Origin of the sequence: Kitasatospora sp. NPDC059795 (assembly GCF_042732175.1) — a bacterium.
Lineage (GTDB): Bacteria > Actinomycetota > Actinomycetes > Streptomycetales > Streptomycetaceae > Kitasatospora.
In genome coordinates, this window is the sequence record NZ_JBHWID010000008.1 from 231,992 (window position 1) to 342,891 (window position 110,900).

The 110,900-nt window shown below is 73.2% G+C and carries 113 protein-coding genes and 1 tRNA gene (2 of these 114 running past the window's edge); 69 read left to right on the forward strand and 45 right to left on the reverse strand.

Translation table 11 applies throughout. The annotated features are described in order from the left end of the window. Positions 1 to 671, forward strand: the 3' portion of a protein-coding gene (locus ACFV4P_RS18690; protein WP_380472390.1) for an SDR family oxidoreductase. Its footprint begins 58 nt before the window's first position; only the last 671 of its 729 coding nucleotides appear in the window; its start codon lies beyond the left edge, outside the window; it ends in the stop codon at positions 669 to 671. A 13-nt stretch (positions 672 to 684) separates the two neighbouring features. Here the strand turns inward: ACFV4P_RS18690 and ACFV4P_RS18695 are convergent, their stop codons facing one another. Continuing rightward, complete coding sequence (locus tag ACFV4P_RS18695) at positions 685 to 2,286, reverse strand: multicopper oxidase family protein (RefSeq protein ID WP_380472392.1); 1,602 nt, start codon at positions 2,284 to 2,286, stop codon at positions 685 to 687. 276 nt (positions 2,287 to 2,562) lie between these two features. Here ACFV4P_RS18695 and ACFV4P_RS18700 point away from each other — a divergent pair, with 276 nt between their 5' ends. After that, positions 2,563 to 3,201 carry an alpha-ketoglutarate-dependent dioxygenase AlkB gene (locus tag ACFV4P_RS18700; RefSeq protein WP_380472394.1) on the forward strand — a complete coding sequence of 213 codons (639 nt, stop codon included), beginning with the start codon at positions 2,563 to 2,565 and terminating at the stop codon, positions 3,199 to 3,201. Positions 3,202 to 3,279: 78 nt separating this feature from the next. Next, positions 3,280 to 4,335: a DUF2599 domain-containing protein gene (locus ACFV4P_RS18705; protein WP_380472395.1), complete on the forward strand. Its 1,056-nt coding sequence runs from the start codon at positions 3,280 to 3,282 to the stop codon at positions 4,333 to 4,335. 61 nt (positions 4,336 to 4,396) lie between these two features. Here ACFV4P_RS18705 and ACFV4P_RS18710 read toward each other — a convergent pair whose 3' ends face one another. Both ACFV4P_RS18710 and ACFV4P_RS18715 read right to left on the reverse strand, forming a co-directional pair. Beyond that, positions 4,397 to 5,605: a hypothetical protein gene (locus ACFV4P_RS18710; protein WP_380472397.1), complete on the reverse strand. Its 1,209-nt coding sequence runs from the start codon at positions 5,603 to 5,605 to the stop codon at positions 4,397 to 4,399. A gap of 124 nt (positions 5,606 to 5,729) precedes the next feature. After that, positions 5,730 to 6,716 (reverse strand): hypothetical protein, encoded by a 987-nt coding sequence (locus ACFV4P_RS18715; protein ID WP_380472399.1) that lies wholly within the window; start codon positions 6,714 to 6,716, stop codon positions 5,730 to 5,732. 254 nt (positions 6,717 to 6,970) lie between these two features. Between ACFV4P_RS18715 and ACFV4P_RS18720 the strand changes: the two genes are divergently transcribed. From ACFV4P_RS18720 to ACFV4P_RS18740, 5 genes are all read left to right on the forward strand, one after another. Next, on the forward strand, positions 6,971 to 7,645 hold the full coding sequence (locus ACFV4P_RS18720; RefSeq protein ID WP_380472401.1) for a hypothetical protein: 675 nt from the start codon (positions 6,971 to 6,973) through the stop codon (positions 7,643 to 7,645). A gap of 1,055 nt (positions 7,646 to 8,700) precedes the next feature. Then, positions 8,701 to 10,701, forward strand: a complete 2,001-nt coding sequence (locus ACFV4P_RS18725) for a hypothetical protein (RefSeq protein ID WP_380472402.1) — start codon at positions 8,701 to 8,703, stop codon at positions 10,699 to 10,701. Between the two features lie 79 nt (positions 10,702 to 10,780). Continuing rightward, positions 10,781 to 13,984: an error-prone DNA polymerase gene (locus ACFV4P_RS18730; protein WP_380472404.1), complete on the forward strand. Its 3,204-nt coding sequence runs from the start codon at positions 10,781 to 10,783 to the stop codon at positions 13,982 to 13,984. 59 nt (positions 13,985 to 14,043) lie between these two features. Further along, complete coding sequence (locus ACFV4P_RS18735) at positions 14,044 to 14,526, forward strand: hypothetical protein (protein ID WP_380472406.1); 483 nt, start codon at positions 14,044 to 14,046, stop codon at positions 14,524 to 14,526. Between the two features lie 20 nt (positions 14,527 to 14,546). Continuing rightward, complete coding sequence (locus ACFV4P_RS18740; protein ID WP_380472408.1) at positions 14,547 to 14,996, forward strand: hypothetical protein; 450 nt, start codon at positions 14,547 to 14,549, stop codon at positions 14,994 to 14,996. Positions 14,997 to 15,003: 7 nt separating this feature from the next. Here ACFV4P_RS18740 and ACFV4P_RS18745 read toward each other — a convergent pair whose 3' ends face one another. Further along, entirely contained in the window at positions 15,004 to 15,780 is a 777-nt protein-coding gene (locus ACFV4P_RS18745) for a TIGR03084 family metal-binding protein (protein WP_380472410.1), read from the reverse strand. Positions 15,781 to 15,966: 186 nt separating this feature from the next. Between ACFV4P_RS18745 and ACFV4P_RS18750 the strand changes: the two genes are divergently transcribed. Next, complete coding sequence (locus ACFV4P_RS18750) at positions 15,967 to 16,608, forward strand: NAD(P)-dependent oxidoreductase (RefSeq protein WP_380472604.1); 642 nt, start codon at positions 15,967 to 15,969, stop codon at positions 16,606 to 16,608. Between the two features lie 35 nt (positions 16,609 to 16,643). Here the strand turns inward: ACFV4P_RS18750 and ACFV4P_RS18755 are convergent, their stop codons facing one another. Continuing rightward, a complete protein-coding gene (locus tag ACFV4P_RS18755) occupies positions 16,644 to 17,426 on the reverse strand; it encodes a dioxygenase (RefSeq protein WP_380472412.1) in 783 nt (260 codons plus the stop codon). Positions 17,427 to 17,529: 103 nt separating this feature from the next. On the opposite strand from ACFV4P_RS18755, the gene ACFV4P_RS18760 reads away from it, so the two are divergent. Then, positions 17,530 to 17,994 carry a MarR family winged helix-turn-helix transcriptional regulator gene (locus ACFV4P_RS18760; protein WP_380472414.1) on the forward strand — a complete coding sequence of 155 codons (465 nt, stop codon included), beginning with the start codon at positions 17,530 to 17,532 and terminating at the stop codon, positions 17,992 to 17,994. Between the two features lie 6 nt (positions 17,995 to 18,000). Here the strand turns inward: ACFV4P_RS18760 and ACFV4P_RS18765 are convergent, their stop codons facing one another. Further along, complete coding sequence (locus tag ACFV4P_RS18765) at positions 18,001 to 19,095, reverse strand: WD40/YVTN/BNR-like repeat-containing protein (protein ID WP_380472416.1); 1,095 nt, start codon at positions 19,093 to 19,095, stop codon at positions 18,001 to 18,003. A gap of 162 nt (positions 19,096 to 19,257) precedes the next feature. Between ACFV4P_RS18765 and ACFV4P_RS18770 the strand changes: the two genes are divergently transcribed. Next, positions 19,258 to 20,013, forward strand: coding sequence for a pirin family protein (locus tag ACFV4P_RS18770; RefSeq protein ID WP_380472418.1), 756 nt, complete (start codon positions 19,258 to 19,260; stop codon positions 20,011 to 20,013). 182 nt (positions 20,014 to 20,195) lie between these two features. Here ACFV4P_RS18770 and trxA read toward each other — a convergent pair whose 3' ends face one another. Beyond that, complete coding sequence (gene trxA / locus ACFV4P_RS18775; protein ID WP_073813265.1) at positions 20,196 to 20,576, reverse strand: thioredoxin; 381 nt, start codon at positions 20,574 to 20,576, stop codon at positions 20,196 to 20,198. A gap of 219 nt (positions 20,577 to 20,795) precedes the next feature. On the opposite strand from trxA, the gene ACFV4P_RS18780 reads away from it, so the two are divergent. The 5 genes from ACFV4P_RS18780 (at position 20,796) to ACFV4P_RS18800 (ending at position 23,467) form a co-directional block, all read left to right on the forward strand. Beyond that, entirely contained in the window at positions 20,796 to 21,338 is a 543-nt protein-coding gene (locus ACFV4P_RS18780; RefSeq protein WP_380472420.1) for a hypothetical protein, read from the forward strand. 287 nt (positions 21,339 to 21,625) lie between these two features. Next, positions 21,626 to 22,189 (forward strand): sigma-70 family RNA polymerase sigma factor, encoded by a 564-nt coding sequence (locus ACFV4P_RS18785; protein WP_380472606.1) that lies wholly within the window; start codon positions 21,626 to 21,628, stop codon positions 22,187 to 22,189. Continuing rightward, positions 22,186 to 22,926 (forward strand): anti-sigma factor family protein, encoded by a 741-nt coding sequence (locus tag ACFV4P_RS18790; RefSeq protein WP_380472422.1) that lies wholly within the window; start codon positions 22,186 to 22,188, stop codon positions 22,924 to 22,926. Before ACFV4P_RS18785 ends, ACFV4P_RS18790 begins: the two co-directional genes overlap by 4 nt. A gap of 81 nt (positions 22,927 to 23,007) precedes the next feature. Continuing rightward, positions 23,008 to 23,190, forward strand: coding sequence for a hypothetical protein (locus ACFV4P_RS18795; protein WP_380472424.1), 183 nt, complete (start codon positions 23,008 to 23,010; stop codon positions 23,188 to 23,190). Between the two features lie 31 nt (positions 23,191 to 23,221). Further along, positions 23,222 to 23,467 carry a DUF1876 domain-containing protein gene (locus tag ACFV4P_RS18800; RefSeq protein ID WP_073813257.1) on the forward strand — a complete coding sequence of 82 codons (246 nt, stop codon included), beginning with the start codon at positions 23,222 to 23,224 and terminating at the stop codon, positions 23,465 to 23,467. Positions 23,468 to 23,480: 13 nt separating this feature from the next. On the opposite strand, the gene ACFV4P_RS18805 is transcribed toward ACFV4P_RS18800, so the two are convergent. Beyond that, the gene (locus ACFV4P_RS18805; protein ID WP_380472425.1) at positions 23,481 to 24,686 is read right to left on the reverse strand and encodes an NAD(P)/FAD-dependent oxidoreductase; all 1,206 of its coding nucleotides are present in this window, start codon (positions 24,684 to 24,686) and stop codon (positions 23,481 to 23,483) included. Between the two features lie 214 nt (positions 24,687 to 24,900). On the opposite strand from ACFV4P_RS18805, the gene ACFV4P_RS18810 reads away from it, so the two are divergent. Beyond that, positions 24,901 to 25,674 (forward strand): VOC family protein, encoded by a 774-nt coding sequence (locus ACFV4P_RS18810; RefSeq protein ID WP_380472427.1) that lies wholly within the window; start codon positions 24,901 to 24,903, stop codon positions 25,672 to 25,674. 34 nt (positions 25,675 to 25,708) lie between these two features. On the opposite strand, the gene ACFV4P_RS18815 is transcribed toward ACFV4P_RS18810, so the two are convergent. Then, positions 25,709 to 26,335 carry a TetR/AcrR family transcriptional regulator gene (locus ACFV4P_RS18815; protein ID WP_380472429.1) on the reverse strand — a complete coding sequence of 209 codons (627 nt, stop codon included), beginning with the start codon at positions 26,333 to 26,335 and terminating at the stop codon, positions 25,709 to 25,711. 180 nt (positions 26,336 to 26,515) lie between these two features. Here ACFV4P_RS18815 and ACFV4P_RS18820 point away from each other — a divergent pair, with 180 nt between their 5' ends. The 3 genes from ACFV4P_RS18820 to ACFV4P_RS18830 are packed head-to-tail and all read left to right on the forward strand — an operon-like array spanning position 26,516 to position 29,042. Next, positions 26,516 to 27,271 (forward strand): SDR family oxidoreductase, encoded by a 756-nt coding sequence (locus tag ACFV4P_RS18820; protein WP_380472431.1) that lies wholly within the window; start codon positions 26,516 to 26,518, stop codon positions 27,269 to 27,271. Beyond that, the gene (locus ACFV4P_RS18825) at positions 27,268 to 28,077 is read left to right on the forward strand and encodes an SDR family NAD(P)-dependent oxidoreductase (RefSeq protein WP_380472433.1); all 810 of its coding nucleotides are present in this window, start codon (positions 27,268 to 27,270) and stop codon (positions 28,075 to 28,077) included. The genes ACFV4P_RS18820 and ACFV4P_RS18825 overlap by 4 nt, the downstream gene beginning before the upstream one ends. After that, positions 28,074 to 29,042 carry an NADPH:quinone oxidoreductase family protein gene (locus ACFV4P_RS18830; protein ID WP_380472435.1) on the forward strand — a complete coding sequence of 323 codons (969 nt, stop codon included), beginning with the start codon at positions 28,074 to 28,076 and terminating at the stop codon, positions 29,040 to 29,042. Before ACFV4P_RS18825 ends, ACFV4P_RS18830 begins: the two co-directional genes overlap by 4 nt. A gap of 51 nt (positions 29,043 to 29,093) precedes the next feature. Here ACFV4P_RS18830 and ACFV4P_RS18835 read toward each other — a convergent pair whose 3' ends face one another. From ACFV4P_RS18835 to ACFV4P_RS18855, 5 genes are all read right to left on the reverse strand, one after another. After that, positions 29,094 to 30,323, reverse strand: a complete 1,230-nt coding sequence (locus ACFV4P_RS18835; protein ID WP_380472436.1) for an acyl-CoA dehydrogenase family protein — start codon at positions 30,321 to 30,323, stop codon at positions 29,094 to 29,096. Between the two features lie 3 nt (positions 30,324 to 30,326). Further along, the gene (locus tag ACFV4P_RS18840; RefSeq protein ID WP_380472438.1) at positions 30,327 to 31,346 is read right to left on the reverse strand and encodes a phosphotransferase family protein; all 1,020 of its coding nucleotides are present in this window, start codon (positions 31,344 to 31,346) and stop codon (positions 30,327 to 30,329) included. Between the two features lie 190 nt (positions 31,347 to 31,536). After that, positions 31,537 to 32,988: a catalase gene (locus tag ACFV4P_RS18845; RefSeq protein WP_380472440.1), complete on the reverse strand. Its 1,452-nt coding sequence runs from the start codon at positions 32,986 to 32,988 to the stop codon at positions 31,537 to 31,539. 119 nt (positions 32,989 to 33,107) lie between these two features. Then, positions 33,108 to 33,632, reverse strand: coding sequence for a DUF6529 family protein (locus ACFV4P_RS18850; RefSeq protein WP_241844485.1), 525 nt, complete (start codon positions 33,630 to 33,632; stop codon positions 33,108 to 33,110). A 16-nt stretch (positions 33,633 to 33,648) separates the two neighbouring features. Next, positions 33,649 to 34,581: a hypothetical protein gene (locus tag ACFV4P_RS18855; RefSeq protein ID WP_380472442.1), complete on the reverse strand. Its 933-nt coding sequence runs from the start codon at positions 34,579 to 34,581 to the stop codon at positions 33,649 to 33,651. A gap of 246 nt (positions 34,582 to 34,827) precedes the next feature. On the opposite strand from ACFV4P_RS18855, the gene ACFV4P_RS18860 reads away from it, so the two are divergent. Both ACFV4P_RS18860 and ACFV4P_RS18865 read left to right on the forward strand, forming a co-directional pair. After that, a complete protein-coding gene (locus ACFV4P_RS18860; protein ID WP_073813241.1) occupies positions 34,828 to 35,796 on the forward strand; it encodes an ATP-binding cassette domain-containing protein in 969 nt (322 codons plus the stop codon). After that, positions 35,793 to 36,611, forward strand: a complete 819-nt coding sequence (locus ACFV4P_RS18865) for an ABC transporter permease (RefSeq protein WP_073813239.1) — start codon at positions 35,793 to 35,795, stop codon at positions 36,609 to 36,611. Before ACFV4P_RS18860 ends, ACFV4P_RS18865 begins: the two co-directional genes overlap by 4 nt. Positions 36,612 to 36,618: 7 nt before the next feature. On the opposite strand, the gene ACFV4P_RS18870 is transcribed toward ACFV4P_RS18865, so the two are convergent. Next, positions 36,619 to 36,942, reverse strand: coding sequence for a hypothetical protein (locus ACFV4P_RS18870; RefSeq protein ID WP_380472444.1), 324 nt, complete (start codon positions 36,940 to 36,942; stop codon positions 36,619 to 36,621). A gap of 171 nt (positions 36,943 to 37,113) precedes the next feature. Then, on the reverse strand, positions 37,114 to 37,485 hold the full coding sequence (locus ACFV4P_RS18875; RefSeq protein WP_380472446.1) for a hypothetical protein: 372 nt from the start codon (positions 37,483 to 37,485) through the stop codon (positions 37,114 to 37,116). Positions 37,486 to 37,665: 180 nt separating this feature from the next. Between ACFV4P_RS18875 and ACFV4P_RS18880 the strand changes: the two genes are divergently transcribed. Beyond that, positions 37,666 to 38,979, forward strand: coding sequence for a cytochrome P450 (locus tag ACFV4P_RS18880; RefSeq protein WP_380472448.1), 1,314 nt, complete (start codon positions 37,666 to 37,668; stop codon positions 38,977 to 38,979). Here ACFV4P_RS18880 and ACFV4P_RS18885 read toward each other — a convergent pair. The 4 genes from ACFV4P_RS18885 to ACFV4P_RS18900 form a co-directional block, all read right to left on the reverse strand. Continuing rightward, the gene (locus ACFV4P_RS18885; RefSeq protein ID WP_380472450.1) at positions 38,960 to 39,988 is read right to left on the reverse strand and encodes an NAD(P)/FAD-dependent oxidoreductase; all 1,029 of its coding nucleotides are present in this window, start codon (positions 39,986 to 39,988) and stop codon (positions 38,960 to 38,962) included. The genes ACFV4P_RS18880 and ACFV4P_RS18885 overlap by 20 nt on opposite strands. Continuing rightward, positions 39,985 to 40,503: an isoprenylcysteine carboxyl methyltransferase family protein gene (locus tag ACFV4P_RS18890; RefSeq protein ID WP_380472452.1), complete on the reverse strand. Its 519-nt coding sequence runs from the start codon at positions 40,501 to 40,503 to the stop codon at positions 39,985 to 39,987. Before ACFV4P_RS18890 ends, ACFV4P_RS18885 begins: the two co-directional genes overlap by 4 nt. Before the next feature lie 6 nt (positions 40,504 to 40,509). Then, complete coding sequence (locus tag ACFV4P_RS18895; protein WP_380472454.1) at positions 40,510 to 41,571, reverse strand: type III polyketide synthase; 1,062 nt, start codon at positions 41,569 to 41,571, stop codon at positions 40,510 to 40,512. Between the two features lie 65 nt (positions 41,572 to 41,636). After that, positions 41,637 to 41,804: a hypothetical protein gene (locus tag ACFV4P_RS18900; protein ID WP_380472455.1), complete on the reverse strand. Its 168-nt coding sequence runs from the start codon at positions 41,802 to 41,804 to the stop codon at positions 41,637 to 41,639. A 161-nt stretch (positions 41,805 to 41,965) separates the two neighbouring features. On the opposite strand from ACFV4P_RS18900, the gene ACFV4P_RS18905 reads away from it, so the two are divergent. After that, a complete protein-coding gene (locus tag ACFV4P_RS18905) occupies positions 41,966 to 42,784 on the forward strand; it encodes a UbiA family prenyltransferase (protein WP_380472457.1) in 819 nt (272 codons plus the stop codon). Between the two features lie 224 nt (positions 42,785 to 43,008). Here the strand turns inward: ACFV4P_RS18905 and ACFV4P_RS18910 are convergent, their stop codons facing one another. The 5 genes from ACFV4P_RS18910 to ACFV4P_RS18930 form a co-directional block, all read right to left on the reverse strand. Beyond that, on the reverse strand, positions 43,009 to 44,325 hold the full coding sequence (locus ACFV4P_RS18910; protein WP_380472608.1) for a methyltransferase domain-containing protein: 1,317 nt from the start codon (positions 44,323 to 44,325) through the stop codon (positions 43,009 to 43,011). 32 nt (positions 44,326 to 44,357) lie between these two features. Next, complete coding sequence (locus ACFV4P_RS18915; RefSeq protein ID WP_380472459.1) at positions 44,358 to 44,480, reverse strand: hypothetical protein; 123 nt, start codon at positions 44,478 to 44,480, stop codon at positions 44,358 to 44,360. A gap of 148 nt (positions 44,481 to 44,628) precedes the next feature. Continuing rightward, on the reverse strand, positions 44,629 to 45,477 hold the full coding sequence (locus ACFV4P_RS18920; RefSeq protein WP_380472461.1) for a helix-turn-helix domain-containing protein: 849 nt from the start codon (positions 45,475 to 45,477) through the stop codon (positions 44,629 to 44,631). 38 nt (positions 45,478 to 45,515) lie between these two features. Beyond that, positions 45,516 to 46,043, reverse strand: coding sequence for a DUF6879 family protein (locus ACFV4P_RS18925; protein WP_380472463.1), 528 nt, complete (start codon positions 46,041 to 46,043; stop codon positions 45,516 to 45,518). Continuing rightward, a complete protein-coding gene (locus ACFV4P_RS18930; protein ID WP_380472465.1) occupies positions 45,997 to 46,278 on the reverse strand; it encodes a hypothetical protein in 282 nt (93 codons plus the stop codon). Before ACFV4P_RS18930 ends, ACFV4P_RS18925 begins: the two co-directional genes overlap by 47 nt. Positions 46,279 to 46,340: 62 nt before the next feature. On the opposite strand from ACFV4P_RS18930, the gene ACFV4P_RS18935 reads away from it, so the two are divergent. Beyond that, positions 46,341 to 47,273 (forward strand): aminoglycoside phosphotransferase family protein, encoded by a 933-nt coding sequence (locus tag ACFV4P_RS18935; RefSeq protein ID WP_380472467.1) that lies wholly within the window; start codon positions 46,341 to 46,343, stop codon positions 47,271 to 47,273. Between the two features lie 137 nt (positions 47,274 to 47,410). Here ACFV4P_RS18935 and ACFV4P_RS18940 read toward each other — a convergent pair whose 3' ends face one another. From ACFV4P_RS18940 to ACFV4P_RS18950, 3 genes are all read right to left on the reverse strand, one after another. Then, positions 47,411 to 48,151, reverse strand: coding sequence for an SDR family NAD(P)-dependent oxidoreductase (locus ACFV4P_RS18940; protein ID WP_380472468.1), 741 nt, complete (start codon positions 48,149 to 48,151; stop codon positions 47,411 to 47,413). Positions 48,152 to 48,259: 108 nt separating this feature from the next. Beyond that, a complete protein-coding gene (gene hemC, locus ACFV4P_RS18945) occupies positions 48,260 to 49,186 on the reverse strand; it encodes a hydroxymethylbilane synthase (RefSeq protein ID WP_380472610.1) in 927 nt (308 codons plus the stop codon). A gap of 187 nt (positions 49,187 to 49,373) precedes the next feature. After that, entirely contained in the window at positions 49,374 to 49,715 is a 342-nt protein-coding gene (locus ACFV4P_RS18950) for a hypothetical protein (RefSeq protein ID WP_380472470.1), read from the reverse strand. 160 nt (positions 49,716 to 49,875) lie between these two features. Between ACFV4P_RS18950 and ACFV4P_RS18955 the strand changes: the two genes are divergently transcribed. After that, positions 49,876 to 50,085: a winged helix-turn-helix domain-containing protein gene (locus tag ACFV4P_RS18955; protein WP_380472612.1), complete on the forward strand. Its 210-nt coding sequence runs from the start codon at positions 49,876 to 49,878 to the stop codon at positions 50,083 to 50,085. On the opposite strand, the gene ACFV4P_RS18960 is transcribed toward ACFV4P_RS18955, so the two are convergent. After that, positions 50,073 to 51,638: an alpha-amylase family glycosyl hydrolase gene (locus ACFV4P_RS18960; protein WP_380472472.1), complete on the reverse strand. Its 1,566-nt coding sequence runs from the start codon at positions 51,636 to 51,638 to the stop codon at positions 50,073 to 50,075. The genes ACFV4P_RS18955 and ACFV4P_RS18960 overlap by 13 nt on opposite strands. 324 nt (positions 51,639 to 51,962) lie before the next feature. On the opposite strand from ACFV4P_RS18960, the gene ACFV4P_RS18965 reads away from it, so the two are divergent. The 14 genes from ACFV4P_RS18965 (at position 51,963) to ddaH (ending at position 68,516) form a co-directional block, all read left to right on the forward strand. Continuing rightward, a complete protein-coding gene (locus ACFV4P_RS18965; protein ID WP_380472474.1) occupies positions 51,963 to 53,243 on the forward strand; it encodes a SidA/IucD/PvdA family monooxygenase in 1,281 nt (426 codons plus the stop codon). Then, on the forward strand, positions 53,243 to 54,790 hold the full coding sequence (locus ACFV4P_RS18970; RefSeq protein ID WP_380472476.1) for a class I tRNA ligase family protein: 1,548 nt from the start codon (positions 53,243 to 53,245) through the stop codon (positions 54,788 to 54,790). The genes ACFV4P_RS18965 and ACFV4P_RS18970 overlap by 1 nt, the downstream gene beginning before the upstream one ends. Beyond that, on the forward strand, positions 54,787 to 55,836 hold the full coding sequence (locus tag ACFV4P_RS18975; protein ID WP_380472478.1) for an NAD(P)/FAD-dependent oxidoreductase: 1,050 nt from the start codon (positions 54,787 to 54,789) through the stop codon (positions 55,834 to 55,836). Before ACFV4P_RS18970 ends, ACFV4P_RS18975 begins: the two co-directional genes overlap by 4 nt. Before the next feature lie 28 nt (positions 55,837 to 55,864). Then, entirely contained in the window at positions 55,865 to 57,121 is a 1,257-nt protein-coding gene (locus ACFV4P_RS18980; protein WP_380472479.1) for an MFS transporter, read from the forward strand. Then, positions 57,118 to 58,401: an ATP-grasp domain-containing protein gene (locus ACFV4P_RS18985; protein WP_380472481.1), complete on the forward strand. Its 1,284-nt coding sequence runs from the start codon at positions 57,118 to 57,120 to the stop codon at positions 58,399 to 58,401. The genes ACFV4P_RS18980 and ACFV4P_RS18985 overlap by 4 nt, the downstream gene beginning before the upstream one ends. Next, complete coding sequence (locus ACFV4P_RS18990; protein WP_380472483.1) at positions 58,398 to 59,720, forward strand: acetyl-CoA carboxylase biotin carboxylase subunit family protein; 1,323 nt, start codon at positions 58,398 to 58,400, stop codon at positions 59,718 to 59,720. The genes ACFV4P_RS18985 and ACFV4P_RS18990 overlap by 4 nt, the downstream gene beginning before the upstream one ends. Next, on the forward strand, positions 59,717 to 60,922 hold the full coding sequence (locus tag ACFV4P_RS18995) for an acyl-CoA dehydrogenase family protein (RefSeq protein WP_380472485.1): 1,206 nt from the start codon (positions 59,717 to 59,719) through the stop codon (positions 60,920 to 60,922). The genes ACFV4P_RS18990 and ACFV4P_RS18995 overlap by 4 nt, the downstream gene beginning before the upstream one ends. Before the next feature lie 27 nt (positions 60,923 to 60,949). Continuing rightward, the gene (locus ACFV4P_RS19000; RefSeq protein ID WP_380472487.1) at positions 60,950 to 62,119 is read left to right on the forward strand and encodes an acyl-CoA dehydrogenase family protein; all 1,170 of its coding nucleotides are present in this window, start codon (positions 60,950 to 60,952) and stop codon (positions 62,117 to 62,119) included. Between the two features lie 29 nt (positions 62,120 to 62,148). Beyond that, the gene (tsrT, locus tag ACFV4P_RS19005) at positions 62,149 to 63,876 is read left to right on the forward strand and encodes a tryptophan 2-C-methyltransferase (protein ID WP_380472489.1); all 1,728 of its coding nucleotides are present in this window, start codon (positions 62,149 to 62,151) and stop codon (positions 63,874 to 63,876) included. Positions 63,877 to 63,996: 120 nt separating this feature from the next. After that, positions 63,997 to 64,674, forward strand: coding sequence for a response regulator (locus ACFV4P_RS19010; RefSeq protein WP_380472491.1), 678 nt, complete (start codon positions 63,997 to 63,999; stop codon positions 64,672 to 64,674). A gap of 42 nt (positions 64,675 to 64,716) precedes the next feature. Beyond that, entirely contained in the window at positions 64,717 to 65,070 is a 354-nt protein-coding gene (locus ACFV4P_RS19015; RefSeq protein ID WP_083647049.1) for a cupin domain-containing protein, read from the forward strand. Then, positions 65,067 to 65,405, forward strand: a complete 339-nt coding sequence (locus tag ACFV4P_RS19020; RefSeq protein ID WP_380472493.1) for a hypothetical protein — start codon at positions 65,067 to 65,069, stop codon at positions 65,403 to 65,405. Before ACFV4P_RS19015 ends, ACFV4P_RS19020 begins: the two co-directional genes overlap by 4 nt. 868 nt (positions 65,406 to 66,273) lie before the next feature. Beyond that, positions 66,274 to 67,626, forward strand: coding sequence for an FAD-binding oxidoreductase (locus ACFV4P_RS19025; protein ID WP_380472494.1), 1,353 nt, complete (start codon positions 66,274 to 66,276; stop codon positions 67,624 to 67,626). An 80-nt stretch (positions 67,627 to 67,706) separates the two neighbouring features. Further along, positions 67,707 to 68,516, forward strand: coding sequence for a dimethylargininase (gene ddaH, locus ACFV4P_RS19030; protein ID WP_380472495.1), 810 nt, complete (start codon positions 67,707 to 67,709; stop codon positions 68,514 to 68,516). A gap of 108 nt (positions 68,517 to 68,624) precedes the next feature. Here ddaH and katG read toward each other — a convergent pair whose 3' ends face one another. Further along, a complete protein-coding gene (gene katG / locus ACFV4P_RS19035; RefSeq protein WP_380472497.1) occupies positions 68,625 to 70,847 on the reverse strand; it encodes a catalase/peroxidase HPI in 2,223 nt (740 codons plus the stop codon). Between the two features lie 207 nt (positions 70,848 to 71,054). Here katG and ACFV4P_RS19040 point away from each other — a divergent pair, with 207 nt between their 5' ends. Beyond that, the gene (locus ACFV4P_RS19040) at positions 71,055 to 71,477 is read left to right on the forward strand and encodes a Fur family transcriptional regulator (RefSeq protein WP_380472499.1); all 423 of its coding nucleotides are present in this window, start codon (positions 71,055 to 71,057) and stop codon (positions 71,475 to 71,477) included. A gap of 55 nt (positions 71,478 to 71,532) precedes the next feature. Here the strand turns inward: ACFV4P_RS19040 and ACFV4P_RS19045 are convergent, their stop codons facing one another. Beyond that, positions 71,533 to 71,868 (reverse strand): hypothetical protein, encoded by a 336-nt coding sequence (locus ACFV4P_RS19045; RefSeq protein ID WP_380472501.1) that lies wholly within the window; start codon positions 71,866 to 71,868, stop codon positions 71,533 to 71,535. A 95-nt stretch (positions 71,869 to 71,963) separates the two neighbouring features. Between ACFV4P_RS19045 and ACFV4P_RS19050 the strand changes: the two genes are divergently transcribed. Continuing rightward, a complete protein-coding gene (locus ACFV4P_RS19050; protein WP_380472503.1) occupies positions 71,964 to 72,146 on the forward strand; it encodes a MerR family DNA-binding transcriptional regulator in 183 nt (60 codons plus the stop codon). Between the two features lie 8 nt (positions 72,147 to 72,154). Further along, entirely contained in the window at positions 72,155 to 72,688 is a 534-nt protein-coding gene (locus tag ACFV4P_RS19055) for a hypothetical protein (RefSeq protein ID WP_380472505.1), read from the forward strand. 166 nt (positions 72,689 to 72,854) lie between these two features. Here the strand turns inward: ACFV4P_RS19055 and ACFV4P_RS19060 are convergent. Then, positions 72,855 to 72,942, reverse strand: a tRNA-Leu gene (locus tag ACFV4P_RS19060). Positions 72,943 to 73,308: 366 nt separating this feature from the next. On the opposite strand from ACFV4P_RS19060, the gene ACFV4P_RS19065 reads away from it, so the two are divergent. Then, positions 73,309 to 73,854 (forward strand): ATP-binding protein, encoded by a 546-nt coding sequence (locus ACFV4P_RS19065; protein ID WP_380472507.1) that lies wholly within the window; start codon positions 73,309 to 73,311, stop codon positions 73,852 to 73,854. Between the two features lie 5 nt (positions 73,855 to 73,859). On the opposite strand, the gene idi is transcribed toward ACFV4P_RS19065, so the two are convergent. Then, positions 73,860 to 74,465, reverse strand: a complete 606-nt coding sequence (gene idi, locus ACFV4P_RS19070; RefSeq protein WP_073813195.1) for an isopentenyl-diphosphate Delta-isomerase — start codon at positions 74,463 to 74,465, stop codon at positions 73,860 to 73,862. A gap of 506 nt (positions 74,466 to 74,971) precedes the next feature. On the opposite strand from idi, the gene ACFV4P_RS19075 reads away from it, so the two are divergent. From ACFV4P_RS19075 to ACFV4P_RS19145, 15 genes are all read left to right on the forward strand, one after another. Next, the gene (locus ACFV4P_RS19075; RefSeq protein ID WP_380472509.1) at positions 74,972 to 75,727 is read left to right on the forward strand and encodes a sugar phosphate nucleotidyltransferase; all 756 of its coding nucleotides are present in this window, start codon (positions 74,972 to 74,974) and stop codon (positions 75,725 to 75,727) included. Next, positions 75,715 to 76,776, forward strand: a complete 1,062-nt coding sequence (locus ACFV4P_RS19080; RefSeq protein WP_073813190.1) for an iron-containing alcohol dehydrogenase family protein — start codon at positions 75,715 to 75,717, stop codon at positions 76,774 to 76,776. Before ACFV4P_RS19075 ends, ACFV4P_RS19080 begins: the two co-directional genes overlap by 13 nt. A 70-nt stretch (positions 76,777 to 76,846) precedes the next feature. Continuing rightward, the gene (locus ACFV4P_RS19085) at positions 76,847 to 77,584 is read left to right on the forward strand and encodes a CDP-alcohol phosphatidyltransferase family protein (RefSeq protein WP_198953369.1); all 738 of its coding nucleotides are present in this window, start codon (positions 76,847 to 76,849) and stop codon (positions 77,582 to 77,584) included. Beyond that, positions 77,581 to 78,465, forward strand: a complete 885-nt coding sequence (locus ACFV4P_RS19090) for a glycosyltransferase family 2 protein (protein WP_380472512.1) — start codon at positions 77,581 to 77,583, stop codon at positions 78,463 to 78,465. The genes ACFV4P_RS19085 and ACFV4P_RS19090 overlap by 4 nt, the downstream gene beginning before the upstream one ends. Before the next feature lie 119 nt (positions 78,466 to 78,584). Beyond that, on the forward strand, positions 78,585 to 79,556 hold the full coding sequence (locus ACFV4P_RS19095) for an ABC transporter permease (RefSeq protein WP_380472514.1): 972 nt from the start codon (positions 78,585 to 78,587) through the stop codon (positions 79,554 to 79,556). Further along, a complete protein-coding gene (locus ACFV4P_RS19100) occupies positions 79,549 to 80,361 on the forward strand; it encodes an ABC transporter ATP-binding protein (RefSeq protein ID WP_083462434.1) in 813 nt (270 codons plus the stop codon). Before ACFV4P_RS19095 ends, ACFV4P_RS19100 begins: the two co-directional genes overlap by 8 nt. Positions 80,362 to 80,512: 151 nt before the next feature. Further along, positions 80,513 to 81,472: a squalene synthase HpnC gene (gene hpnC, locus ACFV4P_RS19105; protein ID WP_380472516.1), complete on the forward strand. Its 960-nt coding sequence runs from the start codon at positions 80,513 to 80,515 to the stop codon at positions 81,470 to 81,472. Between the two features lie 41 nt (positions 81,473 to 81,513). After that, entirely contained in the window at positions 81,514 to 82,371 is an 858-nt protein-coding gene (gene hpnD, locus ACFV4P_RS19110) for a presqualene diphosphate synthase HpnD (protein ID WP_073813179.1), read from the forward strand. A 94-nt stretch (positions 82,372 to 82,465) separates the two neighbouring features. Beyond that, positions 82,466 to 83,863: a hydroxysqualene dehydroxylase HpnE gene (hpnE, locus tag ACFV4P_RS19115; protein ID WP_380472518.1), complete on the forward strand. Its 1,398-nt coding sequence runs from the start codon at positions 82,466 to 82,468 to the stop codon at positions 83,861 to 83,863. Then, positions 83,860 to 85,023 carry a polyprenyl synthetase family protein gene (locus tag ACFV4P_RS19120; RefSeq protein ID WP_380472520.1) on the forward strand — a complete coding sequence of 388 codons (1,164 nt, stop codon included), beginning with the start codon at positions 83,860 to 83,862 and terminating at the stop codon, positions 85,021 to 85,023. Before hpnE ends, ACFV4P_RS19120 begins: the two co-directional genes overlap by 4 nt. Before the next feature lie 7 nt (positions 85,024 to 85,030). After that, positions 85,031 to 86,989: a squalene--hopene cyclase gene (gene shc / locus ACFV4P_RS19125; RefSeq protein ID WP_073813173.1), complete on the forward strand. Its 1,959-nt coding sequence runs from the start codon at positions 85,031 to 85,033 to the stop codon at positions 86,987 to 86,989. After that, positions 86,986 to 87,666, forward strand: a complete 681-nt coding sequence (locus ACFV4P_RS19130; RefSeq protein WP_380472522.1) for a 1-hydroxy-2-methyl-2-butenyl 4-diphosphate reductase — start codon at positions 86,986 to 86,988, stop codon at positions 87,664 to 87,666. The genes shc and ACFV4P_RS19130 overlap by 4 nt, the downstream gene beginning before the upstream one ends. A 3-nt stretch (positions 87,667 to 87,669) precedes the next feature. Continuing rightward, the gene (gene hpnH / locus ACFV4P_RS19135; RefSeq protein ID WP_380472524.1) at positions 87,670 to 88,695 is read left to right on the forward strand and encodes an adenosyl-hopene transferase HpnH; all 1,026 of its coding nucleotides are present in this window, start codon (positions 87,670 to 87,672) and stop codon (positions 88,693 to 88,695) included. A 126-nt stretch (positions 88,696 to 88,821) separates the two neighbouring features. Beyond that, entirely contained in the window at positions 88,822 to 90,771 is a 1,950-nt protein-coding gene (gene dxs / locus ACFV4P_RS19140) for a 1-deoxy-D-xylulose-5-phosphate synthase (RefSeq protein ID WP_380472526.1), read from the forward strand. After that, complete coding sequence (locus ACFV4P_RS19145; protein ID WP_380472528.1) at positions 90,768 to 92,159, forward strand: aspartate aminotransferase family protein; 1,392 nt, start codon at positions 90,768 to 90,770, stop codon at positions 92,157 to 92,159. Before dxs ends, ACFV4P_RS19145 begins: the two co-directional genes overlap by 4 nt. On the opposite strand, the gene ACFV4P_RS19150 is transcribed toward ACFV4P_RS19145, so the two are convergent. The 4 genes from ACFV4P_RS19150 to fabG all read right to left on the reverse strand — a co-directional run bounded on the left by ACFV4P_RS19150 (position 92,156) and on the right by fabG (position 94,902). Further along, positions 92,156 to 92,431 carry a DUF6343 family protein gene (locus tag ACFV4P_RS19150; protein WP_073813162.1) on the reverse strand — a complete coding sequence of 92 codons (276 nt, stop codon included), beginning with the start codon at positions 92,429 to 92,431 and terminating at the stop codon, positions 92,156 to 92,158. The genes ACFV4P_RS19145 and ACFV4P_RS19150 overlap by 4 nt on opposite strands. An 80-nt stretch (positions 92,432 to 92,511) precedes the next feature. Continuing rightward, positions 92,512 to 93,522, reverse strand: coding sequence for a phosphatase PAP2 family protein (locus ACFV4P_RS19155; RefSeq protein WP_380472530.1), 1,011 nt, complete (start codon positions 93,520 to 93,522; stop codon positions 92,512 to 92,514). A 292-nt stretch (positions 93,523 to 93,814) separates the two neighbouring features. Next, entirely contained in the window at positions 93,815 to 94,006 is a 192-nt protein-coding gene (locus ACFV4P_RS19160) for a hypothetical protein (RefSeq protein WP_073813159.1), read from the reverse strand. Between the two features lie 110 nt (positions 94,007 to 94,116). Beyond that, positions 94,117 to 94,902, reverse strand: a complete 786-nt coding sequence (gene fabG / locus ACFV4P_RS19165; protein WP_380472532.1) for a 3-oxoacyl-ACP reductase FabG — start codon at positions 94,900 to 94,902, stop codon at positions 94,117 to 94,119. Between the two features lie 483 nt (positions 94,903 to 95,385). Here fabG and ACFV4P_RS19170 point away from each other — a divergent pair, with 483 nt between their 5' ends. After that, positions 95,386 to 96,210 carry a MarR family winged helix-turn-helix transcriptional regulator gene (locus ACFV4P_RS19170; protein WP_380472534.1) on the forward strand — a complete coding sequence of 275 codons (825 nt, stop codon included), beginning with the start codon at positions 95,386 to 95,388 and terminating at the stop codon, positions 96,208 to 96,210. 202 nt (positions 96,211 to 96,412) lie between these two features. On the opposite strand, the gene ACFV4P_RS19175 is transcribed toward ACFV4P_RS19170, so the two are convergent. After that, positions 96,413 to 97,288: an aldo/keto reductase gene (locus ACFV4P_RS19175; RefSeq protein ID WP_380472536.1), complete on the reverse strand. Its 876-nt coding sequence runs from the start codon at positions 97,286 to 97,288 to the stop codon at positions 96,413 to 96,415. A gap of 257 nt (positions 97,289 to 97,545) precedes the next feature. Between ACFV4P_RS19175 and ACFV4P_RS19180 the strand changes: the two genes are divergently transcribed. The 7 genes from ACFV4P_RS19180 (at position 97,546) to ACFV4P_RS19210 (ending at position 102,287) form a co-directional block, all read left to right on the forward strand. Further along, positions 97,546 to 97,794: a LapA family protein gene (locus ACFV4P_RS19180; RefSeq protein WP_083647045.1), complete on the forward strand. Its 249-nt coding sequence runs from the start codon at positions 97,546 to 97,548 to the stop codon at positions 97,792 to 97,794. 41 nt (positions 97,795 to 97,835) lie between these two features. Beyond that, complete coding sequence (locus ACFV4P_RS19185) at positions 97,836 to 98,564, forward strand: amino acid ABC transporter ATP-binding protein (RefSeq protein ID WP_380472614.1); 729 nt, start codon at positions 97,836 to 97,838, stop codon at positions 98,562 to 98,564. A gap of 81 nt (positions 98,565 to 98,645) precedes the next feature. Continuing rightward, positions 98,646 to 99,545, forward strand: a complete 900-nt coding sequence (locus ACFV4P_RS19190; protein ID WP_380472616.1) for a glutamate ABC transporter substrate-binding protein — start codon at positions 98,646 to 98,648, stop codon at positions 99,543 to 99,545. A gap of 12 nt (positions 99,546 to 99,557) precedes the next feature. Beyond that, complete coding sequence (locus tag ACFV4P_RS19195; protein WP_380472538.1) at positions 99,558 to 100,202, forward strand: amino acid ABC transporter permease; 645 nt, start codon at positions 99,558 to 99,560, stop codon at positions 100,200 to 100,202. After that, on the forward strand, positions 100,199 to 101,053 hold the full coding sequence (locus ACFV4P_RS19200) for an amino acid ABC transporter permease (RefSeq protein WP_380472540.1): 855 nt from the start codon (positions 100,199 to 100,201) through the stop codon (positions 101,051 to 101,053). The genes ACFV4P_RS19195 and ACFV4P_RS19200 overlap by 4 nt, the downstream gene beginning before the upstream one ends. A gap of 110 nt (positions 101,054 to 101,163) precedes the next feature. Then, positions 101,164 to 101,877, forward strand: a complete 714-nt coding sequence (locus ACFV4P_RS19205) for a spermidine synthase (protein ID WP_380472542.1) — start codon at positions 101,164 to 101,166, stop codon at positions 101,875 to 101,877. An 86-nt stretch (positions 101,878 to 101,963) separates the two neighbouring features. Further along, a complete protein-coding gene (locus tag ACFV4P_RS19210) occupies positions 101,964 to 102,287 on the forward strand; it encodes a hypothetical protein (protein ID WP_380472544.1) in 324 nt (107 codons plus the stop codon). Positions 102,288 to 102,330: 43 nt separating this feature from the next. On the opposite strand, the gene ACFV4P_RS19215 is transcribed toward ACFV4P_RS19210, so the two are convergent. From ACFV4P_RS19215 to ACFV4P_RS19235, 5 genes are all read right to left on the reverse strand, one after another. Continuing rightward, on the reverse strand, positions 102,331 to 102,741 hold the full coding sequence (locus ACFV4P_RS19215) for a DUF4259 domain-containing protein (protein ID WP_380472546.1): 411 nt from the start codon (positions 102,739 to 102,741) through the stop codon (positions 102,331 to 102,333). A 123-nt stretch (positions 102,742 to 102,864) separates the two neighbouring features. Beyond that, on the reverse strand, positions 102,865 to 103,635 hold the full coding sequence (locus tag ACFV4P_RS19220) for a dienelactone hydrolase family protein (protein ID WP_380472548.1): 771 nt from the start codon (positions 103,633 to 103,635) through the stop codon (positions 102,865 to 102,867). 503 nt (positions 103,636 to 104,138) lie between these two features. Continuing rightward, on the reverse strand, positions 104,139 to 106,652 hold the full coding sequence (locus tag ACFV4P_RS19225; protein WP_380472549.1) for a hypothetical protein: 2,514 nt from the start codon (positions 106,650 to 106,652) through the stop codon (positions 104,139 to 104,141). Positions 106,653 to 107,028: 376 nt separating this feature from the next. After that, positions 107,029 to 107,811: a TetR/AcrR family transcriptional regulator gene (locus ACFV4P_RS19230; RefSeq protein ID WP_380472551.1), complete on the reverse strand. Its 783-nt coding sequence runs from the start codon at positions 107,809 to 107,811 to the stop codon at positions 107,029 to 107,031. A 51-nt stretch (positions 107,812 to 107,862) separates the two neighbouring features. Continuing rightward, positions 107,863 to 108,393 (reverse strand): NUDIX hydrolase, encoded by a 531-nt coding sequence (locus ACFV4P_RS19235; RefSeq protein WP_380472553.1) that lies wholly within the window; start codon positions 108,391 to 108,393, stop codon positions 107,863 to 107,865. A 112-nt stretch (positions 108,394 to 108,505) separates the two neighbouring features. On the opposite strand from ACFV4P_RS19235, the gene ACFV4P_RS19240 reads away from it, so the two are divergent. Then, positions 108,506 to 108,838, forward strand: a complete 333-nt coding sequence (locus ACFV4P_RS19240; RefSeq protein WP_380472555.1) for a hypothetical protein — start codon at positions 108,506 to 108,508, stop codon at positions 108,836 to 108,838. Positions 108,839 to 108,909: 71 nt separating this feature from the next. Next, positions 108,910 to 110,178 (forward strand): serine hydrolase domain-containing protein, encoded by a 1,269-nt coding sequence (locus ACFV4P_RS19245; protein ID WP_380472557.1) that lies wholly within the window; start codon positions 108,910 to 108,912, stop codon positions 110,176 to 110,178. A gap of 1 nt (position 110,179) precedes the next feature. On the opposite strand, the gene ACFV4P_RS19250 is transcribed toward ACFV4P_RS19245, so the two are convergent. Together ACFV4P_RS19250 and ACFV4P_RS19255 are read right to left on the reverse strand one after the other, a co-directional pair. After that, complete coding sequence (locus ACFV4P_RS19250) at positions 110,180 to 110,506, reverse strand: hypothetical protein (protein WP_073813138.1); 327 nt, start codon at positions 110,504 to 110,506, stop codon at positions 110,180 to 110,182. A gap of 271 nt (positions 110,507 to 110,777) precedes the next feature. Beyond that, positions 110,778 to 110,900, reverse strand: the final stretch of a protein-coding gene (locus ACFV4P_RS19255; RefSeq protein ID WP_380472559.1) for a hypothetical protein. 921 nt of this gene lie beyond the right edge of the window; the window shows 123 of its 1,044 coding nt (coding positions 922–1,044); its start codon lies off the right edge, out of view; it ends in the stop codon at positions 110,778 to 110,780.

The window sequence follows — 110,900 nt, forward strand, 5'->3', positions numbered from 1 at the left end:
CGCTCGCGATCCGGGCCGGGCGACTGGGGGCGCGGGTACTGGTGTCGGCGCGCGGGCTGGACGCGGCCCGGCGGACGGCCGAGGAGATCACCGCCGACAGCGGGGCCGCGGCGGAGGGCCTGGCCTGCAACATCTCCGACCCCGCGGCCGTCCGGGCGTTCGCCGCCGAGGTCGCCGCCCGCACCGACCGGGTCGACGTGCTCGTCAACAACGGCGCCCGCTACCTGCACGGCGCCGACCTGCTGGACGCCGACGACGAGGCGATCGCCGACACCATCGCCTCCGGCGGCACCGGCACCGTCCTGGTCACCCGTCACCTGCTGCCGCTGCTGCGCGCCTCGGCCACCGCCGACGTGGTCAACCTGGTCTCCTCGGTCGGCGAACTGCGCAACCACCGTTCCGCCTCGCACCCCGCCTACTACGCGGCGAAGGCCGCCCAGTCCGGCTTCTCCGACGTGCTCTCCGCCCGCCTGCGCCCCGAGGGCATCCGGGTGATCGCGCTCTACCCGCCGGACTTCGACGACGCCGACCCGCTCGCCCCCGAGTGGGACGCCGCCTCCCGCACCGCCGCCGACGCGCTCACCGCCCAGTCCGTCACCGACTGCGTGCTGTTCGCGATCGGTCAGCCCCGGGACTGCTTCATCCGCAGCTTCTCCTTCGAACAGCGGTAGCGCACAAGGGAGTTCAATCCTCGACGAACTCGACGAGCTGCATCATGCCGAGCTCCTCGTGGTGCAGCTGGTGGCAGTGCGCGAGGGCGCGGCCGGTGAAGTCCTGGTACTTGACCAGGAAGGTGACGGACCCGCCGGGCGTGCCGCCGGCCAGGCCGACGGTGTCGTGCCAGACCGGAGGGTCCAGCCGTTGGCCGTTGCGGTGGGTGACGAGGAACTGGTTGGTGTGCAGGTGGAAGGGGTGGCCGTGCGAGGGCACGGTCTCGTCCGTGCGCACCGTCCACCGCTCGACCGTGCCCAGGCGCAGCCGGTGGTTGACGTACTCGGGGTCGAAGCGGCCGTAGGCGGGGTCGTGGACGAGGTCGCCGCCGGGGTCGGCCGCGGGCGTGGTGTGGCTGCCCAGCATCCGGAAGGCGCTGGGGAACGCCCCCTCGAAGGCCTGCGGGTCGACGTGGAGGACCACCTCGCGGTCCGCGTCGGGGTTGGCGATGTCCCGCTCGTCGAGGAGCGGCCGGCCCGGCGGCAGCGCGGACGGCAGCCGCATCGGCGGGTCGACGGACTCCTCCGCGACCTCCACCGTCATCAGCGGACCGCTCACCCCCTCCGCCCGCAGCTCGTACCGGCCCGGCGTCTCGCCCCGCACCAGCAGGTCGGCGCGGTTGCCCATGGCCAGCTGCACCGTCGTCACGGCGACCGGCGCGGCGAAACCGATGCCGTCCTGGGCGATCTGATGCATCGTCAATTCGGATTCTTCGGACACCACTTGCAGGCGCAGTGCGGTGAAGGCGGTCGCGGCGACCAGCCGCCAGCGCTGGACCTCGCCCCGGCGCAGTCCGATCGTGGGGTTGACGGCGCCGTTGACGGTGAAGACGGACGGGACGTCGGTCACCCAGCCGCCCGAGGTGAAGGCGGGGATCCTGCCGTCCTCGATCTTCAACTCGTTGATGCAGACCACGACATCGGCGGCGGCCTTGATCTCCGGCACCTCGTCGACGTCGCCCTCGACGATGATCACCCCGGCCATTCCGCCGACGATCTGCTCGGCGGTGGACCCGTGCAGGTGCGGGTGGTACCAGTACGTCCCCGCCGGGTGGTCGGCCGGGATCGGGATGGCCGTCCGGTACTGCGGCTCCGCGACGCCGGCGGCCACGTCCTCCGCGCTGCGCGGCGCGAACTCGCGCTGGACGTTGTCGGCGTACCCGGACGGCGGGACGTGCATCCCGTGGGTGTGCACGTTGAAGCTGTTGGCGTGGTGCGGCGTGTTGTGGTCGCCGTGGAAGGGCTCGTTCGGCGGCAGCCCGTTGACGTGCGTCAGGTGCAGGGTGTCTCCGGCGCGCACCCGGAGCGTCGGCCCCGGGATCGCCCCGTTGTAGGCGCGCGTGGTGACCTGCCCGTATCCCGGCACGTCGACGTCCGCGAACCGTACGTCCAGGGTCTGTTCGACGCACGGCCCCGTCTCGGCGGCGGCCGTCCGCACCCCCGAGACCGCCGGCTGCGGAAACCGTACGGTCGCTGCCGCTGCGCGCCGCCCGGCCAGGATCCCGTCGGAGGCCACCGCGAGACCGGCAATGCCTTTGAGGACCAGGCGGCGACTGATCCGACCACTCTCTCCCATGACCGGGCAATCTAGACCAAACGGACAAAACCGCCTCGGCGGCGCACCGTTCGCCCGGGCGCTCTTTCCGCCGGGGGTCAGGCCCGCCGGCGGTGGATCAGCTGTCGGTGCGACTCATGGATGCGCCCCTCTTCTCGCCGGCCGGCCGCCCGCCGCCGCACGCGGTTCGTGCGGTCGGCCCACCCTCCTGCACCGCGGTCCCGCGGCGCCGGTTCCGGTGGCCGAGGCCCTGCCGGTAATCGTACGAGTGTTCGAACGGGGCGTACGCTGGGCGGCATGACGTACCAGCTGCAGGGATCGCTGTTCGACGCCGACGGCCCGGAGGCGGAACCCGCACTCGGGCCGCTGGACGGGATCGAACGCACAGTGCTCGGCGGCGGGGCGTGGATCGACGTACTGCCCGGGTGGCTGAGCGGGGCGGACGCGCTGTTCGAACGGCTGGCGGGCGGGGTGCCGTGGCAGGCCGAGCGGCGGGAGATGTACGAGCGGGTGGTGGCCGTGCCGCGGCTGCTGGCGTACTACCGCGAGGACGCCGAGCTGCCCGACCCCGTGCTGGCCGAGGCCCGGGACGCGCTCGGCGCCCACTACCGGGCGGAGCTGGGGGAGCCGTTCGCCACCGCCGGGCTCTGCCTGTACCGCGACGGCCGGGACAGCGTCGCCTGGCACGGCGACCGGATCGGGCGCGGCGACCGGGAGGACACCATGGTCGCGATCCTCTCGGTCGGCCAGGCCCGGCCGCTGCTGCTGCGCCCCCGGGGCGGCGGCGGGCCGACGGTGCGGCGCTCGCTCGGGCACGGCGACCTGCTGGTGATGGGGGGCTCGTGCCAGCGCACGTGGGAGCACGCGATTCCGAAGAGCGCCGGCGCGGTCGGCCCGCGGATCAGCGTCCAGTTCCGGCCGCGCGGCGTCCGCTGAGCCGTCGGCCGATCGGGTCCGAACTTTGGCTCTTTATCGTGCAGCCCGCGGCAGTTGCCGTCGTGGATACTGCCGGTCATGAACGGACGACCGGCAGTTACCAGGCTCCTCGCCACGCTCGCCGCCTGCACGGCCGGCGCCTCCCTGATGGTGGGCGTCCAGGCCGCCCCCGCGTCCGCGGAGGTCTTCTGCGGCACCCACTCCGTCGACGGCGCGATCTGGACCGAGTACACCCAGGCCCCCGGCGTGCGGGACGCCCTCGGCTGCCCCACCAGCGACGAACTCGGCCTCCCCGACGGGGTCGGCCGCCGGCAGGTCTTCGACCACGGATCGATCTACTGGAGCCCGAACACCGGGGCGCACGCCGTGTGGGGCCTCATCGGCCAGGAGTGGGCCCAACACGGCTGGGAGGGCGGCTACATGGGGTACCCGCTCAGCGACGAACTGAAGAACCCCGACGGGATCGGCGTCCGCCAGCAGTTCCAGAACGCCACGGTCTACTGGTCGCCCGGCACCGGGGCGCACGCCGTGCACGGCAACATCGGCTGGTGGTGGGGCCAGTACGGCTACGAGAGGGGAACGTACGGCTACCCCACGAGCGACGAGTACGACGCCGGACACGTCGGCGGGAACGTCGACGACAACAACGGCGTGCGACAGGACTTCCAGAACGGCAAGTACCTGCTGTGGAGCGGTGGGCAGCAGGACGCCTTCGAGTCCTGCCAGAGCGCGTGCATCGGCTACGGCGGCATCACCAACAGCAAGTGGGTGGTCAAGACCGAGGTCTACATCAACTGGAACGACAGCCACTTCACGTCCGTCCACGTCACCCCCACGGACGCCGCGTTCAAGTCCCCGCTGGGAGGCGACGACGCCGCCGGCAACGTGGACGAGGACTGGCGGCAGGTGTGGTCCAACACCCGGATGTTCCCCGGCGCCACCCCGACCGAGCAGAACTCCACCTACCAACAGCTGCTCTGCCACGCGGACTTCTCCTACCCCAACCCCAAGGGCGGCCACCTCGGCGGCCCGACCTGGGACCTGGAGACCTGGCGTCCCCAACTCACCGGCAGCAACGAGGCGATCCTCAAGAAGATGATCGCCTCCGGGTGCAACTGGGACACCGACTCGTAGCCGCGCGCGGGCCCCGGACCGGGCCGTGGAGGCGGGTTCCGGGGCCCCGGCGGCGGGCCTGCTACGGGAGGCGGTCCAGGAGCCAGGTGGCGAGTTCCTCGGTGATCTCGGCGTGGCCGGTGTTCTGCGAGGAGTACGCGAAGTCGTCCACCGCCACGGCGTCGGGGGCGAGCCGGTCGACGGCGGCGTAGAGGTCCCGGTCCGTGCCGAGGTCCAGGCCGGTCGCCGCCACCGCGCTGATCGTGGGCACGAAGCAGACGGACGCGGCGGCGGGCTCGATCCCGACGGCGCCGGTGGCCCGGAGGCTGTCGCCCGCGACGCCGAAGGTGCCGAGCGTGCCGCCGGGCGCGCCGTCCAACTCGGGGAAGCCGCAGGTGCGGACGGTGTGCCCGGACGGCAGGCCCTTGAGCCGGGCGACGACCTGCTCGTCGCCCTTGGCCTGGGTGCGCAGCGTGGTGCCGTCGAACCGGCCGCCGGTCGCCCTGACGGCGTCGATGCCGGGCCTGACGCCGTTCCCGCCGCCGTCGCCGGCCCCGTTGGCGACCGCCAGCAGACGGGGGAGCCGCGGCCAGTCGCCGACCCGCCGGAGCGCCTCCAGGAACTCGGTGCGCAGCGGGTCCTGGCGGGGCGTGCCGTCGACCGTCTCCAGGTGGCGCCAGAGGAGTTGACGGACGGCCGGGCTGTTGACCTGCCGGGACAGGGCCGGGGTGGCCCTGAGGGCGTGCGCGAGGGCCTGGAGGCCGATCGGGATCCAGGCGCCGTTGTGCGGACTGTCGTACGAGAAGTACGTGGCGGTCCGGTGGTCGACCCCGTCCGCCTCCAACCTGGCGAGCGCGTACCGGGTGACCAGCCCGCCCGCGCCGAAGCCGCCGACCGTCAGCGGGTGGCGGGCCGGCCGCTCGACGAGGGCGCGCTGGATGCACTCGATGGCGGTGGTGGCGTTGTTCAGGACGGACGCGCTGCGCTCGCGGTAGCCGAGCAGGACGACGTCGTGGCCGCGCCGGCGCAGCGCGGTGAGGAGGGCGAACTTCCCGCGCTCCAGGGCGTGGTGGAGGACGTCGAGATCGCTGGGGCCGTTGCCGAACCCGTCCGACATGATGACCGGACGCGTCAGGCCGGGCCCCTCGGGGTCGGCGAGGTAGACCCAGGCGGTGCCGCCTATCAGCCGCCACGTCCGGTCCGGCGCGGGCGCCTCGGGGAGGTCGGGCGCGGAGGGCGGGGCGAGGAGGCCGAAGGGCATGACGGCGGGCTCGTGCTGAGTGGCGGTCATGCCGGGCGCTCTACCCGGGGGTGGTGAACCGCCATGCCGACGTTCGCTCGAAGGAGTGAACTCTGTCGTTCATGTGTTCGCATGCCCGGGTGTGGGCGGCCGCGTTCCGACACCTGCCTTCCGCCTACTGCATGTTCTCCAGGTGCGGGTGGTCGAAGGACGCGGGGCAGTAGTAGAGCTGCATGTGGTAGCTCCGTCCGATCAGGATGCCGATGTCCTCGGCGAGGCCCCGGTCCTGGACGGGGTCCCAGCCGCTGCCGTCCAGGGCGCCGGAGCCGATCGTCAGCAGCGGACTCATGACGCACTCGCAGGTCGCGCACCGCATGACCGACGGATCGGAGAAGCTCCACGGCCCCCAGCCGCCGACCTTCCAGCCCGGGGCGACCGACAGCTCGTACTGGTAGTAGGCCCGGAACTCCTCGGGGTGGAGGTGGCGGGGATCGACGCCGGCGAACTCCCGCTCGGTCCAGTCGGCGATCCGCTCCGCCAGGTCCCGCTCCAGTTCGAGCGGCGCCGGGTACTCGTCCACGACCTCGGGATGCAGCACGCACGGCTCGGGCAGGTACTCGCCGTACTGCGTCACGTCCGCGGGCAGCGGCGGCTCGACCAGCAGCTCGCCCACCTCGGCGGAGGAACGCCACACCACCTCGGCGGCGGGCATCCACTGCGGGTCGTGGTTCAGCGGGCACCACAGCACCTGCAACAGGTCCGTGCCCTCGGGGCGCGGAAGCCCGGGGATGTCGCGCGCGTAGAGCTGGGCCACCGGCAGCAGGGCGTTCGGCCCCGGGCTCCACGGATGCCCCGTGTGCGTCGCTTCGAGCGCCGCCCGCTCCGGTGCGGTGAGGCCCCCGGCCGACCGGGCGGCCTCCTGGAGGTTGCGGCGCAGCCTGACATCGGCCGGCGACACCGGCAGGTCGTCCTCCGGGTGCGGGCCCTCGCAGACCGGCCACGGCTCGCCGGCGGGCCACAGCAGCGGGCCGCCGACCGAGCTGTCCCGAACGGTCGGCGCGCCGAGGCGCGGGTGCAGGCGGACCGCCTGCCGGCCGAGCGGCGCGAGTTCCGGGAAGACCGCGGCGATGTCCGCGCGGCGCGGCGGGGTGGTGCGGGCCATGGAGACCGTCCTTCGACAGAGCGGGAGACGAACAGATCCTGACCGCACCCACTGACAGGTACGACGCGGGGCGTTTCTGCAGCTCAGTCAGATTCTCGGACTTGAATATTTACGAACGAGTGTTCGATGCTGGAGTCGTGCACATGTTCGAACAAGACTCGATCGACCCGTCCGAGGTGGGCGTTTCCGCCCGATTTGCCGCCGCTCGGACGGGCGGCGACGTTCGAACGCTCGGATCCGATCGAACGGTCGTCGTGCCGCTGCGGCCCGGCACCGCCCCACAGGGCACGCCGCCGATCATCGCCGAACCCGAGCTGCTGCCCGTCCTGCCCGCACTCGCCCCGCTGCTCCCCGGCGGCGGACTGCGACCCGGCACCGCCGTCTCCGTCACCGGCGACACCGGGCTGCTGCTCGCCCTCGGCGCCGGAACCTTCACCGAACAGACCGGGGACACCGCCTGGGCCGCCGCCGTCGGACTCCCCGAAATCGGACTGGCCGCCGCCGCCGGCTACGGCTACGACCTGCGACGCCTACTGCTCGCCGACCATCCCGGACCGCACTGGCCCGACGTGGTCGCCGCCCTCGCCGGCGCCGTCGGCCTGATCCTGCTCCGCCCCACCGGCCCGGTCGCACCCGCGCTCGCCGCCCGCCTCACCGCCGTCCTGCGCCGCAGCCGCTGCGCCCTGCTGGTCGCCGGCCCCTGGCCCGGGGCCGTCCAGCGCCTCAGCATCCGCACCGGCCGCTGGTTCGGCCTCGGCGACGGCCACGGCCAGCTCACCGGCCGCCAGGTCGAGGCCGTCGCCGAAGGCCGCGGCACCGCGACCCGCCCCCGCACCGCCCACCTCTGGCTCCCCGACGCCAAGGGCACCGCCCGCCCCCTCACCCCCACCGAGACCCCGCTCACGCGGCCGGCCCTGGAGGCGGTCTGAGATGCGACGTCCTCCCTCGGCGACGGCGGGCTTCCGCCTGCGGTGTTGTCCGGCCGGGTCGGCGGAGGCGTTCGTGGATTCGGGTTGCTGTTGCTTGTGTGCTCTCGGTTTCGTTCGGGGTCCGTCGACGGGGTTCGGGCCTGCTGGTGTCGAGGGGGCCTGCGGTGCGGTGGCTGTTCGGGTTCGGCGGCCTGGGCCTGTCGGTGCCGGGGGCGGGCGGGCCGGGTGCCTGCGGCGCTGTTCGAGCGGGTCGGCGGGGACGGTCGCCGTTTCAGCCGCGCGTTTTGGCTCCGCCCGGCTTCTTGGTGGCGGAGTTCCTTCGCCTGCGGCGCGGCGGCGGTTCGGGTTCGGCGGCCCGGGCTTGCCGGTGTCGAGGAGGTCTGCGGCGTGGTGGCTGTGGTGTTGTTCGAGCGGGTCGGCGACGGCGGTCGCCGTTTCAGCCGCGCGTTTTGGCTCCGCCGGGCTTCTTGGCGGCGGAGGTCCTTCGCCTGCGGAGCGGTGGCTGCTTGGCTTCGGCGGTTCGGGCCTGCTGGTGTCGGGGGCGGGCGGGCCGGGTGCCTGCGATGCTGCCCGGGCGGTTCGGCGGCGGTGTGTGCCGCTCTGCTCTGCGGTCGTGCGTGCTTTCGGTGCCGCCCCGGGCGGCGGGGCAGGGTTTCGCCTGTGGCCGTGCGGTTGTTCGGTTTCGGCGGGGCGCTGTGTCTGCGGTGCCGCTCGGTCGGGTCGGCGGCGGTCGCCGCTTTGGGCTGCCGTTGCTCGTGCGATTCGGCTCCGCCCGGCTTCTCGGCGGTGGCGGCCCTGTGTCTGCGGCGTTGCGGGGGCTGTCCGGGTCCGGCAGCGTGCGTCGTTTCAGCCTCCTTCGTCGTCGCGGCCGGTGGTGGGGGTGTGCCCGAGCGTCTGTTGACCCCGTTCTTCCCGTTCCGTCGAGTTCTCCCGAGTGACCAGGCATGAAGCATCCCAATCCCGTCCGTAAGCAGTCCGTGAGCCGTGCCGGTGGCGGGCCGTTGTGGGGTACCTCGAAGGCGGGGGAGGCGGGGTGGGGGCCGACGGGGCAGCGGGTGCTGGTGGTGTGGTGTCCGGACTGGCCGCTGGTGGCGACCGCGCCGGTGGGCGGGGACGCGGTGGCGGTGGCGGTGGTGGAGGGCGGCCGGGTGCTGGCGTCCTCGGAGGCGGCGCGGGCGGCCGGGGTCCGTCGCGGGCAGCCGTTGCGGTTGGCGCAGCGGTTCTGCCCGGAATTGCGGCTGCGCGACCGCGACGAGGAGGCGGAGGCGCGCCGGTTCGAGCCGGTGGTGGCCGCGGTGGAGGCGTTCACCCCGCGGGTGGAGGTGCTCCGGCCGGGGCTGTGCGCGATTCCGGTGAAGGGCCCGGCCCGGTACTTCGGCGGCGAGGAGGCGCTCACGGCCGGCATCCGGGACGCGGTCGCCACCGCCCTCGTGCTGACCCGCCCGGTCGCCCCGCCCGCCGCGCCGGAGCAGGAGCCCGCCGACGAGTCCGAACCGGCCGCCTGGGTGGACGAGATGTTCACCCAGGCGGACACCGCCCCCCGCCCCCCGCTCGCCGTCATCGACGGCGGCTCCACCGAGCCCGCCCCGCCACACGTCCCCACCCCGCACGCTCCCGCTTCGCTCACCTCCACCTCGCTCGCTCCCGCTTCGCCTGCCTCCACCTCGCCTGCTTCCACCTCGCCTGCCTCCGCTTCGCTCGCCTCCGCTTCGCTCGCCTCCGCTTCGCCTGTCTCCGCTTCGCCTGCCTCCACCTCGCCTGCCTCCACCTCGCCTGCCTCCGCTTCGCCTGCCTCCGCTTCGCTCGCCTCCGCTTCGCCTGCCCCCGTCCCGCGCGCCCCCGCCCCGCTCGCCCCCACCCCGCACGCCGTGGCCGTTCCCGAAGGGCCGGAGCCGACGTCGGAACCCCTTGCGTTGCCCCCGCGCGGCCTTCTCGGGGTCGCCGACGGCCTGTTCGCCGCCGTGCTCGCGGCCCGCGCCGAGCTGCTGGTGCCGTCGGGGCGGACGCCGGAGTTCCTCGCGCCGTACCCGGTGTCGACGCTGGGGGAGCCGGAGTTGGCGGAGCTGCTGCACCGGCTGGGCGTGGAGACGGTGGGGGCGTTCGCGGAGCTCGCGGCGGACGTGGTGGCGAACCGCTTCGGTCCGACCGGGAGCGCCGCGCACCGGCAGGCCCGCGGCCTGGACCCGCGTCCGCTGGCCCCGAAGGACCAGGGGCTGGACCTCTCCGTCGAGCAACTCTTCGACCCGCCAGAGGAGTTGGCGGAGCCACTGGTGTTCGTCGGCCGCACCCTCGCGGAGCGCCTGCACGCCCGGCTCGCCGAGGTCGGACTCGCCTGCCAGCGGGTCGCGGTGGAGGTGTCCTGCGAGGGCGGCCGCACCGTCGCCCGGTTGTGGCAGCACGAGGGGCGGCTGTCGTCGGCCGCGCTCGCCGAGCGGATTCGCTGGCAGTTGAACGCCTGGCAGTCCACCGGCACGTTCACCGACGCGGACGGCGCGTTCATCGCGCTGCGTCTCGTCCCGGACGGCCTGTTCCCGGACCGGGGACGGCAGTTGGCGCTGTGGGGCGAGGCCGTCGCGGAGGACCGGGTGGAGCGGGCGGTGGCCCGGGTGCAGTCGCTGCTCGGCTATGCGGGGCTGCGGCGCGGCGCACCCGAGGGCGGCCGGGCCCCCGGCGAGCAGCAGGCGCGGCTGCCGTGGGACGAGGCCACGCTCCGGGACGGCCGGGAGGCGGACGGCCCCTGGCCGGGCCGGCTCGCCGACCCGTCGCCGTCCGTGGTGCCGCCGGACCCGGTGCCGGTGCTGGTGCTCGACCGCGAGGGGCAGCCCGTCGCGGTGGACGGCCGGGCCGAGGTGTCCGCCCCGCCGGACCGGGTCGAACTGCACGGCCGCACCCTCGACGTGCTCGGCTGGACCGGCCCGTGGCCGGCCGTCGAACGCTGGTGGGACCCGCGCACCGCCCGCCGCCGGGCCAGGTTCCAGGTCGCGGTGGAGGGCGGACGCGCCCTGCTGCTCACCGTGGAGGGCGGCCGCTGGTACGTCGAAGGGGCCTACGACTGAACAGAGTTGACGAACCGTCAGATCAGCGCTCGGGGGGAGCGCCCGCACCGACCACCCCGAGACCGGAGCATCACCCGCGATGGGATTCACCAGCCACCCCTCGCTCCCCTGGACGGAGTTGCAGCGCCGGATGTCCGGCGCCCGCCCGGCGGTTCCCCCCGCCCCCGAGGAGCCCGAACGTCCCCGGCCCGCGCCGCCGAAGGACGCTCTCCCGTGGGCCGAACTGCACGTCCACTCGGCGTTCAGCTTCCTCGACGGCGCCAGCGACCCCGAGCAACTCCTCGACGAGGCGGCCGCGTTGGGCATCGAGACGGTGGCGATCACCGACCACGACGGGTTCTACGGCGCGGTCCGGCTGGCCGAGGCAGCCAAGGGCACCGGCATCCGCACCGTGTTCGGCGCCGAACTCACCGTCGGCCCGGACGACCACCTGCTGGTGCTGGCCCGCGACCCGGAGGGCTACCGGCGGCTGTCCGCCGCGATCAGCGCCGCCCAGCTGCGCGGCGGCGCCAAGAACAACCCGCGCTACGCCTTCGAGGAACTCGCCGACGCCCACCACGGCCACTGGGCGGTGCTCTCCGGCTGCCGCCGCGGCCGGGTCCGGCACGCCCTGGAGACCGCCGGAGAGGGCGAAGCCGAACGCCAACTCCGTTCCCTGACCGAGGCGTTCGGGGCGGATAACGTGTACGTCGAACTCACCGACCACCGGCTGCCCGGCGACGACCTGCGCAACGACCGGCTCGCCGCGCTCGCCGCCCGCGCCGCGCTGCCGCTGGTCGCCACCAACAACGTCCACCACGCCGCGCCCGCGCAGGGCCGGCTCGCCCAGACCCTGGCCGCCCTGCACGACCGCCGCACCCTGGCACAGGCCGCGCCCCACACCATGGCCGCCGGCACCGCCCACCTGCGCTCCGGCCGCGAGATGGCGAGGCGGCTGCGCAGGTTCCCCGGCGTCCAGCAGGCCACCGTCGACCTCGCCCGGGCCTGCGCCTTCGACTTCGCCACCCTCGACCCGCGACTGCCCGGCTACCCCGTCCCCGACGGCCACACCGAGAGCAGCCACCTGCGCGCCCTGGTCGCCGAGGCCGGCCCGGCGCGCTTCGGTCCCGACAACGACCGGGCCCGCCGCCAACTCGCCCGGGAGCTCGACGTGATCGAGACCCGCGACCTCGCCGGGTACTTCCTGATCGTGCACGACATCGTCGACTTCTGCCGCCGCGAGAACATCTGGTGCCAGGGCCGCGGCTCCGCCGCCAACTCCGCCGTCTGCTACGCCCTCGGCATCACCGCCGTCGACCCCGTCGCCTACGGCCTGCTGTTCGAACGCTTCCTCAGCGTGGCCCGCGACGGGCCGCCCGACATCGACCTCGACATCGAGAACCGCCGCCGCGAGGAGGTCATCCAGTACGTGTACGGGCGCTACGGCCGCGCCCACGCCGCCCAGGTCGCCAACGTCATCACCTACCGGCCCCGGCTCGCCCTGCGCGACGCCGCCCGGGCGCTCGGCTACCCGTCCGAACAGGTGGACGCCTTCACCCGGCAGGTCGAGTTCCACGGCACCGTCCAGAACGACGCCGTCATCCCCGCCGACGTCCTCGAACTCGGCGGCCAACTCCACGGCCTGCCACGCCACTTGGGCATCCACTCGGGCGGCATGGTGCTCACCCGGGAACCCGTCGGCGAGATCTGCCCCACCGAATGGGCCCGGATGCCCGGCCGCTCCGTCCTGCAGTGGGACAAGGACTCCACCGCCGGCGCCGGACTCGTCAAGATCGACCTGCTCGGCCTCGGCATGCTCGCCGCCCTGCACGACGCCTGCGACCTGATCGAACAGCACTACGGCGAACGGCTCGACCTCGCCACCATCCCCCCACACGACCCCAAGGTCTACGAGATGCTCTGCCGCGCCGACACCGTCGGCGTCTTCCAGGTCGAATCGCGCGCCCAGATGGCCACCCTGCCCCGGCTCAAGCCCAAGCACTTCTACGACCTGGTGGTCGAGGTCGCACTGATCCGCCCCGGCCCGATCCAGGGCGGCTCCGTCCACCCCTACCTGCGCCGCCGCGACGGCGTCGAACCCGCCGACATCCCGCACCCCAGCATGGAACGCGCCCTCGCCAAGACCCTCGGCGTCCCGCTGTTCCAGGAACAGATGATGCAACTCGCCATCGACTGCGCCGGATTCAGCCCCGACGAGGCCGACCGGCTGCGCCAGGCGATGGGCGCCAAACGCTCCCTGGAACGCGTCGCCGTGCTGCGCACCCGCCTGTTGGAAGGCATGGCCGAACGCGGCATCCCGCCGGAGACCGCCGAGGACGTCTACACCAAGATCGAAGCCTTCTCCAGCTACGGCTTCCCCGAGTCGCACGCCATCAGCTTCGCCTACCTGGTGTGGGCCAGCGCCTGGCTCAAGTACCACCACCCGGCGGCGTTCACCTGCGCGCTGCTCGCCAACCAGCCGATGGGCTTCTACTCCCCGCTCAGCCTGATCACCGACGTCCGCCGGCACGGCGTGCGGGTCCGCGGCGTGGACGTCGCGGTCAGCGCCCCCGGCCCCACCCTGGAACCCGGGCGACACCCGTCCTACCCGCACCCCCTCACCGCCGGAACCCCGCAGGCCGCGATCCGGCTCGGACTCACCTCGGTCCGCGGCCTCGGCCGGGCCCAGGCCGAGACCGTCGCCGCCGGGCGCCCCTACACCGACCTGGAGGACTTCGCCCGCCGCACCGCACTGCCCCGGCCGATCATGGAGGCCCTCGCCACCGCCGGCGCGTTCTCCTGCTTCGGACTGAGCCGCCGCCAGGCCCTCTGGACGGCCGGCCTGTACGCCGCCACCGACCCCGACTCGCTGCCCGGCACCCTCCCCGGCGCGGACGCCCCGCCGCTGCCCGCGATGACGCCGATCGAGGAGACCATCGCCGACCTGTGGGCCACCGGCAGCTCCGCCACCAGCCACCCGGTCCAACACCTGCGCGAGGCCCTGCACCGCTCCGGCGCCGTCACCGCCGCCGCACTCCAGCACGTCCCGCCCGGCACCCCCGTCGTCGTCGGCGCCCTGGTCACCCACCGCCAACGCCCGCCCACCGCCGGCGGCGTCCTCTTCCTCAGCCTGGAGGACGAGACCGGCCTGATCAACGTCATCTGCAACCGCCCCGTCTGGGAGGCCCACCGCCGCACCGTCCTGGAACGCGCCGGCCTGCTCGTCCACGGCACCGTCGAACGCACCCACGGCGCGACCAACCTGATCGCCACCCGCATCACGCCGCTGCGACTGGGGATCTGACGCCCCGAATTATTCACTTGCGAGGGCCGATACGGTGTGGCTTCGATCAAGGGGGACGATTGTCCAGACGCTTCGCCACGGCCCTCGCCGTGACCGCCCTCGCCGCCGCCACCGGCTGCGCGAGCACCACCGCCGCCACCGTCGGTTCGAAGCCCACCGGCCCCGCCGCCGTCACCGGCGCTCCCGGGCCCGCGTGCAGCGTCGCGCCGAGCCCCACCGAGACCTACGAGGGCAACTGGAAGGGGCCGCTCCCTGACGAGATCCGCTGCCTGCCGCACATCGCCGACGGCTCCCTCTCCTACCTGGCGAGCGGCCCGACCCCCGGCGGCTGGAAGGCCCTGGAGGTCCACGTCACCCCCGACACCGACCCGGAACAGACCCGGGCCCTGTGCCACCGCATCACCGAACTCGGCTGGGGCTACGGCGGCTCGCACGACATCACCCTGCTCCTGGTCAGCGGTGCCGGCCACTACCAGTCGGAGCCCGGCTTGCCCGTCTGCTTCGACGGGGACCACTCGACCGTCCCGCCGACCTGGCAGTAACGGCCGACCAGGAGATGATCATGTCCGGACGCCCCGCCGTCCTCCTTGCCCTTGCCGCAGCCGCCTTCGCCGTCACGGGCTGCACCGCCGCCGAGTCGCCGGCCGCCCCGGCCGCCGACGCCACCGCCGGGCCCGGGCCCGCCTGCAGTGCGGAGCCCAGGCCCACCGCGAGCTGGATGGGCGGCTGGGCCACCTCGCTCCCGGACGAGATCCGCTGCCTGCCCTACGTGGATCACGGCGACTACTCCCACAACCCGCCCGGGGCGGCCGTCGCGAGCGACGCGAACGCCGTCACGGTGGTCGTCGTGCCCGGGACCACCCGCCAGCAGACCCTGGCCCTGTGCCACCGGATCACCGACCTCGGCTACGGCCTCGACGGTCCGCACCAGGTCGCCCTGCTCTCGGTCGGCGGCGGCACCGGCCACTACATGTCGATGCCCGGACAGGCCCCCTGCTTCGAAGTCCGCTGACCAGGGCTCAGCGCAGTGGCTTCCGACCCTCGCCGGGCGGGCCCGCGAACGCCTGGGCGCGGGGGAGCCAGGCGTTCGCCGTGTCGCCCACGGCGGTCAGGGCGAGGTCGTCGGGGTGACGGCGCTGGGTGACCAGCAGACAGAAGTCCAGCGCCGGGCCGGACACCCGGTCGGCGGCTTCCTCCTCACCCCACGTCCACAACTCGCCTGCCGGAGAGCGGAGTTCGAAACGGATCGGGGCGGTGGGCGCGGGCAGGCCGTGCGCGGCGAAGGCGAAGCCGACCGTGCGGACGCCCAGGTGGGCGATGTGGCGCAGGCGGTTGGTGGGGGTGCGGTCCGCGCCGAGGGCGTCCGCGACGTCCTGGCCGTGCGCCCAGGTCTCCATCAGGCGGGCCGTCAGCATCGAACGGGCCTTCATCGGCGGCCCGAACCACGGCAGCCGCACGTCCGCCGGCACCGCCGCCAACACCTGCGCCACCTCTGCCCGGCCCGCCCGCCAGCGCGTCAGCAGCGCGGCCGGGTCCTCGCCGACGCCCTCCGCCGCACCCCGGGCCACGGCCGCGAGCCCGTCCGTGAACTCCCGCCCCAGCGCGCCGACGAAGCCCTCCGGGTCGCGCGCCGCGAGCAGCGTCCACCGGTCCGTCCACGCCAGGTGCGAGATCTGATGCGCCACCGTCCACCCGGCCGCCGGCGTCCCCACCGCGTACCCTTCCGCGCCCAACTCGGCCACCAGAGAGTCCAGTTCCTCACCCTCGGCCACCAGATCCGCCACCAGACCGTCCACCCGTCACCCCTCTCGCGCTCACGTCCGACCACCCACTCCTACCCCCGCCCGCCCCGGCCCGCACCGGCCCGCACCGCGGTCCTCGCCGTGGGCTGCCCCGTGCAGCGGGTTTCGTTGCGGGGCGGGTGGCAGGCGGCGTGGTCTGATGAAACGTCAGGCGGGTGGAGCGGGAGGACGGTGGCGGGTATGCGGGTGGTGGTGGTCGGGGCCAACGGGGAGATCGGTCGGTGCGTGGTGACCGAGGCGCTGGCGCGGGGGCACCGGGTGACGGCGGTGGTACGGCGGCCGGAGGAGTACCAGGGGCTGGCGATCAGCGTGGAGCGCGGGGACGTGCTGGATCCGGCGGACATGGCGCGGGTCGGAGCGGGGGCAGCGGCGCTGGTGAGCGCGGTCGGCGGCGGGGACGGCCCGGGCCGGGGCCGGCTGATCGAGCCGGCCGCGCACGCGCTGGTCGCGGGGATGCGTCAACTCGCCGACCAGGCACCGAGGTTGCTGGTGGTCGGCAGCGCGGGCAGCCTCACCACCCCGGCGGGCTCGCGGCTGTGGGACGAGCCGTCGGTGACCGCGCGCCAGCTGGAGGTGATGCGGGCGCACGGCCGCGCGCTGGAGTACCTGCGCACCGTCAGCGACCTGGACTGGACGGTGCTCAGCCCGCCGCAGAGCCTGCTGCCGGGCGAGCGCACCGGCGACTACCGCACCGCCGCCGACGAGCTGGTCGCGACCCCGGACGGCCTGTCCACCATCTCACTGCCGGACTTCGCCACCGCCCTGGTCGACGAACTGGAGACGCCCCGCCACCACGGCGAGCGCTTCACCTGCGGCTACTGAGGAAGCACCGGGGCGGAGGGGGAGGCGGGCGGTGGTCAGCCGAGTTGGATCGAGCGCTTGGCCAGGCCCATCCAGAAGCCGTCGATGACGCTGCGCTGGTCGCCGAGGTCGGACTCGCCCGCGCCGAGGGTGACGAAGAGCGGGGCGAAGTGTTCGGTGCGGGGGTGGGCGAGGCGGCCGGCGGGGGCCTTGTGCTCGAAGTCGAGGAGGGCGTCGAGGTCGCGGGCTTCGAGGGCGCGGCGGCCCCAGTCGTCGAACTCGGCCATCACGGAGGTGATCCGGCCGTCGGGGGAGAGGGCGCGCAGGTTGTGGGTGAAGAAGCCGGAGCCGACGATCAGCACGCCCTCGTCGCGCAGCGGGGCGAGCTTGCGGCCGATGACGAGCAGCTCCTGCGGGTCGAGGGTGGGCAGCGAGATCTGCAGGACGGGGATGTCCGCGTCCGGGTACATCTCGACCAGCGGGACGTACGCGCCGTGGTCCAGCCCGCGGTCCGGCACGTCCTGCACGGGGGTGCCGGCGGTGCGCAGCAACTTGCGCACGGAGTCGGCGAGTTCGGGTGCACCCGGGGCGGCGTACCGCACCTGGTAGTAGTGCTCGGGGAAGCCCCAGAAGTCGTACACCAGGGGAATGGTCCGCACCGCGCCGATCGCCAGCGGGGCCTCCTCCCAGTGCGCGGAGACCATCAGGATCGCCTTGGGCCGGGGCAGGTCGGCGGACCAGGCGGCGAGCTGGCCGGGCCAGATCGGGTCGTCGGCGAGCGGGGGCGCGCCGTGCGAGAGGTAGAGAGCGGGCATGCGCTCGGTGGTGGCGTTGCTCATGGGTCCGTCCTCCTGGCCCGACGAATCTGGTTCAAATTTGAACCGAATGCTGTCGACGGTACACCTGAGTTCAAATTTGAACAACCGGAGTAGGATGCGGGACATGGACGAACCCCGCTGGCTCGACGAGACCGAGATGGCCGCCTGGCGCGGATTCGTCGAGGCCACCAACCTGGTCGCCCGCCGACTCGAACGCCAGCTCAAGGACGACGCGGGGCTGTCGCACACCCAGTACGAGATCCTGGTGCAGCTCTCCGCCGCCCCCGAGGGCTCGCTGCGGATGACCGACCTGGCCGACCGGCTGGTCACCTCCAAGAGCGGCCTGACCTACCAGGTCACCCAGCTGGAGAAAGCCGGCCTGGTCGGCCGCCGCTCCTGCCCCGGCGACGTGCGCGGCGTCATCGCCGAACTCACCGAGCAGGGCTGGCACACCCTGCGAGCCGCCGCCCCGGGCCACGTCGCCGCCGTCCGCGACACACTGATCGACGTCCTCACCCCCCGGCAACTGGCTGCCCTCGCCGACAGCCTCAACACCGTCGCCGACCGCCTCCGCGCCACCGACGCCTGAAGCAGGTCAGAGGGGCGAGGCGCGGACGCAGAGTACGTCCGGGAGGTGGGAGGTGAGCAGTGACCAGTGCTCGCCGCCGTCGGGGGAGCCGTAGACCTCGCCGTTGCGGTTGCCGAAGTAGACGCCTGCCGGGTCGGCGTCGTCGGTGCACAGGGCGTCGCGCAGGACGACGCCGTAGTGGTTCTCGTGCGGCAGGCCGGTCTCCAGGGGCTGCCAGGTCTCGCCCGCGTCGGTGGTGCGGAAGATCCGGCAGCGGCGGTTCACCGGCAGGCGGGCGTAGTCGGCGTCCAGCGGGAACAGGTACGCGGTGCCCGAGGTGTGCGGGTGGGCGGCCACGCCGAAGCCGAAGTCGGCGGGCAGGTTGCCGGAGATCGACGTCCAGTTCCGGCCGGCGTCGTCGCTGCGGTAGACGCCGCCGTGGTTCTGCAGGTACAGCCGGTCGGGGTCGGTCGCGTCCCGGGCCATCTTGTGCACGCACTGCCCGTACTCGGGGAACCGGTCCGGCAGGAAGTCCGCCTTGAGGCCGGTGTTGGACGGCTCCCAGGCGTGTCCGCCGTCGGTGGTGCGGTAGACGCCGCCGGAGGAGACCGCGACCGCCAGCACGTCCGGGTCGCGCGGGTCGGTGACGACGGTGTGCATGCCCTGGCCGCCGAAGCCCGCGCCCCAGTGCTCGCGCTGCGGGTGGTCCCACAGCGCGTCGACCAGGGTGAAGGACTCGCCGCCGTCGGTGGAGCGGAACAGCGCGGCCGGTTCGGTGCCCGCGTAGACCACGCCCGGGGCCTCCGCGCCGGCCGGTTGGAGCTGCCACACCCGTTCCAGCGAGGCGCCCGTCCGCTCGGGGAAACGCACCGCGGGCTTCGACGGCTCCTGCCAGCTCGCGCCCAGGTCGTCGGACCACCACACCGACGGGCCCCAGTGGCTGCTGTCCGCCCCGACCAGCAGCCGGGTGCGGCCGCCGCGCCGGTCGATGCCCACCGAGTAGATCGCGTTCATCTGGAAGTGCGGGCCGCTGAACTCCCACGTCCGCCGGTCCGGACTGCGGCCCAGGAACAGGCCCTTCTGCGTGCCGACGGCCAGCAGGACATCCCGTACGTCACTCATCGTGAACCACCCGGAATCGGTTGTGCGCGGTCCCGCAGCAGTCTCCTCCGGGGCTCCGGCGGTCGCACGGCAGCGCGCCGCGACGGCCGGTGCGGCACGGTGGAATGCCGGACGACCCGAGATGGTTTATGATTCAACAAGACCCCGATGGAGGAGGACCCGATGGCATCCACGATCGACCTGCGCCGCGCCGACGAGCGCTTCCACACCCGCGCCGGCTGGCTGGACTCCAAGCACTCCTTCTCGTTCTCGCGCCACTGGGACCCCGCCAACATCCACTTCGGCCTGCTGCTGGTCTCCAACGACGACATCGTCGCCCCCGGCACCGGCTTCGACACCCACCCGCACCGGGACATGGAGATCATCACCTGGGTGCTCGACGGCGGCCTGGTCCACCAGGACTCCGAGGGCCACAACGGCGTCATCTACCCGGGCCTCGCCCAGCGGATGAGCGCCGGCACCGGCATCCTGCACAGCGAGAAGAACGACTCCTGGACGCTCACCGGCGAGCCGGAGCACCAGGACCCGGTCCGCTTCATCCAGATGTGGACCATCCCCGACACCGCCGGCATCGTCCCCGGGTACGAGCAGCTCGACATCAACGACCAGCTCTCCCAGGGCGGTTGGACCACCCTCGCGTCCGGCATGAGCAAGCACTCCAACCAGCGGGCGATCGGCATCCGGCAGAAGCACGCCGCGCTGCACGTCGCCCGGATCCGCCCGAACGAGACCCTGGAACTCGCCACCGCGCCGTTCGTCCACCTCTTCGTGGCACGCGGCGAGGCCGCCGTCGAAGGCGCCGGCCTGCTGCACGAGGGCGACGCGCTGCGCATCACCGGTGCCGAGGGCCAGCGGGTCACCGCCGGACCCGAGGGAGCCGAACTGCTCCAGTGGGAGATGAACGCCACCCTCAACTGACCCGGGGGCAACCGACCCGAGGCGCACGTCAAGGCCCGCCGAGCGGCTACCGAGCCGTCCGGCGGGCCTTGACGCATGCGCGGAACGACGCATGTGCGGGGGAGTGGGGAGAGGGCATGACGAAGGGGTGCCGGGAGACTCCCGGCACCCCTTTCGAGCTGTCAACCAGCCTGCGGTGTACGTCAGTTCTGCGAGGGCTTCTGCGCCGCCACGCCCTTGTGCACCTCGGCCATGTCGAGCTTGCGGGCCTGGCCGATCAGGTCTTCCAGGGCCGCCTCGGGGAGCGCGCCCGGCTGGGCGAAGACCAGGACGCCCTCGCGGATGATCGCCAGCGTCGGGATCGACCGGATCTCGAACGCCGCCGCGAGCTCCTGCTGCGCCTCGGTGTCGACCTTCGCGAAGGTGATGTCCGAGTGCTTCTCGGCGGCCCGCTCGAAGACCGGCGCGAACTGGCGGCAGGGACCGCACCAGGCCGCCCAGAAATCGATCAGGACGAACCCCTTGCCGTCCTCACCCTGGACCACCTCGTCGAAGTTGTCCTTGGTCAGTTCCACCGTGCTCATCGCCGCCACCTGCCTTCCACAGCCGGGTCTCTTCGAAGCGGGCCCGGCGTCGGACCCACGGCCGTCACAACCCCGCCACCTGCGGAAGTATTCCGGCCGCCCGGCGTTCGCTGAACGTTCCGGACCCGCCCTACGTACCCCCGGACGAAGCGGTCGAACCCCGGGCCCGGCAGCCCGGCGGCCCGGCCGGACGCACCCTCCCGGACGGGAGCAACCCTCATGACCACCACCGGCCGAACCCGCCCCGCCGGACGCCGCATCACCCTGCTCGCCGCCGGCGCGCTGGCCTCCGCCGCACTGATCGCCGGCTGCGGAAGCAGCGGCGGCTCCTCCTCCTCGACGATGCACACCGGCAGCCAGACCCAGGCCACCCTGATGACCACGCAGAACGGCACCCTCGGCACCCTGGTCACCGACGGGCAGGGATTCACCCTGTACCGCTTCGACATGGACACCAACAACCCGTCGACCACGCACTGCACCGGCTCCTGCGCCACCCTCTGGCCGCCCGAACTCACCACCGGCAGCGGCGCACCCGCCCTCAAGGGCATCGACAGCAAGCTGGTCTCCACCGTCACCCGACCCGACGGCACCCATCAAGTCACCCTGAACGGCTGGCCGCTGTACCGCTACGCCCCCGACACCAAGCCCGGCCAGACCAACGGCCAGGGCATCGACGGCACCTGGTTCGCGTCCACCCCGACCGGCGACAAGGCGATGGCCGGCGCCGCGCCCAGCATGCCGTCCGGCGGCGGGTACTGAGGCGGGCGGCCGAGCGGGTGCGGAGCGGCGCCATGACGGCCGAGGGAGTGCGGCGCGGGCGCCCGCGCCGCACCCCTGGCACGGTTATCGACACCGGCCGGGCCGGACTTGAGAACCCCGCCCCGCCGCGCGCCCCGCACCGGCAGCCGCGCGCCCCGCACGCGTCGCCCGCGACCACCCCGACGTCCGCGACCGCGCTGCCGTCCCCGATCGACCCGCACCCGCCCTCCGCGACCGACCCGTCGTCCCCGATCGACCCGCGTCGGCGCCCGCGCGAGGATGGCGCCGTGACCGAGCACCCGCGCTCCACCGGTCACGGCGGTGTCGGACGCCCCGGCGGTCCCGCCGCCGAGGACCGGCTGATGCGCGCCCTGTACCGCGAACACGCCCGCCCGCTGTACGGCATGGTGCTGCACCTGGTCGGCGGCGACCGGCAGAGCGCCGAGGACGTCGTCCAGGAGACCCTGGTCCGCGCCTGGCGGCACCTCGACCGACTCGACACCGACCACCGCAGCCTGCGGCCCTGGCTGGCCACCGTCGCCCGGCGGATCGTCATCGACGAGCGGCGCGGCCGGCGGGCCCGGCCCCGCGAAGTCCCCGACGGCGAACTGGAACGGCTCCCCGCCGAGGACGAACTCGACCGCGTGCTGCGGCTGATGACCCTCACCGACGCGCTCGACTCGCTGTCCGAGGCGCACCGCGGCGCGATCACCGAGACCTACCTGCGCGGACGCACCGCCACCGAGGCCGCCGCCGTGCTCGGCGTCCCGCCCGGCACCGTCCGCTCCCGGCTCTACTACGCCCTGCGAGCCCTGCGGCTCGCCCTTGAGGAACGGGGAGTGACACCATGACCACCGCCCCCCGCGACCCCGGCCCGCACGCCGACCTCGCCGCCCACCTGCTCGGCGTGCTCGAACCCGAGCAGGAGGCCCGGTTCGCCGCCCACCTCGCGCACTGCCCGCGCTGCACCGCCGAGGCCGCCGAGCTCGCCCCCGTCACCGACCTGCTGGCCGAACTCGCGCCCGCCGCAAGCCCGGAGCCCGCGCCGGTACCTCCCGCAACCCCGGAGCCCGCACCGGCACCCGCCGAGCCGCCCGAGCCACCCGAGCCGCCCGAGCTGCTGGACCGGCTGGCCGGGCAGGTGGTCGCCGACCGGCGGCGCGCCCGGGTGCGGCGGCTGGTGCTGGCCGCCGTCGCGGCGATCCTCGCGCTGGGCGGCCCGGCGGTCACCTGGGCGATCACCGAGAGCACCCAAGTGACCGCCGCGGCACAGCAGTTCAGCGCCACCGACCCGACCACCGGGGTGTCCGCCACAGTCGGCGTCGACCCCGCCGCCTGGGGCAGCCGGATCACCCTCGACCTCGGCCACCTGTCCGGGCCGCAGAGCTGCACCCTGGTCGCCGTCGGCACCGACGGCACGCAGCAGACCGTCACCAGCTGGACCGTCCCCGCCACCGGCTACGGCGGGCACACCGCACTGCGCACCGGCGGCGGCACCGGACTGGCCCCGTCCGCGATCGCCCGCTTCGAGGTGCACTCCGGCTCGTCCGTGCTGGTCACGGTGCCCGCCCAGCCCGCCCGGCGGTGAACACCCGGGCGCGGCACACTGGGGATGAGGAGGCCACGCGGGCCCGGGAGCTGTCCGCCGCGGGGCGCGTGGACGGCCGAGATGCACCCGATACCCCTGCTCTGCCCGCGCTGCGGCGAGCCGCAGCAGGTCGTCCACATCGACGACCCGCACAACCCGATCCGGGTGGTGCACACGGAGACCGGCCGCGAGAGCTGCGAACCGGCCCCCGGCGACCAGTCCGCCGGCGACCAGTCCTCCACGACGGGCCGGCAGGACAGCTGAACACCCAGTACCCACCCGGGAGGTGGTGGCCATGAAGACGCTGGTCGGATGGCACATCGAGATGGAGTTCGAAGAGGACGGCAACCGCACCAGAGCTGCGGCCATGGTCCGTCTCGGCGACGGAACGGAGTTGCGCGCGCACGGCTACTCCACCCGCCACCACTCCGACAGCCCGCAGCTGCGCGTCGGCGAGGAGGTCGCCGGGGCCCGCGCCCTGAACGACCTCGCCATGCAGCTGCTCACCAAGGCCCACGAGGAGGTCAAGCGTCCCAACTGACCCCGGCGGGCCGTCAGACCTCGGTCAACGGCACGGCAGGGTCGGCCAACCGCTCCGGGTCCACCGCGCGCCCGGAGCGGACCAGTGCGCGGATCGGGTCGGTCACGTCCCAGATGTTGACGTTCATCCCGGCCAGCACCTTGCCGCCGGACAGCCAGAACGCGATGAACTCCCGCTTGGCGACGTCGCCGCGGAACACCACCCGGTCGTAGCCGCCGGGCTCCGCGTAGCCGGTGTACTCCATGCCCAGGTCGTACTGGTCCGTGAAGAAGTACGGCACCCGGTCGTAGGCGGCGTCCTTGCCGAGCATCGAGGCCGCGGCGACGGTCGGCTGGTTGAGCGCGTTCGCCCAGTGCTCGACCCGGATCGGCTTCCCGAACAGCGGGTGGAAAGCGTTTGCCACGTCGCCCGCCGCGAAGATGTCCGGGTGCGAGGTCGCCAGGTGCTGGTCGGTGCGGACGCCGTTGTCGACGGTCAGCCCGGCCTGCTCGGCGAGCGCCGTGTTGGGGCTGACGCCGACCCCCACCAGCAGGACGTCGGCGGGCACCGTGCTGCCGTCGGCGAGGCGGACGCCGTCCGCGCGCAGCTCCTCCACCTTGGCGTTGAAGCGCAGGTCGACGCCGTGGGAACGGTGCAGGTCGGCGAAGACCTGGGCGACCTCACGGCCGAGGACGCGCAGCAGCGGCAGTTCGGCCGCCTCCAGCACGGTGACCTCCGCCCCGGCGGTGCGGGCCGCGGCCGCCGCCTCCAGGCCGATCCAGCCCGCACCGACGATCACCACCCGGGCGCCCGGCCGGAACGCCGCCTTCAGCCGCTCGCTGTCGCCGATCCGGCGCAGGGTCTGCACGAAGTCCCCGTCGCCGCCCGGCACGGGCAGGCTGCGCGGCGAGGCACCGGTGGCCAGCAGCAGCTTGGAGTACGGCAGCCGGCCGCCGTCCGCGAGGGTCACGGTGTGCGCGGCCGGGTCGATCGCGGTGGCGGCGACGCCCAGGCGGAGGGTGACGTCGTGCTTCTCGTACCAGTCGGCGGGGTGGACGTAGATCTTCTCCCGCTCCTCGTCGCCGAGCAGGTACCCCTTGGAGAGCGGCGGCCGTTCGTACGGCCGCTCGTTCTCGTCGCCGACCAGGGTGATCGGCCCCGGGTAGCCCTCCGCGCGCAACGCCTCGGCGGCCTTCGCCCCGGCCAGGCTCGCCCCGATGATCACGATTCCGGTGTCCATGCCCCATCTCCTTACGGTCTTCCGGCTCCTTCGACCATGGCACTGCCGCGCTGCCGTTCGGGGGATCCGCACCGTTCGAGGGCGTGGTCCGGCGGGTGGGTGACGGGACGGCCGTCCGCCCGCGAGGCGGAGCCGGATCCTGCGAGGGCGTCGGCCTAGGCTGGGGCGGGCCCGGCCGGAGGCGGTCCGGGCAGCGGCGAAGGGAGCCCGAGGGATGGTGGCGGAGCGAACGGCCACGGTGCGCTGTGTGCCCGCGGTGCCGTGCTGGGCGGGCCTCACGGTCCGCGACATGGACGCCGCGCAGCGGTTCTACGGGCCGTTGCTGGGTTGGGAGTTCGTCCCCGGCCCGGACCGCTGGGGCCCGTACGTGCGCGCCACCGTCGACGGCGTGGAGGTCGCCGGGCTGAGCCGGTTGGACAGCTCCTGGGAACGCCCGGTCGCCTGGACCACCTACTTCGGCATCGAGAGCGCCGACCGGGCCGCCGACGGCGTCCGCGAGCGCGGCGGCACGCTGGCGGTCGGCCCGCTGGCGTTCGACGCGGGCCGGGTGGCGCTGGCCGCCGACCCGTTCGGGGCGACGTTCGGCATCTGGGAGGGCGAACCCGGCGAGGACACCTGGATGACCGCCCCCGGCGCGCCCGCCTGGATCGAGCTGCGCACCGCCGACCCGTTCGCCGCCGCGCTGTTCTACGGCGAGGTGTTCCGCTGGGACGGGCGCGACCCGGCCGAGTTCGAGGTCCGCTACGAGCACGAGCGGGTGGTGCTGCGCTCCGAGGGCCGCAGCGTGGCCGCGCTGCGGATGGCGCACGACCTCGCCCCGCACTGGGAGGTGTTCTTCTCGGCCGCCGACACCGACGCGATCGCCCGCCGCGCCACCGTCCTCGGCGGACGCGTCCTCGACGGGCCCGCCGACTCCCCGTACGGGCGGGTCGCGCGCCTCGCCGACCCGGAGGGCGGCCGGTTCTCGATCCTCACGGCCCCTCGCTGAGGCCGGTTCTGCGCAAGCGGGCCGGCGCCCCCGGTCAGTCCTCGGTCGCGGCGGCCGGTGCGCCCAGCATGCGCAGCACCAACTGGCCGTAGCGGCGGCCCAGTTCCTCCGGCGACTCGCTGCTGCGCTCGGTGTACCAGCGGGAGACGTCGATGCCGAGCGAGGTGACGGCGCGGGCCGCGGTGCGCTGGTCGGGTACCTGGAAAGCGTTTTCCGACACCCCGCGCGCGATGATCCGCAGCACCGTCTCCTCGATCCGGACGCGCAGTTCGGCGACGGCCGCGAAGTCCTCCTCGGGCAGCGCGTGCAGCTCGTGGTTGACGATCCGCCCGACCGTGTGGCCGCGGGCGTGCCAGGTGGTGAACGCCTCGGCCAGGGCCCGCATCTGGGCGACCGGGTCGGTGGCGGAGGCCTCGGCCCGCTCCACCAGGTCCAGCGTCGCCCGGTGGCCGGTGCGGGAGATCTCGGCGAGCAGCGCGGCCTTCGACGGGTAGTGGATGTACAGCGCGGCGGGGCTCATGCCGGCGGCGGTGGCGATGTCCCGGGTGGTGGTGGCGTGGTAGCCGCGGCGGGCGAAGGAGTCCACGGCGGCCAGCAGCAGTCGCCGGGCTGCCTCGGTGCGCTCCCCGGGCCACAGTGCGGCGGTCGCTGGGTCGTTCATGGGGGCAATCCTCGCAGATGGTTCGGGCCGGTCGGGGGCGGTGCCGGGCGGGCGGACTGTTGACAGTGTCGCCCGTCGCCAAGATGCTAAGCAAGCGCTTAGTCAAGGCGTCGCGCGGCAACCGGCGACGGCGCGGGGCGAGCGGAACCATCCCTGGCAGCAGATCCGAGAGGTACGGCGATGACAGTGTCGTTCAAGGGCAAGGTGGCGGTGGTCACCGGAGCGAGCCGCGGCATCGGCCTCGGCATCGCACGCGAACTGGTGCAGCGCGGCGCGAAGGTCTGCCTCACCGCCCGCACCCGGCAGACCCTCGACGAGGCCGTAGGCGAACTCGGCGGCCCCGACCACGCGATGGCCGTGGCCGGCAAGGCCGACGACGCCGCGCACCAGGAGGAGACCGTCACTCGCGTGATGGAGACCTTCGGCCGTCTCGACCTGCTGGTCAACAACACCGGCATCAACCCGATCTACGGCCCGATCCTGGACACCGACCCGGTCGCCGCCGCGAAGATCCTCGCCGTCAACGTGCTCGCCCCGCTGGCCTGGACCCGCCGCGCGCACGCCGCCTGGATGGCCGAGCACGGCGGCGCGGTGGTCAACGTCGCCTCCATCGCCGGCATCCGCGCCTCCAACGGCATCGGCATGTACGGCGTCTCCAAGGCCGCGCTGATGCGGCTCACCATGGAACTCGCCTCCGAACTCGGCCCCGACATCCGGGTCAACGCGGTCGCCCCCGGCGTGGTCAAGACCCGCTTCGCCGAAGCCCTGTTCGAGGGCCGCGAGGAGAAGGTCGCCCGCGCCTACCCGCTCGGCCGCCTCGGCCTGCCCGAGGACGTGGCCGGCGCGGTCGCCTTCCTGCTCTCCGAGGACGCCTGCTGGATCACCGGCCAGACCCTGGTGGTGGACGGCGGCGTCACCCTCGGCGGCGGGCTGTGAGCAGCCGACCGGCCACAGCCGCAGGCGAGTTCGCGGGCATCGGCGCCGTCGTCACCGGCGCCGGCCGCGGCATCGGCGCCGCCCTCGCCCGGGCGCTGACCGCCGCCGGCGCCCGCGTCGTGGTCAACGACCTCGACCCGGACGCCGCCCACGCCGTCGCCGCCGAACTCGGCGCCCACGCCGTCCCCGGCGACGCCGCGAGCGACGAGGGCGTCGCCGCGTTGATCGACGCCGCCCGCGCGCACCTCGGCGCCGTCGACCTGTACTGCGCCAACGCGGGCGTCGCCACCACCGGCGGCCCCGACGCCCCGCCCGACGCCTGGGAACAGTCCTGGCAGGTCAATGTGCTCGCGCACGTCCGGGCGAGCCGGCTGCTGCTGCCCGACTGGCTGGAGCGCGGCCGCGGCCGCTTCCTCGCCACCGTCTCCGCCGCCGGGCTGCTCACCATGCTCGGCTCCGCGCCGTACGCCGCCACCAAGCACGCCGCGCTGGCCTACGCCGAGTGGCTGTCCGCGAGCTACCGGCACCGCGGCGTCCAGGTGCACGCGCTGTGCCCGCAGGGCGTGCGGACCAGGATGCTGGACGACACCGGCGAGCACGGGCAGGTGCTGCTCGCGCCCACCGCCATCGAGCCCGCCGAGGTCGCCGAGGCTGCCCTGCGGGGAATGGCGGCGGGCGAGTTCCTGATCCTGCCGCACCCCGAGGTCGCCGACTACTACGCGGCCCGCGCCACCACCCCCGACCGCTGGCTGCACGGCATGAACCGGCTCCAGCAGCACATCGAGGCCCGGGAGGAGACCCGATGAGAGCCTGGCAGATCGCCGAACTCGGCGCCCCACTGGACGTGATGAAGCAGGTGGAGGACGCCGACCGGCCCGCCCCCGGCGACGGGCAGCTGCTCGTCCGGGTCCGGGCCGCCGCCGTGAACTTCCCGGACGCGCTGATGGCCGCCGGGCTCTACCAGGTGCGCCCGCCGCTGCCGTACACCCCCGGCGTGGAACTCTGCGGCGAGGTCGCCGAGGGTCCGCGCGCCGGTGAACGCCTGGTCGGCACGGCCGCGTTGCCGTCCGGCGCGTTCGCCGAGTACGCGCTGATGGACGCCGCCACCGCGCTGCCCGCCCCCGAGAGCCTGGACGACGCCGAGGCGTCCGCGCTGCTCATCGCCTACCAGACCGCCTGGTTCGCGCTGCACCGCCGGGCCCGCCTGGCGGCCGGCGAGACGCTGCTGGTGCATGCCGCGGCCGGCGGCGTCGGCAGCGCCGCCGTGCAACTCGGCAAGGCCGCCGGGGCGTTCGTCGTCGCTGTAGTCGGCGGCCCGGAAAAGGCCGCTGTGGCACGGGAGTTGGGCGCCGACCTGGTGGTCGACCGGAAGACCGAGGACTTCGTCGCCGCCGTGAAGGCCGCCACCGGGGGCCGCGGCGCCGACGTGGTCTTCGACCCGGTCGGCGGCAGCGCCTTCACCGGCTCCACCAAGTGCATCGCCTTCGAGGGCCGCATCGTGGTGGTCGGCTTCGCCTCCGGCGACATCCCCGCGCCGGCGCTCGGCCACGCCCTGGTGAAGAACTACTCGGTGCTGGGCCTGCATTGGGGCCTGTACGTGGCCAAGGACCCGCAGGCGGTACGGGACTGCCACGACGCGCTGACCGCCCTCGCCGCCACCGGCGTGGTCCGCCCGCTGATCTCCGACCGCGTCCCGCTCGCCGCCGCAGCCGAGGCCGTCCACCGGGTCGCCACCGGCAGCAGCACCGGCCGGATCGCCGTTCTTCCCTAGGCCGAGCACGAGGAAGGGGCGGCCCGTTCGGGCCGCCCCTTCCCCGTCCGGTCAGCGGTACTTCTTCAGCTCCCGCCGCGCCAGCGAGCGCTTGTGGACCTCGTCCGGGCCGTCGGCCAGCCGCAAGGTGCGGTTGCCGGACCAGAGTTGGGCGAGGACGGTGTCCTGGCTGACGCCGGCCGCGCCGTGCGCCTGGACGGCCTTGTCGAGGATCCACTCGACGGTGGACGGGACGACGATCTTGATGGCCTGGATCTCGGTGTGCGCGCCCCGGTTGCCGACGGTGTCCATCAGCCACGCGGTCTTCAGCACCAGCAGCCGGGCCTGCTCGATCCGGACCCGGGCTTCGGCGACCCAGTCCTGCACCACGCCCTGGTCCGCGAGCGGACGGCCGAACACGACACGGGAGTTGACCCGGCGGCAGGTCAGTTCGAGGGCCCGTTCGGCGATGCCGATGGCCCGCATGCAGTGGTGGATCCGGCCCGGCCCCAACCGGGCCTGGGCGATCGCGAAACCGGAGCCCTCCTCGCCGAGCAGGTTCGCGACCGGCACCCGGACGTCCTCGAACAGGATCTCGGCGTGCCCGCCGTGGTCGGCGTCCTCGTAGCCGAACACCCGCATGCCGCGCAGCACTTGGACGCCCGGGGTGTCGCGCGGCACCAGGATCATCGACTGCTGCCGGTGCACCTCGGCGTCCGGGTCGGTCTTGCCCATCACGATCAGCAGCCGGCAGTCCGGGTTCATCGCCCCGGTGATGTACCACTTGCGGCCGTTGACCACGTACTCGTCGCCGTCCCGCTCGATCCGGGTGGTGATGTTGGTGGCGTCCGAGGAGGCCACGTCCGGCTCGGTCATCGCGAACGCCGAGCGGACGGTGCCGTCCAGCAGCGGACGCAGCCACTGCTCGCGCTGCTCGGGGGAGCCGAACTGGGCGAGCAGTTCCATGTTGCCGGTGTCGGGGGCCGCGCAGTTGACCGCCGCCGGGGCCAACAGGACGGAGCGGCCGGTGAGTTCGGCGAGCGGAGCGTACTGGAGGTTGGTCAGTCCGGCGCCGTGCTTGCCCGGCAGGCCGTCTCTGTCCACAAAGAAGAGGTTCCACAGGCCGCGCGTCTTCGCCGCCGCCCGCAACTCGCCGATCACCGGTGGGATGTGCCACGGCTCGCGCTTCGGGTCGGCCAGCTGCTCGGCCAGCACCGCCTCCGCCGGGTACACGAACTCGTCCATGAACGCGCCGAGTTCACCCAGCAGATGGGTCGTCCTGGCGTCGTACGCGAAATCCATTGCTCAGCCCTCCATCGACGTGCGTCCGAACTCCACGAACAGCGGCACCAGTTCGCCGACCCGGTCGAAGCCGGCGCCGACCGTGCCGCCCTGCGTCCAGCGGAAGTGGATGCCCTCCAGCACCACCGCCAGCTTGAACGAGGCGAAACCCACGTACCAGCCCAGGCCCGAGACGTCCCGGCCGGACAACTCGGCGTAGCGGCGCACCAGTTCGTCGGTGTCGGGGAAGCCGGGGGCGAGTGCCGCGCCGGGCAGCACGCCGTCGAAGCGGCGGGCCAGTTCGGTGTACATCACCAGCAGGCCGAGGTCGGTGAGCGGGTCGCCGATCGTGGACATCTCCCAGTCCAGCACCGCGGTGATCCGGTCGTCCGGGCCGACCAGCACGTTGTCCAGGCGGTAGTCGCCGTGCACCAGCGCGGGCGCGGGGGAGTCGGGCAGGGTGTCCGCGAGCCGTGCGTGCAGCTCGTCGACGCCCGGCAGCTCGCGGCTCCGAGAGGCGTCCAACTGCTTTCCCCAGCGGCGCAGTTGGCGCTCCAGGAAGCCTTCGGGGCGACCGAAGCCGGACAGGCCGACGGCGGCGGGGTCCAGGGCGTGCAGGGCGGCCAGGGTGTCCACCAGACGCACGCCGAGGCCGTGCACGCGCTGCTCGCCGAGCGCGGCCAGCGTCTTGGCGTCGCGGTGCGCGGTGCCCTCGACGTACTCCATCAGGTAGAACGGCGCGCCGATCACCGCGTCGTCCTCGACCAGCAGCAGCGGCTGCGGGACCGGCACCGCGGTCGGGGCGAGCGCGCCCAGCACCCGGTACTCGCGGGACATGTCGTGCGCGGTGGCCAGCACGTGCCCGAGCGGCGGTCGGCGCAGCACCCAGCGGGAGGCGCCGTCCTCGACCAGGTAGGTCAGGTTCGACCGGCCGCCCTCGAACCGGCGGGCCGCCAGCGGTCCGGCGGTGGGTGCGGGCAGGGCGGCGTCCAGGTGGGCGCGCAGCCTCTCCAGGTCGAGTCCGGGCGGAGCGGCGGTGGTCATCGGGGGGCACCTCGCAGAGGAACGTGGGCTGACTAAGCGCTTGCTTAGGATTGCCCCGGGGGCCCGAGTTGTCAACGAGCACCGCCCGCCCGGGAAGCCGGCCCGGGCGGGCGACGGGAGGAGCGGGTCGGCGGGCGGAGCGGTCGGCGGGGCGGGGCGGTCGGCGGGGCGGGTCGGCGGGAGGGGCGGGTCAGCGGGCGACGGCGGCGGCGACCCGGTTGCCCAGCGTCGTGTCCACGTTGCGCCAGTACGCGAAGGCGCGCTCCAGCACCGGCGCGGAGACGCCGTCCTGCAGGTGCCCGGCGATGTTGGCGACCAGCCGGTCCCGGGCCGCGTCGTCCAGCACCCTGCGCACCAGCGTCCCGGCCTGCCCCCAGTCGTCGTCCTCGCGGTGCAGCGGGTACGCCTCGCGGACCATCTTCCCGGCCACGTCCCAGCCCAGCGGCGCGCCCCACAGCTGCGGGTCGGCGGCCGGCCCGCCGTACGAGTTCGGCGCGTACGGGCGGGCGGTGCGCGCCGCGTCGAAGCGCATCGGGCCGTCCTTGGCGTACGAGTGCACCGGCACGTGCGAGCGGTTCGGCGGCAGCTGCGCGTAGTTCGGACCGATCCGGTACCGGTGGGTGTCCGGGTAGGAGAAGATCCGGCCGAGCAGCATCTTGTCCGGCGACACGCCGATGCCCGGCACCAGGTTGGACGGCTCGAACGCGGCCTGCTCGATGTGGACGAAGTGGTCCTCCGGGTTGCGGTTCAGGGTGAACCGGCCGACCTCGATCAGCGGGTGGTCGCCGTGCGGCCACACCTTGGTCAGGTCGAACGGGTTGAACCGGTAGTCCCACGCCTCGTCGAACGGCATCACCTGCACGTGCAGCGTCCACGACGGGAACGCGCCGCCGTCGATCGCCTCGAACAGGTCGCGCCGGTGCACGTCGCCGTCCGTGCCGGCCAGCCGGTCCGCCTCCGCCTGGGTCAGGAAGTCGATGCCCTGGTCGGTCTTGAAGTGGTACTTCACCCAGAACCGGTCGCCGGCCGCGTTCACCCAGCTGTAGGTGTGCGAGGAGAAGCCGTCCATGTGCCGCCAGCTCTTCGGGATGCCCCGGTCGCCCATCAGCCAGGTCACCTGGTGCGCCGACTCCGGGGAGAGCGTCCAGAAGTCCCACTGCATGTCGTGGTCGCGCAGGCCGTTGTCGGGGCGGCGCTTCTGCGAGCGGATGAAGTCCTGGAACTTCATCGGGTCGCGGACGAAGAAGACCGGCGTGTTGTTCCCGACCAGGTCGTAATTGCCGTGCTCCGTATAGAACTTGAGCGCGAAGCCGCGCGGGTCGCGCCAGGTGTCCGGCGAGCCCAGCTCGCCCGCCACGGTGGAGAACCGGGCCAGCATGTCGCACTGCTTGCCCGGCTGGAAGAGGTCCGCCCGGGTGAACCGGCTGACGTCCGCGGTCACCTCGAAGGTGCCGTACGCGCCGCTGCCCTTCGCGTGCACCACCCGTTCCGGCACCCGCTCGCGGTTGAACTGGGCCATCTTCTCGACCAGGTAGTGATCGTGCAGCAGGACCGGGCCGACCGGGCCCGCCGTCAGCGAGTGCTCGTCGCTCTCGACCGGGACACCCGCGTTGTTCGTGGTGAACGGGACGTGCTGGGACATCGGGGAACTCCTCCTCGGACGCTGTGCCGCGCGGGGGCGAGGGGCGTCCGCCGCGACTGCCTCCCACTCGAACACCGGCCCGGGACGGCCACAACCGCAGGCCGCCGACCGTCGCACCGTCAGAACCCGGGAGTGGAGTAGTCGTTCAGGAACCACAGCGCCGCCGTCCACCACAGCAGCCCGATCGCGCAGAACAGCGCGCCGCCCGCCACCGGCAGCGCCCAGCCCGGCAGCCGGCCGTGCCGCACCAGCAGCACCTTCGCCGCGAACGCCCCGTACAGGAAACACCCCGCCACCGCGTGCACCGCGACCCGCGCGTCGGTGAACCGCACCCCGTACGCCAGCAGGCAGTGCTGGGCGACCGGCAGCGACAGCACGAACGCCGCCGCCCCGCCCAGCCGGTGCGACAGCCGCACCCGGCGCACCAGGTGGCCCGCCCGGTACATCCACAGCGCCAGCAGCACCTGCACCAGCGCCAGACCGAACAGCGCCGACCCGAGCTGCGACTTCAACCGCAGCGCATCCACCCCGGACGCCCCGAACAGGCTGCGGCCCGGGTCGGGCGTGTGCACCCGGCCGAACCACAGCAGCCCCGCCACGACCGCGAACGGCGCCAGCACCGCCAGCACCGTCGGCGCCGACACGCCCGGACGCCGCACCTCAGCCGTCCTGCGTGCCGTCGTCGACGCCGCCCTGGTCGGCGGTGTCCGCCCCCGAGGTGTCGGGCGGCTGCACCACGGCGGGCGCGGACGGCGCCGGCGGGACGTACGGGACCAGCGGTGTCGAGGGCACCCGCGGCGTGTCGGGCGCCACGGGGGTGTCGGGCGCTGCCGGATCGGCGGGCGATGCCGGGTTGGAGTCGGCCGGTGGGTTGGAGTCGGCGGGTGGGTTGGAGTCGGCCGGCGGGGCGGAGGCGGCCGGCGGGGCGGACGGGAGCGCGGTCGTCGGCGCGGCGGACGAGGTGGGCGCGGCGGTCGCGGTCGCCCCCTCGCCCGCCGCTGCCCCCGAGGGCGCGCTCCCGGCGCCGTGCAGCGTCGAGATGTCCACGCCCACCGGGTCGCCCAGCGAGGTCACCGCGTAGAACGTGCCGTGCTGCGCGTCCACCACCGTGTGCCCGGCGGCCTCGCCCGGCCCGCGGTCGCCGGTGTACCGGTACAGCGGGTGGCCCTTGTAGAGCACCTGCGCCGTCCCGTCCGGGAGCGCCGCCGCGCCCAGCAGGCCGTCGTCCACACCCGGCCCGGCCAGCGGGAAGCCCGGCGTGGTCACCGGCGGCCACGACTTCGCGCACTGGTCCAGGCACGTGCCGTGCACCGAGGTGTCCGCGCGGTCCAGGTACAGCGTCCGGCCCTGCGCGTCCACCAGGATCGGGCCGAGACTGCCCACGCTCGCCAGCGCCACCAGGGTGCCCGCCGAGGTCGCGAACGCCGACCCGCCCGACGGACTCGCCTCCGCGGCCGGCGCCGACGCCGGCGCGGACCCGGCGGCCGGCGGGGCGCTCGGGGCGGAACCCGCGCCGCAACCGGCGGCCGCGAGCGCGGACAGGGACAGCACGGCGAGGGCGGCGAGGGCGGCGACACGGCGGGTACGGGGCATCACGACTCCTGGGCGACGGAGCGGCGGGGGCGCGGGACGGGGACCCGGCCCCACCATCCACCCCCGCCGCCCGCCGCCCGGCCACTCCAGAACGGGCCCGGTCCGCACCAGGGGGTACCCCGTTGCCCTGGACGGCCCACCGGCCGCGGCTGGCGGCCCGTCACGCCGACCGCCCGGCGGCCGTCCTGCGCGCCCCACCCGGACGGGCGGACACTGGAGAGGTACGACTCGCCCGAGGGGGCGCCCATGACCACCCAGCACAGCACCGCACCCGCGATCCGGGTCCACGGGCTCGGCAAGCGCTTCAAGGACCTCGTCGCCCTCGACGACGTCGACTTCGAGGTCCCGCCCGGCACAGTGTTCGGACTGCTCGGGCCCAACGGGGCGGGCAAGACCACCGCCATCCGGATCCTCACCACCATCATCCCGCCCACCAGCGGCCGGGCCGAAGTGCTCGGCACCGACGTGGTCGCCCACCCGGGCGCGGTACGTCGGATGATCGGACTGGCCGGGCAGTACGCCGCCGTCGACCCGAACCTGACGGCCCGTGAGAACCTCCGCCTGATCGGCCGCCTCACCCAGGTCCCGCGCAGCCGAAGATCCCCGCGCGCCGCCGAACTGCTCGACCGGTTCGACCTCACCAACGCCGCCGACCGGCCCGTACGCACCTTCTCCGGCGGCATGCGCCGCCGACTCGACGTGGCCGCCGCGCTCGTCCCCGAACCGCCCGTGCTGTTCCTCGACGAACCCACCACCGGACTCGACCCGCAGAGCCGCACGGCCCTCTGGGAACTGATCCGCGAACTCGTCGCCGACGGCACCACCGTCCTGCTCACCACCCAGTACCTGGAGGAGGCCGACCGGCTCGCCCAGCGCGTCGCCGTCCTCGCCGAGGGCCGGGTGGTCGCCGACGACAGCCCGCACGCCCTCAAGGCCCGCCTCGGCACCACCGTGCTGGAACTCGGCATGGGCGAGGACCCGCGCGCCGTCCGCGCCGCCACCCTGCTCGCCGAACGCCTCGACCGCGCTCCGGAGCGTGAGGGCGCGCTGCTCCGGCTGCCCAGCCCGGACGGGTCGCTGCTGCTGATGGACGTCCTGCACGCGCTGGAGGCCGAACAGCTCACCCCGCGCACCATCGCCGTCCGGGAATCCAGCCTGGACGACGTCTACCTCGCCCTCACCGGCCGCCGCACCTCCTCCGGAGGCCCGAAATGACCGCCGTCACCGTCACCGACCTCGCCCCCGCGCCCGGTCTGTCCGACCGCCTGCTCGCCCCCGTCCGGGACGGCCTGGCCGTCTGCGGGCGCAACCTGATCGCGCTGCGCCGGGTGCCGAGGCTGCTGATCTTCTCCACCGTGCAGCCGATCGTGTTCGTGCTGCTGTTCCGCTACGTGTTCGGCGGGGTCGTCGGCGCCGTCCTGCACGGCACCAGCTACATCGACTACCTGATGCCCGGCGTGTTCGTGCAGGTGGTCACGTTCGGCGCGGTCAACACCGCGATCGGCCTGGCCACGGACCTGCAGACCGGCCTGATGGAACGGTTCCGCTCACTGCCGATGGCCCGCTCCGCGGTGCTCTCCGGGCGGACCATCGCCGACCTCGCCCGGAACGTGTTCGTGGTGGCGCTGATCAGCGGCGTCGGCTTCATGGTCGGCTTCCGGGTGCACAGCGACGTCTGGGGGTTCCTGGCCGGGGCGCTGCTGGTGCTCGCGTTCGGGTTCGCGATGTCCTGGGTGTTCGCCGTGGTCGGCCTCGCCGTCGGCGACCCGGAGACCGCGACCGCCGCGGCCTTCCCGGTGCTCGCACCGCTGGTGTTCGCGTCCTCCGCGTTCGTCCCGACCTCGACCATGCCCGGCTGGCTCCAGGTGTTCGCCAACCACCAGCCCGTGACCATCACGGCCGGCGCGGTCCGCGCGCTGATGCTCGGCACACCCGTCGGCTCGCAGGTCTGGCAGGCCCTCGCCTGGGACGTCGGCATCGTCGCCGCGTTCGCGCCGCTCGGGGTCTGGCTCTACCGCAAGGCGGTGTGAGCGGGGCTCACGGCGTCTCTTCGGGGGGTTCCGGCGCGGCCGGCTCCTGCTCGGGTGGTTCCTGTGCGGCCGGCTCCTGCTCGGCCGGCTCCTGCTCGGGTGGCGGCTGGGACCAGACGGTGCGGTCGCCGCCGCGCCAGGCGACCAGTTCCGGGTCGTCCAGGTCAGGCTCGTCCACGCCCGCGCGGCGGACGAACTCCGCGACGTCGGCCTCCGAGGTGGCCCGCCCCACCGTCCGCCCGTAGATCTCCACCCGCCGGTACGGCCGGGCCCCGCGGGTCGGGGGGCGGACCACGACCGGCGGATGGAATATGTCTCCGGACTCGCTCATACCCCCAGTGTCGCGCGCCCCGGACGGAGCGGCATCGGTGCAGGTCGGGGCGGGTCGGCGGAGCGTGTCCGGGCGGTCGCGGCGGGTGCTTCCCCGGCCCTTCGTGCGGCCCTTCGTGCGGCGCTTCGAGGGCGCTTCGTGGGGCGCTTCGAGGGTGCTTCGTGCGGCGCGTCACGCCAGGTCGGCGAGCAGCCGGCGCAGGATGCCCGTCCGGCCCGGGACCAGCGGCAGGCAGCGGCCGGCCAGCAGCTCGGCGGGCGGGACGAAGCCGTACCAGTCGGCCTCGCGCGGGCCGGGCGTCGGCGGGCGGGACGTCAACACGCGGCGCACCACCAGGAGGCCGCCGGACGCCGCCAACTGCCCCTCCGGCGGGGTCCGTTGTGTCAGCAGGTCGTAGTGGCCCGGGTGGCGGGAGGCCTCGGCGGCGCGCCGGTACAGCAGCACCCGGCCCGCCGGGTCGACGTGCACCGTGACGGTGAGGCGGCGCCGGACGGCGGCGATGGGGCCGAGTTGGGCATCCTTCGGTGCGGGAGTGGAGGGCACAGGCATCCCGTCTGTCGCAGGGCCGGAGCCCGAGCGGCTCCGGGCCGGAGGCGAGAGCCGCGCCTGACGCATCACCACCACCCGGATGCAACACGATTGTTGCACACCGTGGTCGACAAGTGACGTATCGTGTGCGCCAGCTGTCGCGCCATCCGTGTTCCGCCACCGAATCGAGGGCCTGTGCCTCTCGCCACCGCCCCGGGCGGCCTCCCGCTGCTGGGCCACCTGCCGGCCATGATCGCCCGCCCGCTCGCCTTCCTCGACACCCTCCCCGGGCACGGCGACCCGGTCCGCGTCCGGATCGGCCCGCGCGAGCTGTACATGGTCTCCGCACCGGAGTCGGTCCGGCGGGTGCTCACCGACCGGGCCGACTTCGACCGCACCGGACCGCTCTACGCGAAGATCCGCACCTTCCTCGGCAACGGCCTCGCCACCTGCCCGCACGCCGACCACCAGCGGCTCCGTCGGATCGTCCAACCCGCCTTCCAGCGCGCCCTGTTGCCGCGCTACGCCGAGGCGATGACCGCCGAGGCGGCCGCGCTCACCGCGCGCTGGCGGCCCGGGCAGACCGTCGACGTCACCCGCGAGGCCTTCACCCTCACCACCGCCGTCGCCGTCCGTACCCTCTTCTCGGCCGGCCTGGGCGCCGAGGTCGCCGAACGCCTGCGCCGCACCCTGGACATCCTGCTGCGCGGCCTCTACCTGCGCGTCGTGCTGCCCGCCGCCGACCTGCTGCCCACCCCCGCCCGCCGCGAGTACCGCCGGGCGCTGCGCGGTTGGCACGCCCAGGTGGCCGCCATCATCGCCGACTACCGGGCGCACGGCGTCGACCACGGCGACGTGCTGTCGCTGCTGCTCGCCGCCCGCGACGAGCACGGCCGGCCGCTGAGCGAACGCGAACTCGCCGACCAGGTCGCCACCTTGGTGCTGGCCGGCGCCGAGACCACCTCCTCCGCGCTGGCCTGGTCGCTCCGGCTGGTCGCCGAACACCCGTCGGTCGAACGGAAGTTGCACGCCGAGGTCGACGCGGGCCCGGCCGGAGCCCCCGCCCGATTCGACGATCTCGGCCAACTCCCGTACGCCGCGAGGGTGGTGAACGAGGCTCTGCGGCTCTACCCGCCCGCCTGGGCGATCAGCCGCACCACCACCCGCCCCCTCGAACTCGGCGGCGCCCGGCTACCCGCCGGCGCGCAGGTGGTCTGCTGCCTCTACCTCCTCCAGCGCCGCCCCGACCTCTTCCCCGACCCCACCCGCTTCGACCCCGACCGCGCCCTTCCGCATGACGCCTACCTCCCCTTCGGGCTCGGCGCGACCCGCTGCCCCGGAGACCGCTTCGGCACCGTCGAGGCCACCTTGGCGCTCGCCACGGTGGCCGGCCGCTGGCGGCTGCGCCCGGCGGTGGCGGGGGCGGTGCGGCCGGTGCCCCGGCTGGTGCTGTCGCCGGGGCCGCAGCCGATGCGGCTGGCGGAACGGGTCAGCGGGCGAGCAGGTTGACGCCGGCGCGGAACAGGGCCGGGGCGGCAGCGGCCAGCGGGACGATCCGGGGGCCGAGCGCGGGGTGGTGGCGGGCGGCCAGGAGTGCGGCGGTGAGCAGGCGGTAGGGGCGGGTGGCGCGGCGCCAGGTGCGTTCGTAGGCGGCGGGGCGGTCGTCGGTCAGGCAGCGGACGGCGGCCTCGGCGGAGGCCAGGGCGATCGCGACCCCCTCGCCGGTGAGGGCGTCCAGGTAGCCCGCGGCGTCCCCGACCAGCAGCACCCGCCCGCGCACCCGCGCCGCCGCGTCCTGCCGCAGCGGCCCGGCTCCCCGCACCGGGCCGGCTTCGGCGCCCGCGATGCGTTCCAACAGGGCCGGGAATGCCGCGAGTTGACGGTCGAACGGCAGTCGCTGCGAACCGAGGACCGCCACCCCGACCGTCCCGTCCGACACCGGCGTGACGTACGCCTCCGCGTGCCGCGACCAGTACACCTCCACCAGGTCGCTCCACGGCCGCACCGCGAAGTGCCGCCGCTGCCCGTACCGCACCGGGCGGCGGGTGTCGGGCGGCCGGTGCAGCCCGAGTGCGCGGCGGGCGGGGGAGTGCAGGCCGTCGGCGGCGATCACGTGCCGTGCGGTCAAGTCGCCTACGACTACGGCTCGTTCGGTGACGGCGAGGCCGGTCGCGCGGCCGGTCGTGCGGCGGACGCCCAGCTGTTCGGCGCGGTCCGCGAGCGCAGCGTGCAGGACGGTGCGGCGCACGCCCAGGCCGTGGCCGGAGCGGAACCGGGCCTCGGCGGTGCGCGGACCGTCCGCCTCCAGGTACCGGATGCCGTGGAACGGACGACCGTCGACGGTCACCCCGAGGCGCGCCAACTCCCGTACCGCGCCCGGCATCAGGCCCTCGCCGCAGGCCTTGTCCACCGGCGTCGGACGCGGCTCCAGCACAGTGGTGGACAGGCCCGCGCGGGCGGCGTGGATCGCGGCGGCCAGCCCCGCCGGGCCGCCGCCGATCACCAGCAGGTCGATCACGCGGCGGCCCGGCAGAGCGTCAGTGCGGCGTCCTCGCAGCGCAGACGCGTCGCCAGCAGAAGGGAGTTGAGAAGAGTGAACCCGAGCGCCGTCACCCAGGCCGTGTGCACCAGCGGCAGCGCGAAGCCCTCAACCGCCACCGCCAGGTAGTTGGGGTGCCGCAGCCACCGGTACGGCCCGCCCGCGACCAGCGGCAGGCCCGGCACCACGATCACCCGGGTGTTCCAGCGCGGCCCGAGCGTCCCGATGCACCACCAGCGCAAGCCCTGCGCGGCCAGCGCCAGGACCAGCATCGGCCATCCCACCAGCGGAACGAACGGCCGTCCCGCCCACCAGACTTCGAGCAGACAGCCCGCCAAAAGCCCGGTGTGCAGGGCCACCATCGGCGGATAGTGCCGCCGCCCGTACTCCACCCCGCCCCGGGCCAGGCTCCAGGCGGCGTTCCGGCGGGCGACCAACAGCTCCGCCAGCCGCTCCACGGCGACCAGTGCGACCAGCACAGTGAAGGCGATCATCCCCGACTACCAGCGGAGCAGGACGAGTTCGGAGGCGAAGCCGGGCCCGAGCGCGATCATCAGCCCGAACGAGCCCGGCGGGGGCGGGCCCTGGTCGATCACATCGCGCAGGATGTGCAGCACGGACGCCGAGGACAGGTTGCCGCACCGCGCCAACGACTCCCGGCTCGGCGCCAACGCCTCGTCCGACAGGCCGAGTTCCTCACCCAGCACCTCCAACACCCGGGGCCCGCCCGGATGACACACCCAGCTGCCCACGTCCGCCGGCTTCAGATCGTGCGCGGCGAGGAACGACGCGACCTCCTCGCCGACGTGCAGCCGTACCAGCTCCGGCAGTTCGGGCCCCAGCAGGATGCCGAACCCGGTGTCGCCGACCTGCCAGCCGAGCAGCCGTTCCGTCCCCGGGTACAGCCGGCTCCGGGTCGCCACCACGACCGGCCCGCCGCCGTCACCAGTGGGTGGACCGCCGTCGCCGACTGCGAGCAGCGCGCCCGCGCCGTCCCCGAACAGCGCGGTCGCCAGCAGGTTCGCCGGTGAGGTGTCCGCGCACTGGAGGGTCAGCGAGCACAGTTCGGTGGCCAGCAGCAGGGCCACGCCCCGGCGACCGTCCAGCAGGTCGTGCACCACCGCCAGACCGCCCGCCCCGCCCGCGCACCCGAGGCCGAACAGCGGTACCCGGCGCACGTCCTCGCGCAGACCGAGCCGGGACGCGATTCGCGCCTCCAGCGAGGGCACGGCGATTCCGGTGACGGTGGTGGAGACCACCACGTCGACCTCCTCGGCGGCCATCCCCGCCGTGCGGAGCACCGACTCGGCCGCCCGGTGGGCGAGTTCGGCCGCGGCCTCCAGCCAGGCGTCGTTCGCCTGCCCGAACCCGCCGAGCTCGCCGTACCGTTCCCACGGGAGCGCCAGACAGCGGGAGTCCACCCCCGCCCCCGCGAAGAACCGCTCCGCCAGGGCCTGCTCACCACCCGCCCCGCCACGCAACGCCGCCAGCCCGGCGGCGAGTTCGCCCTGCCGGTACCGATGGGGTGGAAGGACTCCGCACACTGCCGCGATCCGCGTCACCGACCCAGGATAGGGACCGAACCCACCCGAACCGGGCAATCCACCCGCCCCGGCGCGTCCGGCGTTCAGAGGCGGAGGGTGCTCCAGCCGCGGGTGATCTCCTCGCGGACGTCGTGCTCCGGGTGGCGCGGCGTCAGCAGGCCAGGCAGTGCGGTGCCGTCGGCCGGGCGGGCGTCCGGCTCCGAGCGCGTGCGAGCGAGCGACAGGTCAATGACGAGATTGATGTTCAACACCGCTGGACTCCCCCTTGTCGGCCTGCGAACGGGCACTGGGGAGTACAGGTGCGGATTGTCGACGTGCGTACCGACAACTCCATTACCTGCCCGAAGTCCTGACGTGCATTCAGGTGTGGTGATCCCGCGTCGTCGCCGCGCGGACGGCTAGCGTGACCGGCGTGAGCGATGCGGCGGCGGTGTCCCGGGGGCTGATCGGGGGCCTGGCGCGGGCCTGCCATCCGGTGCCCGCCGCGGCGGTGACCGCACTGGCCGGGGCGATGGCCGTCGGCGCCGGGCGCGGGACGGTCGGGACGCTGCTCACCGGCGGCGCGGTCGCAGCCGGGCAGTTGTCGATCGGCTGGAGCAACGACCTGATCGACCGGCAGCGGGACGCGGCCGCCCGCCGCGCCGACAAGCCGCTCGCGCGGGCCGAAGTGACGGAACGGCAGGTCGCGTCGGCCATCGGCTGGGCGGTCGCGTGCTGCGTGCTGCTGTCGGCGGCGTGCGGGGTCGCGGCGGCGACCGTGCACCTGCTGGCGGTGGCCGCCGGCTGGGCCTACAACCTCCGTCTGAAGGCGACCCGGTGGTCCTGGCTGCCGTACGCGCTCGCCTTCGCCCTCCTCCCCGCCTTCGTCACCCTCGCGCTGCCCGGCCGGCCGTGGCCCGCCCCCGCCGTCCTCGCCGCAGGCGCACTGCTCGGCGTCGCCGCCCACTTCGCCAACGTCCTGCCGGACTTGGCCGCCGACCGCGCCGCCGGCATCCGCGGCCTGCCTCAGCGCGCGGGTGCCCGCGCCTCCACCCTGACGGCCGTCCTCGCCGCGACCGCCGCCGCACTCGTCCTCGCCCCCGGCTGGCCCGTCCTCGCCGTCACCGCCCCACCCACCCTCGCCGCTCTCGCCGCCCCCCGCAGCCGCCTCCCGTTCCTCGCGGTCATCGCCGCCTCGGCGGTCGCGGTGGCCTTGCTGCTGGCCAACGGGCAGTTGACCGGAACCTCCTGACGGCAGCTCCGGCGACAGTAGGTGGAGCCTGGTGGCCAAGGCCCCCGTGACGCCCATCACGTGCGCCCTTGGCATCGCCAAGTCGGTGGTCGGGTGGGAGCCTGCCCGGTCCCCCGCGACGAGTAGGTTGCGTGAGTGATCGGAACGCGCCACCTGCTCACCCACCGCGATAGCACCTTTCTCAACTTCAGGGACTTCGACTTCCCGGCCGACCAGGGCCACGGCTACCGGTGGGTGCACACCAAGCGCTTTCGACGCGGCGCTGCACGAGAAGGTCCGCACCCCGATCCGTCGAGCGACGAGCCGCTACCGACTCGGCCCCCTCCCCGAGGACACGCGCCACGACTACGTCCCCGTCCACACCGAGTTCCACGAACTCGTCCTGATCGACCGCCGCGCAGGCACCCTCGCCCTCCTGGTTGCTGCGGACGACTGAAGCAGCGCCTCGACCGGCCGGCCGGGATGGTCGAGCCAGGCGTGGCAGGCGCTCGGGGTGACGGTGAGGCCGAGTCGTTCGATGCCGGGCTCGCCGGCCTGCCGCCACCAGGTGAGGGCCTGTTCGAAGTCGTCCCAGAGTCGGCGGGCGCCGTACTGGCGGACGTGATGGACGTCCTCTCCGCCGCGGAAGGTGGCGGCGGCCCAGGCCGGGGCGGTGAGTGAGTACAGCCACAGGGTGCGAGTGCCGTCGTCGTGGGGCTGGACGGCGTGGGTGACGTCGCGCAGGCACAGGCCGGCGACGAACGGGAACGGGTCGAACTTGCAAGTGAGGGCGGGAGTTGTTCGGTCGTGGTCTCGGTGATGGTCCCGCCGGTGGGTGGGGGAGCGGGCCAGGTGAGGCGCTGGGAGCGCATCTTCATGAACTCGACGGGCTGGAGGAACGGGCCACTGGCCGTGCCGTCGGCGTGGACGGTGAGGCGGACGAGGGCGTCGGCGTTGGAGTAGCGGCCGCCGAACGGGACGAGAAGCATGCCACCCGGACGGGTCTGCTCGATCCAGGGAAGCGGGATGTCGCGCACCCCGAACGTGGCGATCACCCGGTCGTACGGCGCACCGTCCGGGTGGCCGTACGCGCCGTCCGAACAGACGGTGCGCGGACGGTACCCGGCGGCGTGCAGACGGGTGCGAGCGTGCGCTGCGACCTGCGGGTCGATTTCGACGGTGGTGACGTTGGCGTCGCCGAGCCGGTGTGCGAGCAGTGCGGCGTTCCAGCCAGTGCCGGTGCCCTGCTCGACCACCCGCATGCCCGGTTCGACGCGAAGCAGGTCGAGCATCGCGGCGACCACGGACGGCTGGGACGCGGAACTGGTGGGCACCGTACCGGGTTCGGCACCGTGGTGCGCGCCGTCGTCCCACTGGGTGACGATCGGAACGTCTTCGGCTGTCGCGTCAAGCCAGCCGGTCTCGTCGGCACACCGATCGACGGACCGGCTGGTGCCGGTGGTCATGTCGTGGGCCCAGACGAGGTCGGGCAGGAACAGCGAGCGCGGGACGGCGTCGAACGTCGCCGCCCAGTCGTCGGGAACGGGGAATGACCGCCCCATGCCGGGGCGGCTCTCCCGCTCAGGCAGGAGCGTCACTTGCGCCGGCCCCCGTTCCCGGGCGGCGGGCTGCCGTCGGGCGACGGAGGGGTGTGCGGCGGTGTCCACGGCGTGCCGGGGTGGCGGTCGCCGCCGGGGTCGGTGGCTTCGATGTCCATGTCGGGCTCCCTGCGATCTCGTTGGCAGCAGCTTCCACGGCACACGCGGTAGTCCGTGCTGCCGAGGTGCCCACGGCAGCGGGCAACGGTTCGACGGTAGGGATCCTCGGACCGGACGTTCAACGGGGTTGCGCCATCTTGCACGCCGTCACTCGAGCGTGGCGATGGCGGCAGCGATCAGTTGACGGGCTGCCGCTCCGTGGACGGCCATGGATGCCAGATCGGTGAAGGTGCGCACGTACTCGGTGATCTCGGGCGGTCGGGTGATCCGCAGGTAGCCGGACGTCAATTCAACGGCTACTTCGGCCTCGTCGAACAGGTAGAAGTCCTCGACCGGCAGGTGCGTTCGGCCTGTTCCGGCGGGGATGACACCGACACTGACGAATGGGCTGGAAGAGACCGCGAGCAGCTGGCCGAGTTGGGCGGCCATGGTCTCGGGGTCGCACACTCCGGTGCGGAGTACCCACTCCTCGATGAGCAGCCCGAAACGGTGGCGGCCGGAGAACAGCATCCGCCGGCGCTCCAGACGGGCCTCGACGGCGTCGTCCACGTCGTCGACCTCCACCCGAGCACGCTGGATCGAGCGCAGAACGGCGGTGGTGTACTCGGGGGTCTGCACCATGCCCGGCAGGACCCGGCTCGCATAGACGCGAAACAGGCCGGTGCGCCGGTAGAGGCCGGCGACGGACTCCTGGGCGGCGCGCAGCCCGGTGCGCTCCATGCGACGCCACTCGGTGTACATCGAGTCGACGGTGCGGGCGACGGCGATGAGGTCGGCGGTCTGGTCGTCGGCACCGCAGGCGGTGCACCAGGCGCGCAGGTCGTCCTCGGACGGGGCGGACTTGCCGCTCTGGATCCGGGAGGTCTTCGCCGGGTGCCATCCACAGCGGGCGGACAGTTCGTCACCGGTCAGACCGGCGTCCTTGCGCAGGTCGATCAGGCGGGCGGCGAGTGCCTTTCGCGCCTCGATGACGCTGGACGATGGGGATGACGACATGGTGCTCGCTGCCTGGCAGGTGGTCGGACCGGTTCGGGTCAGAAGGTGAACTGCGCGTGGGGGACAGCCCGTTCCCACACCGTCTCGAAAGCGGTGGTCACCGTCTTCACGAGAGCTGCGTCCTCGGTGATTTCGTGGCCGGCCCACTCGCCGTCGCCGGTGAACCAGTGGAACAGGACCAGGCGGTCGTCGATCAGCCACAGGTCGTTGCCCGGCAGTGCAAGGTCGGACGCCTTCGACCGGGGCAGCCAGCGGACCTGCTCGCCCAGCGCGATGTTGTGCCGATCGGTGATCGTGTGCTCCCAGCGGATGTAGGCGCTGGCCGGAACCGAGACGATCCGCGCCCGGCGCAGGGCCACCCCACGACCTGTGGTCTCCCGTACCAGCGCGGCCCAGGCGGCGTACTCCTCGGGCAGGTCGTACGCATCGGGTTTCTCGACCGGCAGGCCGGCGAGCCAGTCGGCGAACACCGGGTCGGCCATGTAGGAGTCACGCATCTCCAGGTGGCACGCGGAGCGCTCAGCGCTCCTCAGCAGGGCGCCAAAGTCCGGCACGCTCGGCTTCATCGCACACCTTCCTCACGAACGGAATCATTCGGACCGGGATCCTGACGACGCCCTCGTGGTCCGGTACACCGACATCATGGCCCGGTGCCCACTCGGTCTCGCTGATCACGCGGTACATCTCCGTGTCGGGCAGCCAGCCCTGGATGACGATCTCCGCTTTCTCGTCCTCCAACCACACAGTCGGAGAACCGCCGTTGGGCGAGTCCGGGTCGACGCCCCTGAACCGTAGTGCCATGACCGCTCCTCGTGCCAAACCGGTTGCGAGTCCTTGCACCTCCACGATCAAGGGAAGCCGACATGGCGTCAAGGGTGCGTGGTCGGGCGGGAATCCGGTCGACAGGGGTGGGGGCGAGGGGCTCGGATGGGGGTGTGGTGGTTGATGGTGGGTTGGTCAGGCGGTTGGTGGATGCGCAGTTTCCGGAGTGGGCGGGGTTGCCGTTGCGGGGGGTGGCGGAGGCTGGGTCGGATCATGTGATCTTCAGGCTGGGCGGGGAGTTGAGTGTCCGGTTGCCCCGGCATGTGGATGCGGTGGGGCAGGTGGCGAAGGAGCGGGAGTGGTTGCCGCGGCTCGCGCCGGAGTTGCCGTTGGCGGTGCCGGTACCGGTGGCTGTGGGGGAGCCGGGGTTCGGGTATCCGTGGGAGTGGGGGGTGAGCCGGTGGTTGGACGGGGAGGTGGCGACCGTCGAGGGGGTGGGGGCGTCGACCGGGGAGGCGGTGCGGCTGGCGGAGTTCCTCGGGGCGCTCCAGGGGTGCTCGTACGCGGGGTACGAGGGTGCTGCGGGCACCGGGGGCGAGACGCTGGCGGGGCGGGACGCGGAGACGCGCAGCGGCATCTCGGCGCTGGACGAGGTGTTCGACGGCGTCGCCATGACGGAGTTGTGGGACGCGGCGCTGGGCGCGCCGGGGTGGGGGCGGCCGCCGGTGTGGTTCCACGGGGACTTCCACACCGGGAACCTGCTGACGCTCGGCGGCCGGATCGGCGCCGTCATCGACTTCGGCGGGCTCGGCGTCGGCGACCCGGCCTGTGACCTGACCATCGCCTTCACGCTGATGTCGGCCGGGAGTCGGGCCGCGTTCCGGGCCACGCTCGGGGTGGACGACGCCACCTGGACGCGCGGTCGCGGCTGGGCCCTGACCACCGGCCTGAACGCGTACACCCACTACGCGGCCGTCAACCCGCGGGTCGCCGCCCAGACCACCCGGCAGATCACCGAGGCGCTCATCGGGTGACACGGGTGACACGGGTGACACGGGTGACGCGCGGGGCGCGGTCGACGAGGTCGACGAGGTCTTCGGGTCGTCGCGGGACCGCACGGGCCCGGCGGGGTGCGCCGCCCCCGATGGCCGGTCGGGGGCGGCGCACGCCGTCAGGCGGAGAAGCCGCCGTCGACGGAGATCACCGCGCCGGTCACGTACCGGGCGTCGGGGCTCGCCAAGTGGGCGACGGTGGCGGCGATTTCGGCCGGTTCGGCGTACCGGCCGAGCGCAGTCAGTCCGGCGATGGCGGCGGCGTTCGGGCCGTCGGCGGGGTTGGCGTCGGTGTCGGTGGGGCCGGGGTGGACGAGGTTGACGGTGATGTCGCGCGGACCGAGTTCGCGGGCCAGGCCCTTGGTGAGGCCGACCAGCGCGGTCTTGCTCATCGAGTACAAGGCGAGGCCCGGGAACGGCGCCCGCTCGGCGATGTTGCTGCCGATGCTGATGATCCGCCCGCCGCCGGTCATGTGCCGGGCCGAGGCCTGCGCGAGCTCGTACGGGGCACGGATGTTGACGGCCAGCGTGGTGTCGATCTCGGTGCGGCCGATCTGCTCCAGCGGGCCGACCAGGAACACGCCGGCGTTGTTCACCAGGACGTCGAGTCGGCCGAACGTCTCGACGGTCCGTTCCACGGCGGCGTTCAGCGCGGCGGAGTCCGCGCTGTCGGCCCGAACGGCGAGGGCCCGGCGGCCCATGCCCTCGATCTGCTCGACGATCTTCTGTGCGGGCGCCTCGCCCTCGCGGTAGGTCAGGGCGACGTCCGCGCCCTCCTCGGCCAGGCGGAGCGCGACGGCCGCACCGATACCGCGGCTGCCGCCGGTCACCAGGGCGACGTTTCCTTCAAGTCGGTTCATGCGATGGATACTTGTCGACGCGGAGGGGCGCCGCTGGCGGGATTCCGACCCGGCGTTTCGACCGTCCGACGTGGGTCGGAGGGTCGTCGAGCGCGGGTCGGACGGCCGTCAGGCGTGGGCGTAGCCGCGGGCCTCCGCCAGGAGGGATTCGGCGTCCCGGTCGAGGAGCAGGCCGGCCACGGCGACGCCGAGCTTCTCGGGTTCGGCGGGGGTGCCGGACAGCCGGGCCTCGATCTGGCGGGTGCCGTCGGTGGAGGTGACCTGGGCGTGGAGGGTGAGGACGCCGCCGGCGGTGGTGGCGTGCGCGCCGACGGGGACGGAGCAGCCGCCGTGGAGTTCGGCGAGCATGGCGCGTTCCGCGCGCACCTCGGCGTCTGTGGTCAAGTCTCCTGTCCCGTAGAGGAGTTCACGGGCCAGGGTGTTGTCCTCGCGGATCTGGATGCCGAGCGCGCCCTGGCCGGGGCTGGGCGGGAACAGGGCGACGGGGAGGAGTTCGGCGATCTCCTCGGTGCGGCCGAGGCGGCGCAGTCCGGCGGCGGCCACCACGACCGCGTCCAGGGCCTTCAGGCGGGCGAGCCTGGTGGGGACGTTGCCGCGGATGCGTTCGGGGCGCAGGTCGGGGCGGACGTGCAGCAGTTGGGCGATCCGGCGGGCGGCGGAGGTGCCGATCCGGGCGCCGGTCGGCAGTGCGGCCAGGGTCGAGCCGCAGAGGGCGTCGCGGACGTCCTCGCGGGGCGGCGGCGGGAGCAGGACCAGGCCGTCGGGGTTCTCGGTGGGCAGGTCCTTGAGCGAGTGCACGACGACGTCCACCTCGCGGCCCAGCAGCGCCGCGACCTGGTTGGTGGAGAACGCCGAGCCGCCGCCGCGTTCGGAGACCTCGCGCAGGGCGGTCTTCCGGTCGAGGTCGCCGTCCTCCAGGATCGCCCGGTGGCGGATCACCAGGTCGGGGAAACGCTCCCGGACCGGCGCGAGGAACTCCCGGACCTGGGCCCGCGCCAGCTGGCTCGCCCGCGACCCCACCACCAGTTCGACCATCGTCAACTCCCGCTGTCGTACGTCACCCTGACGGCATGCTAGCCCCTGGAGAGCGTCCCGTTTTCCGATGGAATGTCGGAAGACCGGCCGGCGGGGCGCTCCAGCCGGAGCAGCGCGGGGACGGCGGCGAGCGAGACGGCGAGCAGGAACAGCCAGGGCCAGGCCGGGCCGTGGTCGAACGGCGCGGTCAGCAGGCCGGGGCGAGGGCCTGGCCGATGCTCCGGGAGAGTTGATCGACGGCCAGGTACCGTCCACGGCGCGCCGGGTGGGCGAGGATGACGCTCAACTCCTCGCGGCCGGGCGCGGCGACGGTCTCGGCGAGCTTGTACACCGGCATGGCGGCGCCCAGCCCGATGCCGACCGCCCGGCTGGGCGCGCCGGGCAACAGCGCGAACCCGGCGAAGGCGAGCGCGTTCGGGGCGGATCCCGCGGCCACCGCACGGGACGGCCGGACGTTCTCCAGCAGGCGCGAGACCGGGCTCTGCACCCGCAGGTGAGTGGGGAGCGCGACCTGCTGCGGATCGGCCACCGCCACGTCGAGGCGTGCCGGCGGTTGGACGGCGAGCGCGGACTCGTTCTGGTGCCCACCGTGTTCGCCCGGCCCGGCGTGTTCTCCTGTCTACCCGCCGCGCGGCGTCGCCCCCCTGTGGGAGGGTTCCGCCGCCGCCACCCCCGACGGGTTGGCGCGGGTGCTCGGCCGGGCCCGCGCCCGGCTGCTCGCCGAACTCGCCGCCCTCACCGGCCTGTCCGCGCCCACCGTCTCGCACCACCTGCACGCCCTGCACGACGCCGGCCTCGCCGCCCGCCACCGCACCGGCCGCACCGTGCTCCACCTGCGCGCGGCGGTGGCCGAACTGCCGTGCGACACACGAGACATGACGGTGGATCAGTTTCCGTAGACCGCGTACGAGAAGCCGTCCGCGTGCAGCGCCGAATGGGTCAGCGACACGCCCCGCCCGAACAGTGGCCGCCCCGGCAGCTCGCGTTCCACCGGCAGGTGGGCGGGCGTGCGACGCGGGTTGACCACCACCAGGTAGCGGCCGTCGCGCAGGTACGCCAACGGGTAGCCGGTGTGCAGGAGTTCGACCGAGGAGTCGGGCCCGAGCGCCGGGTGGGCGCGGCGCAGCGCGATCAACTGCCGTACCTGGTGCAGCAGGGAGGCCCGGTCGGCGCGCTGGGAGGCGACGTCCGGACGGTCGGGCGCGGGGTCGAGCGGCAGGTAGAAGCGTTCGGCGGGCGCGGAGGAGAACCCGGCGTCCGGGGTCGCGTCCCACTGCATCGGGGTGCGGCAGCCGGCCCGGTTGTAGTGCGGGCCCAGCACGCTGCCCTCGGTGTCCGGCAGGCCCGGGACGAAGCGCATCCCGATCTCGTCGCCGTAGTAGATCGCCGGGACGGTCGGCCAGGTCAGCTGGAAGGTGAACGCCGCCGCCAGCTGCTCGCGGGTGCGCGGGCCGGTCGCCAGCCGGGAGTAGTCGTGGTTGGCGGTCGGCAGCGAGGCGACGCCCCGGCCGTCCATGGCCTGCGCGGCGCGCTGCCACTCGGCGACGAACGGGTCCATCGAGCCGAGGCCGTCCGCGTCGAAGTAGCAGGGCTGCCGCGGCCAGTGCTCGTGCACCGTGCCCGCGCCGTTGTCCCACAGCGAGCGCAGCGGGGCGCCGTCGTCGGGGCCGCCGAACTGGAGGAAGAAGTCGCCGTGGAAGCCCATCGGCACCGAGCGCGCCGGGTCGCCCCACTCGGCGAGGACGACGTTGTCGGGGTGGTGGGCGTCCATCCAGGCGCGGGTCTCCCGCCACAGCCGGCCGGTCTCGACGAAGCCCGGGTCGTCCTTGACCAGCGAGGACGCCATGTCGACCCGGAAGCCGGCGACGCCCAGGCCGAACCAGTGCGCCATGATCTCCCGCAGCGCCGCGCGGTTGGCCCGCGGGCCCTCGGCGTCCACCGGCTGTCGCCACGGCTCGTCCGAACTCTGCTGCGCGTAGCCGAAGTTGAGGGCGGGCTGGAAGTCGAAGAAGTTCGGTCTGTACCAGCCCGGCCGACTGCCCGGCGAGGCCACGAACCCGGGCGCGGGGCGGTCCGCCCACACGTACCGGTGGTCGCCCGGGTCGGACGCCGAGCGGACGAACCACGGATGCCGGTCGGAGGTGTGGCCGGCCACCAGGTCGAGCAGCACCCGGATGCCGGCGCGGCGGGCCGCGTCCGTGAACTTCGCCAGGTCCTCCGGCGCGCCGTAGCGGGGCGCGACGGCCAGGTAGTCCGCCACGTCGTAGCCCGCGTCCCCGAACGGCGAGACGAAGCACGGGTTCAGCCACACCGCGTCCACCCCCAGCCACTGCAGGTACTCCAGTCGCTCCGTCAGCCCCGCGAAGTCCCCGATCCCGTCCCCGTTCCCGTCCGCGAAGCTCTGCGGGTAGATCTGGTACAGCACCGCACCCCGCACCCAGTCGGTCCCCACACCTGTCCCCTCTCGTCCCGAACACCACACCGGCGTCGCCCTCAGCCATGCCCGCCCCGACCCCGAACGGAACCGGCAGACCCGCGCGTGAGTGACGGGGACGCGGCCGGGCCGACGGGCCGTTGGTTTCGCAGGAACGGGCAGCAGCCGGGGGAGGACGTGGTGTCGGTGCGGGTGCCGGCCGGAACGCCCGGCCTGCCGGAGCACTCCGTGTCCGGAAATTCCCCCGCCGCCGGGAACTCGTCCCTACCTGGCGGGAACGCGGACTCCCTAGGTTTCTCGGCGCGACAACAGGCCCCGGAGAGACCCTAGTTGGGGGAGAGCATGGCTGACCTTGAAGTGGGCGTACTGGCGATCGGCGCCGGCCCGGCGAACCTGGCCCTCGCGGCCGCGATCGAGGAGAGCGGATCGGCCGAACTGGCCGAAGGAACGCTGCTGTTGGAGCAGGCCCCGGACATCAAGTGGCAGCGCGACCTGCTGATGCCGTGGGCCCGCAGCCAGGTGTCCTTCCTGAAGGACCTGGTGACGCTGCGCGACCCGCGCAGCCGGTTCTCGTTCCTCAACTTCCTGCACCAGCACGACCGTTTGGACCAGTTCATCAACCTCGGGACCTTCCACCCGCACCGCTGGGAGTTCTCCGACTACCTGCAGTGGGTGGCCGCCTCGCTGGAGAAGGTGCGGATCCGCTACGACGCGAAGGCCACCGCCACCGAACCGCGCTACGACGCCGACGGCCGCCTGATCGGCTGGCAGGTCACCCTCGCCGACGGCGACACCATCCGCTGCCGCGACCTGGTGGTCGGCGCCGGCCGCGACATGCACATCCCGGAGGTCTTCGCCGACCTGCCCGCCGAGCGGGTCATCCACAGCGCCCGGTTCCGCAGCCGGATCAACGCCGTCGACAAGGACGCGCCGCTGCGCACCGTGGTGATCGGCGGGGCGCAGAGCGCCGCCGAGATGTTCATGGCGCTGTACGAGAACCTGCCGAACTCCACCGTCACCATGCTGGTCCGCTCCATCGGCCTGCAGAACTACCAGACCAGCAAGTTCGTCAACGAGCTGTTCTACCCGTCCTTCGTCGACGAGTTCTACGACGCCCCGGCCGAGATGCGCGCCCAGGTGCTCGACGAGATGCGGCTCACCAACTACGCGGGCCTCGCCCCGCCGTTCCTCGACGAGCTGTACATGGTGCTGTACCGGGAGAAGATGATCGGCACCGGCCGCGCCGAGGTCCGGCCGATGACCGAGGTCGTCGCCGCCCGCGAGGAGGACGGCGAGGTGGTCCTCGACCTGTGCGACCGGCGCACCGGCAAGACCGTCGAGCACCGCTGCGACCTGGTGCTGCTCGGCACCGGCTACGACGGCCGGATGCCCACCCTGGTACGGGAGTTGACCGAGAAGACCGGACTGTCCGAGGTCGCCGTCAGCCGCGACTACCGGGTCGACCTGGGCGCCGGCGCCGAAGCCGCGCTGTACCTCCAGGGCGTCAACGAGGCCACCCACGGCATCGCCGACTCGCTGATCAGCGTGCTCGCCCACCGCGCCCGCGACATCACCGGCGACCTGCTGACCCGCCACGGCCTCGCCCCGGCCGGAGCCCGCTGATGGCCGCCCTGCTGGTGATCGCCCCCGGCCCCACCGCCAACGGCGACCTGCACCTGGGCCACCTCGCCGGACCGTTCCTCTCCGCCGACGTGTGCGCCCGCTACGCCCGCGCCACCGCCCGCGACACCCTGTTCGGCACCGGCGTGCACTTCACCCAGAACTACATCGTCACCACCGCCCGCCGCCTCGGCGAACAGCCCGAGGAACTCCGACTGCGCGCCGCCGAACAGGTCGAGGCCACCCTCGCCGCCGCCGGCATCGTCCCCGACGGCTTCGTCCGCTTCGACGAGCGGTACCTGAAGACCGTCCGCACCTTCTTCGAACGACTGCACGGCGAAGGCCACTTGAGGCTCCGCAAGGTGAAGTTCCCGTACCTGCCGGACACCGGCGAGTACCTCACCGACGCCTACGTGCGCGGCGGCTGCCCGGTCTGCCTGGCCGAGGGCTGCGCCGGGCTCTGCGAGAACTGCGGCCACTGGATCGCCTCCGGCGACCTGCTCGACCCGCGCTCCACCCGGCACCCCGAACTCGCCGTCGAACTGCGGGAGAAGGACGTCCTGGTGCTGCCCCTGGAGGAGCACCGGGCCGCCCTGGCCTCCTACTTCGCCCGGCTCGCCCCCACCATGCGACCCCGACTCGCCCAGCTCGTCGAGGAGTTGATGGCCCGCAGGCTCCCCGACTACCCGATCACCCTGCCCATCGACTGGGGCATCCCCGCGCCCTTCCCGGAGACGCCCGGGCAGGTGCTGTACTCCGACACCGAGACCGTCGCGTGGAGCCTGCACGCCATCGCGCTGGCCGCCGAGGCCAGAGGAGAAGTCCCCGGCGACGAGGAACGGCACTGGGCCGTCGAGGCCGGACCGGAGATCGTGTACTTCTTCGGCTCCGACGCCAGCTTCGCGTTCGCCCTGGCCGGCACCGCCATGCTGCTCGCCCTCGGCGGACTCGCGCTGCCCGCGCACTTCGTCACCAACGAGTTCTACGAACTCGACAGCGACAAGTTCTCCACCAGCCGCGGCCACGTCGTCACCGGCCGCCAGCTCACCGCCGAAGTCCCCCGCGACCTGGTCCGCTACTACCTGGCCGCCACCGGACCCGACTTCCAGCGCACCAACTTCACCCGCGCCGCCATGGACCGGGTCTGCGGACAGCGCCTCGTCGAACCGTGGAACCGCGTCGCCGCCAAGGCCGAGGCCCACCTCGACCGCGGCCCGCTGCCCGTCAGCGCCCGCTCCCGGCACGCCGCCGCGCTGATCGCCGAACGCTTCGCCGCCGCCCTGCGCCCGCGCCGCTTCAGCCTCAGCGGCGCCGCCTTCACCCTCACCGAACAGCTCGGCCGACTCGACCGCTGGGAGGTCACCGACGCCGACGCCGGCGACTTCTGGCACGAACTCGACCTGTTCCTGCGCTGCGCCGCCCCGCTCCTCGTCGACCTCGCCGCCGAGGCCCTGCCCGACACCGCCATCCCCGCCGAACCGGCCGCCACCACCGTCCTGCCCCGCCCGCTGCCCCGGCTCGGCGCCCACCTGCGCGGCGGCGGACGGTGAGCTCCGCCGCCCACGTGGTGGTGGTCGGCGCAGGCGTCACCGGGCTGCTCACCGCCGTCGCCTGCGCCCGCGCCGGGCACCGGGTCACCGTCCTGGAACGCGGCCCACTGCCCAACCCCGACGCCACCTCGCACGACCAGCACCGCGCCATCCGCACCCTGCTGCCCGGCGACCCCGACGGCACCGCCCGCCGACTCGCCGCGCACCGCCACTGGGAGGACCTGGAGGCCCTGCTCGGCACCCCGCTCTACCGCCGGGTCGGCGTCCTCACCGCACACCCCGCCGACCGCCTCGACGAGCTGCTCGCCGAGGCCGACAAGGCCGGCGTCCCCGTCGACCTGCCGGACTGCCCCGAACTCCCGCCGCTGGGCCTGCCGCCCGGCACCGTCGGGGTCCGCGAACGCACCGGCGGCGTCCTGCTCGCCGACCGGGTGCTGCACGCCGCCGCCCGCTGGCTCGCCGCCCGGCCCGGCGTGGCGCTGCGCCCGCACAGCACCGTCCGCTCGGTGTTCACCGGCTCCGGCCGGATCGTGCTGGACACCGGCGAGGTGCTCCGCGGCGACCTCGCCCTGCTGGCCGGCGGCCCCTGGACGCGCCGGCTCGCCGACAGCCCCGTCACCCTGTACCGGCAGACCATGCTCTACCTGCGCCGCCCCGCCGGGGACGACCGCTGGGACGACGCGCCCGCCGCCGGCGGCCTCGGCCGCGAAGGCCGCGGCTGGGTGCTGCCGCCCGGCGCCGGAACCCTGCTCAAACTCAGCTCCGACACGGTGTGCCGCCCCGTCGCGGACACCGACAGCAGCGGCGAGGACCAGCGGCCCCACCTGGACCGGCTGGCCGCCGAAGGCATCCTGCCCGACCTGGAACGCCACGCCGTGGCCGGAGTCCGGGTCTGCCACTACACCGCGGACACCGCCACCGGCGGCCCGCTGCTCACCCGGGTCTCCCCGGGCCTGTGGACCCGCGCCGCCTGCGGCGGCAGCGGGTTCTCCACCGCACCGCTGGTCGCCGAACGCATCGCCACCGCTGTCCGGGAGGCGGCATGACCATCGCCACGGAAGTGAAGGAGGCGACATGACCGACGAACAACCACCGATCGGCGTCCTCGACACGCTCAGAGCCACCCCGACCACCGTCCGCTACCTGCTCGGCGGCGTGCTGGTCAACCAGCTCGGCGCGTTCGTCCAGACCTTTCTGGTGCTGTACCTGACGCACCGCGGAATGTCCGACGGCACCGCCGGTTTCGCCCTCGGCGCGTACAGCCTGGGCACCGTGTTCGGCACCGTGCTCGGCGGGGAGATCACCCACCGGCTCGGGCCGCGCACCGCGATCCTCGTCGCGATGGTCGGCTCCGCGCCGCTGGTCGCCGTGCTGCCGCTGCTGGCCCGGCCCGGGCTGCTGGCGCCGCTGCTGGTCGCCGTCGCCCTGGCCGGCCTGTTCGCCCAGGCGTACCGGCCCGCCGCCTCGGTGCTGCTCAGCGACCTGATGCCGGAGCGCCACCAGGTGATGGCGTTCTCCATGATGCGGATCGCGCTGAACACCGGGGCGGCGCTCGCCCCGCTGATCGCGGCCGCCGTGATCCTGCTCGACTGGGACCTGCTGTTCTGGCTGGACGGCGCGACCACCCTGGTCTACGCGCTGCTCGCCTACTGGCTGCTGCCCCGGCACGCCGTCCCGGAGTCCGCCCCGCAGGAGCCCGCCGAGCGGCGCGCCACCGGCCGGGCGGCGTACGCGGCGATGCTGCGGGACCGGGCCTACCTGGCGTACCTGGCCGCGGTGATGCTCGGGACGGTCGCCTACGTGCAGTCCTCGATCTCGCTGCCGCTGGAGATCGTCCACGACCACTACCCGACCTGGCTGTACAGCGCGGTGCTCACCGCCTCCTCGCTGGTGCTGATCACCTGCGAGCTGAAGATCACCGCGTACATCACCCGGATCCCCACCTACCTGGCGGTCGGCGTCGGCCACCTGGTCAACTCGATCGGGCTCGCCGCGTACGGGCTGGCCGTGCACTCCGGGGCGTTCGTGCTGTTCGGCGCGGTGCTCGCGGTCAGCGGCCTGATGATCGCCGGGCCCAGCATGTTCGCCCACCCGGCCACCTTCCCGGGCGAGTCGAAGGCCCGCTACCTGGCCACCATGCAGGCCGCCGCCGGTCTGGCCTCGGCCGTCGGCCCGCTGTTCGGCGTCTGGGCCTGGACCCATCTGCACGCCGGGTTCTGGGTGCTGATGGCCGTGGTCAACGGCCTGGCCGGCGTCCTCGCGGTGCTCGGCATCCGGCACCGCGCCCAGCGGACCGCCGCCTCGCAGGAGCCCGTGGAGGAGACGGCATGAGCAGCCAACCCGCCGTCGAGCGGCCGGTGTTGATCGTCGGCTACGTGGCGTTCGCGGTGCCCGGCATCGCGGCCTTCCAGGGCGTCGACTCGGTGATCTACGTCGAGGAACCGGACGTCGCCCGCAAGCGGCACCTCGCCGAGGCGCTGCAACAGGTGCCGTTCGCCCGCGAGTTGATCGAGTGGGAGTACCACCTGCCGGGCCGGGCGGACGCCTTCTTCGCCGCCCGTCCGGGGCTCGACCCGGTCGCGGTGATCCCCGCCGTCGAGTACGCGGTGCCGTTCGCGGCCCGGCTCGCGGAACGCTACGGACTGCCCGGCGCCGGCCTGGGGGCGGCCCAACTGCTGCGGGACAAGCACCAGTTGCGCACGGTCGCGGCCGCTGCCGGGATCGCCAACCCGCCCAGTGAGCCGGTCGGCAGCGCAGCCGAGCTGGCCGACTTCCTGGCCCGGCACCTCGGCCCGGCGGTGCTCAAGCCCGCCAACCGGCAGGCCTCGGTCGGCACCCGGGTGATCCACCGCCCCGAGGAGGTCGAGCAGGCCTGGGCGCAGTGCCTGGTGCAGGACGAGGGCCCGTTCGTCCCGGACCGGCCGATCGTGCCGTCCATGCTGGCCGAACGCTTCGTCGCCGGGCCGGAGTTCAGCGTGGAGATGCTGGTCTCCGGCGGCCGGCCGGTGTTCGCCAACACCACCGGCAAGGTGCTCTACCCCGGCCCGCACCCGATCGAGTCCGGTCACACCGTCCCGGCCGAACTCGCGCCGGAAACGTGCGAGTTGATGGCCTCAGAGACCGAACGACTGGCCGCCGCCGTCGGCTTCGGCACCGGCGTGCTGCACTGCGAGTGGATCCTCGCCGACGGCGTCCCGGTGCTGGTCGAGTGCGCCGGACGGCTGCCCGGCGACTCGATCACCGACCTGATCGAGGCCGCCTACCCCGTCGACCTCACCCGCGCCTACTTCGCGCTGATGCGCGGCGAGGACCCCGGCCCGCTGCCCGCGAAGGCCGAACGGGCCACCGCCGCCCGCTTCCTGGCCCCCGACCGACCCGGCACCGTCACCGCCGTGCACGGCCTGGACGAGGCCGCCGCCGCCGAGGGCGTGCAACTCGCCGTGGTCGGCATCGCTCCCGGCCACCGCACCGCCGGACTGCGCAGCTCCTGGGACCGGGTCGGCATCGTCACCACCCTCGCCGACACCCCCGCCGAGGCCCGCCGGCTCGCCGACGAGGCGGCCGCGCTGGTCCGGTTCGACATCGACTCCCATGCAGAGGAGGACTCATGACGGAACATCAGGAAAAGTCGGCCGAACCCGGCACGCTGCTGGTGATCGGCAGCGGACTGAAGGAGTACCGCGAGTACCTGGTCGGCCCGATGAGCCGCCGTGCCCGCGCCGCCGGACTGGAACTGCTGCTGGTCAACAACCTGCGGCCGACCTGGCAGCGTGAGTACTTCGACGAGATCGTGGTCGCCGACGTCTTCGACACCGCCACCATGAACGCCACCGTGCGGGGGATCGCCGCCCGCAAGCACATCGTCGGCCTGCTCTGCTGGGACGAGCCGCTGGTGCTGGACGCCGGGCTGCTGGCCGCCGAACTCGGCGTCCCCGGCCTGTCCGAGCGCGGCGTGCGCGGCGTCCGCGACAAGGAGCGCACCCGCAGCGTGCTCACCGCCGCCGGCCAGCGCCAGCCCGGCTTCGCGCTCACCGCGGACCTGGCGGAGGCCCGGGCCGCCGCCGAGCGGATCGGCTACCCCGTGGTGCTCAAGCCGCGTGCGATGGGCGCCAGCATCGGCGTGGTGTTCGCCGGGGACGCCGCCGAACTCGACGCGGCCTTCACCACCGCGCTCGCCGCCAGCCAGGTCGACCCCGGGCCGTACCGGGCCAGCGTGATCGTCGAGGAGTACGCGGGCGGCCCGGAGATCAGCGTCGACGGCGCCGTCCACAAGGGCGAGTACCTGCCGCTGTTCCTGGCCCGCAAGTACAGCAGTGACGAGCCGTACTTCGAGGAGGTCGGCCACGTCGTCGACGCCGCCGACCCGCTGCTCTCCGACCCGCGGCTGCTGGCCGTGCTCGCCGACGCGCACCGGGCGCTCGGCGTGGAGGACGGCATCACCCACACCGAGCTGCGGCTCACCGACCGCGGCCCGCTGATCATCGAGGTCAACGGTCGGCTCGGCGGCGACCTGATCCCGCTGCTCGGCCGGATCGCCACCGGCGTCGAACCCGGCGAGGTGCTGTTCGACGTCGCCGTCGGCCGTCGCCCCGACATCGCCCCGACCCGCTCCGCGGTCGCCGGCATCCGCTTCGGCTACCCCGAACAGGACTGCCGCCTGGAGGAGTTGACGCTCCCGAAGCCCGCCGACAGCCCCGGCCTGGTGCACGCCGCCCCGATGGCCCCGCCCGGCACCGTGCTGAGGCTGCCGCCCGGCGGCTACCTGGCCCGGCACTCCTTCGTGATCTGCGAGGCCGACACCGTCGCAGCCTGCGAGCAGCGCCTGACCGCCGCCGCCGCCCTGGTCGACCTGGCCGTCTCCGCGGTCGAACCGGCCGACCCCGACGCCCCGTTCGCGATGCCCGCGGGCCTGCTGGACGTGGACCGGTGAGCGCCGTGGAGTGGGCGGGCCCGCCCCAGGACGCGGCCGAGATCCTGCGGCGCGCCCGGCAGATCGCCCCCGTGCTGCGCGCGAAGGCCCCGGAGATCGAGGCCAACCGCACGCTGCCCGCCGACGTGGTCGAACTGCTGCGCGGCACCGGCGTGTTCCGGATGTGCTTCGCCCGCGAGTGGGGCGGCCCCGAACTGACCTCGCCCGAACAGCTGGCCGTCGTCGAGGCGTTGGCGTACGGCGACGCCTCCGCCGCCTGGTGCGGCGTCATCGGCGCCAACAGCGGGCTGCTCGGCAACTTCCTGCACCGGTCCGTGGTGAAGGACGTCTACCCGAGCCTGGACCTGGTCACCGCGGGGGTGCTCGCCCCTGCCGGCCGGGCCGAGCGCGTCCCCGGCGGCTTCCGGCTCAGCGGCCGCTGGTCGTTCGGCTCCGGCATCAAGCACAGCGACTGGGTGACCTCCGGGGCGTTCCTGTTCGAGAACGGCGAGCCCTGGGCCGAGCCGGGCAGCCCGCACGCGCACGACTCCCGGCAGTTCCTGGTGCCCCGCTCCGCCGTCGAGGTGGTCGAGAACTGGGACACCACCGGCCTGTGCGGGACGGGCAGTTGCGACTACACGATGACCGACGTGTTCGTCCCCGAGGAGCACACCTTCACATTCTGGGAGGTCCGCGGCACCCCGAGCCCGCTCGCCCAGCCGGACTCGTTCATGCGCGCCCTGTGCGGGGTCCCGCTCGGGGTGGCCCGGGCCGCGCTCGACCACGCCCGGGAGATCGCCGCCACCCGGTACGACCGGATGGCGGGCCGCAGTTGGGCCGAGAGCTGGCGGGTGCAGACCGAACTCGCCCGGCTGGAAGCCGAGTTCAACGCCGCCCGGGAGGGCGTGTACGGCGCGATGCGGCGCCAGTGGGAGGTGCTGGCGGCCGGCGGCACGCTCGACGACCTGACGCCCACCGAGCGCGCCGCGTCCCCGCTGTCCTGGCTGCACGCCTTCCGCGCCTCGCGGGCCGTCGTCAACCGGCTCTACGACCTGCTGCAGACCTGGTCGATCAACCGCTCCTCGCCGATGGACCGCTGGCTGCGCGACACCGCCGTGATGTGCCAGAACCTCACCGCGCAGGACGCCGTGCTGGAGTCCGTCGGCGCCTACCTGCTCGGCCGGCCGCCGATGTTCCGCATCAGCCTCGGCCTGGACCGCTGACCACCCCCGGTAAGGAGAAGTGACCCGATGACATCGGAAATCCTGCACCGCGCCCGCGAGTTGGCACCGGTGCTGCGGGAGCGCGCCCCGGAGATCGAGGCCCACCGCACACTGCCCGCCGAGGTGGTCGAACTGCTGCGCGGCACCGGCGTGTTCGGCATGTGCTTCGGCCCCGAGTGGGGCGGCCCCGGCCTCACCTCGATGGAACAGACCGAGGTGGTCGAGGCCCTCGCCCACGGTGACGCCTCCGCCGCCTGGTGCGCCGTGATCGGCGCCAACACCGGCATCTACGCCAACTTCCTCGACCAGCAGGTCGCCAAGGAGGTCTTCCCGCGCCTCGACCTGGTGGTGGCCGGCCTGCTCCAGCCCTCCGGCCGCGCCGAGCGCGTCCCCGGCGGCTTCCGGCTCAGCGGCCGCTGGTCGTTCGGCTCCGGCATCAAGCACGCCGACTGGGTGACCTCCGGCGCGTTCCTCTACGAAGGCGGCGAGCCCTGGGCCGCGCCCGGCAGCAAGCACGCCCACGACTCCCGGCAGTTCCTGGTGCCCCGCGACCAGGTCGAGGTGATCGACAACTGGGACACCACCGGCCTGTGCGGCAGCGGCAGTTGCGACTACACGATGGACGGGGTGTTCGTCCCCGAGGAGCACACCTACACCTTCGCCACCCCGCAGGGCCGCCCCGGCCCGCTCGCCCAGCCGGACTCCTTCACCCGCGCCATGTGCGGCGTCCCGCTCGGCGTGGCCCGCGCCGCACTCGACCACGCCCGGGAGATCGCCGCCACCCGGTACGACCGGATGGCGGGCCGCAGTTGGGCCGACAGCTGGCGGGTGCAGACCGAACTCGCCCGGCTGGAAGCCGAGTTCAACGCCACCCGGCAAGGCGTGTACGGCGCGATGCGGCGCCAGTGGGAGGTACTGGCGGCCGGCGGCACGCTCGACGACCTGACGCCCACCGAGCGCGCCGCGTCCCCGCTGTCCTGGCTGCACGCCTTCCGCAACTCCCGGACCATCGTCGCCCGCACCTACGACCTGCTGCAGACCTGGTCGATCAACCGCAGCTCGCCGATGGACCGCTGGCTGCGCGACACCACCGTGATGGCCCAGCACCTGGTCGCCCAGGACCGCATCCTGCAGTCCGCCGGCGCGTACCTGCTGGGCGGCACCCCCGAGTTCGGCATCAGCCTCGGCCTGGTCTGACCGGCCCCAACCACGCAGCGGAGAAACCGATGAGCAGACCCGTCCTCCTGGTCAACCCGAACAAAGTGCACCCACCGATCGCCCCGTACGCCCTCGACGTGCTCACCACCGCACTGGAGGACGCCGGCTTCGAGGTCGAGGTAATCGACCTGACCTTCCGCCGCGACGACTGGAAGACCTGCCTGCACGAGTACTTCGCGCAGCACACCCCGCTGCTGGTCGGCGTCACCGTCCGCAACACCGACACCGTCTACGCCTTCGAGCAGCGCCCGTTCGTCGGCGAACACCGGGAGATCATCACCGAGATCCGCCGACTCACCGACGCACCCGTCGTCGGCGGCGGCATCGGCTTCTCCACCATGCCGTTCGCCCTGGTCGAGTACTTCGGCATCGACTACGGCGTGAAGGGCCCCGGCGAGAAGATCCTCTGCGAACTCGCCGCCGCCATCGCCGAGGGACGCGACACCTCCGCCATCCCCGGCCTGATCCGCAACACCGAGCACGGCGCCGTCCGAACCCCGCCCGCATTCCTGACGGTCCGCCACGGCGAGACCCAACAGGCCGACCCCACCGGCCAGTTCGAACCCCGGGTGTGGCAGGTCGACCAGCTCTCCGTGTACCGGCGACGCTCCGGCGTCCCGCACCGGGTCGACAACCTCGAGTACTACCGGCGCGGCGGCCTCGGCTCCATCCTCACCAAGAACGGCTGCGCCTACCGCTGCGCGCACTGCGTCGAACCCGACGCCAAGGGCACCCGCTACGGGCAGCGCGAACTCGCCTCCGTGGTCGACGAGATGGAGTCGCTCGCCGCGCAGGGCATCCTCGACCAGCACACCACCGACAGCGAGTTCAACCTGTCGATCGCGCACGCCAAGAACCTGCTGCGGGAGATCGTCCGCCGCCGGCACGCCGACCCCGACAACCCGCTGAACCTGCTGCGCCTGTGGGTCTACTGCCAACCCAGCCCGTTCGACGAGGAGTTCGCCGACCTGCTGGCCGCCGCCGGCTGCCGCGGTGTCAACGTCGGCAGCGACCACATCCGGCCCGAGGTGCTCAGCGGCTGGAAGGTCACCGAGAAGGGCGGCACCTACTACACCTTCGCCGACACCGAACGGCTGGTGCGGCTCTGCCACGAACGCGGCATCCTCACCATGGTCGAAGCCCTGTTCGGCATGCCGGGGGAGACCCCCGAGACCGTACGCGCCTGCGTGGACGCCTTCATGGCCCTCGACGCCACCGTCACCGGCTTCTCGCTCGGCCTTCGCCTGTTCCCCTACACCCCGATGGGCATCGACCTGGCCGAACAGTGCGCCGGCGTGCGCACCGCCCCCGGCCTCCAGTCCAACACCGCCGACGGCCCGATCGTCCTCAAACCGCTGCGGATGTGCGCCTCCCCGGCCGAGTACGAACGGCAGTTCATGTTCGACGAGAACGGCAACTTCCGCCTCGTCTGCTACTTCTCGCCCGACCTGCTGCCCGACCCCGCCCGCGCCGCCGACCCCGCCGAACGCTGGCACGGCGCCGTCCACGACCTGTGGGCGCTGATCGACCCGGCCGACCACCACCGGGTGATGCTGCCCACCGTCGAGGGCATGAGCGAGCACGACAACAACTACGCCGACAACCCGTTCCTCACCAGCCTCGGCGGCCTCGGCTACACCGGCGCGTTCTGGTCGCACTGGCGCGGCCGCGAGGAGATCATGCGGGCCGCGCGGGAAACCGCCGGGGAATCCTCACATCTGCCAACTCCTGTATGACATATCGCACTTGAGCTGGCGAAATGATCAGACCATGCTGAAGCGGCGAAATCATCACTGCCGGTGATCATCGACGGCAGCGCCGCACCACCGCCGCACCCCACACGCCGCGAGGGAACGATGAACCAGCACGGGAACACCGCCTTACCGACCGTGCTGCTCGCCGACGTGCAGCCCGCCCTCCGGCAGGGCGTCCGCTCGATGGTCGAGGCCTCCGGCGGAGCGGCGGTGGTCGGCGAGGCCGGCACCATCGGCGAAGTCCTCGCCGCCACCTCCCGGCACCGGCCCGATGTCCTCGTCCTCGACCCGCAGATGGACGACACCGCCGGCATGCGAATGATCAGCCAGATCGTGCGCCTCACCCCCGACACCGGCGTCCTGGTGTTCAGCACCCTCGACGACGACAAGGCCGTCACCGCCGCCTTCCACGCCGGCGCCCGCGGCTACCTCGTCAAACGCGCCACCGCCGAACAGATCGTCCGCGGCATCCTCGCCGTCGGCGCCGGCGAAGCGATCGTCGACCGCAGCATCGCCGCCCGCCTCGGCACCCTCATCGGCGCCGGCCAGCGCACCCGCAGCTACCCGTTCCCCCAACTCAGCGACCGCGAACGGGAAGTGCTCGAACACCTCGCCGCCGGCCGCTCCAACACCGCCATCGCCCGCGAACTCGCCCTCGCCTCCAAAACCGTCAGCAACCGCATCTCCGGCATCCTCGGCAAACTCGGCGTCGCCGACCGCGCACAGGCCCTGGTCCTCGCCCGCGACTCCGGCCTCGGCCAGACCGCCGCCGCCCGCTGACCCCTTCCTCTCCCGCATCCTCTCCCGCATCGGAGCCCCCGCATGCCCGAAACCGCCCCGCCGCCCGGCCTGGTCGTCCGCCGCCAGGAACCCGCCCACCTCGAACGCGCCCACGGCCTCGACCTCAAACTCCTCCACCCCTGGAACGACCTCACCACCCCCTTCCACGGCGCCTGGTGCGTGCTGCGCCCCGGCGACCTCACCGACACCCACCAGCACACCGAACGCGAACTCTTCATCTGCATCAGCGGCCGCGGCGAGATCCACACCCCCGACGGCGGCCGCCACCCCGTCGCCGCCGGCGACCTCGTCCTCCTCCCCGCCGACACCGACCACGCCGTCGCCAACCCGCACTCCACCGACTTCGCCTACTACGCCATCTGGTGGCAGGCATGAACCCCCGCCACCTCGACTACGACGGCCGCCGCTTCCACGCCCCCGACGGCGACCGCCGCACCGTCGCCGTCTACCACCAGCAGGACGACCTCGTCTGGGGCGAGATCACCGGCGGCGCCATCCGCCGCGGCTGGACCGCCGGCACCCGCCAGCCCGACGGCACCCTCGCCATGGGCTACACCTTCGTCCTCACCACCGGCGAAGTCGTCTGCGGCCACACCCGCAACACCCCCTCCCTCACCCCCGACGGCCGCATCCGCCTCCAGGAGACCTGGCACCGCTACGGCCCCCACCCCACCACCGGCACCTCCACCATCGAAGAGATCACCCGATGACCCCCCAACACCCCCTCCGGACGGGCTGGCCCGGCGGTCGGCAGGTGTCGGTGACCCGGCGCGGCCCCGGCTGCGTCGGGCACGTGCAGGTTCGCGGGGTCGGCCTCCGGCTGCGTGTCGCTGCGCGCAGGGGTGGCGTTGCTCTCGGGGCGGGATCGTTCGGCGGTCGGCAGGTGTCGGTGACCCGGCGCGGCCCCGGCTGTGTCGGGCTGGCGCGGGTTCGCGGGGTCGGGCTCCGGCCGCTCGTCGCTCCGCGCAGGGGTGGCGTTGCCCTCCGGGCGGGATCGTTCGGCGGTCGGCACGCGTCCGTCACTCGGCGTGACACCGGTTGCGTCGGGCTGGCGCGGGTTCGCGGGGTCGGCCTCCGGCCGCTCGTCGCTCCGCGCAGCGGTGGCGTTGCCCTCCGGGCGGGATCCTTCGGCGGTCGGCACGCGTCCGTGACCCGGCGCGGCCCCGGTTGCGTCGGGCTGGCGCGGGTTCGCGGGGTCGGCCTCCGGCCGCTCGTCGCTCCGCGCAGCGGTGGCGTTGCCCTCCGGGCGGGAGCTCGGCGTCTCGTCGCCCCGCGCGGCGGTGACTCCGTCCGCCGGGCGGGAGGGGACGGCGTGGCTCGGCGGGCCGTCGATTCCTGCCCGTCCGTCGCCCCACGCAGCGCCGTTCCCGTTCTTCGTCTGCCCGTTGCCGCGCGCAGCGCTGTCCGTGTTCTGCGCCCGTCAGCCGCCCCACGCAGCGCCGTTCCTGTTCTTCGTCTGCCCGTTGCCGCGCGCAGCGCTGTCGGTGTTCTGCGCCCGCCGGCCGCCCCGCGCAGCGCCGTTCGTGCTCTCTGTCCGTTCGTTGCCGCGCGCAGCGCGCTTGTTGAGGAGGCCTCCCGATGAGCCCCGACTGGGCGTTGCTCGACAAGCACACCGTCGGCCCGCTGCTGCGGCCCGGTGACGGCGGGTTCCGGGAGTCGTCGGCCGCGTTCAACGAGCGGTGGGCGGGGCGGGCGCCCGCCGGCGTGCTGCGGGCGGCGGGCGCGGAGGACGTGCTGCGGGCGATCGAGTGGGCGGGGGAGCGCGGGGTGCCGATCGTGCCGCGTGGAGGCGGGCACTCGTACGCCGGGCACTCCGTCAACTCCGGGCTGGTGGTGGACCTGCGGGCGTTGGACGCGATCCAGGTCGATCCCGTGAGCGGGCTGGTCACGGTCGGCGGCGGCGTCCTGACGGGCGCGCTGTACGCGGCCTTGCGGCCGCACGGCCTCGCGCTGCCGCTCGGCAACGGCGCGGGCGTCGGCATCGCGGGCCTCGCTCTCGGCGGCGGCTCGGCCGCCACCTCCCGGCGGCTCGGCCTGACGGCCGACACCCTCCGCGCCACCACCCTGGCCACCGCCGGCGGCACCGCGCTGACCTGCGACGCCACCCAGAACGAGGACCTGTACTGGGCCTGCCGCGGCGGAGGCGGCGGCAACTTCGGCATCAACCTCGACCTGACCTTCCAGGCGGTCGCGGCCCCGCCGTCGTCCACCTGCCTCCTGCTCTGGGACGTCGCGCACGCGCCCGCCGTCTTCGAGACCGTGCAGCACCTGATGCGCACCGCCCCGGAGGAGACCTCGCTGCGCCTGGGCGTCGCCACCTCCGGCGGCCGCACCCTGGTGTCCGCCGTCGGCCTGCACCTCGGCCCGGCCGCCGAGCTGCGCGCGCTCCTCGCGCCCGCGTTCGCCGCCGCCCGCCCGCTGCGCGAGGAGATCACCGACCGCGACTTCTGGGACGCCATGGACTACCTGCAGCACGAGACCGCCGGCGGCGCGTTCGCCGTCCGGACGCACTTCGCCACCGACCCGCTGCCCCCGCAGGTCGTCGCGGCGGCGCTGGAACACCTTGCCGCCGCGCCCCCCGGCGGCAACCCGGACGGCTGCGGCCTGGCGCTGTTCGGGTGGGGCGGCGCGATCAACCGGGTCGAGCCGTCCGCCACCGCGTTCGTGCACCGCGACGCCCAGTACCTGGTCAGCCTGGACACCTCCTGGCTGCCGGGCGAGGACCCGGCCGCGCAGCTCGACTGGCTGGCCGGCCTTGATCACCTGATCGCCTCGTGCACGACCGACGGCGCGTACCTGAACTTCACCGACCCGGACCTGCGAGACTGGCGAAACGCCTACTACGGTGCGAACTACCCCCGCCTGGTCGCCGTGAAGCACCGCCACGACCCGGACGGACTGTTCACCTTCCCGCAGTCCATCGGCAGTTGAACCCCCTTCAGACTTCGCCCGTACGGCGTACCGCTGACCGACCGTCAGTCGACCCGTTCCGCCCGGAAGGAGACACCACCGTGTCGCCGCGAACCGCCCGCCCGCGCCACTACCTGATGTGCCGGCCCGCGCACTTCACCGTCGACTACTCCATCAACCCGTGGATGGACCCGGCCAAGCCCACCGACACCGGCACCGCCCTCGCCCAGTGGGACGAGCTGTACGCGCTCTTCCAACGCCTGGGCCACACCGTCGAGTTGATCGAGCCACTGCCCGGCCTGCCGGACATGGTGTTCGCCGCCAACGGCGCCACCGTGGTCGACGGCCGGGTGCTCGGCGCCCGCTTCCTGTACCCGGAGCGGATCGCCGAGGGCCCCGCGTACGCCGGCTGGTTCCGCGAGCGGGGCTGGCAGGTCCGGGACGCCGAACACGTCAACGAGGGCGAGGGAGACCTGCTGGTGGCCGGCGGCCGCATCCTGGCCGGCACCGGCTTCCGCACCGAGCCCGCCGCGCACGCCGAGGCCGCGTCCTTCCTCGACCGCGAGGTGGTCACCCTGCGGCTGGTCGATCCGCGCCACTACCACCTGGACACCGCGCTCGCCGTGCTCGACGACGACGAGATCATGTACTACCCGCCGGCCTTCGACGCCGAGTCCCGGGCCGTGCTGGAGCGGCTCTACCCGGACGCGATCCTGGCCGGCGCCGACGACGCCCGGGTGTTCGGCCTCAACGCCGTCTCCGACGGTGCGAACGTCGTCCTCCCGGAGGCCGCCACCGGCCTCGCCGAGCAGCTCCGCGAGCGCGGCTTCCACCCGATCGGCGTGGACCTCACCGAACTGCTCCGGGCCGGCGGCGCCGTCAAGTGCTGCACCCTCGAACTGCGTCACTGACCCACTGACCCACTGACCCACTCACCGAAGCACCGAAGCACCGAAGCGCCGCACACACCGGAGGCCCGGCCCCGCACCAGCGGGACCGGGCCTCCGTCATTCACCGGCTCACGCCAGGTCGAAGCGGTCCAGGTCCATGACCTTCGTCCAGGCGGCGGCGAAGTCCTTCACGAACTTCTCCTTGGCGTCGTCCGAGGCGTACACCTCGGCGACCGCCCGCAGCTCCGAGTTGGAGCCGAACACCAGGTCGGCCCGGGTGCCGGTCCACTTGACCGCACCGGCGGCGTCCCGGCCCTCGAACAGCGCGTTGTCGGAGCCGACCGGCGCCCACGCGGTGTCCATGTCGAGCAGGTTGACGAAGAAGTCGTTGCTCAGCGTGCCCGGACGGTCGGTGAACACGCCGTGCTGCGAGCCGCCGTGGTTGGCGCCCAGCACCCGCAGGCCGCCGACCAGCACGGTCAGCTCGGGGGCGGACAGGTTCAGCAGGTTCGCCTTGTCCACCAGCAGGTACTCGGCGGGCAGCCGGCTGCCCTTGCCCGCGTAGTTGCGGAAGCCGTCGGCCTTCGGCTCCAGGGCGGAGAACGACTCGACGTCGGTCTTCTCCTGGGTGGCGTCCACCCGGCCCGGGTGGAAGGCCACCGCGACGTCCACGCCGCCGGCCTTCGCGGCCTGCTCGACGGCCGCGGTGCCGGCCAGCACGATCAGGTCGGCCAGCGAGACGTGCTTGCCGCCCTCCGCGTTGAACGCCGTCCGGACGGTCTCCAGCACCCGGAGCACCTGCGCCAGCTGCTCCGGGTCGTTGACCTCCCAGCCGCGCTGCGGCTCCAGGCGCACCCGGGCGCCGTTCGCGCCGCCGCGCTTGTCGCTGCCGCGGAACGAGGACGCCGCCGCCCACGCGGTCGACACCAGCTGCGCGGTGGTCAGCCCGGAGGCCAGCACCCGCTCCTTGAGCGCGGCGGCGTCCGCCGCGTCGATCGGCGCGCCCTGCGCCTGCGGCAGCGGGTCCTGCCAGAGCAGCTCCTCGCTGGGCACCTCGGGGCCGAGGTAGCGGGCCACCGGGCCCATGTCACGGTGGGTCAGCTTGTACCAGGCGCGGGCGAAGGCGTCCGCGAACGCCGCCGGGTCGTTCAGGAAGCGGCGGGAGATCTGCTCGTACACCGGGTCGAAGCGCAGCGAGAGGTCGGTGGTGAGCATCTGCGGGGCGTGCTTCTTCGACGGGTCGAAGGCGTCCGGCACGGTGCCCTCGCCGGCGCCGTCCTTCGGCTTCCACTGGTGCGCGCCGGCCGGGGACTTCGTCAGCTCCCACTCGTAGCCGAACAGGATCTCGAAGAAGGTGTTGTCCCAGGTGGTCGGCGTGTTGGTCCAGGTGACCTCCAGGCCGGAGGTGATCGCGTCGCCGGCCTTGCCGGAGCCGTAGGTGCTCTTCCAGCCGAGGCCCATCTCCTCCAGGCCCGCGCCCTCGGGGGCCTCGCCGACGTTGTCCGCCGGGCCGGCGCCGTGGGTCTTGCCGAAGGTGTGGCCGCCGGCGATCAGCGCGACGGTCTCCTCGTCGTTCATCGCCATCCGGCGGAAGGTCTCGCGGATGTCGCGGGCCGCCGCGACCGGGTCCGGGTTGCCGTTGGGGCCCTCGGGGTTGACGTAGATCAGGCCCATCTGGACGGCGCCCAGCGGGTCTTCGAGGTCACGGTCGCCGGTGTAGCGCTCGTCGCCCAGCCAGGTGGTCTCGGGGCCCCAGTAGACGTCCTCGTCGGCCTCCCAGACGTCCGCGCGGCCGCCGGCGAAGCCGAAGGTGTCGAAGCCCATCGACTCCAGCGCGACGTTGCCGGAGAGGATCAGCAGGTCGGCCCAGGACAGGCTCTTGCCGTACTTCTTCTTGACCGGCCACAGCACCCGGCGGGCCTTGTCCAGGTTGGCGTTGTCCGGCCACGAGTTCAGCGGGGCGAAGCGCTGCTGGCCGGCGCCCGCGCCACCGCGGCCGTCGGAGATCCGGTAGGTGCCGGCGCTGTGCCAGGCCATCCGGATGATCAGCGGGCCGTAGTGGCCGAAGTCGGCGGGCCACCAGTCCTGCGAGGTGGTGAGGGCCTGCTCGATGTCGCGCTTCACGGCGGGCAGGTCGAGGCTGTTGAACGCCTCGGCGTAGTCGAAGTCGCCGCCCAGCGGGTTCGCCACCGCCGGGTTCTTGGCCAGGATCTTCAGGTTCAACCGGTTCGGCCACCACTGCTGGTTGCCGCCGCCCTGGGTCGGATGGGGCGCGCGGCCGTGCGCGACCGGGCAGCCGCCCGCACCCTCGGACTTGGGGTCGGTGACGATGGCGTCGTCGTTCTCGGGCATGGGAAGTCCCTCCGGATCGGGCGGATCGCACTCTTTACGGACACTTCGGCGCTGACGGGCACCTTGGCCGTTCGCCGGAGTCGATCCTAAGATAGACACAGTCTAAGTCAAGAACTCGGTCAATCGGGTGGTGGTTCCGCTCGACTCGGGCGCGTCGCCGCGTCCCCTGTACAGTTCGGGCGTCTGTTGAGCTGAATGGATGAACACATGAGTGACCTGCTGGAACGGCTGCGTGACCGGGGGTGGCGGCTGACCTCCCAGCGCCGGGTGGTGGCCGAAGTCCTCGACGGCGACCACGTCCACCTGACCGCGGACGAGGTCCACGCCCGCGCCGCCGAACGCCTCCCCGAGATCTCCCGCGCCACCGTGTACAACACCCTCGGCGAACTCGTCACCCTCGGCGAGATCCTGGAGGTCTCCACCGACGGCCGCGCCAAGCGCTACGACCCCAACGCCCACCAGCCGCACCAGCACCTGGTCTGCTTCGCCTGCGGCACCATCCGCGACGTCCACCCCACCGGCGACCCGCTGGCCGCCCTCCCCGCCGGCGAACGCTTCGGCTTCACCATCACCGCCGCCGAGGTCACCTACCGCGGACTCTGCGCCGACTGCGCCCGCCACTCCGCCTGACCCCCGGCCACCACACCCGACCGGCGGCCCGACCCCGCCGCGCCGAGTACCGCGATCAGCGCGCCCGACGCCACCGCACCCCGTGCGCCGCCGAGGTGAACGCCGCACCGCCCGCGAGCGCCGTGCCCGCCACCGCCACCGCAGAACCCGTCTGCCGGGCAGCCGACACCGGCGTCCCCGGGCCCGGCGCCGGCGCGCACAGCGTCACCCCCGCCGGCACCGGCGTGTACGTGTCCACCGTCCACGGCAGCGCCTCCACCGACGCGCCCAACTCCCACTGCGCGGACGGCAGTGCCACGTTCACCACGGTGATGTCCAGCACCGCCATCACCATGCTCGCGCAGCACATTGCGAGCACCAACCGCTTCCGCCCGCCGTCCAGTTCGGGCACCTGGCCCCCTTGATCCGTGTCCGGCCACTGAGCTGACGTATCGTCAGATCCGTCCGGTCCGACCGGCCGTCCGTGCTGACGCTACGATTTCGAGCGTGCTCGAAATCAAGCCCCAACCCGTGCTTCCCGCCCAGGGATTGACCATCGCCGAGGCCGCCGAACGCACAGGCGTCAGCGTCCACACCCTGCGCTCCTACGAACGAGTCGGCCTGGTCGTCACCCCCGTCGATCGCATTCCCGGCGGCCGCGTCGAAGGCTTCCGGGAGCCGGGCGAATGAGCTCTCCGTTGAGCGGCGCGGCACCACTGTCCGGATCCCCGCGCACCCGGTGGCGGCGGATCGCGGCCGCAGCGTGCGCCGGGTTGGTGGCGGTACCCGTGTTGGCCGGATGCACGCCCGCGCAGAAACGCGCCATCGCCGTGCGGGTGGATCAGGGCAACCTCGTGATCGACCCCGGCAGGTGCCCCGATGAGAAGGTGGCCGACGTGTCGATAAGTGCCGAGGTGGACGGGCGGACGACCACCTGGGCGGCGGTTCCGCGCAGCATGGCCTCCGAGATCGACCGGATCGATCCCGCAGAGCTCGGCCCGGACTGGTTGGCGACCGGGACCAGGCCGACCACGTTCCAGGCCGCTGCGACGTACGAGGTGGAGGTCTCGGTCAGCCGCGACGGCAAGCTGGACACCGGGATGCTCAAGGTCACCGGTGAGACCCTGCTCAGGCTCGAAGCGGGCCAGGTCGTCAGGGGCCGGGGCGCCGGGCGGACCGACGTCATGGCGGCGGCGGACTACCGTGCCGAGGTCGGCAAGCGCTGCGGCTGACCCGCGCCGCAGCGCTTCGCCGAGGTAGGGGGCGAGCGCAAGAAAGTGCTGGGAGGTCAATCGACCCGGTGGTCCGACCCGGGGATCCACTCGGTCGTTGGTCGCGTGGTTGGTCATGTCACAGCCGGAAAAGCAGAAAGACCCCAGATGAACTGGGGTCTTTCGTTGGTGTCCGAGGGGGGACTTGAACCCCCACGCCCGATAAAGGGCACTAGCACCTCAAGCTAGCGCGTCTGCCATTCCGCCACCCGGACCAGGTGTCTCGCCTTCGGGCTTCCTTTCGGCTGCCCCCTGGCGACAAAGAGAACATTACCAGGCTTCCGGAGTGCTTCTCACCTGCGTTTTCGAGGCCCGGAGGTGAAGTGCCCGGGCATATCGGGCAGAGGGGGGCAAGGCGGGCGAAGAGAGGGGTGAAACTGCTGGTGAGCGGGGTTCGGACGGGTGTTCCGGCGGCAAAAACGGGCCGTCCGGGAGCGTGCGCGGCCAGGACGGGGCGAATCGCGCACCGAATCGGTCGGGAAGCTTCACGACACGCGTGATTCCAGTCCCGGTGCCACTCGCGGGGGCCCGCTCTCCTAGCCTCGGGTCACCAGGGAGCCCCGAGCGAAGGGCGGCGTGCAGTGGAACAGACGCAGGAGACGGCCACGGACGCCGCGGCCGGGCGGCGGCCCGGCGCGGCAGGGCCCCGGCCCGGGGCGTGGCGGTTCAGCGCGGCCCCGGAGGAGTCCTCGGTGCCGCGCACCCGGCACGCGGTGCGGGACCGGCTGCTGGCCCAGGGCATGGCGGGGGAGCGCTACCAGGAGCTGGTGGACGACCTGCTGCTGATCGTCTCGGAGCTGGTGTCGAACGCCGTCACGCATGCCGCGGCGCTCTCCCCGCAGGTGCACTGCGAGCTGGTGATCGACCCGGAGCGGGTGCGGGTCGCGGTGCTCGACGGCCACCCGTACCGCCCCAGGGCGCAGTCGAACGACCCGGTCCGCCCGGGCGGGCGCGGCCTGCTGCTGGTCAAGAGCGTGACCCTGCAGGCGGGCGGCGAGTGCGACGTGGAGCCCACCGAGGACGGCGGCAAGGTGATCTGGGCCAGCCTGCCGCTGCCGGCGCCGCTGCTGCCGGCACCGGGCCCCGCCGGGACGGGGGACGGCCCCGACGGCGGCCCGGACTGCTGAAACGCCTACCAGTCGTTGCCGGCGATCTCCCGGATCCCGGGCAGGGCCGCCTCGAAGACCGTCTCGAACCACACCGAGAACGGCTTCTCGGCGCGCAGCGCGCGCAGCTCGGCGGCCGTGACGAAGCGGGTGTCCTCGACCTCCTCCGGCGCCGGGTCCGGCTCGGCGGTGATCAGCCCGACGAACAGGTGGTTCCACTCCCGCTCGATCAGCCCGGTGGTCTCGTCCGGCAGGTCGTAGCGGGTGGTGCCGGCCTCGCAGAGCAGCGCGGGGGCGGCGCCCAGCTCCTCGGTGGTGCGGCGGGCGGCCGCCACGAACGGCTGCTCGCCGGGGTAGGGGTGGCCGCAGCAGGTGTTCGACCAGACACCCGGCGAGTGGTACTTGCCGAGCGCCCGGCGCTGCAGCAGCATCCGGCCCTGTCGGTCGAACAGGAACACCGAGAAGGCGCGGTGGAGCCGGCCCGGCTGCTGGTGGGCCCAGAGCTTCTCCCCGGTCCCGATGGTCGCGCCGTGGTCGTCGACCAGCTCCAGCAGGATCTCGCCGGGTGCGGCCGCGGACGGGGAGGCGAGCTCGGGGGAGAGGTCGTCGGTCGGGCTGACAGCAGGACTCATGGGCGAAATGCCCCTTTCGGCGCGTGGACCGGGGCCGCGCCCGGGCCGGGCCCGGGGCCGCCCACCCCGGTTGTGAGGTCGGCTGCGCGCACGTCGGCCCGGTCTGGCCGGTCCGCCGACGGCGTCGGGGTCCAAGTCTGCCGCATGCCCGGGCGGCCCCGGGGCCGCGACGCACGTCACCGGTGTGGAGGACCGTTGTTCGGCGGAACTGTGCGATCCGCGACCGTACGGCGTCCTCGAACGTCCGCCCCGTGCCCGCAGCTGATCGGTTGATCCGACCGCCCCGGATTCAGCAGTCGATCATGCGATCCGACCGCCGCGCAGCCCGGCAGTCGATCACCTGAGCCGCCCGGGCCGCGTTCTGGCAGGTGGCCGGGGTCGCCTACCATCAGTGGGACCGGGCGGTCCGCAAGACGCGCCCGTACGGCGCGCCGCAGCCGCGGCCGCGTCCCGGCGCCGCTACCGCACCGGCGCGCCGGACGGCACCCGAGACCCTGGAGTCCCGCATGATCGGCCTCGTCCTGGCCGCCGGCGCAGGCCGCCGGCTTCGTCCGTACACCGACACCCTGCCCAAGGCGCTGGTGCCGGTCGACGGAGAGCGGACGGTGCTCGACCTGACCCTGGGGAACTTCGCCGAGGTCGGCCTGCGGGAGGCCGCGATCGTCGTCGGCTACCGCAAGGAGGCGGTCGAGGACCGCAAGCAGGCGCTGGAGCAGAAGTACGGCGTCAAGCTCACCCTGGTCGAGAACGACAAGGCCGAGGAGTGGAACAACGCCTACTCCCTGTGGTGCGCCCGCGACCTGTTCGGCGAGGGCCTGCTGCTGGCCAACGGCGACACCGTCCACCCGGCCTCGGTGCAGCGCACCATGCTGGACGGCAACGACCGCCGCATCAAGGAGGGCAAGGCCCCCGGCATCCTGCTCGCGCTGGACACCGTGAAGAAGCTCGCCGACGAGGAGATGAAGGTCGTCGTCGACCCGGAGCTCGGCGTGCGCCGGATCACCAAGCTGATGGACCCGCTGGACGCCACCGGCGAATACATCGGCATCACCGTGATCAACCCGTCGGCCGGCCCGGCCCTCGCCGACGCCCTCAAGGCGGTCTTCGAGCGCGACCCGCAGCTGTACTACGAGGACGGCTACCAGGAGATGGTCGACCGCGGCCTGGTCGTCGACGTCCAGCCGATCGGCGAGGTCTCCTGGGTCGAGGTCGACAACCACGACGACCTGGCCAAGGCCCGGGAGATCGCGTGCCGGTACTGACCCGACTGGTGCCCTCGCCGGTCTTCGTCGAGGTGCGGTCCGGCGCGCTGGACGCGCTCGGCGGCATCCTCGCCGACCAGCGGCTCTCCTCGTCCGGCCGGATCGCGGTGGCGATCAGCGGCGGCTCCGGCGCCGTGCTGCGCGAGCGCCTGGAGCCGGCGCTGCCCGGCGCCGACTGGTATCAGGTCGACGACGGCACCCTGGACAGCGCGGTCCGATTGACCGACGAGATCCGCCGCGGCCACTACGACGCCCTGGTCGGTCTCGGCGGCGGCAAGATCATCGACGTGGCCAAGTACGCCGCGGCCCGGGTCGGTCTGCCGGTGGTCGCGGTCGCCACCAACCTCGCCCACGACGGCATCTGCTCCCCGGTCTCCACCCTCGACAACGACGCCGGCCGCGGCTCCTACGGGGTGCCCGGCCCGATCGGCATCGTGGTCGACCTGGACGTCATCTCCAAGGCGCCGAAGCGCTTCGTGGCGGCGGGCATCGGCGACGCGGTCTCCAACATCTCCGCCTGCGCCGACTGGGAGCTCTCGCACACCGTCACCGGCGAGCCGGTCGACGGCCTGGCCGTGGCGATGGCCCGGGCGGCCGGTGAGAACCTGCTGCGGCACCCGGGCACCCTGGAGGACCCGGACCTCCTGACGACGCTCGCGGAAGCCCTGGTACTGTCCGGCATCGCGATGAACATCGCGGGCAGCACCCGGCCCAGCTCGGGAGCCTGCCACGAGATCTCGCACGCCCTGGACGTGCTGTACCCCAAGCGGTCCGCCCAGCATGGCGAGCAGGTCGGCCTCGGCGCGGCCTTCGCCTGCTTCCTGCGGGGCGAGCGGGACCTGTCCGGACTGATCGTGGAGCGCCTGCGCTTCCACGGCCTGCCGGTGACCGCCGATCAGATCGGCTTCACCGAGGCGGAGTTCACCGAAGCGGTGCACTACGCTCCGAACACCAGACCGGGGCGCTTCACCATCCTCGAACACCTCGACCTCTCCGCCACAGACATCAGGGACGCGTACGCCGACTATGTCCAAGCCGTCAACAGCTGAACGCCCGCCGGTTGACCTCACCCGCCGCCCGTCGATCGAGGAGCTCCGGGCGGTCATCCACCCGGAGGGCATGCTCCAGCGACGCAGCGCCGAGCACTGGGCCGGCCGCCTCTACATGCGGAAGATCTCGCTGCGGATCACCCGCATCCTGTCGACCGTCACCGTGATCACGCCCAACGGCCTGACCTACCTGATGATGCTCACCGGCATCCTGGCCGGCATCGCCCTGGTGGTCCCGGGCCTGACCGGCGCGATCCTCGGCGCGCTGCTGATCCAGATCTACCTGCTGCTGGACTGCGTGGACGGCGAGGTCGCCCGCTGGCGCCGCCAGACCTCGCTCACCGGCGTCTACTTGGACCGGGTCGGCCACTACATGTCCGAGGCCGCGCTGCTCACCGGCCTCGGCCTGCGGGCCGCCGACCTGCTGCACCGCGACGGCGACCACGCCGCCTGGCAGTGGGCCTTCCTCGGCACGCTGGCCGCGCTCGGCGCGATCCTGATCAAGTCCGAGACCGACCTGGTCGACGTCGCCCGGGCCCGCTCCGGGATGACCGCCGTCCAGGACGAGGCCTCGGTGCCGCGCTCGAACGCCGTCGCCAAGGCCCGCCGGGCCGCCGCGCTGCTGAAGTTCCACCGCCTGGTGGGCGCCGTCGAGGCCTCGCTGTTCATCCTGGCCGCCGGCATCGCCGACCAGGTCCACGGCGGCCTGTACTTCACCCGCCTCGCCGTGGTGGTGCTCGCCGCCATCGCGATGCTGCAGACCGTCCTGCACCTGCTGTCGATCGTGCTGTCCAGCAGGCTGCGATGAGCGACGACTTCCGCCTCGGCGCGGTCATCATCACCATGGGCAACCGGCCCGCCGAACTGAACGCGCTGATCGAGTCGGTGCGCGCCCAGCAGGGCCCGCCGGTCGAACTCGCCGTGGTCGGCAACGGCGCCCCGCTGCCCCCGCTGCCCGCGGGCGTGCGCACTGTCGAGCTGCCCGAGAACCTGGGCATCCCCGGCGGCCGCAACGTCGGCATCGAGCTGTTCGGCCCGGACGGCCGGGACGTCGACGCGGTGCTGTTCCTGGACGACGACGGCTCGCTGCCGAACACCGACTCCGCCGAACTCCTCCGCAAGGCGTTCACCGCCGACCCGTCGCTGGGCATCGTCTCGTTCCGGATCGCCGACCCGGAGACCGGCACCACCCAGCGCCGGCACGTGCCCCGGCTGCGCGCCAGCGACCCGATGCGCGGCTCCCGGGTCACCACCTTCCTGGGCGGCGCGAGCGCCGTGCGCAGCGCGGTCTTCCCGCAGGCCGGGCAGCTGCCCGCGGAGTTCTTCTACGCCCACGAGGAGACCGACCTGGCCTGGCGGGCGCTGGACGCCGGCTGGTCCATCGACTACCGCCCGGACGTGGTGCTGTACCACCCGGCGACCTCCCCGGCGCGGCACGCGGCGTACTTCCACAACGTCGCCCGCAACCGGGTGTGGCTGGCGCGACGGAACCTTCCGGCCCTGTTGGTGCCTCTCTACCTGGGGACCTGGTTCCTGCTGACCGTCGCCCGCCGGCCCTCCGGCTCGGCGCTCAAGGCGTGGCTCGGCGGGTTCCGGGCAGGCTGGAGCGAGCCCTGCGGCCCGCGTCGGCCGATGAAGTGGTCCACCGTCTGGCGCTTGACCAAGCTCGGCAGACCGCCAATCATCTGATCGCAACCGGTCGGCGATACCCCCGCCGGCCGCACGCAAACCTGAGCTCCTCGTGGTACGCCCCGGTTCCGCGCCCCGTCCCCTCGGGCGCGGGATTTTCGACCCCCTGAAGGACGAATGTGTCGACACTGAGTGACCCGGTCAACCTCTCCGCACCGAGGGGCGCCGACGCGGGTCTGACCCCGAAGCAACTGGCGGACAAGTACGGGCTGTCCGTCAGCGGCAAGCGGCCGAGTCTGCCGAAGTACATCCGCCAGCTCTGGGCCCGGCGCGCCTTCATCAGCTCGTTCGCCACCGCCCGCCTGGTGGCGCAGTACACCACCGCGAAGCTCGGCCAGCTCTGGCAGGTGCTCACCCCGCTGCTCAACTGCGCGGTGTTCTACCTGGTCTTCGGTGTGATCATGAAGAGCCGGGACGGCGTCCCGGTCTACATCGCCTGGCTGTGCGTCGGCGTCTTCGTCTTCCAGTTCTCGCAGAGCGCGATCCAGGCCGGCACCCGGTCCATCTCGGACAACCTCGGCCTGATCCGGGCGCTGCACTTCCCGCGCGCCGCGCTGCCGATCGCCTTCACCGTGATCCAGCTCCAGCAGCTGCTGATCTCGATGGTGGTGCTGGTCGCCATCGTGCTGGCGAACGACATCAAGCCGGCCATGACCTGGCTGCTGATCGTCCCGGCGCTGCTGCTGCAGTCGCTGTTCAACACCGGCCTCGCCATGGTGATGGCCCGGGTCGGCGCCAAGACCTCGGACATCTCGCAGCTGATGCCGTTCCTGCTGCGCACCTGGATGTACGTCTCCGGCGTCATGTACAGCGTCTCGGGCTACATCAAGAGCTGGCCGACGATCTGGCAGACGGTCTACTCCTGGAACCCGGCGACGGTCTACATGGACCTGATGCGCTACGCGTTCATGCCGGACAGCTTCGACAAGACCAAGTACCCGGGCGGCTACGACGCGGCGGGCCACCAGCTCCCCACCGCGCTGAACCTCCCGCACCACATCTGGATCATGGCCGGCACCTGGGCGGTCGTCGCCTTCGTCATCGGCTTCGTGTTCTTCTGGAAGTCCGAGGAGGAGTACGGCCGTGGCTGACGCAGCGATCGACACCCTGAAGGAGACCACCGCGGTGGACAACCAGGCCCGGGTCCCCACCGTGGTGGCGGACGACGTGCACATCATCTACAAGGTGCACGGCGCGGGCGCCGGCAAGGGCAGCGCCACCTCGGCGCTGAGCCGGATGATCACCCGCAAGAAGTCGCCCGCGATCCGCGAGGTGCACGCGGTGCGCGGCATCAGCTTCACCGCGTACAAGGGCGAGGCCGTCGGCCTGATCGGCTCCAACGGCTCCGGCAAGTCGACCATGCTGGCGGCCATCGCCGGCCTGCTGCCGACCGCCAAGGGCGCCATCTACACCAACGGCCAGCCCTCGCTGCTGGGCGTGAACGCGGCGCTGATGAACGACCTGACCGGCGAGCGCAACGTGGTGCTGGGCTGCCTGGCGATGGGCATGTCCCCGGCCCAGGTGCGCGAGCGCTACCAGAGCATCGTCGACTTCTCGGGCATCAACGAGAAGGGCGACTTCATCTCGCTCCCGATGCGCACCTACTCCTCCGGCATGGGCGCCCGCCTGCGGTTCTCCATCGCCGCGGCGAAGACCCACGACGTGCTGCTGATCGACGAGGCCCTCGCCACCGGCGACCAGGGCTTCCAGCAGCGCTCCAAGGCCCGGATCAACGAGCTGCGCAAGGAGGCCGGCACGGTCTTCCTGGTCAGCCACGACAACAACGCGATCCGCGAGACCTGTGAGCGCACCATCTGGATCGAGCACGGCGAGCTGATCATGGACGGGCACACCGACGAGGTGGTCCGGCGGTACGAGAAGGGCGAGCGCCCCTGAACGGGGCGCGGCCGACGGTCGCAGGGCCGGTGCGCGGGGAGTCCTCCCCGGCACCGGCCCTGTGCCGTGCGGCGGGTGAAGGCGTGGCGACGGAAGCGTGTCCGAGGCGCGGTGGCGCCCGGCACCGGTGTAGAACGGGGGAGTGACGGCAGTGTCGGCTTCAACCAAATCCGATAACCAGACAGCGGCGGTGACGCTGGACAAGGCGGACCTGGAGAACTTCCCGGTCGCCCCCGCCTTCCTGCCCGCCGCCTGGCGGGGCGACCTGATGGCGGTCTACGGCTTCGCCCGGCTGATCGACGACGCCGGCGACGGCGACCTCGCCGACCCGGCCTCCGTCGCCCACCTGCTGGACGTCCCCGGCGCCCCCGAGGACGCCGACTTCCGGCTCGACCTGCTGGACGGCCTGGAGCGCGACCTCGACCGGGCCTTCGCCACCGCCCTCGGCGACGACCGCGCCCAGGGCGGCACCGTCCTCGGCACCGCCGCCGGCGAGCCCCGGCACCCGCTGATCCGCGGCCTCGTCCCGCTGATCGAACGGCACGCCGTCACCCCCGAGCCGTTCCGCCGCCTGATCGACGCCAACCGGGTCGACCAGGCCGTCACCCGCTACCCGACCTGGGACGACCTGCGGCACTACTGCACGCTCTCCGCCGACCCGGTCGGCCGCCTGGTGCTCGCCCTGGCCGGCCGTGCCACCCCCGACCGCATCGAGATGTCCGACGCGATCTGCACCGCGCTGCAGATCGTCGAACACCTCCAGGACGTCGCCGAGGACCTCGACCGCGGCCGGATCTACCTCCCGCAGGAGGACCTCGCCACCTTCGGCGTCACCGAACAGGACCTCGCCGCCCCCGCCGCCTCGCGCGAGGTCCGGCAGCTGATCGCCTGGGAGGCGAGCCGGGCCCGGACCCTGCTCGACCGCGGCGCGCCGCTGGTAGGTACGGTTCACGGGAGGCTTCGACTGCTGCTGGCGGGATTCACCGCCGGCGGGTACGCCGCCCTGGACGCCATCGCGGCGGCCGGGTACGACGTGCTCGCGCACCGGGCGAAGCCGGACAAGCGCCGCCTGGCCGGCCGGGCGGCGGCACTTTTCGCGAAGGGAAGGTGAGCGCCCGCGTGGGGGCATCACCACTGGCGTCCGCGCCGGTCATGGCGGCCTACCGGTACTGCGAGGCGGTCACCGCCCTGCAGGCCCGCAACTTCAGCTACGGCATCCGGCTGCTGCCCGAGGCCAAGCGGCTGGCGATGTCCGCGCTGTACGCGCTGGCCCGCCGGGTCGACGACATCGGCGACGGCGACCTGCCCGCCGAACAGAAGACCGAGGCGCTGGCCCGCACCCGCGCCCTGCTGGACGAGATCCGGGCGGGCGCGGTCGGCGAGGAGGACACCGACCCGATCAAGGTCGCGCTGGCCGACGCCGCCCGCCGCTTCCCGATCCCGCTCGGCGGCTTCGACGAGCTGATCGACGGCGTCGAGATGGACCTCAAGGGCGTCGAGTACCAGACCTTCGACGAGCTCAAGGTGTACTGCCGCTGCGTGGCCGGCTCGATCGGCCGCCTCTCGCTCGGCGTGTACGGCTGCGACGACCGGGAGCGCGGCGCCGAGTACGCCGACACCCTGGGCCTGGCCCTGCAGCTCACCAACATCCTGCGCGACCTGCGCGAGGACGCCCTGAACGGCCGCACCTACCTGCCCACCGAGGACCTCGTCCGGTTCGGCTGCCAGCAGGGCTTCGCCCTCCCGCAGCTCCCGGTCGGCGCCGACTTCACCGGCCTGGTCGCCTTCGAGGCCGAACGCGCCCAGCAGGCCTTCACCGAGGGCCTGCGCCTGCTGCCGATGCTCGACCGCCGCAGCCGCGCCGCCACCGCCGCGATGGCCGGCATCTACCACCGCCTGCTCGGCCGGATCGCCGCCGACCCGCACTCGGTGCTCCGCGGCCGGGTCTCGCTGCCCGGCTGGGAGAAGGCGTACGTGGCACTGTCCGGGCTCGCCGGAGGGCGTTCTTGATTCTCACGCCAGTTATGTCACGCTGTGTCAACAGGGAATCACGACGCATGCGCACGTTGTTGTGCCCACAGTCCACTGCTGCCGGGGAGGACCGATGAGCACGCCGACGCCGCAGCGGCAGCGCACCGCCGTGGTGATCGGCGGCGGCCTGGCCGGCATCACCGCCGCCCTCCGCCTGGCCGACGCCGACGTGCGCACCACCCTGGTCGAGGCCCGTCCCCGACTCGGCGGCCTGGCTTTCTCCTTCAAGCGCGGCGACCTGACGGTCGACAACGGCCAGCACGTGTTCATGCGCTGCTGCACCGCCTACCGCGGCCTGATCGACCGCCTCGGCGCGCACGACCTGACCGACCTCCAGGACCGGCTGGACGTCCCGGTGCTCGGCCTCGCCGCCGACGGCACCCGCAGCCTCGGCCGGCTCCGCCGTGCCGCCCTGCCCGTCCCGCTGCACCTGGCCGGCAGTCTCGCCACCTACCGCCACCTGAGTCCGGCCGACCGGCTGCGGGTGGTGCGCGGCGCGCTCGCCCTCAAGGGCCTGCGGCTGGACGACCCGGCGCTCGACGACATCTCCTTCGGCGAGTGGCTGCGCCGCCACGGCCAGACCCCGGCCACCGTCGAGGCGGTCTGGGACCTGGTGGGCGTCGCCACCCTGAACGCCACCGCCGACCGCACCTCGATGGCACTGGCCGCGAAGGTCTTCCAGACCGGCCTGCTCTCCGACCCGGGCGCCGCCGACATCGGCACCGCCCGCGTCCCGCTCGGCGAGATCCACCACGACCGGGCCCGCGCCGAACTCGAACGCGCGGGCGTCCGGGTGCTGCTGCGCGCCAAGGCCGCCGAACTCAAGGCCGCCGAACCGCACGCCGTCCGGCTGGAGCGCGGCGAACTGCTCACCGCCGACACCGTGGTGCTGGCCGGCGCCCAGGACACCGCGGCGGCGCTGCTGCCGCCCGGCGCCGTCCCCGGGCAGGAGCGGTTCGCCGACTTCGGCACCTCGCCGATCCTCAACGTGCACGTGATCTACGACCGGCCGCTGATCCGCCGCCCGTTCTTCGCCGCGATCGGCTCCCCGGTGCAGTTCGTCTTCGACCGCACCCGGCACTCCGGGCTGGACGTGCCCGGCGCCCAGTACCTGGCCGTGTCGCAGTCCGCCGTCGAGGACGAGATCGACCTGCCGGTCGCCGAACTGCGCGACCGCTACCTGCCGGAGCTCGCCCGGCTGCTGCCCGCCGCCCGGGACGCGAAGGTGCTGGACTTCTTCGTCACCCGGGAGCGCACCGCCACCTTCGACCCGGCGCCCGGCACCGCCGCACTGCGCCCCGGCGCGCGCACCGACGTCCCGGGCATCCTGCTCGCCGGGTCCTGGACGGCCACCGGCTGGCCCGCGACGATGGAGGGCGCGGTCCGCAGCGGCCACGCCGCGGCCGACGCCGCGCTGGCCGGCACCGGCCGGCTCCCCGTCGACCGGGCCGACGGGCGGTGGCCCCGATGACGGAGACCCGGCAGGCCCCGACCACCGACATCGCACCCGGCCGGCCGCCGTTCGCGGCCGGTCAGACGTACCGAGAGGGAACGCACGTGGAGGCACGCACCGGCTCGACGGTCAGGGACACCCCGACGGTCCTGGACCTGCTGGCGCGCGGACGCACGCTCTGCACGCCGCCGATGCGCGAGGCCGTCGCCCGTCTGGCCGCACCGATGGACACCGTCGCCGCGTACCACTTCGGCTGGATCGACCGCGACGGCCGGCCCGCCGCGGGCGACGGCGGCAAGGCCGTGCGCCCGGCGCTGGCCCTGCTGTCGGCCGAGGCGGTGGGCGCGGACGCGCAGGTGGGCGTACCCGGCGGCGTGTCGGTCGAACTGGTCCACAATTTCTCCCTCCTCCATGATGACCTGATGGACGGTGACGAGACGCGTCGGCACCGGGCCACCGCCTGGACGGTGTTCGGCCCGGCGCAGGCCGTACTGGTCGGCGACGCGCTGGCCACCCTCGGCACCGAGGTCCTGCTGGACGCCGCGGTGACCGGCGGGGCCACTCCGACCGACGCCGCCCGCGCCGTCCGGCTGATCACCACCGCGACCCGGCGGCTGATCGACGGTCAGGCGCTGGACGTCTCGTTCGAACAACGGGACGTGGTGACGGTCGAGGAGTGCCTGACCATGGAGGGCGGCAAGACCGGCGCCCTGCTGGCGGCCTCCGCGGCGATCGGCGCGGTGCTGGCCGGCGCCGACGACAGGATCTCCGACGCGCTCCAGCGGTACGGCCACCACCTGGGCCTGGCATTCCAGGCGGTGGACGACCTGCTGGGCATCTGGGGCGCCACCGAAGTGACGGGCAAGCCGCACTGGAGCGACCTCCAGTCGCGCAAGAAGTCGCTTCCGGTGTGCGCCGCGCTGGCCGAGGGTGGCGCCGCCTCCCGCGAGCTGGCCGCACAGCTGGCCGACCCGACCGGCCGCGGCGAGGAGAGCGAGCAGCAGCTCGCCGCCCGCGCCGCGCTGATCGAACAGGCCGGCGGCCGGGCCTGGACGCAGGAAGAGGCCCGCCGCCAGTACGAGACCGCCCTCGCCGCGCTCGGCGAGGTGCCCATGGCCGACGAGGTGCGCGAGCACTTCGTCGCACTCGCCGAATTCGTGGTGGTCAGAGAGAGGTGACGTAAGAGTGACAGCAACCGCGGGTGGAAGGCTCGGACCCCAAACCTCAGTTGCAGTAACACGATCTGACGATTCCTCACCCGCGGCGGCGCTCAGCCGGGCCACCGCACACCTGCTGTCACTCCAGCACGCCGACGGCTGGTGGAAGGGCGACCTGGAGACCAACGTCACCATGGACGCCGAAGACCTGCTGCTCCGCCAGTTCCTCGGCATCCGCACCGAGGAGCAGACCCGGGCCACCGCGGCCTGGATCCGCTCCCGGCAGCGGGAGGACGGCACCTGGGCCACCTTCCACGGCGGCCCGCCCGAACTGTCCACCACCGTCGAGGCGTACGTCGCCCTCCGGCTCGCCGGGGACGACCCCGACGCCGCGCACATGCGGGCCGCCGCCGCCTTCGTCCGCGAGCACGGCGGCATCGCCGCCACCCGGGTCTTCACCCGGATCTGGCTCGCCCTGTTCGGCTGGTGGCCCTGGGAGAAGCTCCCCGAACTGCCCCCCGAAGTGCTGTTCCTGCCCAGCTGGGCCCCGCTGAACATCTACTCCTTCGGCCAGTGGGCCCGCCAGACCATCGTCCCGCTGACCGTGGTCTCCGCCCACCGCCCCGTGCGCCCCGCCCCGTTCGACCTCGACGAACTGCACACCGACCCGGCGAACCCGTACCCGAGGCGGCCGCTCGCCGCCGCGCACACCTGGGACGGCCTCTTCCAGCGCCTCGACCGGCTGATGCACCACTACCACCGGCACGCCGTCAAACCGGTGCGCCGGCTGGCGCTGCGGCAGGCCGCCGCCTGGATCGTCGAACGGCAGGAGGCCGACGGCTGCTGGGGCGGCATCCAGCCGCCCGCCGTGTACTCGCTGATCGCGCTGCGGCTGCTCGGCTACGGCCTCGACCACCCCGTGATGAAGGCCGGCCTCGCCGCCTTCGACTCCTTCACCGTGCACACCGAGGACGGCGAGCGCTGGATGGAGGCCTGCCAGTCCCCGGTCTGGGACACCTGCCTGGCCGCCATCGCGCTGCGCGACGCCGGCCTGCCTGGCGACCACCCCGCCCTGGTCCGGGCCGGCGAGTGGATGCTCGGCGAGGAGGTCACCACCCGCGGCGACTGGGCCGTCAAGCGCCCCCGGCTCGCCCCCGGCGGCTGGGCGTTCGAATTCCAGAACGACACCTACCCCGACGTCGACGACACCGCCGAAGTGGTGCTCGCGCTGCGCCGCATCGACCACCCCGACCGGCCCCGGATGGCCGGCGCCGTCGAACGCGCCGTCGACTGGAGCCTCGGCATGCAGTCCAAGGACGGCGCCTGGGCCGCGTTCGACGCCGACAACACCAGCCGGCTGCCCAACAAGCTGCCGTTCTGCGACTTCGGCGAAGTCATCGACCCGCCGTCCGCCGACGTCACCGCGCACATGGTGGAGATGCTCGCCGAGACCGGCCGCACCCGGGACCCGCGCACCCGGCGCGGCGTCGCCTGGCTGCTGAGCCACCAGGAGGCCGACGGCTCCTGGTTCGGCCGCTGGGGCACCAACTACATCTACGGCACCGGCTCCGTGCTGCCCGCCCTGATCGCCGCCGGACTCACCCCCGGCCACCCCTCGATCCGACGCGCCGTCCGCTGGCTGACCGGCCGGCAGAACACCGACGGCGGCTGGGGCGAGGACATGCGCTCCTACGAGGACCCGGCCACCTGGGCCGGCCGCGGCGACTCCACCGCCTCGCAGACCGCCTGGGCGCTGATGGCGCTGCTCGCCGCCGGCGAACGCGACTCCGAGGCCGTCGAACGCGGCGTCGCCTGGCTGACCCGCACCCAGCGCCCCGACGGGACGTGGGACGAACCGCAGTTCACCGGCACCGGGTTCCCCTGGGACTTCTCCATCAACTACCACCTGTACCGGCTGGTCTTCCCGGTCACCGCCCTCGGCCGCTACCTGCACGACGCCCCGCTCGGCCGGGGCGGCCACCGATGACCGCCCCGCTGCTGGTGCTCTGCGCGCTCGCCCCCGAGGCCTGGGCGCTGCGCGGCGGCGACTGGTCCGGCGCGGCCGGCGGGCCCCCGGTGCTGGCCCGCACCGGCATGGGCCGCAGGACGGCCGGGCGGCGGGCCGCCGTGCTGCTGGAGGCCGGCGGCTACGGGGCGCTGCTGGTCGCCGGGTTCGGCGCCGCGGTCGGCCCCGGAGTGCGACCCGGCGAGGTGATCGTCGCCGACCGGGTCACCGACGCCGAGGGCCGCACCCACCCGCTGGCCACCGCGCCCGCACTCGCCACCGCCCTGGAGGAGGCCGGGCTCCGCGTCCACCTGGGCACCCACCGCACCGCCGACCACGTGGTGCGCGGCGCCGAACGGGCCCGGCTGCACGCCGAGGGCGCACTCGCCGTCGACATGGAGGCCGCCGCGGTGCTCGCCGCCCGCGCCGAGCACGCCCCCGACCTGCCCGCCGCCGTGCTGCGGGTGGTGGTCGACACCCCCGAGCGGGAACTCGTCCGCCCCGGCACCCTGCCCGCCGGCTTCCGGGCCTGGCGGGCGCTGCGGGCCGCCGTCCCCGCCCTCACCGCCTGGCACCGGCAGCTGAACGTGGCACCCCCTCCGCCGGCGACCCCACCGTCCTCGACACAGCCCTCGACGCTCCCTCAGGAGGCGAGCTAAGCCATGGCCATGCCGCTGCGTCAGACCGTCCGCGTATCCACCTACCTCATGCAGCAGAAGCTGAAGCGCCGGGACAAGTTCCCGCTGATCGTGGAGCTGGAGCCGCTGTTCGCCTGCAACCTGAAGTGCGAGGGCTGCGGCAAGATCCAGCACCCGGCCGGGGTGCTCAAGCAGCGGATGCCGGTCGCGCAGGCGGTCGGCGCGGTCCTGGAGTGCGGCGCCCCGATGGTCTCCATCGCCGGCGGCGAACCGCTGATGCACCCGCAGATCGACGAGATCGTCCGGCAGCTGGTCGCCCGCCGCAAGTACGTCTTCCTGTGCACCAACGCGCTGCTGATGCGCAAGAAGCTCGACCTGTTCACCCCGTCCCCGTACTTCACCTTCGCCGTGCACATCGACGGCCTGCAGGAGCGGCACGACGCCTCGGTCGCCAAGGAGGGCACCTTCGCGGAGGCCGTCGAGGCGATCAAGGAGGCCAAGCGGCGGGGCTTCCGGGTCACCACCAACTCGACGTTCTTCAACACCGACACCCCGCAGACCGTGGTCGAGGTGCTGGACTTCCTGAACGACGAACTCAAGGTCGACGAGATGATGATCTCCCCGGCCTACGCGTACGAGAAGGCCCCCGACCAGGAGCACTTCCTCGGCGTCGAACAGACCCGGGAGCTCTTCCGCACGGCCTTCGCCGGCGGCAACCGCCGCCGCTGGCGGCTCAACCACAGCCCGCTGTTCCTGGACTTCCTCGAAGGCAAGGTCGACTTCGAGTGCACCGCCTGGGGCATCCCCAACTACTCGCTGTTCGGCTGGCAGCGCCCCTGCTACCTGATGGCCGACGGCTACGTCCCCACCTACCGGGAACTCATCGAGAAGACCGACTGGGACAAGTACGGCCGCGGCCGCGACCCGCGCTGCGACAACTGCATGGCCCACTGCGGGTACGAGCCCACCGCGGTGCTCGCCACCATGGGCTCGCTCAAGGAGACGATCCGCGCCGCCCGGGAGACCCTCGCCGCCCCCAAGGCCCGCTGAGCACGCGTCACCGGCCGCCCGCGTCGCAACGGCGCGGGCGGCCCACGCCGACAGGCGACCCGGGGCGCAGGGCCGCAGGCTGGACACCGACCGTCCACCCACCCGAACAGCCGTGAGGGGCACGCCATGCCACTGCTGAGCCGGATCGCCGGGCCCGCCGACCTCCGCCGACTCCACCCCGAACAGCTCCCCCCGCTCGCCGCCGAGATCCGCGACTTCCTGATCGACAACGTCACCCGCACCGGCGGCCACCTCGGACCCAACCTCGGCGTGGTCGAACTCAGCATCGCCCTGCACCGCGTCTTCGACTCCCCGCACGACCGCATCCTGTGGGACACCGGCCACCAGGCCTACGTGCACAAACTGCTCACCGGCCGACAGGACTTCGGCCGACTGCGCGCCAAGGACGGCCTCTCCGGCTACCCCTCGCGCGCCGAATCCCCGCACGACCTGATCGAGAACTCGCACGCCTCCACCGCCCTCGGCCACGCCGACGGCATCGCCAAGGCCAACCAGCTGCTCGGCGTCGACCGCTGCACCGTCGCCGTGATCGGCGACGGCGCGCTCACCGGTGGCATGGCCTGGGAAGCCCTCAACAACATCGCCGAGGCCGAGGACCGCCCGCTGATCATCGTCGTCAACGACAACGAACGCTCCTACGCGCCCACCATCGGCGGCCTCGCCCACCACCTCGCCACGCTGCGCACCACCAAGGGCTACGAACGCTTCCTCGCCTGGGGCAAGGACGCCCTGCAGCGCACCCCCGTGGTCGGGCCGCCGCTGTTCGACGCGCTGCACGGCGCCAAGAAGGGCTTCAAGGACGCCTTCGCCCCGCAGGGCATGTTCGAGGACCTCGGCCTGAAGTACCTCGGCCCGATCGACGGGCACGACATCGCCGCCGTCGAGCAGGCGCTGCGTCAGGCCCGCAACTTCGGCGGGCCCGTCATCGTGCACTGCATCACCGTCAAGGGCCGCGGCTACCGGCCCGCCGAGCAGGACGAGGCCGACCGGTTCCACGCCGTCAACCCGATCGACCCGTACACCTGCCTGCCGATCTCGCCGTCCGCCGGGGCGTCCTGGACGTCCGTGTTCGGCAAGGAGATGCTCGCGCTCGGCGCCGAACGGCCCGACCTGGTCGCCGTCACCGCCGCGATGCTGCACCCCGTCGGGCTCGGGCCGTTCGCGAAGGCCCACCCCGGGCGGACCTTCGACGTCGGGATCGCCGAACAGCACGCCGTCGCCTCCGCCGCGGGCCTGGCCACCGGCGGGCTGCACCCCGTCGTCGCGGTGTACGCGACCTTCCTGAACCGGGCGTTCGACCAGGTGCTGATGGACGTCGCGCTGCACCGGCTCGGCGTCACCTTCGTGCTCGACCGGGCCGGCGTCACCGGCAACGACGGGGCCTCGCACAACGGGATGTGGGACCTGTCGGTGCTGCAGGTCGTCCCCGGGCTGCGGATCGCTGCGCCGCGCGACGCCGCCCGGCTGCGCGAACAGCTGCGCGAGGCCGTCGCCGTCGAGGACGCCCCCACCGTGCTGCGCTTCCCCAAGGGCGAGCTCGGCCCCGAGGTGCCCGCGATCGAACGGATCGCCGGCCTCGACGTGCTCGCCCGCACCGGACCCGCCCCCGACGTGCTGCTGGTCGCCGTCGGCGCGATGGCCCCCGCCTGCCTGGACGCCGCCGCGCTGCTCGCCGCCGACGGCATCACCGCCACCGTCGTCGACCCGCGCTGGGTCAAGCCCGTCGACCCCGCCCTGGTCGAGCTGGCCGCCGCGCACCGGATGGTGGTCACCGTCGAGGACAACGGCCGCGCCGGCGGCGTCGGCGCCGCCCTCGCCCAGGCCATGCGGGACGCCGACGTCGACACCCCGCTGCGCGACCTCGGCATCCCGCAGGAGTTCCTGGAACACGCCTCGCGCGGTGAGATCCTCGAGGAGATCGGACTCACCGGCACCGGCGTCGCCGCCCAGACCGCCGCCCACGCCCGCCGCCTGCTGCCCGGCACCGGAACCCGCACCGCCGCCCGGGAGTACCGGCGCAGGATGCCGCTGACCGATTGGAGCGAACCCGCGTGACCCAGGCCGAACCGCTCGACCTCGCCGCCCTGCTCGACGCCCGGGGCGGCGAACGCTACGAACTGCACGCCCGCTACCTCAACCCGCAGCTGCCGCGGATGCTGCACACCATCGGCTTCGACCGGACCTACGAACGCGCCAAGGGCCCGTACTTCTACGACGCCGAGGGCAACGAGTACCTCGACATGCTCGCCGGGTTCGGTGTCTTCGCGCTCGGCCGGCACCACCCCGCCGTCCGGGCGACCGTCCAGCAGGCGATGGACCTGGAGACCGCCGACCTGACCCGCTTCGACTGCTCCCCGCTGCCCGGCCTGCTCGCCGAACAGCTGCTCGCCCACGCGCCCGGGCTGGACCGGGTGTTCTTCGGCAACAGCGGCACCGAGGCCGTCGAGACGGCGCTCAAGTTCGCCCGGTACGCCACCGGCAGGCGCCGCGTCCTGTACTGCGACCACGCCTTCCACGGCCTCACCACCGGCTCGCTCTCCGTCAACGGCGAGAACGGCTTCCGCAAGGGCTTCGACCCGCTGCTGCCGGACACCGCGATCCCGCTCGGCGACCTGGCGGCGCTGAAGCGGGAACTGAAGAAGGGGGACGTTGCCGCGCTGATCGTCGAACCGATCCAGGGCAAGGGCGTGCTCGCCCCGCCGCCCGGCTGGCTGGCCGCCGCCCAGGAACTGCTGCACGCGCACAAGGCGCTGCTGATCTGCGACGAGGTGCAGACCGGCGTCGGCCGCACCGGCGCCTTCTTCGCCCACCAGGCCGAGGAGGGCGTCCAGCCCGACCTGGTGTGCGCGGCCAAGGCGCTGTCCGGCGGGTACGTGCCGATCGGGGCCACCCTCGGCAAGTCGTGGATCTTCGAGAAGGTGTACTCCTCGATGGACCGGGTGCTGGTGCACTCCGCCAGCTTCGGCTCCAACGCGCAGGCGATGGCCGCCGGCCTGGCCACCCTGCACGTGATGCGGCAGGAGAAGGTGGTGGAGAACGCCGCCCGGGTCGGCGAACTGTTCAAGGCCCGGCTGTCCGCGCTGGTCGAACGCTACGAGCTGCTCGCCGAGGTGCGCGGACGCGGTCTGATGATCGGCATCGAGTTCGGCCGCCCCAAGTCACTCAAGCTCCGCACCGGCTGGACGGCGCTGCAGGCCGCCCGCAAGGGGCTGTTCGCGCAGATGGTGGTCGTCCCGCTGCTGCAGCGGCACCGGATCCTCACCCAGGTCTCCGGCGACCACCTGGAAGTGATCAAGCTGATCCCGCCGCTGATCATCACCGAGAAGGAGGTCGACCGCTTCATGGACGCCTTCACCGAGGTGATGGACGACGCGCACCGCGGCAGCGGCCTGATGTGGGACTTCGGCCGGACGCTGGTCAAGCAGGCCGTGGGCTCGCGTTAGAGCTCGGTGCGGCGGCGGCGCACCACGACCCACAGGTCTGCCGCCGCCACCAGCGTCAGCACCCCGCAGGCCACCGCGAACACCGTCAGCGTGCCGCTGCTCGGCGCGCCGTGCGGCGACGCGTAGGCCGCCCAGACCGCGAAACCCGCCGTGCACAGCGCGAAGAACGGCAGGAAGATCATCGACAGCAGGAAGCGCAGCTTCAGATCGCTGCGTGCGGTGGCGGGCTCCGTCCCGCTCCGCCAGACCTTCGGAGTCTTCGCCCGCCGCATACGCCACCGCCTCCCTCGTACCCTTCCAGCGTAGGACTGTCGGGACGGGGAGGCGGAGTCATGGACGACCGGCTGGACGACTACCTGGGGCTGCCGGTGGAGCCGGCCCGGGCGCTGGCCGCGGAGCGCGGCTGGCGGGCGGTGCGGGTGCTGGAGCCGGAGGCGCTGCTCACCATGGAGTACCGGTCCGAGCGGCTCAACCTGACGGTGCGCGGCGGCGTGGTGGAACGGGCCTGGGCGGGCTGAGGGCGCACCGGCAGCGGGCGGCCGGCCCAGTGCGCGGTCGCCGGCTTCGGCCGGGGCACGGGGGCGGGGCGGGCGAAGCGGCCCTCGCGGTGCCAGATCGCCAGGATCCGCTCGTCCAGTGCGGCGATGGCCGGCTCGGCCAGCGGCAGCGACAGCAGCACCAGCGCGCCCGCCGTCCAGCCGGCGAACACGTCGGAGATCCAGTGGGTGCCAAGGTAGACGGTGGTCAGGCCGATCGAGGCCGCGGTGAGCGCGGCCAGCACCGTGCCCGTCCGCCGCCAGCGCACCGCCAGGTAGGCCAGCACGCCCCAGGTGACGACGGCGTTGGCGGTGTGCCCGGACGGGAAGATGTTGCCGCCGGAGAACAGCTCGGGCGAGCCCACGTAGTGCGCGTAGTGCGGGCCGAGCCGGCCGGTGAGGATCTTCACCGCCCCGACGGTGACGTTCAGCAGCAGCAGCGCCATGCCCATGACGAGCAGTGGTCGTGACGAGTGCGTGCGGTAGCAGCGCCACCCCAACCAGAGGCAGGCGGCAATGGCGGTCGGGCCGCGTTGGCCGGCGACCACCCAGATGTCCAGGTAGGGCAGGGCCTCCGGCCACACCTTGTACGGGCGCAGCTGCTGCAGCGCCCAGTCCAGGTCGACCAGCGGCGAATCGCCCATGATGGCCAGCACCACCGCCAGGTACAGCACGGCGGTGATGCCGAAGAGCAGGGCGTGCCGCCGGCTGATCGGCGGGAGTGCGGATTTGGTCGCCGTAGTGACGGAATCGCGCTCGGACTGGACCGGAACCGTACGCGGTGCGGTCGATATCCGCGGTACGGGGCATTCGGGCTTCGCTGGCACGCGTTCGACATTACCGGCTGGCTCGGACGGGTCCGGGCTATTCGGTCGATCCGTCACCCGCCGGTGATCGGTTGTCCGCACTTTCCCCATACGGGCAGTTCAAGGGTCGAGGGGTGGGGCGGGAAAGCGGAGGGGAGTGTGCGAAATCACCCTCGGGGACGCCTCCGAGTGCCGTTATCCTCGGGTTTCTCCAATTGACGGGCGGGTAGTGCGGGAACGAAAGAGGCGGCCGATTTCCGTGACGTACGTCACTTCGGGAAATCGACCGCCAGGTCGGGCGGGGTGGCGCGGCTCAGGGCAACACCTTCTCGACGGCTGCCGCGCCGTGCTCCTCCATGTCCTTCTTCGCCTTCGCGAGCCGCTCCTTCGTGACGTCGCGCCCCGAGGCCATCACCAGGTCCTCGGGGTCGACCGGGTGCTCCGCCCCGGTGTGCAGCAGCTTGTCCGGAGTCGGCGCGGAGTCGCTGTCCGTGGAATCCGTCATCAAGATCCTCCATGGGTGCGCCCCGCCGCCGGGGGACGGCGGCGGGAGGTCTGCACGTCGAGTCTGGACCCGCGCCGTGGGCGGCGCACCACGAACCCGCAGCGGGTCGACTAGTCGAGCGGGCCGCCCGCGACGTAGATGACCTGGCCGGAGACGAAGCCGGCGCCCTCGGAGGCGAGGAAGGAGATGGTGTGGGCGATGTCGTCCGGCGTGCCGACCCGCTGGACCGGGATCGCCGAGGCGGCGGCCTGCTTGAACGCCTCGAACTCCATGCCGACCCGGGCGGCGGTGGCCGCCGTCATGTCGGTGGCGATGAAGCCGGGGGCGACGGCGTTGGCGGTGATGCCGAACTTGCCGAGCTCGATGGCCAGGGTCTTGGTGAAGCCCTGCAGGCCGGCCTTGGCCGCCGAGTAGTTGGCCTGGCCGCGGTTGCCCTGAGCGGAGGAGGAGGACAGGTTGACGACGCGTCCGAAGCCGGCGTCCACCATGTGCTTCTGCACCGCGCGGGTCATCAGGAAGGCACCCTTGAGGTGGACGTTCATCACGGTGTCCCAGTCGGACTCGGACATCTTGAACAGCAGGTTGTCGCGGAGCACGCCCGCGTTGTTCACCAGCACCACGGGGGCGCCGAGCTCGGCGGCGATCCGGTCGACCGCGGCCTGCACCTGCTCGGCGTTCGAGACGTCGGCGCCGACGGCCAGCGCCCGGCCGCCCGCGGCGACGATCGCCTCGGCGGTGCCCTTGGCGTTCGACTCCTCCAGGTCGACCACCGCGACCGCGTAGCCGTCGGCGGCCAGTCGCAGCGCGGTGGCGGCGCCGATGCCGCGGGCCGCGCCCGTCACCACGGCCACCCGCACCGGAGCGTCGGTGGTCACGGACGTGCTCTGCTCGGTCATCTTCGTACTCGTCTCTCTCGAAATCGGACGACGGAACCGGCCCGGGCCGGCGACCCGCGGATGAGAATTGAATGAGGTGCGCAGCGCGCAGCGCGGCAACCCTACCGGCGAGTAGAAATTCCGGCCAGAGGCAGCGCCGCAGGTGACAGAGGGTGAGGGCGTGCGGAGGCCGAGCGGGTGAACCAGGTCGGTCGCCGTCCCGACATACGGGGGAAATATGCCAACTTTGCCGAACCTGCGACTACTCTGCGCCCCTACCTGCCGGTCCAGGCCGACCGTTTGTATAGTGTGCGCCAGCAGCCACCGGCTGCACGGCCGGCGCGTCCTTACTCACAGCGGGATGCTCACTCGCCGTTACTGCCCCGCTCGGGTGTCCCACACACCCCCGAGCGTGACACCGGGACGGATTTCATGGTGCTGGGGGAGATCCCGACAACCCGTGTGCCCGGTCGACTGCAGCAGTCGCCCGGTCACCTCATCCGCGTGGCCCAGCAGGTTCACACCCGCTTGTGGTCCGAATACGTCGGTACCGAGCTGACAGCCCCGCAGTTCGCGGTGCTGCTGGTACTGGCACTAGAGCCCGGAGCCGACCAGCGCACGGTCGGCGAACGGGCCTCGCTCGACAAGGCGACGATGGCAGAAATGGTCGCCCGGCTGGTCCGGCGGGGCCTGGTGCTCCGTCGCCGCGACCCCGCCGACGGTCGTCGCAAGCTGCTGGCGCTCTCGCAGAGCGGCGCCCAGGCGGTGCGCGAGGCGACCGGCGGAGTGGTCCGGGTCCAGCGGACCCTGTTCGAACCGCTCAGTCCTGACGAGCAGTTGGAACTCGTCCGCACCATGGCACGGATCGCCCGGATGGAGCCGGCCGCCGTCGCCGTGATAGCCGACGCCAGGCCCACGCTGGACGCCCAGCGGGCCATCGGCTACCTGATTCGGGTCGCCCAGCAGGTGCACACCAAGCTCTGGTCGGAGAAGGTCGGCACCGAGCTGACGGCTCCGCAGTACGCGGTGCTGGACGCGCTGGAGACCGAACCGGGCGCCGACCAGCGCACCGTGGGCGAGCTCGCCTCGCTCGACAAGGCGACGATGGCCGAAATGGTCAGTCGGCTGGTGCGGCGCGGCCTGGTGCTGCGTCGTCGCGACCCCTCGGACGGGCGTCGCAACCTGCTCTCGCTCTCCCCGACCGGCCAGGAGCTGCTGCACCGCTCCACCGCCGGGGTCCGCGAGGTCCAGGAGGCGCTGCTCGCTTCGCTGGAGCCGCACGAGCACGCGCCGGCGCTGGCCTTGCTCGCGAAGGCGGCCCGGCTGTAACGATTCTGCAAAGCGTCGCCCAATTTTTTGGGCGGCGAACGCGCCCCGGCGGGCATGCGGCACCGCTCGGGACGCTCCGGAAGGGGCCGACACCACGTCAGGTGTCGGCCCCTTCCGGGTTGTTCCGGTCGTCACGCTCCGTGCTGATCGGGCGTCAGTCGAAACTGATGCATCGTCAGTTCCACGGGCGAACGACGGGCCGTCAGCTCCAGTCGAACTCGGCCGGGTCGGGGCCGATCCGCTTGCCGGTGTCGACGGCGGCGATCGCCGCGAGGTCGTCGGCGTCCAGCTCGAAGCCCGTCACGTCCAGGTTCTCCCGGATCCGGGCCGGGGTGACCGACTTCGGGATGGCGATCACGCCGCTCTGCAGGTGCCAGCGCAGCACCACCTGGGCCGCCGAACGGCCGTGCTTCTCGGCGATCTTCAGCAGCGCGGGCTCGGCCAGCAGGTCGCGGCCCTGGCCCAGCGGGCTCCACGCCTCGGTGGCGATGCCGTGCTCGGCGTGGAAGGCGCGCAGCTCGGCCTGCGGGAAGTACGGGTGCAGCTCGATCTGGTTCAGCGCCGGAACGACGGAGGACTCCTTCACCAGCAGCTGGAGGTCCGCGACGCGGAAGTTGGAGACGCCGATCGCCCGGACCCGGCCGTCGGCGTGCAGCTGCTCGAAGGCCTGCCAGATGTTCAGGAAGGAGGTGCCGTGCATCGGGCGCGGCCAGTGGATCAGGTACAGGTCCAGCTGCTCCAGGCCGAGCTTGGCCAGCGACTCGTCGAAGTCGCGCAGCACCCGGTCGCGGCCCTGCTCGCCCGACCAGTCGACGGTGCCGGAGTTCCACAGCTTGGTGGTCACGAACAGCTCGTCCCGGGCGACGCCGGACTCGGCGATCGCCTGGCCGGTGCCCGCCTCGTTCTCGTAGATCGCGGCGGTGTCGATCGAGCGGTAGCCCGACTCGATCGCGGTGCGGACCGCCGGGACGGCCTCCGCGTCCGGCACCTGCCAGACGCCGAAGCCGAGCTGCGGGATCCGCACGCCGTTGTTCAGCGTGATCGAGGGGATCGGGGGTACTGCGGGAGTGCTGGTCACGAGAAGGGGTGCCCTTCGGTTGTGCGTGGTCTGTGGTGGCGGAGGCCCTCGTCGGCGCGTCTGGCAGGCGCGTCTGGCAGGCGCGTCTGGCTTCTGGCTTTTGGCTTCTGCGGAGGCTTCCAAAAGGGCCGTAACCGGGGCGAACGGCGGAGTATTCCCGCTGCCGACCCCGGGGTGTGTCCTCCGGACGGGTGAATGGGCAGGGGAGGCGGTGGTGGTGCTGCGGTCGGCGGGCGGGCCGGGCGCAGACTGCCAGCGTGACCAAGACTTCAGGTGGCTCTCCGTCCAGTACCCGGCGCAGTGAGATCGGCGGCGTTCCGACCCGGTGGATCGGGATCGGCGTCATCGTGGTGCTGGCGATCTGGTTCCTGTTCGCCAACCTGGACAAGGTGAAGATCCAGTTCTGGGTCTTCACCGTCACCTGCCCGCTCTGGATCGCCCTGCTGGCGACGCTGATCGCCGGGACGGCGCTCGGCTGGCTGCTGAAGGGCCGGAGCAGCAGGTGACTGCCCCGCAGGAGGCCGCGGGGCGGTCGACCGGAGAACCGCTGATCGAGCTGCGGCGGGTGAACAAGCACTACGGGCAGCTGCATGTGTTGCAGGACATCGATCTGACGGTCGGCCGGGGCGAGGTCGTGGTGGTGATCGGCCCGTCCGGGTCGGGGAAGTCCACGCTGTGCCGGGCGATCAACCGGCTGGAGCCGGTGGAGAGCGGCGACATCCTGATCGAGGGCCGGCCGCTGCCCGCCGAGGGCAAGGGCCTGGCGAAGCTGCGCGCCGAGGTCGGGATGGTGTTCCAGTCCTTCAACCTGTTCGCGCACCGGACGGTGCTGCAGAACGTGACGCTCGCCCAGATCAAGGTCCGCAAGCGCGGCAGGGCGGAGGCCGAGTCCAGGGGACGGGCGCTGCTGGAGCGGGTCGGGCTGGCCGCGCACGCCGACAAGTACCCGTCGCAGCTGTCCGGCGGGCAGGCGCAGCGGGTGGCGATCGCGCGGGCCCTGGCGATGGACCCGAAGGCGCTGCTGTTCGACGAGCCGACCTCGGCGCTCGACCCCGAGATGATCAACGAGGTGCTGGAGGTGATGCGCTCGCTGGCCGCCGAGGGGATGACCATGGTGGTGGTCACCCACGAGATGGGCTTCGCGCGCTCCGCCGCCAACCGCGTGGTCTTCATGGCGGACGGGCGGATCGTCGAGGACCGCGTCCCCGAGGAGTTCTTCGCGAACCCGCAGAGCGAGCGCGCCCGGGACTTCCTCTCCAAGATCCTGAAGCACTGAGGCGGCGCGGTGAACCAGCGGTACGTCCTGCGCGTCGTGGCGCTGCGCGTCGTGGCGCTGCGCGTCGTGGCGCTGCGCGTCGTGGCGCTGCGCGTTCTGGCGCTGCTCGTGGTGCTGCCCGGTCTGGCCGGTCTGTCGGGCTGCGGCAAGGAGGGCACCCCGCCGCCGAAGGGCCCGCAGCCCAGTGCGCTGCCCAGCTACGAAGTGCGCAGCAACACCGTCGCAGGCTCGCCGACCCTGGACGCGGCCCGGGCGCGCGGGCACCTGGTGGTCGGCGCCAAGGAGGACCAGCCGTACCTGGGGCAGAAGAACCCGGCCACCGGCGAGTACTCCGGCTTCGACATCGAGATCGCCAAGATGGTCGGCGCCTACCTGGGCTTCGCACCCGACCGGATCGAGTTCCGCACCATCGCCTCCGCCAACCGGGAGACCGCGCTGCAGAACGGCCAGGTGGACTACTACGTGGGCACCTACACCATCAACGCCAACCGGAAGAAGCTGGTCGGCTTCGCCGGCCCGTACTTCATCGCCGGGCAGGCGCTGATGGTCCGCAAGAACGAGACGAAGATCAACGGCCCGCAGGACCTGGCCGGGCGGAAGGTCTGCTCGGCCGCCGGATCCACCCCCTACCAGCGGATCCAGACCGACTACCCGAAGGCCCAGCTGGTCGGCTACGACACCTACTCGGCGTGCGTGGACAACCTGATCAGCAACCAGGTCGACGCGGTGACCACGGACAACGCGATCCTGCAGGGCTACGTGGCGAAGGTCCCCGACGAGTTGAAGATGGTCGGCGAGCCGTTCTCGACCGAGCCGTACGGCATCGGCGTCCCCAAGGACGACACCGTGCTGCGGATGACGATCAACGACGCGCTGCAGCTGAACATGGACAACGGCAACTGGAAGAAGGCGTACGACGCGACGCTCGGCCTCTCCGGAGTGCCCGCGCCGCCGCCCCCGGCCATCGACCGGTACAACTGAGCGGGGGCGCGGATGAACGTCCTGACCGACAACTGGTCCACCTACTGGCACGGCTTCCTCGGCACGCTGTGGCTGACGCTGGTCAGCGCCGTGCTCGCGCTGGTGCTGGGGGTGGTGATCGCGGGCTTCCGGGTCTCGCCGGTGAAACCGCTGCGGGCGTTCGGCACCGGGTGGGTGACGGTGCTCCGGAACACCCCGCTGACGCTGCTGTTCTTCATCGTGGTGCTGGGGCTGCCCCGGTTCTCCATCACGCTGCCGTTCTTCACCTTCGCCGTGCTGGCGCTGGGCTGCTACACCTCGGCGTTCGTCTGCGAGGCGCTGCGCTCGGGCGTGAACACGGTGCCGGTCGGGCAGGGCGAGGCGGCGCGCAGCCTGGGCATGACGTTCGGTCAGACGCTGGGCCTGGTCGTCATGCCGCAGGCGTACCGCTCGGTGGTGGCCCCGCTGGGCAGTGTGATGATCGCGCTGGCGAAGAACACCGCGATCGCCGGGTCGTTCAGCGTGGTCGAACTGCTCGGCACCTACCGGACCATCAACGAGCTGGGTTACAGCATCGTCTGGACCTTCGTCTGGATCGCGGTCGGCTATCTGATCATCACGCTGGCGATCAGTGCCCTGTTCAACGTGCTGGAGCGACGGGTGGCGGTGTCCCGATGACGGTGGAGTCCTCCGCGCTGTACGACGTCCCCGGGCCGAAGGCGCTGGCCCGGCACCGGCTGTACGGCATCCTGGCGCTGGTGGTGATCGCCGCCGTGATCGGCTGGGTGATCTGGATGCTGTTCCACACCCACCAGTTCACCTACCAGAAGTGGATGGCCTTCCAGTACAAGGGCGTTCAGGAGCTGCTGCTGCGCGGCCTCGGCAACACCCTGAAGGCGTTCGGCTGGACGGTGCTGTTCGCGCTGCCGTTCGGCGCGCTGTTCGCCGCCGGGCGGCTCTCCGACCACCGGGCGGTGCGCTGGGTGTCCACCCTGGTGGTGGAGTTCTTCCGGGCCATGCCGCTGCTGGTGATGATCTTCTTCATCTTCGTCGCGCTCAAGGTCGAACCGCTGTGGGCACTGGTGGCCGGCCTCACCCTGTACAACGGCTCGGTGCTGGCAGAGGTGTTCCGGGCCGGGATCCTCGCCGTCCCCAAGGGGCAGAAGGAGGCCGCGTTCGCGCTCGGGCTCCGCAAGACGCAGGTGATGACGTACGTGCTGGTGCCGCAGGCCGTCCGGGCGATGCTGCCGACCATCGTCAGCCAGTTGGTGGTCGCGCTGAAGGACACCTCGCTGGGCTTCCTGATCACCTTCGAGGAGTTCCTGCACGCCGGGAAGCTGATCGCCACCAACCTGGACTACGACCTGCCGTTCATCCCCGTGGTGATGGTGATCGCGCCGATCTACATCGGCATGTGTCTGCTGCTGTCCTGGCTGGCCAAGTGGCTGGAGCGGCGCGGCCGGCGCAGCCCGCGCGAGGGGGCGACGCCGGTCGCCGACGCAGGGCCGGTGCTGGACGCGCAGGGGTGAGGATGCGGGGGGACGCGGTGCGCAGGGGGGGAGGAAAAGATCGGCGGTGCGGTGCGGGGATCGGTTAGGGTCGTTCGGTTCGTGACCGTCCGTAGACCGGGAGTTGCCGAATGTCCGTGCTGCCCAGCCGTCAAGGCCTGCCCGAGGCCGAAGTGATCGACCGGCGGGAGGGTCCGTACGGCGAGGTGGCGCTGCGGCGGCGCGGCGAGCAGTACGAGATCATCGCGAACGGGTGCTTCCTGATGGACACCGCGGACGGGCGCTCCGAACGGCTGCTGATCCAGGCGGCTCTGGACTCGCTGGACGGGTCCACCGGGTCCACCGGGCCCAGTGTGCTGACGAGCGTGCTGATCGGGGGGCTCGGGGTCGGGTTCTCGCTGGCGCACGCGGCAGCCTCGGGCCGGTGGGGGCGGATCGCGGTGGTCGAGCGGGAGGGGGCGATCATCGACTGGCACCGGACGGGCCCGCTGGGCGCGTTCTCGGCCGGCGCGCTGGACGACCCGCGGGTCGAGGTGCTGCACACCGACCTGGTGGCGTACCTGGCTTCGGCGGAGGAACGCTACGACGCGCTCTGCCTCGACATCGACAACGGCCCCGACTGGACGGTCACCGAGGAGAACGACGCCCTGTACGGCCCCGTCGGCCTGGCCAACGCCGCCGACCGGCTCCGGCCCGGCGGGATCCTCGCCGTGTGGAGCGCCCAGCCGTCCGGCGCGTTCGAACAGGCGCTGCGGGACGCCGGGTTCACGGACGTCCGCACCGAGGAGATCGCCGTCGAGCGCGGCGTGCCCGATGTGGTGCACCTGGCGCGCCGGGCCGGCTGACGCGGACGGCAACTGGCCGGATTTGGTGGGGAAGATGTGCGGGAGACGCGTTCCCAGCGGAGCTCGCGTGCGGCATGATCATCATCATGGCGGACGAGAAGACCGACCTCCTGGCGTGCCTCTGGGACGAGTTCAGCGCCATGCGGTTTCCCAGCGGCTGGTACGACCAGGAGCCCGAAGGCACCTGTCTGGTCACCCTGGACACCATCCTCACCGGATTCGCCGCCACCGTCCTCGACGGGCCGCCGCTCGGCGCCCGCCACCGCGAGTACCTGCGCCGGCGAACAGCCCTGCTCGGGGACCTGCTGCCGACGTTCGGCGTCGACGGCTACGCCTCGCGGTACTTCGTCGCGCTGTACCGGATGGCGATGCTGGCCGAGGAGATCGACGCCGAGCGTGGGGTGCGCTGAGGCGGGCTGAGGCGGGGACGGGTTGGGGTGTGCTGACCTGGGGTCAGGCCGGGGTGTTGGACAGGACGGTGCGGAGTCGTTCGACCTCGTGGCGCCAGGCCGGGCCCTCGTCGGAGTCGTCCCAGAGTTCGGCGAGTTCGGAGTCGTCGCTGAGGACGGCGGTCAGGGCGTCCAGGGCGAGTCGGCGGAGGTCCGGGCCGAAGTGCGGGAGGGGCTGGGCGGGGCCGTAGGCGGTGGTGACCGGGGCACCGCCCGGGCACTGGGCGGCCACCAGGGCGGCCGCGGCGACGATCTGGGAACCGTCGTCGGCGTCCAGATCCTCGAACTCGCCGACAGCGCCGCCGAGTACGGCGCGGATCAGGGCCTCGCGCTGCTCCGGGGCGGCCTCGTCGAGGTCGCCCGCGAAGTCGGCGGCGGTGTCGTTGTCGAACGGACCGATGTCCCAGGCGCCCATGGTGATCTCTCCTCCGGGTGGGTGGAGGTCGATCGTCGCAGTGGGGGCTGACAGGTGGTGGTGGGCGTCGGGTGGTGGGTGTCAGGTGGTGGCCGTCAGGTGGTGGGTGTCGGGTGGTGGCCGTCAGGTGGTGGGGAGGGTGCGGGTGAGGAGGGCGAGCAGGCGGGTCCAGTGGAGGCGGAGGGCGGCCGGGTCGAAGGCGTAGGTGTCGGACATGGTGAAGCCGTGGACGGTGTCCGGGTAGATCTCCGAGGTGTGGATGACACCGGCGGCGTCCAGGGTGCGGTTCAGGTCGGCGAGCGCCTCGGGGGTCAAGTCGGTTGCGGCGTGGGCGAAATGGGCCTCGGCGGTGAGCTTGCCGAAGGCCTCGGGGCCGTCGGCGTCCACCGGGGCGTGGAAGGTGGCGAGGGCGGCGACCAGGTCCGGGTGGACGGCGGCGGTGCGGACGGCCTGGAGGCCGCCGATGCAGTAGCCCGTCACCGCGACCGGGCCCGGGGCGACCTCGGGGCGGGCGGTGAGGAAACGAAGGTAGGCGTCGGCGTCGAGCAGGGCGCGTTCGCGGGTGTGTGCCGTGATCAACGGCATGATTCGGCCGAAGAGTTCGGACCGTACGTCGTCCCCGATGTGGGCGGGAAGCTCGATCGCCGGGGCCGGGCCGTGGCGGTGGAACAGGTTGGGGACGAGCACGTAGTAGCCGTGGCCCGCGAGTTCGGCGGCCATCTCGCGCAGCACCGGGCGGAGGCCGAAGCCGTCCGGGTACATCAGCACGCCCGGGTGACGTCCGCCCCCGGTGGGGAAGGCGGCGAGGGCGTCGGCGGGGCCGTCGGGGGTGGGGATGTGCAGTAGTTCGGTGTGGGTTCGGGGGTGGGTGCGGGTGCGGGTGTGGGTGGGCATGGGGGCTCGGTCTCCGGTTCTGGTTGACGTGGTGGGCAGGTGGTCAACTCAGGGCGGAGGTGGGGCCCGTGCGGCGCTCAGGGGAGGGCCGGGTCGCCCATCCGTGTGTGGCGCGAGGCCGTCCCGGTCGTCATGGTCGACAACGTAGTCGACGGGCGGGGGCGGGGCCATCGGTATGGGTCAATTGGTGGGCGTGGGGCGGGGGTTGGGGTGGGGGGAGTCTTGGGGCGGGGGTTGCGGTTCGTCGGGTGGGGTCGGGGGCGGTGGGGGTGCGGCGGCTGCGAAGGGGTTGAAGTCGGTGGGGCGTTGACCGGGTGGGTCCTTGGCAGGGCGGGGCAGGTGGGGTGGGTCCCAGTTGGTGGGTGTGTTGGGTGGGGGCGGGGGTGCGAGGAGGGAAGTCGGTCTGGGCGGGCCAGTGGCGTCGGTTGACTGGGGGTGGGGGTGGAATGGGGAACGGCGAGCCCCGGGGTGGGGCTCGCCGTTTTGGTGGGTGAGGGGCGGGGTTAGCCGAAGGGGTTGTTGGCCGGTGAGGGCGGCGGGGACTGTGGGGTGGCTGTTGCGGCCGGGGCGGGGGCGGGTGCTGCGAAGGGGTTGAAGTCGGCCGGGGGGACCTTGACGAGGCGTCCCTTGGTGGGGTCGGCGGCTTCGGGGGCGGGCTCCGGCTCGGCGGCCTGCGCTGCGGCCGGGGCCGGGGCCGGGGGTGCGAAGGGGTTGAAGTCCGCCGGGGGCACCTTGACCAGGCGTCCCTTGGTCGGGTCGGCCGGCTCCGGTGGGGCGGCCGGGGCGGGGACGGCCGGCGGGGCCGAGGGGCGGGGCGGAATGTTGCTGGGCGTGCCGGTGACCGTGCCGAAGGGATCGGACGGCTCGGCGGACAGGACCGTGCCGAACGGGTCGGCTGAGGCCGTGCGGGTGGGCGCGGGTGCGGCGGCCGGGGTCGCGGGTGCTGGGGTGGCTGTTGCGGCCGGGGCGGGGGCGGGTGCTGCGAAGGGGTTGAAGTCGGCCGGGGGGACCTTGACGAGGCGTCCCTTGGTGGGGTCGGCGGCTTCGGGGGCGGGCTCCGGCTCGGCGGCCTGCGCTGCGGCCGGGGCTGGGGCCGGGGGTGCGAAGGGGTTGAAGTCCGCCGGGGGCACCTTCACGAGGCGTCCCTTGGTCGGGTCGGCGGCCTCGGGCTGGGGCGCGGGTGCCGGTGCCGCGGCGGGGGCCGGGGCGGGTGCGCCGAAGGGGTCCGGGGCGCCGAAGGGGTCGGCGGCGGCCGGGGTCGCGGGTGCTGGGGCGGCTGTTGCGGCCGGGGCCGGGGCGGGTGCTGCGAAGGGGTTGAAGTCGGCCGGGGGGACCTTGACGAGGCGTCCCTTGGTGGGGTCGGCCGCTTCGGGGGCCGGCTCGGGTGTGGGTTCGGGCGCTGCGGCCGGGGCCGGGGTGGCGGCGAACGGGTCCGGGGCCGCGAAGGGGTCGGGAGCGCCGAAGGGGTCGGCGGCCGGGGCTGCGGGGGCGGCGGCTGCGGCCGGGGTCGGGGCGGGGGCGGGTGCTGCGAAGGGGTTGAAGTCGGCCGGGGGGACCTTGACGAGGCGTCCCTTGGTCGGGTCGGCCGCTTCGGGGGCCGGAGTTGCGGCGGGGGCGGGCGCGGTGGGGGCAGCCGGGGGCGCGAAGGGGTTGAAGTCGCTCGCGGGGACCCGGACGGAGGTGCCCGTGGCCGGCTCCTGCGGGGCGGCGGGGGCCGGGGCGCCGAACGGGTCGGCGGAGGCCAGCACCGGGGACGGCTGGTGGGCCGGGGGGTCGGCCGGGGCGGGCGCCGCGAACGGGTTGAAGTCGCTCGGCGGGACCCGCACCGACGTACCCGACGGGGCGTCCGGCTGCTCGGGCACCGCGACCGACACCGGCGGGGCGGCCGGGGCGGCAGCCGGTGCGGTGGGCTGTGCCGGATCGGTCTGGGCGTGCGCGGGCACGGCCCGGCCGACCGGGACCGGGGCGGGGGCCACGGCCACACCGTCCCAGGCGAGTTGGACCGAGCAGAGCAGGTCGGCGAAGACCGAGGTGTAGACGTCCCAGTCCTCGGCGTCGGAGGTGGTCAGCTGCACCGACAGGACCGTCGCCCCGTCCGGCATCGGCACGAACGCCTCGACCACCGAGCTGTGCACCACGCCGCCCGGGCGCTCGTCGCGCAGCTCCTTCAGGGCGGGCATCGACCGGTTCTCCACCAGCACCGCCGCCGGGCCGGCCGGCAGCAGCACCGTCCACACCTCGGCGTGCGGGCGCTCGGTGGACAGTTCCACCGCCAGTTCCTGGATCGGCTGCGCGCACGGCACCGTCGACACCACCAGCGTGACCCGCGAACGGCGACCGTTCACCAGCAGCGCCGCGACGCCCGCGTAGGCGACATTCGCGGCGGAGAACTGCTCCGCCAGCAGGGCCGCCACGACGGCGAAGTCGTTGCGCTCGGCCGGGGACGCGCCGGAGAACAACTCCTCGGCGGTCTCGGCGAGATGAGCGGACAGGGCGTTGCCCGACCCGCGCACCGTCAGGGTGTGGAAGGCCGGTGGGACCACCATGCGCGCCTCGACGCCGGAGCCGGTCGACAGTTCGTCGGGGGCGACCGTGACGCGGGGCTCGGCCAGCGCCGCGAGGGCCTGGGTGAAGCCGGCCAGCGGCTCACTGTCGACGGCGGTCGGCTCGGCGTGCACGCGCAGGGCGGTGGCTGACGGGCCGTCGGTCAGGCCGAGGGCGGAGGCGGCGAAACGCTGCGTCAGAACGGGGACGGCCTCGCGGCCGGCGCTCGCGTTCGGGCGGCGGTTGCCGGAGACCTCTATCACCGTGCCGAGCTTCGGGACGGAGAGCAGACCGGGGCCGATCTGGCTGATCCGCAGGCCGAAAAGGGCCTTGGCGGCGGGGTGTTGGGGCCGGCGGAACGCGGTGAACGCGTCGACGGGGTAGTAGGTGGCGCGGCTGCCGAGGAGTGCGGCGCACGCCGCGTCCAGTGTGGCCGTGATCCGGTCTGCGGCGGCGAAACCTGCCTGCGTCATTCGCCGAGCCCCCTCGTTCTCGGGTGTGGACAGTTCAGGCACTTTTTATCAGACGTGGACGACGCAGGCTGAGGGGTCGTCCGGGGGTGGGGGTTGGTGGGGCTGGTGGGGCGGCTGGGGAATGCCTGCGGCGCGGGGTGGAGGGTGCGGTGGGGAGGAGAGCGCCTGCGGCGAGGAGTGGCGTGTGGGGAGTGGTGCGGACGACGCGGGCTGAGGGGTCGTCCGGGGGTGGGGGTTGGTGGGGCCGGTGGGGCGGGGAATGCCTGTGGCGCGGGGTGGAGGGTGCGGTGGGGGAGGGGAGCGCCTTCGGCGTGGGGAGTGCTGTGGGCGGTGTGGGCGGTGTGGGCTGAGGGGTTGTCCGGGGGCGGGTTGGGCGTCAGGGGGTGGGTGGGGTGGCGAGGTGGAGGAGGGTGGGGGTGAGGGTGGCGAGGGTGGTGGTGAGGTCGCGGATGAGGCGGGCGGTGGGGCCGTCGGGGGTTTCGTTGGTGAAGAACTCGGCGACGAGGCCGGCGAGTTCGGGGTCGCGGGTGGCGGCGACGGCGAGGGAGGCGACGAGGTCCTGGACCAGGTGGAGTTGCAGGGTCTCGACGGGGACGGGCTTGTCGGCGAGCCAGTCGAGGGAGCTGATCTCGGCGTTGGCGATCCAGGCGCGGACGGTGCGGCGCAGGGTGGGGCTGGGGTTCGCGAGGCCGAGGTGGTGGAGGATCTGTTCCTGGGCGGCGCGCCGGACCTGGTCGATGACGGCGTCGGCGTCGGGGCTGGCGGCGACCGAGCCGCCGCGCAGGAGGGCGGTGAAGCCGGCTTCGTGGGACTGGACGAAGTCCAGGTAGCGGCCCATGACGCGGTAGAGGCGCTCGGAGACGGGGCCTTCGGCGGCCTCCTCGAAGCGTCCGGCGAGTTCCCGGCCGGCCCGGCGGAGGGCCTCTTCGTAGAGGGCCTGCTTGCCCGGGAAGTAGTGGTAGACCAGCGGGCGGGAGGCACCGGCGGCGGCCGCGATGTCGTCGATGGAGACGTCCTCGGGGGCCCGGCCCGAGAACAGTTCCAGGGCGACCGCGATGAGTTGTTCGCGGCGTTCGTCGACGGTGAGCCGCCGCCGGGGAGTGCGGGCGGGCTGCTGTTCCTCCGCGCGGGGCGCCACGGACGGCGTACGGGAAGCCATGTGGCACACCCTAGTTCGTCGAGGTGACGCGGGACAGCACGGACGGGGTGGTCAGCCGGTGGCGCGCTGTTCCAGGTAGCGGCGCCAGGCCTCCCGGCCGTCGGGGACGAACTCCCAGGTGGCGAGGCGGTCGGTGAGTTCGTCCTCGGTGAGCCAGGTGTACCAGGCGACCTCCTCGGTCTGCGGGGAGACCGGGCCGTCCCACTCGGCCTCGTGGACGTCGGACCACCAGCTGAAGCGTTCGCCGTCGGTGTAGCGGAAGCGGAACAGTGGGTGGGTGCGGATGCCGGTGACGCCGAGTTCCTCCTCGGCCTCGCGGACGGCGGCGTCCGCGTAGCTCTCGCCGGCGCCGACCACGCCGCCGACGAAGCAGTCGTGGGCGCCGGGGGCGAACGCCTTGGTGTCGGTGCGGCGGTGGGTGAAGATCCGGCCCTGCGGGTCGCGGACCAGGACGAAGACGCAGCGGTGCAGCAGGTTGTCGCGGTAGACCTCGGAGCGGGGTGCGGTGCGCAGCACGTGGTCGTGTTCGTCGACCACGTCGACGAGTTCGTCGGAGGGGGAAGCGGGAGAAGGAGTGGCCATGTCGCCATTCTGGCCCGGGGCGGGCGGTATCACCCGAAAGAGTTGGTATACGGATCGGCGGAGTTGGGAAGGTCAGCTGTCGAATCGTCAGATGCCGACTGCTGGAGGGGTGTTGAGGAATCGCGTCACGCTTCTGTCCGTCGCCGCCGCCCTGTTCGGGCTCGGCACCGTGCTGCCCGCGACGGCGGTGCCCGCGCCCGCCGCCGTCCGCTCGGGGCTGGACTGCCTCACATGGGTGCACAACAACGACCCGCTGACCGGAGGGGTGGACTGCACCAACAACACCGGAGCCCCGATCACCTTCCACGCCGACATCGTGTGCGGCCTCGCGCCGGACGTCACGGGCACCTCGGTGACGGCCCAGCCCGGGCAGACGCAGGAGTCGGCGGGCCACTGCGCCTTCTACTCCTCCGGCATCGGCCACATCGGTTGGACGGTGGAGTGATGGAGTAGCGGTGTGCCCCTCGGGACGAGGCCCCGCCGCAGGTGGCGAGGGGTGCTGTCTAAGGTGGGCGGGTGGAGATCCAGGGTTTCACGGCGGACGGGTTCGAGCCGGTCAGGGCGGCCTTCGAGGGCAACTTCCGGAAGTACGGGGAGTTGGGTGCGGCGTTCGCGCTGTACGTGGACGGCCGGAAGGCGGTCGATCTGTGGGGCGGTGACGCCCGGCCGGAGGTGGGGGCGAGGCCGGCTCCGGCCGTGGAGTGGGAGGCGGGCACCGCGCAGGTGCTGCGGTCGGTCACCAAGGGGCTGACGGCTTCCGCAGCGCTGCTGCTGGCGCAGCGCGGGCTGCTCGACCTGGACGCCCCGGTGTCCGCGTACTGGCCGGAGTTCAAGCAGGCCGGCAAGGAACGGATCCCGGTGCGGTGGCTGCTGTCGCACCAGGCGGGCCTGCCCGCGCTGGACGTGCCGCTGCGGATCGAGGACGTGCTGGCGTGGGATCCGGCCGCGGCGGCCGTCGCCGCGCAGGCTCCGGCCTGGGAGCCGGGCACGGCGCACGGCTACCACCCGCTGACGTTCGGCTGGCTGGTCGGCGAGGTGGTGCGTCGGGCGTCGGGCGGTCGCAGCGTCGGGCGGTACTTCGCGGAGGAGATCGCCGGCCCGCTGGGGCTGGACCTGTGGATCGGCCTGCCCGCCGCCGAGTCGGGCCGGGTCGGCCGGCTGGTCGACCTGCCCGCGCCGGAGGCTGCCAAGGCCGCGCCGGGCGGGATGCGGATGCGCCCCAAGCAGTCCGTGGTGGACGCCTACCGGGACGCGCGCTCGCTGACGGCCCGTTCGTTCGCCTCGGTGCGCAGCAGCGTGGACCTGAACGACCCGGCGGTGCAGGCCGTCGAGGTGCCGGGAGCGGGCGGCATCGGCACCGCCAGGTCGCTGGCCCGCTTCTACGCGGCGCTGATCGGCGCCGTCTACGGGGCGGACGGGTCCGGGGAGCGGACGTCCGCACTGTTCGAGCGGGCCACCCTGGCCGAGGCGGCGGGGCCCTCGGTGCAGGGGCCGGACCGGGTGCTGATCGTCAACACCACGTTCGGCCAGGGCTTCTTCCGGCACAGCGGCACCGCGCCGATGGCTTCCCCGGCGAGCTTCGGCCACCCGGGCCGCGGCGGTTCGCTGGGCTTCGCCGACCCGGAGCTGGGCATCGGCTTCGGCTACGTCACCAACGGCATGCAGCCGGGCGTCACCGGGGACATCCGTTCGCGGGCGCTGATCACGGCCGTTCGGGAGTGTCTGGCGGGCCGGGTCCAGGGACCGGACAGGCCCCAGCGGTCGCCGGCCCGGCGGGGGGCGTAGGTCAGGCCTGGCCGGTGTCGAAGCGGCTGACCCGGCCGTCCGGGGAGACGGTGAACCGCCATGCGGTGCGCATCTCGCCCCAGGCGTCGTTGCGGAAGTCGGCGACCAGGGCGCGGCCGCCGGACTTCTCGGTCTGCACCTCGATGTGGCCGTGCGAGGAGAAGATCTCGCGGTCGACCCAGTCCGCCAGGTCGCGATCGGAACCGTCGTCGGACATCGTGGCGTCGTCGGTGAGGGCGGCGAAGAAGGCGTTCCGGTCGCCCGAGTTGACGGCGCCGAGCAGGCGGCGTACGGCGGGGTCGGAGAGCTTGTCGACGGCGATGGTCATGAGAGTTCACTCCTTGGCGGTCGGGCGGGGGGTGTCACGGGGGGTCGGACCCGTCGGGTCGGACACTGACCCGACGTGACCACGTCGGACCGCCGTTCGCCAGCCCTTCTGGGCCGGTCGGAGCCGGTGCGCCACCGCAGCGGGCACGCTTCGGCCCCGGGCGCGTGGCGCGGGCCGGGGCCGGGGGAGGGGTGTGGTGTGATGTCCGGCTGGGCGCCTCCGTGCTGCGGCCGGGGAAGCCGTGGGGCGCCGTCGGACGGTCAGGGAGCCGTCACCAGAGCTGCTCCCACCACCAGGCGATCTCCGGGTAGGGCGGCGGCGTGAGCCGGCCGTCGGCGGGGCGGTCGGCGCGTTCGGCGATCGGGATGACGCCGGGCGGCCGGGGGGTGTAGCG

Bases quoted from the DNA above. Each gene is read 5' to 3' on its own strand.
- ACFV4P_RS19120 (WP_380472520.1), top strand. From the start codon at position 83,860: ATGACGGAGACCCGGCAGGCCCCGACCACCGACATCGCACCCGGCCGG.
- ACFV4P_RS18765 (WP_380472416.1), bottom strand. From the start codon at position 19,095: ATGAGTGACGTACGGGATGTCCTGCTGGCCGTCGGCACGCAGAAGGGC.
- ACFV4P_RS19250 (WP_073813138.1), bottom strand. From the start codon at position 110,506: ATGACCATCGCCGTCGACAAGCTCTCCGACCCCGCCGTACGCCGCCTG.
- ACFV4P_RS19130 (WP_380472522.1), top strand. From the start codon at position 86,986: ATGACCGCCCCGCTGCTGGTGCTCTGCGCGCTCGCCCCCGAGGCCTGG.
- ACFV4P_RS18740 (WP_380472408.1), top strand. From the start codon at position 14,547: ATGTCCGGACGCCCCGCCGTCCTCCTTGCCCTTGCCGCAGCCGCCTTC.
- ACFV4P_RS18965 (WP_380472474.1), top strand. From the start codon at position 51,963: ATGGCTGACCTTGAAGTGGGCGTACTGGCGATCGGCGCCGGCCCGGCG.
- ACFV4P_RS18840 (WP_380472438.1), bottom strand. From the start codon at position 31,346: ATGACCACCGCCGCTCCGCCCGGACTCGACCTGGAGAGGCTGCGCGCC.
- ACFV4P_RS19020 (WP_380472493.1), top strand. From the start codon at position 65,067: ATGAACCCCCGCCACCTCGACTACGACGGCCGCCGCTTCCACGCCCCC.
- ACFV4P_RS19235 (WP_380472553.1), bottom strand. From the start codon at position 108,393: ATGGCCACTCCTTCTCCCGCTTCCCCCTCCGACGAACTCGTCGACGTG.
- ACFV4P_RS18860 (WP_073813241.1), top strand. From the start codon at position 34,828: ATGACCACCCAGCACAGCACCGCACCCGCGATCCGGGTCCACGGGCTC.
- ACFV4P_RS19200 (WP_380472540.1), top strand. From the start codon at position 100,199: ATGACGGTGGAGTCCTCCGCGCTGTACGACGTCCCCGGGCCGAAGGCG.
- hpnE (WP_380472518.1), top strand. From the start codon at position 82,466: ATGAGCACGCCGACGCCGCAGCGGCAGCGCACCGCCGTGGTGATCGGC.
- ACFV4P_RS18710 (WP_380472397.1), bottom strand. From the start codon at position 5,605: ATGACCGCCACTCAGCACGAGCCCGCCGTCATGCCCTTCGGCCTCCTC.
- ACFV4P_RS19215 (WP_380472546.1), bottom strand. From the start codon at position 102,741: ATGGGCGCCTGGGACATCGGTCCGTTCGACAACGACACCGCCGCCGAC.
- ACFV4P_RS19085 (WP_198953369.1), top strand. From the start codon at position 76,847: ATGCTCCAGCGACGCAGCGCCGAGCACTGGGCCGGCCGCCTCTACATG.
- ACFV4P_RS18730 (WP_380472404.1), top strand. From the start codon at position 10,781: ATGGGATTCACCAGCCACCCCTCGCTCCCCTGGACGGAGTTGCAGCGC.
- ACFV4P_RS18705 (WP_380472395.1), top strand. From the start codon at position 3,280: ATGAACGGACGACCGGCAGTTACCAGGCTCCTCGCCACGCTCGCCGCC.
- ACFV4P_RS19040 (WP_380472499.1), top strand. From the start codon at position 71,055: ATGAGTGACCTGCTGGAACGGCTGCGTGACCGGGGGTGGCGGCTGACC.
- ACFV4P_RS18990 (WP_380472483.1), top strand. From the start codon at position 58,398: ATGACGGAACATCAGGAAAAGTCGGCCGAACCCGGCACGCTGCTGGTG.
- ACFV4P_RS19195 (WP_380472538.1), top strand. From the start codon at position 99,558: ATGAACGTCCTGACCGACAACTGGTCCACCTACTGGCACGGCTTCCTC.
- ACFV4P_RS18820 (WP_380472431.1), top strand. From the start codon at position 26,516: ATGACAGTGTCGTTCAAGGGCAAGGTGGCGGTGGTCACCGGAGCGAGC.
- katG (WP_380472497.1), bottom strand. From the start codon at position 70,847: ATGCCCGAGAACGACGACGCCATCGTCACCGACCCCAAGTCCGAGGGT.
- ACFV4P_RS18890 (WP_380472452.1), bottom strand. From the start codon at position 40,503: ATGATCGCCTTCACTGTGCTGGTCGCACTGGTCGCCGTGGAGCGGCTG.
- ACFV4P_RS19220 (WP_380472548.1), bottom strand. From the start codon at position 103,635: ATGCCCACCCACACCCGCACCCGCACCCACCCCCGAACCCACACCGAA.
- ACFV4P_RS18925 (WP_380472463.1), bottom strand. From the start codon at position 46,043: ATGAAGCCGAGCGTGCCGGACTTTGGCGCCCTGCTGAGGAGCGCTGAG.
- ACFV4P_RS19205 (WP_380472542.1), top strand. From the start codon at position 101,164: ATGTCCGTGCTGCCCAGCCGTCAAGGCCTGCCCGAGGCCGAAGTGATC.
- ACFV4P_RS18865 (WP_073813239.1), top strand. From the start codon at position 35,793: ATGACCGCCGTCACCGTCACCGACCTCGCCCCCGCGCCCGGTCTGTCC.
- ACFV4P_RS19010 (WP_380472491.1), top strand. From the start codon at position 63,997: ATGAACCAGCACGGGAACACCGCCTTACCGACCGTGCTGCTCGCCGAC.
- hpnD (WP_073813179.1), top strand. From the start codon at position 81,514: ATGGCGGCCTACCGGTACTGCGAGGCGGTCACCGCCCTGCAGGCCCGC.
- ACFV4P_RS19000 (WP_380472487.1), top strand. From the start codon at position 60,950: ATGACATCGGAAATCCTGCACCGCGCCCGCGAGTTGGCACCGGTGCTG.
- ACFV4P_RS19090 (WP_380472512.1), top strand. From the start codon at position 77,581: ATGAGCGACGACTTCCGCCTCGGCGCGGTCATCATCACCATGGGCAAC.
- ACFV4P_RS19225 (WP_380472549.1), bottom strand. From the start codon at position 106,652: ATGACGCAGGCAGGTTTCGCCGCCGCAGACCGGATCACGGCCACACTG.
- ACFV4P_RS18940 (WP_380472468.1), bottom strand. From the start codon at position 48,151: ATGAACCGACTTGAAGGAAACGTCGCCCTGGTGACCGGCGGCAGCCGC.
- ACFV4P_RS18790 (WP_380472422.1), top strand. From the start codon at position 22,186: ATGACCACCGCCCCCCGCGACCCCGGCCCGCACGCCGACCTCGCCGCC.
- ACFV4P_RS18750 (WP_380472604.1), top strand. From the start codon at position 15,967: ATGCGGGTGGTGGTGGTCGGGGCCAACGGGGAGATCGGTCGGTGCGTG.
- ACFV4P_RS18760 (WP_380472414.1), top strand. From the start codon at position 17,530: ATGGACGAACCCCGCTGGCTCGACGAGACCGAGATGGCCGCCTGGCGC.
- ACFV4P_RS18980 (WP_380472479.1), top strand. From the start codon at position 55,865: ATGACCGACGAACAACCACCGATCGGCGTCCTCGACACGCTCAGAGCC.
- hpnH (WP_380472524.1), top strand. From the start codon at position 87,670: ATGGCCATGCCGCTGCGTCAGACCGTCCGCGTATCCACCTACCTCATG.
- ACFV4P_RS18770 (WP_380472418.1), top strand. From the start codon at position 19,258: ATGGCATCCACGATCGACCTGCGCCGCGCCGACGAGCGCTTCCACACC.
- ACFV4P_RS18715 (WP_380472399.1), bottom strand. From the start codon at position 6,716: ATGGCCCGCACCACCCCGCCGCGCCGCGCGGACATCGCCGCGGTCTTC.
- ACFV4P_RS18780 (WP_380472420.1), top strand. From the start codon at position 20,796: ATGACCACCACCGGCCGAACCCGCCCCGCCGGACGCCGCATCACCCTG.
- ACFV4P_RS18835 (WP_380472436.1), bottom strand. From the start codon at position 30,323: ATGGATTTCGCGTACGACGCCAGGACGACCCATCTGCTGGGTGAACTC.
- ACFV4P_RS18920 (WP_380472461.1), bottom strand. From the start codon at position 45,477: ATGTCGTCATCCCCATCGTCCAGCGTCATCGAGGCGCGAAAGGCACTC.
- ACFV4P_RS19230 (WP_380472551.1), bottom strand. From the start codon at position 107,811: ATGGCTTCCCGTACGCCGTCCGTGGCGCCCCGCGCGGAGGAACAGCAG.
- ACFV4P_RS19210 (WP_380472544.1), top strand. From the start codon at position 101,964: ATGGCGGACGAGAAGACCGACCTCCTGGCGTGCCTCTGGGACGAGTTC.
- ACFV4P_RS18755 (WP_380472412.1), bottom strand. From the start codon at position 17,426: ATGAGCAACGCCACCACCGAGCGCATGCCCGCTCTCTACCTCTCGCAC.
- ACFV4P_RS18930 (WP_380472465.1), bottom strand. From the start codon at position 46,278: ATGGCACTACGGTTCAGGGGCGTCGACCCGGACTCGCCCAACGGCGGT.
- ACFV4P_RS18915 (WP_380472459.1), bottom strand. From the start codon at position 44,480: ATGGACATCGAAGCCACCGACCCCGGCGGCGACCGCCACCCCGGCACG.
- ACFV4P_RS18985 (WP_380472481.1), top strand. From the start codon at position 57,118: ATGAGCAGCCAACCCGCCGTCGAGCGGCCGGTGTTGATCGTCGGCTAC.
- idi (WP_073813195.1), bottom strand. From the start codon at position 74,465: ATGAGTCCTGCTGTCAGCCCGACCGACGACCTCTCCCCCGAGCTCGCC.
- ACFV4P_RS19015 (WP_083647049.1), top strand. From the start codon at position 64,717: ATGCCCGAAACCGCCCCGCCGCCCGGCCTGGTCGTCCGCCGCCAGGAA.
- ACFV4P_RS18855 (WP_380472442.1), bottom strand. From the start codon at position 34,581: ATGCCCCGTACCCGCCGTGTCGCCGCCCTCGCCGCCCTCGCCGTGCTG.
- ACFV4P_RS18830 (WP_380472435.1), top strand. From the start codon at position 28,074: ATGAGAGCCTGGCAGATCGCCGAACTCGGCGCCCCACTGGACGTGATG.
- dxs (WP_380472526.1), top strand. From the start codon at position 88,822: ATGCCACTGCTGAGCCGGATCGCCGGGCCCGCCGACCTCCGCCGACTC.
- ACFV4P_RS18800 (WP_073813257.1), top strand. From the start codon at position 23,222: ATGAAGACGCTGGTCGGATGGCACATCGAGATGGAGTTCGAAGAGGAC.
- fabG (WP_380472532.1), bottom strand. From the start codon at position 94,902: ATGACCGAGCAGAGCACGTCCGTGACCACCGACGCTCCGGTGCGGGTG.
- ACFV4P_RS19150 (WP_073813162.1), bottom strand. From the start codon at position 92,431: ATGCGGCGGGCGAAGACTCCGAAGGTCTGGCGGAGCGGGACGGAGCCC.
- tsrT (WP_380472489.1), top strand. From the start codon at position 62,149: ATGAGCAGACCCGTCCTCCTGGTCAACCCGAACAAAGTGCACCCACCG.
- ACFV4P_RS18700 (WP_380472394.1), top strand. From the start codon at position 2,563: ATGACGTACCAGCTGCAGGGATCGCTGTTCGACGCCGACGGCCCGGAG.
- ACFV4P_RS18845 (WP_380472440.1), bottom strand. From the start codon at position 32,988: ATGTCCCAGCACGTCCCGTTCACCACGAACAACGCGGGTGTCCCGGTC.
- ACFV4P_RS18695 (WP_380472392.1), bottom strand. From the start codon at position 2,286: ATGGGAGAGAGTGGTCGGATCAGTCGCCGCCTGGTCCTCAAAGGCATT.
- hemC (WP_380472610.1), bottom strand. From the start codon at position 49,186: ATGGTCGAACTGGTGGTGGGGTCGCGGGCGAGCCAGCTGGCGCGGGCC.
- ACFV4P_RS18805 (WP_380472425.1), bottom strand. From the start codon at position 24,686: ATGGACACCGGAATCGTGATCATCGGGGCGAGCCTGGCCGGGGCGAAG.
- ACFV4P_RS18795 (WP_380472424.1), top strand. From the start codon at position 23,008: ATGCACCCGATACCCCTGCTCTGCCCGCGCTGCGGCGAGCCGCAGCAG.
- ACFV4P_RS18810 (WP_380472427.1), top strand. From the start codon at position 24,901: ATGGTGGCGGAGCGAACGGCCACGGTGCGCTGTGTGCCCGCGGTGCCG.
- ACFV4P_RS19160 (WP_073813159.1), bottom strand. From the start codon at position 94,006: ATGACGGATTCCACGGACAGCGACTCCGCGCCGACTCCGGACAAGCTG.
- ACFV4P_RS18970 (WP_380472476.1), top strand. From the start codon at position 53,243: ATGGCCGCCCTGCTGGTGATCGCCCCCGGCCCCACCGCCAACGGCGAC.
- ACFV4P_RS18815 (WP_380472429.1), bottom strand. From the start codon at position 26,335: ATGAACGACCCAGCGACCGCCGCACTGTGGCCCGGGGAGCGCACCGAG.
- ACFV4P_RS19075 (WP_380472509.1), top strand. From the start codon at position 74,972: ATGATCGGCCTCGTCCTGGCCGCCGGCGCAGGCCGCCGGCTTCGTCCG.
- trxA (WP_073813265.1), bottom strand. From the start codon at position 20,576: ATGAGCACGGTGGAACTGACCAAGGACAACTTCGACGAGGTGGTCCAG.
- ACFV4P_RS19025 (WP_380472494.1), top strand. From the start codon at position 66,274: ATGAGCCCCGACTGGGCGTTGCTCGACAAGCACACCGTCGGCCCGCTG.
- ACFV4P_RS18910 (WP_380472608.1), bottom strand. From the start codon at position 44,325: ATGGGGCGGTCATTCCCCGTTCCCGACGACTGGGCGGCGACGTTCGAC.
- ACFV4P_RS18935 (WP_380472467.1), top strand. From the start codon at position 46,341: ATGGCGTCAAGGGTGCGTGGTCGGGCGGGAATCCGGTCGACAGGGGTG.
- ACFV4P_RS18870 (WP_380472444.1), bottom strand. From the start codon at position 36,942: ATGAGCGAGTCCGGAGACATATTCCATCCGCCGGTCGTGGTCCGCCCC.